Source organism: Variovorax sp. CF079 (assembly GCF_900101545.1).
Taxonomy (GTDB): Bacteria; Pseudomonadota; Gammaproteobacteria; order Burkholderiales; family Burkholderiaceae_C; genus Variovorax.
In genome coordinates this window covers 228,373-342,349 of the sequence record NZ_FMZU01000003.1, presented here as the reverse complement: position 1 = coordinate 342,349, position 113,977 = coordinate 228,373, and the positions used below count along the sequence as shown (strand labels likewise).

The following is a 113,977-nucleotide window of genomic DNA, read 5'->3' as shown; positions in this document are numbered from 1 at the left end:
GGCGCGGCGCTCTGGGCCCATGCCGGCGACTCGCGCCTGTACCGCTGGCATGACGCCCGATTGCTCGGGCGCACGCGTGATCAAAGCCTCGAACAGCGCTTGCGCGACGCCGGCCTGAGTGCGACCGCCGCCGCCTCGGGGCAGCTGACTTCGGCGCTCGGCTCGCCCGAAGGCTTCGACTTCGAGGTCCTGGAAACGCCTCAGGTGCTCGCTTCCGGCGATGCGCTGCTGCTGTGCAGCGATGGCCTGTGGTCGGCCTTCGACGATGTTGCGATGGCGCGCAGCGTGGTCGACTGCAGCGGCGCCCAGGCCTGGCTCGATCGCCTCGAAGCGGGCGTGCAGCAAGCCGACCGCAGCGACCAGGACAACTATTCGGCGCTCGCGATCTGGTGCGCGGCGGGTTGAATTTCGAGCAGTTCGAGCAGTAGCGCCGGCTCCGGTGGCCAGGCCGCAGCCCGGGGAATGACATCGTGCGCAGCGGCGAGCGGCCACCAGAGGCTGGCCGGCTGCGACGGCCAGGCCTCGGCTGGCTTGAATTCCTGCTCGGAGCGCGGCGGCAAGGCGGCGATCGCCGCCTCGAGCGCTTCGGGTCCTTCTGCTGCCGCGCCAAGCAGCGACGCGAGCCGTGCAGCGCTTTGGTCGGGTGACGCCGGCGCGGCAAAGCGTTCGGCCAGCGTCAACGGAAAAGCGCGTCCGACACGATCGTGCGAAGCCACGATGATGCCGCACCAGATCTCGCCGGGCGCCGGCAGCGCCAGATAGCGCCACGGCGCGAAGGCGTGAAGGCGTTCGCGCAGCGCGGCGCCGTCCACCATCGTCGCGGCGAGGGCGAGGCCGCGCTGTAGCCAACCGTCCCAGTCGCCGCGCCAGCGTGGCGGCAGGCCACGGCCGACGAAGTCTCCGCGCGCGGGCAGCTTGCCGTACCAGGACACGCGACGCGACGGCAACTTCACCATGTCGCTTGCGGGCAGCGAAAACGTGCCAGCTCCCGGAGGGTCCAGATATCGGCGTCGGGCGCGCCGGATGCGCTCGCCTCGACGTCGAGGGTGCGTGTGTCGACGACAAAGGCCAGCCGCGCTGGCGCGCCCCGCTCGCCCTTCCAGTCGCCGCGCAACAGCACCCGAAGCCAGGCGAACGGACCTTCATGGACTTCGGCGCCGACCCCGGCGGGGCCGGGCGGCAAGATGCGCATCAGCACTTTCTGCGTCGACGCCGGTCCCGGCCAGACCAGTTCCTTGGAACGTGTCGGGCCGTTTTCGAAGCGCAGCAGCTGACCATCGACATCGATGCTGAACTGCAGCAGCTCGGCATCCATGCGCTGCGGCGTGAGGCGCAGCTTGAGCTCGGGCAGCGGAGCACCCCCGGGGAAGAACAGGGTACCGATCGCCGCCGCCTGCTCGAATGCACCCGGCATGCTCGCATCGACGGGTGAGCTGCGCGCTTTCCAAGGCCGGCTCGACGTGTCGACGCGTTCGCTCAACTGGTTGCGCCGGAATTCGTCGAACAGGCCGCCGGGTCCGAACAGGCGCGCGAAATCGGACGGTGCCATGTCGCGCGACGCGGCGGCGCCAAACGGAAAGCGCTCGCGCGTCAACGCGCTGCAGGTCTGCGCGAGTTCGGCCAGCGCGGCGTCGAAACTTGCCTTGGCGCCGCCGCGCGAGCGAATCAAGGTCCCGAGGCCGATGTAGACCTTGCGCAGCGCGACCGGCGCGCGGGCGGCCTCGGCGCGCAAGGTCGCGTCGAGCTCGGCATTGGCAGCCTCGTCGCGCTTGGCCGTAGCCAGGGCGTGAAGGCGGTCGAGCGCTTGCGGCCCGGCACCTGCCGCGTAGTCGCCGAGCGCGCCGAAGCGGGCCCGAAGCAGGCCATCGAAGGCGGCCTCGGCCGTGCTGCCGCCCTGGGAGGTCGCGCTGAACTCGTCGGCCAGGCGTGTCAAGAGGCGGCGCAGCGGCGAATCGGGCGCCGTGAGTTCTGTGGCCTGGCGCGCGGCGCCATCCGCATCGGTGCCGGGCGCCAACGCAAGGGCATCGAGTTGGCGCGACCAGGCGGCGATCACGCGCTGGGCCTGGCGCTTGCCGACCTGCGCGGCGATTTCGTCGCGCCAGACGCGGTCCTTCTGCAGACGCCGTACTTCGCTGCCGGTGTCGCCGAGCACCCAGTCCGCCTCGTTCGCGAGCTCATCGAAGGTCGCCTCGAGCGCCGGCACGAGCTTGCGCCGCCAGTCGCCGGCACTTGAATGCTCGGGCATCGGCCCGGCGCTCGACGCTGCGAACATGAGGGCGCCGGCCGCGCCGAGGCGCGTCGGCAGATCCTGCGCCGGTTCGGGGTCGGAAACGCGTCGCAGCAAGCGCTCGTGCACGCGCTGCGCCAGCGGCAGCGCCGCGAGGGCGCTGCGCGCCGCGCGCACCCCGGCATCGTCGGAGCGCATCGCCTCGGGCAGCCCGCTGCGCTCGAGCAGGGTCTCGACATGGCGCGCCCATTCGACGCGTTCGCCGGCGCCGCTCGCCTGTACCAGCGCCTGCTCGACCCAGGGTCGCAACTCGCCGCGGACCAGCCGCGCCGGGCTGGCGAGCATCAATGAAGCGCGCAGCGCCTCGTAACGCGTCGCGCTGTCCTCGGCCTCGCGCAGGTCGCGGCGCAAGCGCTCGATGAGCAGCGGCGCCAGACTGCGATCGAGCATCTCGCGGTAGGCCTGCTCCGCCGAGCGCCCCAGCCGCGGCCCCTGGAACAGCCCGAAGCCGAAGCCGGCGGGCGGTTCGTTCGGATCGATGCCATCGTTCGCGGCCAGGCGCTCGAGCAGCGAATAGAGCGGCAACACCTGCTCGAGGCTTGCCGACTCCAGCGAGCCGATGCGCTCGGTCAATTGCTCGACGCGCGTGCGCACCGTGTCGACATAGTCGAGGTTGCGCCGGTAGCTCTGCCACCACAGGGCAGATGCGGCGAGCAGAGCGGCGCCGGCAAAGCCGGCGCCGAACACGGCGGCTCGCCGACGCAAACGAAGCCGCTCCAGCCGCTGACCTGCCAGCGGCGCTTCGGCGATCACCAGGCGCTTCAGCAGCGAGTTCAGGAAGAACGACTTGCCGCCGGCGTCGGGTCGCGGCAGCGGCTTCAGCGCCAGGCCGTGGCTGCGTGCGAGTTCGCCGATCACCCGGTCGATCGGATTGCCCTCCTGGGTGCCGCTCGTCAGCGCGATCGAGCGCAGGCGCTGCGCCGGTTCGGCGGCAATGCCGGCGAAGGCCTTGCGCACAAATCCTTCGAGAGGTGCGAGCAGGGCTTCGAACTGTGCCGCGAAGGCGTAGATCGGCAGGCGGCGCTGCGGCGTGCGTTCATGCTGCAGCGCCTCGGGGCCGCGCCGTGCCAAGCGCTGCGCGAGGTCGGCCAGGCGCGGCGCGAGATCGACCGGGATGCCGGCGACATCGGCGTCGAACACCAGGCCCCAGAGGTGCTCGCGTTGCGCGGCGTCGAGATCGCCGAAGGTTTCGACAAAGCCGGCGAGCAGGTCGGCCTTGGTCACCAGCAGATAGAGCGGAAAGGCGAGATCGAGCTCGCGGCGCAGTTCGTCCAGGCGCGCCGCGACCGCAGCCGCCTGGCGCGCGAGTTCCGCGCCGCCGTGCAGCAGGTCGGGCACGCTGACGCTGATGATCACGCCATTGATCGGCTGCACCGGCCGGTGCCGGCGCAGCAGCGCGAGGAATTGCTGCCATTCCCGGGCGTCGGCCGCGGCGTCACTGTCCTGTGTCGTGTAGCGTCCCGCAGTATCGATGAACACGGCGTCCTGGCTGAACCACCAGTCGCATTGACGCGTGCCGCCGGTACCCGCGAGCGGGTCGCGCCCGAGCCGTTCGGCGAGCGGAAAGCGCAGACCCGAATGCAACAGCGCCGTGGTCTTGCCGCCCCCGGGCGCACCGATGATCAGGTACCAGGGCAGCTGCTGCACCTGTCGCCGGCTCTGCCACCAGCGTTGGGTACCCTTCGCCTCGATGCCCTGCCGCAGCATCGCGAGCGCCTGGCGGAAGCGCTGGCTCAGTTCGGGGCTGGCATCGCCGGATTCGAGGCCCTTCAGCAGGCGCTCGTTGCGCCGCCGGGCCAGCAGCACCCGCAGCCCGCCCAGACCGAGCAGCAGGAGCGCGACCAGCGCCAGCAAGGCGACGCGTGTGCGCATGTCGTCGAAGGGATGCCAGTTGCCGAAGGCGAGCAGCGGTGCCGCGAACCACAGCAGGGCGCCTGCCGCGCCGAGGTTCACGGCGCTTTGCACGAAGCGGGTCGACGCCTTCATTCCGGGAACAGGACGATCTCGACCCGGCGCAGCGGCTTGCCGGCCGTGACGTCGACGCGGGCCTCGACCGCGAGCCGCGCATCGCCGAGTTGCGGCCGCAAGACGTCGGCGGCGCCGCGCGCCCATTCCATCGCCTGATGCCAGGCCGAGGGCGTGCGGGCCGTCGGAGGATCGCTGCCATCGGTGTAGCCGACGACAAGTACCTTGCCCGGCAGCTTCGCGAGCGCTGCGCCGAGGCGCGTCAACGGGCCGGTGGCGTCGCCCAGCGCGTCGGCACTGACCACGACCACGCTGCGCAGCGCCTCGTCGCGGACCGACAACCGGCCGGCGTCGATGTCGTCACGCAGGTTCGGGGCCAGCCGCGGCGGCGCCGTCGGCGTGCCCGCCACTGGCACCGCCGTGGCGGTGCTTGCCGGCACGAGTTGCTGCAAGGATGCCAGCACGCCGTCGACGCGCGCCGCAAGCTGCAGCTGGCCGGCGCTGTAGACGCCCAAGGCCAGCACGCCGAGCAGCAGGACCGCCGGCAACGCGACGCGTGGCGCCCGCGGCGGGCTGGCGGCCGCTGCCGCGCAGTGCCAGGGGGCGACCAACGCCGGAACCGGCGCCACCTGCTGCAGCGCGAGGTGCACGCGTGTGCGCAGGGATTCGTGTTCGCGGTTGTCGAGGACCATGCGCGCGCGCAGCCCGAGACTCAGGCAGGTGTGGAAGAGTTCGAGCAGCGCGCGGTACTCGCGCGGCTTTTCGGCGAGCCGCGTCAGCAGGCGCAACAGCTTGTCGCCGCCGTCGGCTTCGCCGTGAAAGCGCTGCAGCAGTCCGGCGCCTTGCGCACCCCAGGGCGCCGAGCCGAACTGCTCGTCGCCCCAGGCACAGAGCACGTAGCTCGCGGCCGCGATGCCGGCCTCGTCGACGCCTGCCGCGCGTGCATCCGCTTCGAAACGGTTCACCGCTGCAGCCAGCGTGCTGCGCAGCGCGGCCGGGTCGGCGGGCGTCGCGTCTCGCAAGCCGGCCATCAATGCCACGAGGGGGAGCGCCTGGGCGCGCAACGCACGCGCAGCGGCCGGCTCGTCGACGCCGTCCGGCCCGCCGAAAGCCGGCGATGCGGGCGCGGCGCCGGGCCGCTTCACTTCGCCCACCCCATGAGCAGTTGGCGCGCCTGCGCGTCGACGCGCGCGCGCGGCGCCAGCGTCCCGACGGGCAAGGGCAGGATGGCACGCCACTGCGAGTGCTCGATTTCCCGGAACGCACCGAACACCGCGACGGCACGCGCGTCGCCGCTCAGCTCGAGGGCCAGCTCGCGCGCTTCGCCAGGGCGCAGGTGCAGACTCTGGCGCACGAGCACATTCGACCCGAGGGTCGCCTCGTCATCGTCGTAGAGGCTGTCGAAACTCGCCTTCTCGAATCCGCTCGCATCGCGCAATACATAAATCCGCAGCGCCAGCGAGGCCGACGCGTTGCGTGCATCGGTGTTCAAGCTGCGCTGCGCCTGCACGAGCAACTGCAGGTTGCGTTTGGGCCCGGCCAGTACCGGTGCCGCACCGGGATTGAACATGAAATTCACGACCATCGAGGTGTTCACCCAGGGGATCTGGCGCTGAGCGGTGTCGCGCAGCACCTTGATGCGTACCGCCTTCATCATTTCTTCGACCTCGACGCCCGTGGAGCGCAGCTCGGTGGCGAGGTGGCGCGTATAGATGCTGTTGCCCCCGATCGGGCCGTCCTCGGCGATCCCGCCGGGGGCTGCAGAGAAAGCAATGAGGGCACCCGGCGCCGCCATCTCGGCCAGGCCGTTGGCGTTGCGCGATCGCCTGCGCGCCGCGAAGGGGTCGTTGCGGCAGGCGTCGATGATGAAGATGCGGGCGCGTGGACGCACCCGGTCGACATGCGCGAGCAGCGCTTCGTGCATGTCGATGGCCTCGTCGCGCACTTCGGCCTCGTCGCGCAGCGCGATATCGACCGGCAGCAGGTAGTTGCGCCCGCCGATCTGTACGCCGTGGCCGGCGTAGTAGAAAACCGATGCGACCTGATCGTCGTCCATGCGGCGCGCGAATTCCCGCAGCACGCGCTTGAAGTCGCGGGCATTGAGATTGAGATATTCGCCCACTTCGAAGTCGAGGGAACGCAAGGTCTGCGCAACCAGGCGAGCGTCGTGCTCGGGATTGTTCAGCGGAATTTCAGGGTATCGACCGTTGCCGATCACGAGTGCGACTCGGCGTTGCCTGGGGGCTTCGACCTTGGCCTGCGACTGAGCGTGGCAGACCCCACTCCACAGCACAGGGACGAGGCCGAGGCAGGCAAGAAGGCGACGGCGACGGCGACGCATTGGAGTACCTTCGCCTTCGGCTGCGGTGCTATTCGACTTGGGAGCGGCCTGGCGTCTCATGTGTGAAGCCCTCCACTGGCGATCGCATCCCATTCTCGGCGCTGCGCAGCGGCGGCACAAGGGGAGCGCGCGGCCGCCGCGACGCGGCCGTGGTGCGGGCCCTGGGTACGCGCGATCGTCCGTTCAGGAGCCGTGGAACTGCACGCGACGGTTCACGGCGGCGTACGGATCGGAGTCTGCGATCGGCCGGTCTTCGCCATAACCAACCGTCTTCAGGCGTGCGGTGTCGATGCCGTGGCGCTGCACCAGATAGTCACGCACTGCGCGGGCGCGGCCTCGCGACAGCTCGAGGTTGTAGGCATCGCTGCCGACGGCGTCGGTGTGGCCTTCGACCGTGACGATGCTCTTGGGCGCAAGCAGCTTGATGCCTTCGGCCAGCGCGTCGAGCTGGGCCCGTGCGGCTGGAAGGATGTCAGCGGAGTCGAAGGCGAAGCGTACCGGCAGGGACAGCGCCGAGGCGTCCGCGTTCGAGTCATCACGCGCAATGGGCGCAGAGGCCGAGGTACGCGCCGACGTCTTCGCCAGTGCAACCGCCGCCGCCGCGACGAACTTCGTCGGGGCGGCAGGTGCATCATCGAGCAGGCGGATCGAACGGGTCTTGCCGAGCACCGCCGCCACGTCCAGCGGGTTCACGAGCTGGCCCTCACGATAGACGATCACCTTCTCGGCCTTCACCTGGGGGCTGATCAGGGCGGCGGCGAGGGCGAGGGCGAGGGTGCTGAAGTAGCGGGTCATTTCGGGCTCCTTGGGCGTTGGATTCGTCGATGCCCATGGGTTGCGCGCGCCGCCTGGTCGGTTCAATCTTTCTCGATCGACCCGATGCCGCGGATGGAACGTGTCACCACCGGGTCGCCGTGATAGCGCACGTGGCCGACACCCCCGATGCGCACCGCCAGCGTGGTGCTGGCAGCAAGTCGCACTTCGCCATTGCCATCGATCGTGACTTCGGCGCGCTCGCTGGCGAGCTTGGGTGCCAAATAGCTGCCCATGCCGGTGATGGCAAGTTGCTGCGCCATCACCCTGCCGCCCCCGACAGCGACTTCGCCGGCGCCGGTGATCCGCACGTCGAGGCTGCGCGCGTTTTCCAGGCGATCGAGGCGGATCGAGCCGCCGCCCGCCAGCACCAGCGCGAGCGCGTCGCTGCGCAGCGGTCCGATGCTGATCGCACCGGCCGTGCGCGACTCGAACACGCGCAGCGTCCGGACGCCGAGCTTCATCCGGATCGGCTGCTGTGTCTCGATCCGGCCGGGCGCCAGGCCGATGAGCAGGCGCCGGCCCTGAACCTCGGTCGTGATCTTGCGCAGCACCGCCGGCTCGGCTTCCAGGGTCAGCGTCTCGCGCGGGCCCTGCTCGATGCTGACCTCGCCGGCGACGGCGAACACGACCTGGTCGAAGTCGGCGACGCTGCGGGTCTCGGTGGCCGCCTGTGCCGGCTCGGCAAGGATCGCGGCAAGAACCGCGGCCGAAGCCGCGGCCCGAAGCGTCCCCCGCACGGGGAACACACGGGTGAACCAGTTCATGGTGCGGCTCCTGGGTTGCGATGAGCCGTGGCCTCAGCGCGGCAGCGCGAGGTTGGGTGGCGCGGGGTAGGGGCGCGCCTGGCAGGTGGTCCAGCCGGCATCGGTGACGATCACCGCCCCGCCGTCGCGGTCGATCGCCACCAGCTTCGCACCCTGCCGTGCGTCGGGCCCCAGGGTGACCGGCCCCTCGTCGAACAGCAGGCGGCCGTACTGCCAGCAGCGCAGCCGATAGGTACCCTGCGCCTTCTGTCTCGGCACCGGCGTCGAGGCCGGGGGTGCGGGCGGGAGCCCGGACCCGACGCGATCGTCGGTGGGGGCGGCCGCGGTGGCGACGCCTGCCGTCGCGCCGAGGGGCAGTTGCAGGACGCCGACGGCGGCGACCAGGGCGACCGCGCTCACAGCGGCCAGGCGGATGCCGAGCTGCTTCGCACGGCCAGGACGGGACTCATTTGGCTTGGACACGGAAGTTCTCCTGGGCGAGCGTGCCGCCGCTGGCTTTGACGAAGGCGCTGCGGATCAGTTCGAGCGTGGCGCCGGGGAGGGGTTCGAAGTCGGCGCCGACCAGCGCCTGCGGCAGCGAAGCCATCACGTCACGCTGCGTCGCGAAGCAGGAAATGGTCTCGGGCACGCCCTTCGTGTTCATCGTGAGCTGGAAGCGCATCGCGCCGGGCAGCGCGAGCGGTTGGGCCGCGGCGACGCGCGAGTCGCGGGCGAAGCGGTTGGGGAAGAAGCGGATGACCTTGGCCTCCTCGTCCTGCAGGTAGCAGTAGACATGCGCATCCTGCGAGGGCGCGAGGGCCAGGTTGATCGCCTCCCCGCGGGCGAAGCGGGTCTGCTGCTTCGGGGTCGTCAGCGAGAGCTTGAGCGCCGCCGCCTGTGCGTGGGCCGCCTCGGCTGCCGGGGTGGCTGCGGCCCTTGCGGCTGCTGCGGTCGTTGCGGCTGCGGCCACCGGGATCGATGCGGGGGCTCCGGCCACCGAGGCCGGCGCGACGTAGCGTGCAGGCTGGTCAGGCCGCTTGATCTTGGTGTGGTCGGCGGCGAGGAAGGCGTAGAAGAACTCCTCGTTGAGCACCGCCTCGCGGCTGAGGCCCAGCGCAGCGCGGTAGTTCGCGATCGCCTCGTCGATGGCCGGGTTGAATTCGCCGTCGATCGGGCCGTCGTAGAACGCGCGCCGGCGCAGCTGGTTCTGGAAGTAGGCGATCAGCTCGATACGCGTCGACGCCATCGCGTGGTACCAGTCGAACATCTCGAGGCGCGTTTCGTCGTTCTTCTTCGGATCGGTCACGCCCAGGCAGGTCCAGTACGGAGTCTTGGTGAGCTTGCCGATGAGTTCGACCGCCGCGAGCTCGACCAGCCCGCGCAGCGCCTGCGTCTGGCCTTCGGCCTTCGCCAGGTTCATGCTGTAGTTGATGCCGAACTTGTGGTACGCAGCATCGCCGTCGATGCCGCTGCCCTGCTTCAGGATCATCACCGAGTTGCGCGAAGTGACGCCCGCGAGCACCGCCATGTCGCTGGTCGTCAGCACGCTCAGGTCGAGCGCCAGCATGCTGGAGCCCGCATCCTTTGCCGCGCCGAGGTTGATGAAGGGCGCGAAGCCGATGCCGATGTCCTTCTGGTTCTTGACCAGGTTCTCGTCGAACTGCGACACCGAGCCCTTGATGTCGTACAGCGGGATGGCCTGGTAGGCCGACGCGCTTTGCGCCGAGGCGAGGTAGCTGATCACGTTCGCCGTGTCCTTGCCGAACGCGACCAGGCGCACCGCCCGGCTGCGCCGCGACATGTCCGACACCGACGAGATCAGCATGTCGCGCGTGCCGGCGTTCAGCTTCTTCGTTTCGTCGGCGATTTCCTCGGTCAGCATCGTGATGTCACGCACGCCGTAGTCGAGCAAGAGCGTGTCCATGCAGCGCAGCGCATGCGAGAAGCCGGTGATCGAGCGCTGGGGCCGGTCCTCGGGCCCCTTGCGGATCTCGTTGGTCTGCTCGATGGTGGGCTGCTTGACCTCGAGCGTCTGGCAGCCGGCGAGTGCGGCGAGGGCGGCGGCAAGCGCGAGGAGGCGCGCGACTTTGGGCGGTTTCATGTGAGATCTCCCTTCTGCGGGACGTCCGCTCAGCGGCACCCGCCGCGGCCGACGATGTTGATCGCGTTGGGTGCGAACACGAAAACCTCGCGCGGGCCGGCGCCGATGCGCCCGCCGGTGTCGATGTTGCCGATGCTCTGACTCCCGCAGCTGGTGGAGTCCAGGGAGTTTCCCTGTGACTTGCCTTGTTCGTCGGCCTTGCGCTCCTGGGCGGCGATGCGGATCTTTTCCTTCGCGATCTTCGCGCGGAAGCGCGTATCGACGCCCATCAGCTCCTGCCCCGCCATTGCGTGGGCGCCGGCGCCCAGCGTGGCGGCGGCGAGGACGATGCGGGCGGTGAGGGCGAGGCTTGCATTCATGGTGGTCTCCTGGGTGGGGAAGCGCCGGCGGGGGGAGACGCCGGCGCAGGGAAAGAAGAAGGACGAGGTCTTACTTCGCGACGCCGACGCTCTGGTCGGCGGTTGACAGGAAGCCCGCGGCGGTGTTGACCTGGCCCGTGGCGAGCACCGTCGAGTTCGTCAGCTTGCCGCTGCCTTGCGCGCCGCCGATCTGCTGGTGCGCCGAGGCCAGGAAGCCGCCGGCCACGTTGCTCACGCCGGTGGCGCCGACGAAGCTGCCCTGGACCTTGCCGTCGTCCTTGGCGAAGCCCACTTCCTGGTTTGCGGTGCTCAGGAAGCCGGCGGCGGTGTTGTTCACGCCTTGCGCGACCACGGCGGTCTGGCTGATCTGGCCGTTCTGGGTAGCGCGGGCGATGCTCTGGTTGGCCGTCGACAGGAAGCCCGCCGAGGTGTTGACCGCGCCGTTGACGATCACAGCCGTGTTGCGGACCTTGCCGTTCTGCTCGGCCACGCCGACGTTCTGCCGCGCGGTGGACAGGAAGCCGGCCGAGGTGTTGACGGTGCCGGTCGAGAACACGCCGGAGTCGGTGATCTCGCCGGCCATGGCGGCACCGAAGACGAGGCCGAGCGCGGCGAGGACGGAAAGTTTGGGAGCGGCTTTCATGGTGGATCTCCTGAAGGGTTGGCGGGTTGGGGGTGGCGGCATGCGCTTGCTTGCCTTCCGCTCCATGGGTTGCGGCGGGTCCGCAAACGGTTCAAGCGAATTGGCATTCGCGGCGGACAAGGCGAGCTGCAGGAATGAAAAGACCCGCCGGCGCGGATGCGCGGGCGGGCCGGGCGGCGACAGGCCGCGGGAGTAGCGGCAGCGGCTTACTTGGCGACGCCGATGCTCTGGTCGGCGGTCGACAGGAAGCCGCCGGCGGTGTTGACCGAGCCGGTGGCGATGACCGTCGAGTTCGACAGCTTGCCGTTGCCTTGGGCGCCGCCGATCTGCTGGCGGGCGGTGGACAGGAAGCCGGCGGCCGTGTTGCTGGCGCCGTTGGCGATGACCGTCGAGTTCTCGACCACGCCGCTGTCCTTGGCGAAGCCCACCTCCTGCGTGGCGGTGCTGAGGAAGCCGGCGGCCACGTTGTTCAGGCCGTTTCCGATGATCGTGCTGTTGGTGATCTTGCCGTCCTGCGTCGCGCGGCCGACGTTCTGCGTCGCCGTCGACAGGAAGCCCGCGGCCGTGTTGTTGGCGCCGTTGACGATCACGGTGCTGTTGGTGATCTTGCCGTTCTGTTCGGCCACGCCGATGTTCTGGCGCGCCGTGGCCAGGAAGCCTGCCGAGGTGTTGACGGCGCCGGTGGACAGCACCGTGGAGCCGGTGATCTCGCCGGCGATCGCGCCACCGAAGGCGAGACCGAGAACGACGAGGGCGGAAGCTTTGCGAACGAGTTGCATGATGATCTCCTGAGAGTGGTGACGAGGTTGATGGTGGGGCTTGCCGATTTGCCTGCCTTCCCGCTCCATGGGTTGCGGCCGGTTCGGAAACGGTTCAAACGATTTGGCAGCAGGCAGGCTGAGAAGGGTTCAAGCGGATGTCGGGCGGGCTGCGCGCCAGCGTAGGATTGCCCGCCATGCTCGACAGGGCTCCGCCTGAACCGCCTCCACACCCGCCACGCCTGACGGGCCTGCGCGGCGCCTTGAACGCGCTGCGCAATTTCGGGCTGGTGGGCCTCGGCACGCCTGGTGCCGGCGAGTACGACAGCTTCACGGCCAGCGATGGTCAGGTGGTTCCCGTTTACGTGCTCGGCAAAGGCCCGCCGCTGGTGCTGGTGCACGGGGTCGGGTGCTCGCATCGCGACTGGATGCCGGTGGCGCGAAGGCTGGCGCGGCGTCATTGCGTGCTCGCCTGGGACGCGCGCGGCCATGGCAGCTGCCGGCCGGTGCGCGGCAGCATCACGCTGGCGCGACTGGCTTGCGACCTGGCCGAGATGCTCGATCACTTCGGGCTGCAGCGTTCGGCGTTGGTCGGGCACTCCATGGGCGCGCTGACGCTGATGCAGTATCTGCATTTGTATGGCACGCAGCGCGTCGCGGCGGTTGCGCTGGTCGACCAGTCGCCGCGCATCGTGACGGACGACAGCTGGCGTCTCGGGCTGTTCGGCGGCTGCAGCGCGACGATGCTGTCGGGGCTGATCGCGGGTGCGCGCCAGGATCTGGCCGAGACGCTGTTGAACGAGGTCGGCACGTTCGGCGGCGCTTGGCTGAAGCGCCAGCTGGGTGTCGAAGCATCGCTCGGACGGATGCTGCGCCGGCGCCTGGGACGCATCGATGTCCGGCCATTGCTCGACCTCGCCGAGTCGATGGCGCATGCCGACTTCCGCGCTTCGCTGTCGCGCCTCGATGCCCCGCTGCTCGTCGTGCTCGGGGCGCGCAGCCCGCACTACGCCGGTCTGCCGCTCGATGCCTGGTATCGCGACACGGTGAAGCACGCGCAGATCTCGGTTTACCCGCGTGCCGGCCATTCGCCGCATGTCAGTGAGCCGCTGCGCTTCGCGCGCGAACTCGAGCGCTTCTTGGACGACCACGCGTGAGCGCGGTTTGCCTACCCGCAGCGCCCCTTGTCGTCCGATTTGAAGCAGAAGTCGGTGGTCAGGCTCGACGACTCCCAGGGCACCTGCGCGCGGCCGGTATCTTCGGCAACGCCGATGCGCACCCGCTTGAAGAGCTGCTCGATCTGCAGGCCCGGCGTCGGCAGGTTGGCCAGCAGGTGGCGCGCGTAGACGCTGTGCTTGCCGCTGGCGCCGTCGAGCGCCACGCCGTTCGGCGCGGTCGAGAAGGCCACCAGGGTGCCCACGGGCGCATCGAGCGTCGCGAGGCCACCCGGCGTCGCGCCGCGGAATCGCAGTCGCCGTCCATCGGGGCCGACAATGACGCCGCCGGCGAACGGGTTCACACGGCAGGCGTCGAGCACCACGATGTTGACGCCGGTGGGAATCGCGCTGAGTCGGTCGACGAACTCGCCGACGTCCGCACTTTGACGCTGGATGTCCGCTTCCGATTGCGGGTCGGCGTCGATCGGCACCAGGTAGTTGCGGCCCTTCACCTGAACGCCGTGGCCGGCATAGAACAGCATGCGAACCGAGGCCTTCGGAGCGCGCACCGAAAACTCGCGCAGCGACTCGATCAGTTCCGGCAGCCGCGTGTTCTGACGCAGGGTCACGTCATAGCCGAGGCCGCGCAGCGCCGCCGCGACGGCGCTGGCGTCGCCGGGCGGGTTCTTCAACGGTGCAGTGCGATACGCGCCGTTGCCGATCACCAGGGCGATGCGCGACTCGGCGACGTTGGCGTCGGCAGGGCCGCTCATGGCGGGACCGAAGGGCAGCGCTGCGGCGCCCAATGTGCAGCGCAGCAACATACGGCGGGTCAGCAGCGTGGCCATGGCGGCTACTCCCGAGGCGGCACGCCGGGCGCCAGCGAGGCGGCCTGAACGATCGGGGCAGCCTGCGCCCGGGCGAGCGCCGCGGCCTCGGTGCCAGCCGGCACGCGCAGGTAGTAGTCGCCCAGCTGGCCCGGACCGCCGGCCAGCTCACCGTGAACCTGGACCACCAGCATGCGGATGTCGGCCTCCTTGGCGTCGGGTGCGAAGCTGATCTTCAGCATCGGAGCCTCTTCGACGCGAACCGCGTGCAGTGCGCGGATTTCGTTCTCGTTCTCGCGTACGTCACCGAGCAGGTTCAGGATCACGCCGCCTTGCACTGCCACGAGCGCCAGCCCGGCCATCGCATAGCTCGGGCGCATGCCGAAGTTGCCGAAGAAGGCGCCGATGCGCTCGCCCAAGGTCGGACGGTCGCCCTGGATCAGGCGCATGGCGCGCGCCAGGCCGATCGTTGCCGGTACGGCCGGGGCGCTTTCCTGTACGCGCTGCTGCAGCGAGCGATACCAGTCCAACTCGCTCCGGGCCTCGGGATTCTGTTCCAGGTAGGCGTCGACCCAGGCGCGCTCTTCGGCTCCCAGCGTGCCGTTGGCGTACCAGGGGAGCAGTTCTTCGAAGCGTTTGTTCATGATGCCTGTGCTCTCGTGGCAACGGTCGCACCCTTGCGGTGCGGCAACGATGAAAAGATCTCGACCATGGTGACCACCCAGAATTCTTCGGCTCGTACGAGCCCGTGACTGACCCGATCGTTGTCCATGCAAGCGGCGACTGTGGTGAGATCACGCAATATAGCGCGCGCGACCGACCGCACCGAGACCCCGATCTACCTGCACGGGACATGCCCGTGTCGCCTCTGGGTTGCGCGAGGTCGGCCGAAGGTTCAGTTTATTTTTGCGCGCTTGTCACGTACACCGCAAGCTTCAGGATGCGAGCGCGCCTTTGGCGTCGGGGGCGCCGCCCTCGCTTCGCAGCAGAGACTCCAGGCATTTCTTGATCTTCTGGCGGGCGTGGAACAGGCGCGTCTTGACGGTGCCCTCGGGACAATTCTGCACCTCTGCCACTTCAGCCAGGCCCATGCCCTCGTAAAACACCAGGTGCAGGCATTCGCGGTGCTCGTCCGACAGCTTGCCCATGCAGTGCTGTACGCCTTCGCGCCGTTGCTTGCCCGCCAACTCCGCGTAGCCGTCAGGCGTGTCCGAGGCGGTGATCTCGGCGATGTCCTCGAGATCTCCATGCACCTCGTCGGGCCGGCGCGCCCGATAGACCATCAGCGCCTTTCTGCGTGCGATCCCGATGAGCCACGTGGAAAACTGCGAATCGCCGCGAAAGCGCTGGGGGTGGCGCCAGACCTCATAAAGCGTGTCCACCAGGACCTCCTCGGCCCGCGCGTGGTCGTTCAGCATGTTGAGCACGTAGGCGTATACCTTTCGGCTGAACGCCTTGTACAGCTGACGAAACGCTGCCTGGTCTTCGCGGCCGATGCGTACGAGCAGCTGATTGACCTCGTCGTTGTCCATGCGGGCGGTGGCGGTGCGGCGGGGGTGACGGTGACGCAATATAACGTCATCACCCATCGGTATGAATGGGGCTGCGTGCGCCACTGGCGGCATCAGCCAGAATCGACCCGTGAAGGACACGCCAACCACACCGCCTTCCCCGCAAGCGCCGAAGGCCTCATTTGCCTCGCGACTTTTCGGTTACGACGTGTTCATCTCCGTCGCGCTAGGCGGCCCGCCGCGTGGATCGCAGAGCTACGCGTCGGACCTTGCCAGAAGGCTGCGCGAGCGAGACCTGAGCGTGTTCTTCAGCGAGGACGAGGCGCCACCCGGCGAACCGCTGTCCGACACCCTAAGACGCGCCCTGCTGCGGTCGAAGTTGCTGGTGGTGATCATCAACCGCGACACGCTAGAGGTGCCGAATTGGCTGCGTACCGAGGTCGAAACGTGTCGATCGAAGTGCCCGGGCCGGCGCCAGCAGCACGGGGTCGCTCATCGAAGCAAGGCCCCGCATGCGCGGCGTTTCGAACATCGACCAGAGATCGACGCGCAGCAAGTTGCGCTTGCTGTTGTCCGCGGCTCGATCCGGGCGTGGACCGCATCTTGGTCGGCACGCCCACCAAGCATGTGAAGGCGGTCGATTTCTCTATGCGCTTCGAGGGAGCTTGAGCCATGAGTGAGGTCACTCAGCATCGACTTCGAGCAACCTGTTCCGGGGGCATCGGGCGCTGTGTGCAGCACGCGCCACGCGTAGACGCGCGTCCCGACTGAACCCCCGCGTGCGCTGTGGCTACGACGAGCTCGCTAACCACAAGCAATAGGGGCTTTGTGCGACGACTACGAGTTTCGGACGGGATCTGCGGCGTCGAAGCGCAGGCCGCTCGACCCTTCGCCGCGACCCCACACGACGCAGCCGCCGCGACCAAACGAAGGTCGCACCATTCGACCAGCGCGTGAGTACATAGTCGCGCACTAGCTGCCTTCCTTCGCGTGGCACGTTGGCGTCCGCAAATGTCGGTCCGTTGAGGTTGAGCAACCGACCGAGCGGTGTGATTCACTTCAAGACGGAATATTGAGTCGGCGACGACGCGCCGTGCGACACAGCCCATCAAGGCCCGTCCCAACAAGCCATAGCAGCGCGGCCTGGGTGATCGTGCTTTCCATGTAGATTGATACGCGACTTTACGAATGCAGGCAGCCTTTATCATCGGCATCCGGCTCTGCGCACCGGTTCAGGATCTCCGTGCGCACGGCGTCGCGCAGCCGGATTGACGCTGACCAGTCGTCACCATCCGCACGGATCGGGGCACTGACCCTCACGCTGATCGGCACGCGGCGTGGGAACCACTGGCCCTCGCGCAGCACGGAGCGCGTGCCGCGGATCGTCACCGGCACCACGGGCACTCCGGCCTGCGCTGCCGTAGAGAACGCGCCCGCACGGAACGGCAGCAAGCCTGGCACGCGCCGGAACGTGCCTTCCGGAAAGAACAACATGGCTGTGCCGGCGCAAACGCTGCGCGTCACCCGCGCGACGTCCTCCGCCCCGCGCTGCGCGTCGTCGCGGTCTACAAAAATGGCGCCGAGACCTCGCAAGTACACCCGTGGGATGAACTGTTCCTGGAGCGCTCGCTTGGCGACAAAGCGGAAATGGCGCGGCAGTGCGGCGACCAGAGTGATTCCATCCAGATAGCTCGCGTGATTCGCCACGACCACACAGGTCGCTTCACGCGGCAAATTCTCGAGTCCCTCGACCACAAACGGGAGCCCGGACAACCGTAAGAAGAGCCGGGCCGCATGGTGACTCAGCGCCCAACTCCAGGACGACTTGGGCAGCAATGCGGCCAGCGCCCACGTGATGGGCGCGAGCATCCAGAACACCAGCCAGACATATCCAGCGTAGGCCACCGTCGCACCGACGCGCCAAGCGCGCCGTAGTTGCGGCAGTATCGCCTGCCATGCAAACCGCGCGATCTGCCGCCACGGCGCCGGCTGCGCGGCTGAAGCGCCACCGTTCTCGTACAGTTCGCGGCTGGCCGCGCGACGAATCTTGCCGCTCGATGTCTTCAAGACCGTGTGCGGCGGCACCAGGACCACGTCGTCCGGCGGCGCACCGAGGACGCTGACCGCGGCGGTGTTGATCTGGCGGCGCAGTTGCGCCTGCGCCTCGGGGGGCATACTGCGGGTTTCCGCCATGACAATGACCCGTTCGCTGCGGGTCCCGGGGTCCGGGCTGCCGAACACGGCGACGCAGCCCTTGCGGATAGAGGGAATCGCGCCGACGACCTCCTCCAGGTCATACGGGTACACCTGACGGCCGCCCCGAATGATTACGTCCTTCGCCCGCCCGGTGATATAGACGTCGCCTTGTGCCATGTAGGCGTAGTCGCCCGAGTCCAGCCACTCGCCATCGAACAGTCGGCGCGTCTCTTTCGAGTTGCGGAAGTAGCCACTGGTGGCCGATGGTCCCTTGAACAGCAGACGCCCTTCCTGGCGTTCCGCCACCTCACGTCCCGTCGAGTCGACTAGGCGGACCTCATGGCCCGGCAGCGGCTGGCCGCATGCCACGACCAGTTGCACGTCAGACGCGCCGGTCGCCGCGGACAGCGCGCGGCCCGAGCGCGAGAACGCTTGTCGGTCGATGCGGTCGACTATCAGACCCCGCCCTGGCGGCGGGAAGGTCAGGCCCAGCGAAGTCTCCGCCAGTCCGTACACTGGTGCCAGGGCTTGCGGCCGCAGCCCGTAGCGGGCGAAGCGTTGCTGAAATTCCAGCATGGTCGTCGCGCTGACCGGTTCGGCGCCGTTGAACGCAAATCGCCAACTGGAAAGGTCGAGCCCGTCCAGCGCGGCCTCGTCCAGCTTGCGCAGGCACAGCTCGTAGCCGAAGTTGGGCCCGCCCGAAAGCGTGCCGGAGTGCCGGTGCACTGCCCACAGCCAGCGTTCCGGTCGCGCGAGAAACCTCAGCGGCGACATCACCACCAGCGGATACGCGTAGTACAGGCTGCCCAGCCACGCCCCGATCAGCCCCATGTCGTGGTACAGCGGCAGCCACGAGACGAAGACGTCTTCGGAGCTGACTTGCAGGACCTGCCCCATGGCCCGCAAGTTGGCGAGCAGGTTGGCGTGCGTCAGGACCACTCCCTTGGGACTGCTGGTACTGCCGGAGGTGTACTGCAGCAAGGCGATATCGCTTGCATGGGCAGTGAAGTGTTCCAAGGAGGCAGTACACGAGGACAGCTCTTCAACGGTGCAGACAACGCGCAGCGACGGCACCTGCGACTTGAGCAGCGTCGCCAGCGCCTTGGCCTGCAGTACGGTGATCAGCACCGTGGCCAGCGCGTTGGTGAGGATGCCGACGTGACGCCGCAGGTGCTCCTCGATCTGCGCCGCCCGCGCCGGCGGGTAGATCGGTACCGGGATGCCTCCGGCGAGCAGAATGCCGGCGAAGCTGAAGAAGTACTCACGGCCGGTCGGCAGCATGAGCGCCACCGGCTGACCCGGCAGAAAGCCGCGATCCAGCAGCCCCGCGGCGACGCAGGTGGCGCCCTGCTGCAAGTCGGCATAGCGCAGGCGCGTCAGTCCGTCGTCGCCGTTGTCGATCACAACGTGCTCGCGCTGCGGATGAGCCCGCACGTGCCAGTCGAGCACCTCCTGCAGGGTCGCCGCCGCGTACGGCGCTTGCGAGACGCGTTCGGGCACCGGCAGCCGCTGTGTCTGAAGCACTTTCGTCTGGTGTGGACCACGTGCGGCCAGCAGCGCGCGCAGCAGGTCCCGTGGCGCTTCGGCCGTGCTCAGCATATGCTCCGGCGGGCGTACGCCGAACGCGCGCTCGAGGCGCATCAACAGCTCCACGCGCGCCAGGCTGTCCAAGCCAAGGTCTTCCTCGAGCGCGCTGTCCAGCGTCACCGGGCCCATGTCCGCGCGACCTGGGTGGAGTTCGGTCAAGACCTCCCGCACGATCCGCAGTACAGCCTCGTCCGACACTGCGCGAGGAGGCGAGTCTACGTTCATTGGCTGATTACCGTTGCTGCATTTGGGGCCCCTCTGGTGGAGGTGCCATCAAGGTTCTTTCCATCGGCGAGACCATCCTGCGCCGTTCTCGACGGCCCCGGCAAGAAAGCCATCGGGGCGTGAAGTCGCGCATCAACCCCATGCTCGACTTCAAGGTCTTCAACCACGCGGCGGTGACGATCGCTGGCGTGGAGTTGTTGCATCGCATCCGCAAGGGCCAGTTCGATCTCGCCCGGCTGCCGTTCGAGGCCAAGGTGCGCCCACGATCTGGAACGCCGTGCTTCGGCCCGACCTGCGCGGCGCTTTGGCAAGTTACTCGGCCACGCTAAAGGTTTGCACCGGAGCCCCACGTGGAATGATCGTACTTTTCACGGAAATTGGGGCGCTTGGGGCAAAAACACTTTGCGCGGCAACGACTTGCGAGCTCGGGTCATGTCGTGACCACCGGTCGCCGTAAAGCCTTGATCTCCAACGGAATATCGCCGCTGGCCGTATCAGTTTGCGCAAAAAGTACGATCACTCCGATTCCCTGTCCGTTGGCCCTCATCACGCGAGCAACCCGTTTATTGGTTCACCGGGCGCCCGCGTGCAGTTCACGCGTCACGCGCGTCGATAGCCGTACCCAGGCAGCTCGTCCTGGATGTCACCGATGAGTTCGACCAGACGTCCATCGGCAATCTGCTCAGGCTGCACGGTAGTAGTAGGTGCTGCGCGATGATTGGCAGCGATAACGGCGCCCGCATTGGATATGTGAACTTGCGCCGAACCAAATTCCAGCATGATCAGGACGTCTTGGTGAAGGGGCGGCGCATTGCACGCTCGCACGCTGCACGACGGTTTTGATGGTCGCGTCGACATGCGATGGATGAGGCGAGCTTGGCGCGCGACATCCAGGAACTGCTTGACGAACTCGGTGCGCGGGGTATTGCGGTCATCGTGTCTTGGGGCATGCGCTTCATGAAGGGGAACGGCAAGCTGGCGCACATGGACAAGTTTCCCCTGCATCAAGGGACCATCTACCTCGAGCGAGTGACGCACCTCCGCAAGCCGGAATCCGCGGTCTGACGCCAGTGAAAAGGGGTACCAGGCAGCCGGGGGGTTGCACTGTATCCGTCATCTGCTTGCGCTGCGGAATCCCTTGTTCGGGGCGCGCCCATAGGAGCGCGGGAAGTGGACGCGACAAGGTCGAGGCCAGGGCGGAGCGGCTTCCCCCGGCTTCGTCAACGAGTCGGTTCGTGAGCCTGAAGCGCCCGCGTCGGGGCTTGTGGGCCAGCAGGAAGAGGCCAAGCAGCGAGCTGAGCCCATCTGCTGCTGCGTCCAGCCCAACCAGGCGCTGCACCGTTGCACTTTGCGATGTCATTCAATTGAACAACAATAAATCCGTTGTTCTCTGACTTGGAGGCCCGCCATGGTCGCAAACGCATTGGTACAGACCCGCATCGACGCTGACGTGAAGGAGCGCGCCACCGCGGTGCTCGACAACATCGGCCTCACCGTCTCGGACGTGATGAGGATCGTTCTGACACGTGTGGCCAAGGAGGGCGCATTGCCGGCGGGTTTTACCGTTGACGCTGCGGCCCATGACGCCTGGTTCCGAGCCAAGGTGCAGGAGGCCTTGGATGATCCGCGCCCCGCCGTCCCGCACGAGAAGGTTGAAGCGCATTTCGCCAAGCGCCGAGCAACTGCGCTGCTCAAAGCGGGTAAAGGTAAGGCGTGAGGCTGGAGTGGTCGCCGTTGGCGATGGATGACCGAGAGCGGATTTTCGACTTCATCGAACAAGACGATCCGCGCGCGGCGATTGCAGTGGACGGCGACGCGGTGGCGCTGTCGGGGCGCCCATCGGCCGGTGGGCGCGGTGGTTCGCCCAGGTATCCGCAACGGTGGCCGGAATCCTCGGCAGCCGTGCGTGCAATTGCAATGTGCTAGCGTTGCGTTTGCAATTCATGGTAATGTTCCCCCATGACACGACAACCCCCCCAGCATCAACCCAGGCCGGTCGCCAAGCGGCTGATCCCCGCGCCGCAGGGCGTGCCGGCCGCAGGCGTCATCACGGGGTTCATCGAGGAAGCAGCTCAGGACGCCGTCGAGCAGTCGAAGGCGGTGCATGAGCTGACCGCGCGACTTGAGAGCGTCTTCACTTCGCTCAGCGATCTGCGCGCCGCCAAGCGCAAGGGCGCTGCCGCGCTGACCCGAGCGAAGGTCTTCGTTGAGATGCACGAGGCCGGCCACCATCGCATGAACTTCAATATCGACCTTGCGGCGACGCTCGCCGCGAAGCCAGTCACCGCAGCAGCGGTCCGGCAATGGTTCGAAGCGACCGGCATGGAGCGGCGCAAGGACCTGTTCCTCGCCCTGCACGTGCATCCATCGACGCTCTCTCGCGCCGGGCCGGAGACCGAGATGGACGCCTCGGTGACCGAGCGGATGTTGCGCCACAGCGACCTGCTGGTGCGCGCCGCCGAGGTGTTCGGCGAGGATGGTAAGACTTGGCTCACCAAACCACACGATCTGCTCGGGGGAAAAACGCCGATGGAGTTCGCTGGCAACGAATTCGGCGGTGCCAAGGTGCGCGCGATGCTCAACGCCATCGAGTACGGCGGTGTCGTTTGAGCATCGCCGTCTGGCGCATCGGCAGCACCAAGGGCCTGACGCTCTCGACGCTGTGGCTCGGCTCGACCTTCGAGTCCGGGCGCTGGCACCGCACGCCGCCCGAGGGCCAGCCGGTGGTCTACGCGGGCGGTAGCCGCGCGCTGTGCCAGCTTGAAAAGCGTGTGCATTGCAACGGCGTGCAGCCGCTCAATCAGGCGCTCCTGCGGCTCGACCTGCCTGACGATGCGGTGCTGATGGACATCCGCGAGGCGGGACTGCCGGACAACTGGCGCGCCGATGAGCTGTGGACACAGAGCGCCGGGATCACGTGGCGCGCCTCGGGCGCCTCGCTGGGCCTGTGGGTGCCGTCAGCCGTCGAGCCGGACGAGTCCAACATCTTGCTGAACCCGGACCATCCGCAGTACGCGGCGGTCACGATCACGGTCGAGCGCAACCCGTTCCGTTTCGACAAGCGGATGTTCTGAAGGCCGACGCCTGCGCTGATTGGGGGCGCGGTCAACCTCGCCATGAGCGGCAAGCAGGCGTATGACAGCGCTCAGGCCTTGGCCAGCGGCGGCCAATTGAGCTACGGCGTCAGCGTCAACCTGAGCCGCAACGAGAGCCAGAGCACCAGCGTCACCACCAGCAAACAGGCGGTGGGCTCCAGCGTTGTGGGCAGCAACAAAGTCAACATCGTCGCCACCGGCGGGGGCAAGGATTCCAACATCCTCGCGAGCGGCTCCACCATCGCCGCCGGCAACACCGTCAACCTCGCCGCGGACAATGACATCACGCTGCAGGCCAGCAAAGACCCCAGCGTGATGGTAGGCCAGAACAGCAGCAGCGGCGCCAACGTCGGCGTGACCTTCGGCGCCGGGGCGCAGAACGGCTTCAGCATCCAACTGGGTGTGAGCCAAGGCAAGGGCAGCAACAACCAGGACGACACCCGCTACAACGCCACGCAGGTGAGCGGCGGCAAGGCCGTCGACATCGCCAGCGGCGGCGATCTCACCCTCAACGGTGCGGTGGTCGAGGCCAACCGTGTCACGGCCGACGTCGGCGGCGATCTGAGCATCGCCTCGCTGCAGGACGTGAGCGTGGGCTAGAGCCGGCAATCGAGCAGCGGCTTGAACGTGAGCCTGTGCATCCCGCCCATCTGCTACGGGGCAGTTGCCACCGTGAGCGGCAGCGCCGCCGGCGCCAAGAGCAATGTTGTGTTCGTGAGCCCGAACACCCAGGCCGGCATCAAGGCCGGCGACGGCGGCTTCGACGTTTGAACCAGCAAAGGCTTGATCGCCAGTAGAGATACTGTCGGGAGGCACTCAGGCTGAACCCAATAGCGCAGGCCTTCGCTCAAGCCACCGTGATCACGCGCCGCGCCTGCCGCTGCGCATTGCCCCCATCCACCGCCTGCACCGTCACCGGCCCCACCGCATGACCCGCATCCACCGTCACCGCCAGATCCGCACCCGTCGCTACGATCGTCAGCCCGGCGGGCGGTGACACAGCCTGAATCGCCGTGCCATCGCTGCTCGTCAGCGTGATCGTTGTGCCGGGCGCGACGTTGAAGCCGCCGGCGCTGGTCAGCGTGAACGCGGGCACCAGATCGAATGTGCAGCGCACCGGCACTGCGCTCGCCGCGTCGGCACCGACCTGGATCGTGATGGTGAGCGGCACGGTGTCTTCCGGCGGTTCGCCGACCGGCGCCTGCACCTGCATCGCGCCGCCGTCGCCCAGGAACGCAGTGGTTTGCGCAGACAGCGTGGCGGTGGCCGGCACCAGTTGCGCATTCACGGCGAGCGTGCCGCCCACCACCACCGTCGTCGGAAATGGCGCGATGGGCGAGGGCACGAGCACGAAGCCATCGCCGCCCGGTTGCATGCTGGCGGCCAGCGTCGGGCCGAAATCGGCGTAGCGTTCGCGGATGATCGGATGATCTGAGATTCGCACGCTCTGCTTGGCGCCACCTGATTGTTGCTACACGGCCCACGCTTGCGTGAGACTAGGCCGGGAGGTCCTTCGGCGCGCGTTGTGGCTGCGGGTTCCGGATCATCCCGTCGAAAGCGTGCGGGCGTCGGCGACAACTACGACCGTGTCAATTTGTCAAAAAAATACGATTACCCCAAGCCGGGCTCGCGCTGCACGCCGGCGCAGCGCGAGCAAGTTGCGCAATGACTGCAGGCCGCGCAGCCCGTGCGCGCTGAGCCCCTGTGCGCGGTGGCGTGCTACTTGCATGGAGTTCGGACATGTGTCGTCTTCTTGCTCCATGCCTGCCACGCTCCTGACCCCGCCGGTACCGCTGAATCTGCGGCAGATCGAAGTCTTCCACGCCATCATGATCGCCGGTTCCCTCAGCGGGGCGGCACGCATGCTGTGTGTTTCCCAGCCGGCCGTCAGCCGCGTGCTGGCCACGGCCGAAAGCCGGCTGCGCATACTGATGTTTGAGCGTGTGCGCGGGCGCCTTCAGCCCACGCCTGAAGCGCACCGTCTGTTCTCCGAGGTGGAAAGCATCCTGGAGGGTGTGCGCCGCTTTAACGCGCTGGCTGTTGACTTGGTCGGAGGCTCCCAGGGCGAGCTGTCGCTGGTTTCCAGCCCCAGTTTCAGCGAGTGGCTGATACCGGTGGCGATCAAGCGTTTCCGGGCCCGCTATCCGGATGTGCGGATCAAGTACCGGCCATTGCCGTTCGACTCGTTATTGCCGCATGTGTTGTTGGGACACGCGGACCTGGCGATCTCTTCGATGCCGCCGCCGCCCAGTGCCAACGCGGCAGCGCGGGCGATCGGGCACAGCTTCATCGAGTGCGCAATGCCCGAGCGCCATCCGCTGGCGCAGGCCGAGGCAGTGAGCGCGGCCGACCTGGTGGGCCAAACCTTCATTGGCTATGGGCGCGACACGCCCTTCGGCCGACTCACCGCCGATTTCTTCGCCGCATCGGGCTTGCCTTTGCGCGCCGACATCGAGATCCGCTCCACGCCCGAGGCGATGGGGCTGGTGCGTGAAGGCGTAGGCGTGGCATTGATCGAAGCCTTTGGTGCGCGGCGCCCGGTGACGGATGGCGTGGTGCTCAAACCGCTCGTGCCCAGGCTCGCGCACCGCATCTACCTGATCCACACCAACGTCAGCCCGCTGTCGGCCATGGCCAAGGAGTTTCTGGCCATCTTCAGGCGCCTGCTGAAACAAGAGGGGCGCGACAACACGCTGCCCCCCACGCTGCCCGAGCACCCGGGTGAGGATGTGCCCGTACGCACGCCTCGCCCCTGAGCCGAGCCAGTCCCGCTTGGGCCGCAAGTCGAGGCGGCGCAGGTGTCGTTGCGCACCATCGACAGTCCGGTTCGGATGTCCATCACCTTTTGTCCCCAGGCCATAACGCGCGGTTATCGACGGGTTGGTTGAGACGCTTTGTGCACCACGGGTTTTTTCTTTGAGATCAATCACTTGCGGCAGATTCGAAGCGTGCCCTTGTGGCCTGCCAGGACGGTTCAGGCGCAGTTGGTCGTAGAGACGGCGGGCCAGATCATCCTGCTCAGACCAACTCTTCTGCCGCCATGAACCGCTCGATCACCGTCGCCGCCGCCCAGCTCGGGCCCATCCAGAAAGCCGAAGGCCGCGATGTCGTCGTGGCCCGCATGGTCCGCCTGCTCGAGCGCGCGCATCAGCGCGGCGCCAATGTCGTGGTGTTTCCCGAACTGGCGCTCACCACTTTCTTTCCGCGCTGGTACGTCGAGAACCTCGACGAGGCCGACCCCTGGTACGAGGAGATGCTGCCGTCGCCCGCCACGCAGCCGCTCTTCGATGCCATCCGCCGCCATGGGCTCACCTGCTACCTGGGCTACGCCGAGATCGCCCACGAGGCTGACGAGACCGGCCTGGTGCGCAAGCGTCGCTTCAACACGTCGGTGGTGATTGCCCCCTCGGGCGAGATCGTGCTCAAGTACCGCAAGGTCCACCTGCCCGGGCACAAGGAGTTCTCCACCATCCGCAAGGTGCAGCACCTGGAGAAGCGCTACTTCGAGGTGGGCAACCTGGGCTTCCCGGTCGTGCGCGCCCCGGTGGGCAAGGTGGACGGCGTGAACCTGGGCATGCTGATCTGCAACGACCGCCGCTGGCCCGAATCGTGGCGCGAGCTCGGCCTGCAGCAGGTCGAGCTGGTCATGCTGGGCTACAACACGCCGGCGGTGAACCAGGAAAACCGCGGCTTCGAGGCGCACCACCTGCGCAACTTCCACTCCCAGCTTTCCATCCAGGCCGGGTGCTACCAGAACGCCACCTTCGGCGTGGGCGTTGCCAAGGCCGGCAACGAAGACGGCTTCGAGCTGATGGGCCACTCCATCATCGTGAACCCCCAGGGCGAGATCATGGCCATGGCCACCAGCTGGGACGACGAACTGGTGGTGGCCGACTGCAACCTGGACATGTGCCTGCTGGGCCGCAACACCATCTTCAACTTCACCCAGCACCGCCGCCTGGAGGCCTACACCCGGCTCACCAGCCAGACCGGCAGCACCGAGCCCCCGGTGTGGCAATCGGCGTGAAGGAGGACTCCGCGATGACGAGCACCTCCACCCCTTCTGCCGCGGCGCTGCCGGACCACATCGAGCACGCGATGCTCGGCACGATGCGCGTGCCCCGTTTCGAAGACGTGCTGCGCGCCGCACACGCCATCGCGCCGCACGTGCGGCGCACGCCGCTGCTGCGCTCGCCCGCGCTGGACGCGCTGGTGGGAGGCACCGTCTGGATCAAGCCGGAGAGCCTGCAGGTCACCGGCTCCTTCAAGGCCCGCGGCGCCTTCAATGCCCTGCTGGCACTCACGCCGCAGGAGCGGGAGCGTGGCGTCGTGGCCTATTCGACGGGCAACCACGGCCAGGCGATCGCCTGGGGGGCCCAGCAACTGGGCGTGTCGGCCACCATCGTGATGCCGATCGATGCCCCGAAGACCAAGGTGGCGCGCGCGCTCGCGCAGGGCGCGAAGGTCATCCACTACGACCGCGAGAGGGAAAGCCGCGAAGACATCGGCATGCGCCTGCTGGCCGAGACCGGTGGGACGCTGATCCCGCCGGGCGACCACCCCGAGGTGCTGGCGGCGCAGGGCACCGTGGCCCTGGAGGCGCTGCAAGACCTGCCGGCCGGTGCGCAGGAAACCCTGGGCCTGTTTGCCGCACCCTGCGGTGGCGGCGGCCTCATGGCCGGCTGCTGCCTGGTCCTCGATGCGCTGAGCCCCGGCGCGCGGCGCGTAGCCGCCGAGCCCGCGGGCTTCGACGACACCGTGCGCTCGCTGCGCAGCGGTCAGCGCGAGACCAATGCCCCTGGCGCCCGCACGCTGTGCGATGCCTTGCAGGCCGTCACGCCCGCAGAGTTACCGTTCGCCATCAACCAGCCGCTGCTGCACGAGGCCGTGGCCGTGACGGACGAGGAGGTGGCCCGCGCGATGCGATTCGCGCTGGAGGAACTGCACCTCGTCGTCGAGCCTGGCGGCAGCGTGGCACTCGCGGCGATGCTGGCCGGCCATCTTTCGCTGCGCGGGCAGAGCGCCGTGCTCGTGCTCTCCGGTGGCAACGTCGACCTGCCGGTTTTGCAATCCGTGATGGCGCGGACCGAGGGCTGACCGCCATTGCACCCATTCCCCATAGCAACGAGGCCGACGCCGCCGTGCCCCGGTGCAGCGTCGCCCAGGAGACCGCAAGCCCCTCAATCGATCTTCAGAAAGTCTTGACCATGTCGTTCTTCAACGCCCGTTCTTTTTCCTGCCGCCGCTGGCTCCTCAAGGCGCTGGCTGCGCCGCTGGCCGCGCTGGCCCTGTGCGGCTACGCGCAGGCCGCGTATCCCGACAAGCCGATCACCTTGATCGTGCCCTTCAACGCCGGCACCACGCCCGACATCGTCTCGCGGCTGCTCGCCGATGCGGTGGGCCGCGACCTCGGCCAGTCGGTGGTAGTGATGAACCGTGTCGGCGCCTCCGGCATCATCGGCACGCAAGCCACCATCGCAGCCCCTGCGGACGGCTACACCATCGCCTATGCCAACGTGGCGACGCTGGCGATCAACCAGTCGCTCTACAAGAAGCTGCCCTACGACGCCGACACCCAACTCGCCCCGGTGGCGCTGACCGGATTCGTCCAGAACGTGCTGGCCGTGCGCAGCGACCTCGGCGTGAAGGATGTGGCCGGCCTCATCGAGATGGCCAAAAAGCAGCCCGGCAAGCTCACCGTGGCCTCTGGCGGCAACGGCACCACCGGCCACCTGAGCGCCGAGATGTTCAAGTCCATGGCTGGCGTGTCCATCGTGCACATTCCGTACAAGGGCGGACTGGAGGCCGATCTGGCGCTGATGCGTGGCGAGGTGGACCTGGTGTTCGAGAACATCACCTCCATCGCTCCCCACCTCAAGGGCGGCAAGATCACGCCGCTGGCGGTGACCGGCGCCACGCGCGACAGCCGCCTGCCCGAGCTGCCCACCATCGCCGAAACCGGCTTGAAGAAATACCAGGCCGTCGCCTGGACCGGCTATGTCGCACCGGCTGGCGTCGATCCGAAGATCCTCGACGCCCTCAACGCCGCTTTCAACAAGGCATTGAATTCGCCTGCGGTGAAGCAGCAGCTGGCCGCCCAGGCCTACGAGATCCACACCGGCCCGCGTCAGGACCTGTTCGACCTCGCCAAAAAGGAACGTCCTGTCTGGGCCGATGTGGTCAAGCACTCGGGCGCCAAGATCGACTGAGGCGGGCGCACATGGCCGAATTCGACCTCGTGGTGCGCCACGGCACGCTGATCGACGGCACGGGCAGCGCCCGACGCCAGGCCGATGTCGGCATCCGCGGCGCGCACGTGGCTGCCGTCGGCGACCTGGCGGGACTGCGTGGCGCGGTCGAGATCGACGCCACCGGCCGCATTGTGGCGCCGGGTTTCATCGACTCGCACACGCACGACGACCGCTACCTCATGCTCGACCCGGACATGCCAGCCAAGCTGAGCCAGGGCGTGACGACGGTCGTCACCGGCAACTGCGGCATCAGCCTCGCGCCCTGGGGCGCGCCGGCCGGAACCACCGTACCGCCGCCGCTGAACCTGCTGGGCCACGATTCGGCCCTGTTCGGCGACGCCACCTTCGCAGCCTACCTCGCGCGCCTGGAGGCTGCGCCTGCGGCGGTGAACGCAGCCTGCCTGGTGGGCCACACCACCTTGCGCGCGGCGACGATGGAGCGTCTCGACCGGGCCGCCACGCCGGAAGAGATCGCACGCATGCGGGCGCTGCTAGGCGAGGCCATGGCCAGCGGCGCCATCGGACTGTCCACCGGCGCGGCCTATCCCACGGCCATGCCGGCCACGACCGAAGAGATGGCGCAGGTGGCCGAAGTGATCGGCCCCTACGGCGGCGTGTACGCGAGCCACATCCGCGACGAGGGCGACCATGTCTTCGCCGCGTTGGACGAGGCCTTCGCGATCGGCCGTGCAGCGCAGGCACCGGTGGTGGTGTCGCACCACAAGCTCATCGGCCCACGCAACCATGGCCGTTCGGTACAGACGCTGGCCCATGTGCGCCAGGCCATGGCGCAGCAGTCCATCGCGCTCGACTGCTATCCCTACTGCGCGGGCTCCACCATCCTGCGCAAGGACCGCATTGCGGTGTCGAGCCGCATCATCGTTACCCAGTCCCAGTCGCACCCCGAGTTCTCGGGCATGGACCTCGACGCGATCGCGCGGCGCCTCGGTGTGTCGATGGAAGACGCGGTCGACCTGCTGCAGCCGGCCGGCGCCATCTACTTCCTGATGGACGAGGCTGACGTGCGGCGCGTGCTCGCCTTTCCCCAGACCATGATCGGCTCCGATGGCATGCCCCACGACACGGCACCGCATCCGCGCCTGTGGGGCACGTTTCCGCGCGTGCTGGGCCACTACTGCCGCGACGTCGGCCTGTTCTCGCTCGAACAGGCGGTGCACAAGATGACGGGACTGACTGCCCGGCATTTCCGCTTGCCCGGCCGCGGCGTGCTGCGCGAAGGCGCCTTTGCCGACATCACCGTATTCGATGCCGGCCGGATCGCCGACCGGGCGACCTGGGAGGCCCCTACGCTGCGCGCGGAGGGCATCGATGCCGTCATCGTCAATGGGCGGACTGTGCGGCGCGGCGGCCAATCGCTCGGCGTGCGCAGCGGGCGCGTGGTACGCCTGACCGACGAGGCCGGCCCCTCCCACGAGTGAGACGACCTGCTCGATCTCATGTGCCGCCCGCCACAAGCGCGTCCCAGAAGTCGCCGTTGAGTGGCGCGCGCGGATTGTCGATGCATTCGATCAATCCGATCTCGCGATAGAAGGTGTCGGCCCCCAGGTTGATCTCACGCATCCGCGAACCGATGACCGAGAGCGCAGGTGTGCGTGGAAGAACCGAGATGCCAAGGCCGCGCGCCACCAGCAGGCCGATCGCTTCGATCGGATCGGTCTCCACCGACTCCTTCGGTGCGCACTTCTTGCGTTGCAGGAAACGTTCGACGAGGCTGCCGCCGTGCGAACGGCGTTCGTAGCGGATGAAGGGGTAGTTCGAAAGCAGCCATGTCACGTCGCTCGACGCCTCGCCTGGCGGCACGATCAGCACGAAGGGCTCCTGCCGCAGAGAGCGCCAGCGCAGCAAGCCCTCGAGCGGGTAAGCGGGCTTGACGATCAGCGCGCAGTCGAGCTCGTGCTGCTCCATCATTGGATGACGGGCTGGCGCATCGACTACGCGGCGGGGCCGCGCTGGCTGGTCGACGCCCTGCAGGTGCTGCGGTCGCAAAGCACCTCGAACGCCTGCTCGATCTCGCAGGCCGCCGCCGTGGGGGCACTCGACGGGAGAACCGGCTTCATCGACGATTGGCTGGCGATGCTCGCCGAACGCCGCGACCGCGTGCTGCAGACCGTCGCACGCATCGACAGCCTCGCGAGCGGCACACCTGAAGGCGCGTTCTACGTCTTCGCGAACTGCAAGGAACTGCTGGGCCATTCCACGCCCGAGGGCCGGCGGCTCGAAACCGACCTCGACCTCGCCAACTACCTGCGCATCGCCTACGCGGTGGACATGCCGGTGCTCGACGCGGCTTGCAGGACCACCGAGCACACCCGCGCGTCGGAGTCGTTCATGGAGGCCTCGCTCATGTGGCGCTTCCGGCCACCATTTCCCAGTCGAGCCGCACGCGTCCCAGCGCCATGACCGCCGCCGCCTGGCTCGGCTCGACGACCGGAATGCCCAGAGCGCGTTGCAGCGGCGCGCGGTACGCGGCCATGCCGGCGCAGCCCATCACGATCACCTGCGCCTGGCGCTCGTCGCGCAGGCGCCGTCCGACTTCGATCATGCGCGCCAGCGTGCGCTCGGCGTCGATCAGTTCGGTCACCGGTATGTCGATCGCCATCTCGCCGACGAAGCGGTCCAGCACGCCCATCGCGCCCCAGGTGCGCAGGTGGCGTGGAATGGAGCCTTGCAGGATGGCGATCACGCCGAAGGTGTGGCCCAGCGTCAGGGCTGTCAGCACGCCGCATTCGCTGATGCCCAGGACCGGGCGGCGCACCGCTTCGCGCACCAGATGAAGGCCCGGGTCGCTGAAGCAGGCGATGACGAAGGCGCCGGCTTCTTCTTCGAGCGACTGCGCGAGGCGCGCGAGTGGCGGGATGACCGATTCCACGTCGCGCTGCGTCTGGATGCCTGGCGGGCCTTCGGCGAGCGTGAGGCAACGGATGTCGGGGCCGCCGGCCATGCGCAATGGCGCCATGGCGGCGTCGATGCCTGCGGTCACGGCCTCGGTCGAGTTCGGGTTGATGACGAAGACGGTGGATCGCATCGCGGTCCTCCAGAGTGGTGGTCGCTCAAAGTCTAGGTGCGGCCTGCCGCGCGTGAACGGCACGTTCCTTGCTGTTTTGTGGGTCTCCCTTAACGCGAAGTTAAGGGCCTCATTTCAGTGCAAGGAAGTCTCCATGTCCATGAACCTGCGTCAGATCGAAGTGTTCCGGGCGGTGATGACGACGGGTTCCATCAGCGGCGCATCCCGTGTGCTGCACGTGTCGCAGCCCGCGGTGAGCCGCCTGCTGTCCTATACCGAGAGCCGTCTCGGCTTCGCGTTGTTCGAGCGCATCAAGGGCCGGCTCTATGCCACGCCGGAGGCCAAGCAGTTGATTCGCGAGGTGGAGAACGTGTACCTCGGCGTGCAGCGCGTGAGCGAGCTGGCGCACGATCTGGCCGATCGGCGACATGGTCTGCTGCACGTGGTGTCGAGCCCGAGCATCGGCCAGACGCTGATTCCGCAGGTCATCGCGCGCTTCCGGCAGAGCAACGCGGATGTGCGGGTGACCTTCCAGTTCCTGAGCTATGCGCATCTGAAGGATCGGTTGCTGAATCGCCAGGCGGATCTCGGCGTGGTCATCCTTCCGATGGACCATCCGAACCTGCAGGTGACGCCGATCGCGCGTGGCACGATGGTCTGCATCTGCCCGTACAACCATCCGTTGGCCCGCCGGTCGACGCTGAAGCTCGCGGACCTGCGACCGTTTGCGCTGGTGAGCTATGGGCGCGACACCCCGCTGGGCATGCGCATCGCCGACATGTACGAGGCGGTGGACGAGCCGTTGAAGGCGGCGATCGAAGTCGGCTCGCCGCAGAACGCCTGCGCGCTGGTCGAGATGGGGGCGGGCATCGCCATCGTGGACGAGTTCTCGGTGCGCAGCTGGCCCGCGAATCACTTTGTCGTTCGGCCGTTGGCCGGTGCACCTTCGCTGATCGCGAACCTCGTGTATCCGTGCTACGAGCCTTTGTCGCAGCCGGCGCAGGCTTTCGTCGGTACCTTGCGTGCGTTGCTGGCGCAGCAGGGCTTTGCTTCGCCGGATGCGGATGTGCCGGCGAATGACGGAGCTTCCGAGCTGCTGCGTCACGCCGCCTGAGGCAGCGGCACGCCGGACCACGCCATAACGTCCTGTTAAGGACGCACCACAAATCAGCATACGACAAGCGCCGCCGCGCGCCACACCATTGCGTCCGACGCCTCGCGTTGCGTCAACTCACTTTCCCAGGACCCCGCCCATGCTCAACGAAGCTGCCCGTACGACGCCCGACTGGACAGTGATCCGCGGCGGCCGGCTGGTCGAGCCCGGCGTGCCGATGCCCCGCACGGTCGACATCCTCATCAAGGACGACACCATCCACGAACTCGGCGCGCCCGGCATGGTCGTGCCCGAAGGCACGCAGGGAGTCGACGCCGCCGGCATGCTGCTGCACCCCGGGCTTGTCAACGCCCACACGCACGGCCACGGCAATCTCGCGCGCGGCATGGGCGACCGCTGGACGCTGGAGCTGCTACTCACCGCCGGCCCGTGGATCAGCGGCAACCGCTCCTCCGAGGACAAGCACCTCGCCACGCTCATCGGCGCGTCGGAGATGCTGCTAAAGGGCTGCACCGCCTGCTACGACTTGACCTTCGAGTTTCCGAGCCCGACCGTGGAGGGCATGCAGGCCGCCGCCGCGGCCTACACGCAGGCGGGCATGCGCGCCGTGCTCGCGCCGATGGTGGCGAACCTGAGCTTCTTCGAGGCGATTCCGGGGCTGCTCGAAGCGCTTCCGCCCAAGCTGCGCAAGGAAGTGGAGCGAATGCGCATGGCGCCCACCGATTCGATCCTGAAAGCCATGGCCGACACGGTGAAGCACTGGCACGGCGACACCGGCCAGGTCCGGCTCGCCATCGCGCCGACCATTCCGCACCACTGCACCGACGAGTTCCTGATCGGCTGCCGCAACCTCGCGCACGAACACGGCCTGCCGATGCATTCGCACGTGTCCGAATCGAAGGTCCAGGCCATCGCCGGCATGCGCACCTACGGCACCACGCTCACGGCGCACATGGACAAGCTCGGCCTCGTCGGTCCCGGCTTCACCGTGGCCCACGGCGTATGGCTGGATGACGACGACATGAAGCTGCTCGGCGACAGGGGTGCCTCGGTCGCGCACAACCCGGGCAGCAACATGCGCCTGGGCAGCGGCCTCGCGAACATGCGCAGGATGCTGTCGAGCGGAGTGAACGTGGGCATCGGCACCGACGGCTCCAACTGCTCGGACAACCAGAACATGTTCGAAGCCATGCGCCTCGCTTCGATGGTGTCGAAGGTGCAGGGCCCGGACTGGCAGAACTGGATCACCACCGGCGAAGTGCTGCGCGCCGCCACGGTGGGCAGCGCGCGGGCGCTGGGCTTCGGCGACACGCTGGGCCGCATCGCGCCAGGCTACAAGGCGGACGTGGTGTTCCTCGACAGTCGCAACATCAACATGATCCCGCTCATCAACATCACCAACTCGCTGGTGCATGCCGAGGACGGCGGCGCGGTCGACTCGGTGATGGTGGGCGGGCGCATGGTCGTCGCGCAACGCAAGCTGCTGCATGTCGACATGCACAAGCTCGCGCGCGACGCGGAGAACGCCGTCGAGCGGCTCGAGCGCCTGAACCACTCGAACCACGCGCTCTATTGCGAACTGGAGCCGGTGGTCGGCAGCTTCTGTCCCGGCTTGGCGGCGGAGCCCTTTCACGTGCATCGCTACGGCGCGTGCCAGCACACCCACTGAAACGCCTTCCCTGATCCGGTCGACATTCGAATGACAAAGACACTCTCTCCAAGCGGCGCCATGAGCGCCACCGGCGTCTACACGATCTGCCCGACGCCCTTCCTCGCCAACCGCGAGATCGATCTCGAAAGCATCGCCACGCTGGTCGAATTTCAGGTCGATGCCGGCGCCGCGGGCCTCGCAGTACTGGGCTTCCTCGGTGAAGCGCACAAGCTCTCGGCGCAGGAACGCAGGGACGTGATCGGCGCCTTCATCAAGGCGTCGGCAGGGCGCCTGCCGGTGTGGGTCGGCGTGCGCGCGCTCGGCATCGCGGGCGCGGTAGAGCAGGCGGTCGAGGCCGAGGCGCTGGGCGCGGCGGCTGTGTTCGTCGCGCCGCTGGACAACGCGTCAGACACGGTGCTCTTCGACTACTACCGCACGGTCGCGCAATCGGTCGGCATCGCCGTCGCCATCCACGACTTCCCCGATTCCTTCGGTACCGAGATCAGGCCTGAGCTGGTGGCACGCCTCGCGAAAGAAGGCGGCGTGAACATCATCAAGATGGAAGAGCCGCCCGTCGGCCCGAAGATCACGCGCATCCGCGAACTGGCCGGCGACGCCATGCGCATCTTCGGCGGTCTCGGTGGCGTGTATTTTCTCGAAGAGCTGCAGCGCGGGGCCATCGGCACCATGACGGGCTTCGCGTTCCCCGAAATCCTGGTGCGCATCCACGCGCTCTACGCGGCCGGCGACGTGGCGGGCGCGGCGGCCGTGTTCGACAAGTACTGCCCGCTCATCCGCTACGAATTCCAGCCCAAGGTGGGGCTGGCGCTGCGCAAATACATCTACATGCGGCGCGGGGCGATCGGCTCGGCAGCCATTCGCTCGCCCGGCATGCGCATCGATGCTCTGACCGAGGCCGAGATCGAAGCTGTCGTGGCGCGCGTCGGCCTGTCGCTCCAAGCGACCGGCGCGCAGGCGATCGCATAGTGGGTGACGACGATGAACACTTCCGTCGCTGATCCCGCCGCGCCCTTCGACCTCACCGTGCGGGGCGGCCGCATCTCCACCGCCACCGAGACCTTCACCGCCGACATCGGCGTGCGCGGCGGCGTCATCGCCGCCATCGCGCCCGGTCTGCCGGCGGGACTGCGCGACATCAACGCCACCGGCCGCTGGGTGCTTCCCGGCGGCATCGACAGCCACTGCCACGTCGAACAGCTCTCGGGCATGGGCGTGATGTGCGCGGACGACTTCCACTCGGCCACCGTGTCGGCCGCGTTCGGCGGCACCACCACCATCATTCCCTTCGCGGCGCAGCACCGCGGCATGGCGATTCCGAAGGTCGTGGCCGACTACGCGGCACTCGCGCGCGAGAAGGCCGTCATCGACTACGGCTTTCACCTGATCCTCGCGAACCCCGACGATCAGGCGCTGAAGCAGGACCTGCCGCAGGCCATCCGCGACGGCATCACATCGCTCAAGGTCTACATGACCTACGACCGCCTGAAGCTCGACGACTACCAGCTGCTGGACGTGCTGAAGCTCGCGGGCGAGGAGGGCGCGCTGGTGATGATCCATGCCGAGAACCACGACATGATCCGCTGGATCGCGCGCCGCCTTCTCGATGCCGGCCGTGTCGCGCCCAAGTATCACCGCGTGGCGCACGATCCGCTGGCCGAGACCGAGGCCACGCAGCGTGCGATCGCGCTGTCGCGGCTCATCGACGTGCCCGCGCTGATCGTGCACGTGGCCGGCGCCGAAACGGTGCAGGTGCTGCGCGACGCGCGCGCGCTGGGCGCCAGCGTGCATGCGGAGAGCTGCCCGCAGTATCTCTTTCTCACGGCCGACGACCTCGACAAGCCCGGGCTTGAGGGCGCCAAGTTCTGCTGCTCGCCGCCGCCGCGCGACGCGGCTTCGCAGCAGGCGGTGTGGGACGGCTTCAAGGACGGCACGCTGTCCGTGTATTCGTCCGACCACGCGCCCTACCGTTACGACCAGAGCGGCAAGCTGCCGTATGGCGATGCGACCACCTTCAAGGACATGGCCAACGGCGTGCCCGGCATCGAGCTGCGCATGCCGCTGCTGTTCTCCGAGGGGGTGATGGGCGGCCGCATCACGATCGAGGAATTCGTCGCGCTCACTGCCACCAACCACGCCCGCCTCTACGGCCTGCTGCCGCGCAAGGGAACCATCGCGATCGGCGCCGATGCCGACATCGCGCTGTGGAACCCCGGGCGCGAGGTGCAGGTGAGCACCGCGATGCTGCACGACAACGTGGGCTACACGCCCTATGAAGGCCGTACCGTGCGCGGCTGGCCCGAGGTGGTCGTGAGCCGAGGCCGCGTGATCGTCGAGGACGGCCGGATGCACGCCGAACGCGGATCGGGCCAGTACCTCCCGCGCGGCATACCCGAGCCGCTGGCCGCGCACGCGCGCCGCGCCGCCGATGGCGCCTCCAGCCCATTTTTCAAGCGCCTCAAAGGCATGCAGAAAGACCCTGAATGAGTTCCACATCGCGCCGCTTCGGCCTCGCCGTCGCCCAGCTCGGGCCGGTTCATCTCGCGAACAGCCGCGCTGGCGTCGTCGCCCGCCTTGTCGCCATGATGCGCGAGGCGCGCAGCCGCGGCGCGCGCATGGTGGTGTTTCCCGAGCTCGCGCTTACCACCTTCTTTCCGCGCTACTGGCTGCCCGACGCGGAGGTCACCGAGCGTTTCTTCGAGCCCTCCATGCCGAGCGCCGAGACGCAGCCGCTCTTCGACCTCGCGCGCGAGCTGCGCATCGGCTTCTATCTGGGCTACGCCGAGCTCACGGAGGACGGCCGGCGCTTCAACACCGCGGTGCTGGTGGACGACCAAGCGAACATCGTCGGTCGCTACCGCAAGATCCATCTGCCCGGCCACTCGGACCACAAGCCCGAAGCGCCGTTCCAGCACCTGGAGAAGAAGTACTTCGAGGTCGGCAATGAGGGCTTCAAGGTCTGGAAGACGCTCGGCACGCGGATCGGCATGTGCATCTGCAACGACCGGCGCTGGCCCGAGACCTTCCGCGTGATGGGCCTGCAAAGCGCCGAGCTCGCCGTGCTGGGCTACAACACGCCGAGCTGGAACATCCACTGGAGCGAGCCGCCGCACCTGCGCATGTCCAGCCACCTGTTGTCGCTGCAGGCCGCGGCCTACCAGAACGCGATGTGGGTCGCGGCTTCGGCCAAGTGCGGGGCCGAGGACGGCTTCCACATGATCGGCGGCTCCGCCATCGTCGCGCCCAGCGGGGAGATCGTCGCGCAGGCGCAGGGGGAGGAAGACGAGGTGCTCGTCGTCAACGCCGACCTCGCGCTGGGCGACAACTTCCGCGAGCACGTCTTCAACTTCGCCAAGCACCGGCGGCCCGAGCACTACGGGCTGATCGTCGAGCGCACCGGCGCCGGCGAGTCGCTGGGCGGGCCACCCCTTTCCACTTCAACTTCATCTCTCCAGGAGTAGCCACCATGAGCGAACTGAACCGCGTTGTCGCGATCCGCGTGCTGGGGGCAGCGCTTGCCGGCGCCGCCGTGTTTTCCGCCACGGCGCAAACAGGCGCGCCGCTCAAGACGGGCGTGGACGCGACCTTCGCGCCGCACGCGATGGTCAAGCTCGGCGGCGGCCTGCAGGGCTTCAACATCGAGCTCGGCGAAGAACTCGCCAGGCGCGAAGGCCGCAAGCTCGAGATCGAGGGCACCGAGTTCTCGGGCCTCGTGCCCGGACTGAACGCGAAGAAGTACGACTTCATCCTCGCGCCCGTTACCGTCACGCCCGAGCGCGCCAAGGCCATGCTCTTCACTGAAGGTTACCTGGATACCGACTACACCTTCGTCATCAAGAAGGGCACGGCGCCCATCGCCGCGCTGGAGGAGCTCAAGGGCAAGACCATCGCCGTCAACAAGGGCTCGGCCTACGAGAACTGGGCCAAGGACAACGCGCAGAAGTACGGCTTCAGCTTCGACGTGTACGGCACCAACGCCGATGCGGTGCAGGCGGTGCAGTCGGGCCGCGCCTTCGCCAACCTCGCGGGCAACACGGTGGCCGGCTGGGCCGCCAAGCAGAACCCGGCGGTGCAGACCAGCTACACGGTGAAGACCGGCCTGGTCTGGGCGCTGGCCTTCCGGGCCGATGACAAGGCTGGCCGCAACGCGGCCTCGATGGCGCTCAAGTGCATGAAGCAGGACGGCACCGTCGCTAGGCTCGCGGAGAAGTGGTTCGGCGCCAGGCCCGATGCATCGGCCACCGCCGTCAAGCTCGCGCCCGGCCACGGCGTGCCGGGGCTCGAGGGCTACGACGCCACGCCCGTCACGCCCAGCTGTTCGTGAGCACTGCGGTCCTCGAAGTCGTCGGCCTGCACAAGGCCTACGGCGCCACCCCTGTGCTGCGCGGCATCGACCTGCGCGTGCGCGAGGGCGAACTCGTCTGCGTGATCGGGCCTTCGGGCTCGGGCAAGAGCACGATGCTGCGCTGCTGCAACCGGCTCGAGGAGCCGAGTGCCGGACAGATCGTGGTCGAGGGCCACGACATCACGCGCGCCGATGCGAACCTCAACCGCATCCGGCAGCGCATCGGCATGGTGTTCCAGCAGTTCAACCTGTATCCGCATCTGGACGCGCTCGGCAACGTGATGCTGGCCCTGCGCCTGGTGCAGGGCCATTCGAAGGACGAAGCGCGCCGGCGCGCGCTCGCGGCACTGGAGCGCGTGGGCCTCGCGGACAAGGCGGCCTCGCGTCCGGGGGAGTTGTCGGGCGGGCAGCAGCAGCGCGTCGGCATCGCGCGCGCGATCGCGCTGGAGCCGGGCGTGATGCTCTTCGACGAGCCAACCAGTGCTCTCGACCCCGAGCTGGTCGGCAGCGTGCTGACCGTGATGCGCGAGCTGCGAGAAGCCGGCATGTCGATGCTGGTCGTCACGCACGAGATGGCCTTCGCGCGTGCCGCCGCCGACCGCGTGGTGTTTATGGATGGCGGCGTGGTCCTCGAGGAGGGAACACCCGCACAGGTCTTCGAGGCGCCGGTGCATGAGCGTACGCGCGCCTTCGTGTCGCGGCACCATCACGCGCGCAGCTGAACCGCATGAACTGGTTCGACCGCCTGGTCTTCACCTTCTTCAACACCGAAGTCGCGGCGCGCTATTTGCCCGACATCGTCAAGGGCATGGGCGTGACGGTGGCGCTCGGCCTCTGCGTGGCCGCGACCGGGTTGGCGCTGGGCCTGCTGCTGGCCGTTCTGCGCACCCTGCACAGGCCGTGGTTGTCTTTGCCCATCGTGGCCTTTGTCGACATCCTTCGCGCGCTGCCGCCGCTGGTCGTGATCATCGTGCTGTTCTTCGCGTTCCCGTACATCGATCTGGCAATGTCCTCGTTCACCGCGACCTGGATCGCGCTGTCGCTGGTGCTCGCTGCCTACGCCGAAGAGAGCATCTGGGCCGGCCTGCTCGCGTTGCCGCGCGGCCAGCTGGAGGCTGCGCGCTCGACCGGCCTCACGTGGTGGCAGTCGATGCGCCGCGTGCTGCTGCCACAGGCCCTGCGCATCGCGGTGCCGGCCCTGACCAACCGCGTGATCTCGACCACCAAGAACACGGCGTTGGGCTCGGTGGTCGCGCTGAACGAGGTGTTGAACAACGCGCAGTCGGCCAGCAGCAACGCGGGCAATCCAACGCCCCTGACGCTCGGCGCGGTCGCATACCTCGCAATCTTCCTGCCGGTGGTTTTGAGTGCACGCTGGCTCGAGACGCGTTGGCGTTGGAAAAGATGAAACTCACACTCCATGGACGCCATCCTCCAGAACTTCTTCAACCTCGCGGTGTACCGAGAAGTCTTCGGCTTCCTGCTCGGCGGGCTGTGGACGACGGTATGGCTGTCACTGCTGGTGATCCCGGTCGGCGCGGCATCGGGCCTCGCGATCGCGCTGCTGGCCACGCAGACGCGCAGGCGCTCATTGCGAATTCTGCTCGCAGCCTATGTCGATTTCTTTCGCGCTTTTCCGCCGCTGGTTCTGTTGATCTTCATCTATTTCGGCGTGCCCTTCCTCGGCATCGACTTGCCGAAGCTGATGGCCGTGGCGATCGGTTTCATGCTCAACAACTCGAGCTACTACGCGGAGGTGTTTCGTGCCGGCATCGAGAGCGTGCCGGTCGGCCAGATGGAGGCCGCGCGCTCCACGGGCCTCACGCGCGCGCAGGCGCTGCGGCATGTGATTGTTCCGCAGGCCGCGCGCAACGTGCTGCCCGACCTGGTCGGCAACAGCATCGAGGTGGTGAAGCTCACGACCATCGCCAGCGTGGTCGCCATCCCCGAACTCCTGCGGGTGGCGCGTGACGCCCAGTCGCTGATCTACAACCCGTCGCCGATCGTGCTGGCGGCGCTGATGTATCTCGCGGTGCTGTGGCCGCTGGTGCGCTGGCTGAGCCGGCTGGAGCACCGGCACATCAGGGCGCGCTGAGGCGGTCGCCTCTCGTCGTGCTGACTGTGAACTAGCATGAGCTGGTGCGCGTCGTAGTAGTGGCGCGAAACCCTTTGGCCGCCATGGCGCAGGACACCGCGCCGGTCATGCCACTGTCGCAGGCCGTGGAGGATGATGATCTTGTCCCAGAACGTGCGCTCAGCCTCGACGGTGATGACGTTGCCAACGCGAAGATCAAGATCAGGAAGATCAGCCGCGATATACGGCGTGACCGAAGCGGACGTATGCGGATCGAGGGCCGACTTCGCGCCCGCTTCGATCTTGACGGCGGACCGGATGTAGTCATCCGTGCGTGCCGTCGCCGCCGGGGACCAGAGCAGCAAAGTCTGTTCATCGGCATCGTCAGGGTCGCGCTCCAGTTTCATGCGGCCTTTGCCAATAGCATCGATACGCTGCGCAAGCTGGCTTGTCAGCGAACCGTTGATGAAGGCCTGACAGGCCTCGCGAATTGCATCGAGTCTTTTGCGTTGCTGCTTGCCGCTGAGCCCATCAAGCTCTGCGGCATCGATGGCTTGGCCGATGTCTTCGCGGAACACCGTGATATCGATGTCCTCAGAGAAGCGGGGGATGAGGTCGAAGGCCTTCGAGAGCGATGTCCCGCCCTTGAAGAGCAGGCGGGGACTTCCGGCCTCAAGACCGTTGAACAACGCGTCGAGCGTCCAGCACACCCAAAAGTCCTTCTCGACGTTCTGCACGGCGGTGCCGAGGCGCGCGGCGGTTTCTACGAAGAGCGCACCTCTGTCAGCATCGCTCGATGCAATCACTTCTTCATAGGCTGTGTTCATCGCGGCTCCGCCGGGGTGCGGGCGGGCGAAGGCTTGCGCCGTGAGGCGGCCCTTGCCGGATCAGGTGGATCAGTGGCTGGCATCGGGTCGAAGCCCGGGATGGTCCTCAGGAAGCTTTGCATCCACGCGGGCAAAACGCTGAAGCCTTGCGTCAAATCACTCCGGATGTTGTCACCGTGTTTCGGATCGCTGAGAAGGCGCGCAAGCATCTTTCTGATGCGGTCACCGTCTCCGGGGAGCGTGTCCCTGAGCCAGTGCAACGCCTGGACGACCCGCATGGCCGGTCTACCCGCCCAATAGAGGCGGCTCGGCGCAGTCGGCTTGAACTCGATGGTGAGCTTGTCGAGGTGGATGGAGCGGGGCTGCGTATCTGTGTAGATCGTGACGCGCGCCGGAACGGCATCGGTCAGCCCGAGGTCGTTGGCTGCTGTCATTCCATCGACGAGGATGCGCGCCTGGTCGCGCCGCGCGAGCGCATCGACCACTGCACGGTAGTCAGGTGAAGCGGGACGCTTGGTGAGACTGTTGAGGGCGGGGCGGTCATACAAGCCGCGGTCGATCCGGCGCAACGCGCCACGCGCGACCATGCGTTGCAGCGTCTTGTCGATGGCGGCGCGCGTTCCCAACGCGGCGAAGTCAGTGGGGACCCAAACATAGCCAGGCGCGGCGGCGTCGAGCATGGCTGTAATGCGATCTACGGTGTGGGACATTTGAACCCTTTGTCCGAAGTTTATATATAAACTTCGGACAGATGGCAAGCCATCAGAACCACAGCGTGTCCGAACTTTATATATAAATTTCGGACAATTGGACCTATTATCCTGGGGCACCCACTACTAGCGTCTTCGCTTCGTTCCGCCGCTTATCTAGCGTCAGCCTGGACGATCGGGGCGAACCAACTTGATTTGCAGACAGTTGGGTAGTCGGTAAGGTGCAGGGTCTAGACGAAACTCGACGGGTTCGAGTGCGTTCTGCACTGTCCTCTGTGAGACCGGTTGTCAAACGTTCAAAAGACGGTGCGCAGCGCATCTGACGCTCCTTGAAAGGCGCGGCTGCTCGGCCCCGCTACGACACCGACTGCGGAATCGTGAACACCATGTTTGCCGCGCCGCGGAATTCGCCCTTCGTCACAAGGAACCACAGCGTCGCGTGGTCGCCGAACAGCTCGCCAACGTTGCCGCTCGCGGCGGCGCGGCGCGCGACCATCATGCCGTAGGTGTTGGCGCGCGTTTCAGCGGCGGTGAAGTGATTGCCGATGACGCTCATGAAGATGCCGGCACAAACCACCATGTCGGCCGTGAAGGTGTTGCCCGTCAGCACCACGGTCTGGAACAGGCCCCGTGCCTGTCTGACGGTCAGCAGCTTGATGGTTTCCGCGCCTAGCGCCAGCCGCGTCACCAGGTTGTGCGCGAAGACCAGTTGGCCGGTGCCGGGTTGGACCTCAAAATCGCCGGGCTGCAGCGCGCGCAGCAACGCTTCGCGCGGCACTTCGGGGTCGGGGATGCCGTAGAACGCCACGTCGCCCGCGAACTGGCAGTGCGTGATTTCGCAGACGCTGGTGATCTCCTGGAACACAGCCGCTGCTCGTATCGCCGCCGGCAGCGTGCAACCGCGCATGCGCAGCACGCGCGCGTTGCCCACGGCCAGCCAGGGCAGCTGGCTGTCGTTCCTGCCGGCCACGTGCACGCCGTCGAGTTCAACCTGGGCGTTGTTGTTCAGCGCGATCAGCGCGCGGCCGCTCAGCGTCAGCTGCAGGTCGCGCAGTTCCAGCGCGGCCAGGCCGGCCAGGGCGATCGGGCCGGTAGCCGCGATCACCGCCGTAGGCCCGCAGCCGTGCAGCGACAGGCGCCGCGCGGGTCGCGTGTTCGCCGCGTCCAGCTGCAGGCCGGCCTCCAGGCGGTGCTGGCCTGGCAAGAAGCAGATGCACAGCGAGGGGCGCGCAGCCAGAAGCTTCTCCAGCAGTTCGCTATTCAGTTCAGGGAAGTTGCCCCCCTCGCCGATCGTGATCTCGCAGCCGCCACCCCCATCGCTGGTGGTCGGTGTCGAGGCCGTGGCCGCAAACACCAGCACCTGCTCGGACACGGGGCTGCCGCCGCTGGTCAGCAGATGCGCGCGCACGCGCTGGTGCTGCGGCGTGCCCAGCTGCCATGGGCATTCGGCCAGCCCCTGGGCGTTGCAGCTCGCGTCGAAGGCGTTGGCCGGCGGACTGCCCACGCTGCCGGCGCCGACCTCCACGGTGAAGCGCACGCGCGCGCCGGGCACCGGCAGTGCGCCGCGCATCACGCGAACGCGCAGCGGCTCGGGCAACGCGCCGCCGGGCGTGGTGTCCTGGCCGTCGCCACCCACATAAAGCAGTTGCGTCATCCTGGTGAGCGGCGGGAACAGGTCGCGGCAGTCGGAGATGGCCGTGACCAGGCCGTTGGCATCCACCGTCACCAGGCCCAGGCGGGCCCAGCCGTCGCGCACCCCGGCCGGAGGCTCGGCGACGGGTTCGCCGTCGCCGTCGCGCGGCCATTCCACGTCGGCCGTGACGGTGCGCGCCGGGATCTGCCAGTAGTCGCCCGGGCGGTAGCTGCTGCCGGGCGCAAAGCGGATCTGCACGCCGTCCTCCAACGTGGTCCAGTCGCCTTCCTCCACCGCCAGCGCGTTCTCGCCGACCGCGGTCGGCGTGTGGTCCCAGCGCCGCAGCACCGGATGGCGCGCCGGGTCCTGGCCCAGCGTGCCGGCGGGCACGCCGGCCAGCACCAGTTCCAGCGCATCGTTGCCATCGTGCAGGTACTCGAAGAGCTGGCCGGCGCGGCCCTGCAGCTCGGCCTCGTCGTCGACCAGTTCCACGCGGTCGTGCAGGGCCAGGTCCAGGTTGGCGTCGCGGCCGCGTGCGGCCAGACGCACCGTGGTGCGGTTGGCGGCGGTGTCGATGCTGACTTCCTGCACCGCGTAGGCGACCGAACCGTTCTCGCGCGACCACTTGAACCTGGCTGCGCCGGTCGTGTCCACGGCGTGGATTTCCACGCGGTAGAGCTGGTTCTCCAGCCGGCGGTAGCCTGCGCTGGCGGCGATCTCGCAGACGCCGGTCGCGGCCAGCTCGGGTTCGGCGCGGGCGGCCAGGCGGGCGGCCGGCGGCGCGGTCAGAGCGGTCCAGGCGGCCACGTCGGCGCCACAGTGCCAGGCGGCGTTGTTGGGCGCAGCCGGCAGGGCGAGCGCGCGCACCTGGGCCACCTGCTGTGCGCGCGTGGCCGTGTCGGGCCCGCCCAGCGCCACCTCGCGAATGCCGGGGGCCTCCAGCGCGCTCACATGGCGTTGCCAGGCGCGCAGGTAGATGAGGTGCGTGCCAGCCGCGAGCCGAAACGGCACGCCGCCGTCGGGCTGGTTGGCCAGCGAGAAGGCCTGCTCCCATTCGCACAGCTGGCCCTGCGCGTAGTAGCGGCCCGCGCCGATGCGCAGGCTGGCCGCCGGTAGTGCCGCGGGCGCGCCGGCGCCGGTGGCGGCCACGCGCCAGGCCTGGCCGCCGCCGACCAGCCAGGGCGCCTCGGTGCCGGCCACTGCAAGCCCGGCCAGCGCCGGGCTTGCGGCCACGGGCTGCGCGCTCCAGGTGTTGCCGCCGTTGGTCGTGGCCAGCAGCGTGCCGTCGTCACCGGCGATCCAGCCGTTGTTGGCGTCGCGAAAACGCACGGCGCGCAGCCTGGCGGTGCTGCCGCTGGTGGTGGCCGTCCAGGTGGCGCCGCCGTCGATGCTGCGCAGCACGGTGCCGCCATCGCCCACCGCCCAGGCCTGGCCGCCGGTCAGCGACACCGCGCGCAGCGTGGCGGTGCTGCCGCTGTCCACGCGGCTCCAGGCCGCGCCGCCGTCGGTCGTACGCACGATGGCGCCGCCCGGCCCCACGGCCAGGCCGTCCTGCGCGCTGGCGAAGGCCACGGCGTACAGCCGGTCCACGCCGCCGGCGTGACGCGTCCAGTTGGCGCCGCCGTCCACGGTGCGCAGCACCAGGCCGCCGTCGCCCACGGCCCACGCGTGCTGTGCATCGAACACCGCCGCGCCGCGCAGCGTCTGCAGGCTGCCGGAGTTCTGCACGGTCCAACTGCTGCCCGCGTTGTTGGTGCGCAGCACGGTGCCGCCGTCGCCCACGGCCCAGCCGGTGTTGGCGGCGCGTCCGATGGCGCGCAGGTGCCGCGTGCTGCCGGTGCTGGCGAGGGTCCAGGCCGCACCACCGTTGGTGCTGACCAGCAGCGCGCCATCCTCGCCGGCGATCCAGACGCTGTTGGCGTCGGCCGCGTGCACCGCCAGCGCGCCCATGCCGGCCGACAGCGCGAAGCCGGCGTTCTCGGCCGGCGCGCCGCTGACGCCGATCACATCCTCGGCCAGCCGCTCGGCGCGGTGGCGCGTGATGTCGCCCTGCTCGTTGAAATCAGCATCGGTGATCACGCGGCCTTGCTGCACGCGCACGGCGGTGTAGTGCGCGCCGGGCGCGAAGGTCTCGCGCGAGAGATCGGCTTTCATGGTGTCCTCCTCAATTGGCGAAATGCACGCTGGCAGCCAGGCCCAGGCGCAGGTATTCGGTCAGCGCGTCGCGCAGGTTGGCCTCGCGCTGCGGCTGCTGCAGGTGTTCGTAGGCGCCCATCTCGGCGCCGCTGGCTGCACCGGTGCGGATCTGAACCGCGCAGCGCAGCTCCAGCTGGCCCAGTGCCGGGTCGCCGTAGCGGCGCGAGACGAACAGCGGCCGCACCGTGGCCTCTACCTCGGCGCGCACGGTGTCCTTCTCGGCCGCCGTGGCGGTGGAGGGCAGGGCGGCGATGCGCGCCTCGGTCTCCAGTTGCGGCTGGCAGCGGTAGCGCCGTGGCACCTGCGATGCCGGGGGTACGTAGCTGAAACGCACGCAGCCGATCTGGCGTCGCTCGGCCAGCACCGGCGCGTCGAAGATGCAGTCGCTGGCGTTGAGCGACAGCGCATTGACGGCACCGAAGAAGCTGGCGCGCTGAAGGTCCAGCGCGGCCTCGGGCGCGTCCAGCGCGGCCGTCGCCGTGCCGTCGGCGAGGCCGATGATGCCGTCGGCCACTTCCACGCCCCGCACCGGGCCCGCCACGGCGATCGGCGCGCAAAGACTCTGCAGCAGCCGCAACTGCAGGCGCGGGCTGTCGGCGCCCACCGTCAGGTGCTGCGCGCCCAGCACGGTGTCGGGCAGCAGCGTGCAGTGCGCGAGCTCCAGTTGCCCCAGGTTGCCGGATGCCAGCAGCGGCCCTTGCAAGAGCAGGCCATGCAGGAACAGCGCGCCGGGGTTTGCCGCATCGGCATCGGCCGCGCCGCGCACCTGCAGCCGGCCTTGCCAATGCGCGCGCACCTGCCGCGCCTCGAAGCGGCCGGGTACGCGCTCCACGCTGCCGGGCGGTGCGCCGGGGATAGGCTGCAGCGGCCACTGGCCCGCCACCACCAGCAGCTGCGAGGCTTCCGGGATCTCGATCTCCAGCGCGGACGCGGTGTCGATCTCCGACAGGCTGTCCATGACGACGATGACACCGGTGCGCCCGGCCGGTTGCGCGTTCCAGGCCTCGACCGCCTCGCGCAGCGTGGCGAACAAGGTGCCGCCGCCGTCGTCGGGCAGCAGGTGCGACACGCCCACCTGCCAGACCTCGGGGTCGAAGAAGCCTCCCGGGTCTTCTTCGGCCGTGCTGCCGTCGGCCGCGCGGTTGGCCGCGCGAAGGGCCGCGCTGCGCTCGTAGGGGCCGCCACCGATGTCGGCCACGCTGCCGTGGGCCGCATGCAGCCACACGCGCTCCACCTCGAGCGCGGCGGGAAAGCCGATGCGGCCGCGCCGCAGGTCCAGTGCCAGCGCGCGTGGCGTGGGAATCGCCAGTTCAACCGTGTCGGGGATCTCGCAGATGCAGATGTCTTCGCGCGGCACCTCCACCGGCAGCGTCTCGCCGGCCAGTTGCACGAAGCAGCGCAGCACGGGATCGCGCTCGGTCATGAAGCGCGGCGCCGGCTCGGCCTGTCCTGCCCGCAGCCGTTCCAGCTCGGCATGCAGCGCCAGTTCGCGCAGGGGTGCGCTGGCGTTCTCCTCGCGCGCGGCCTGGGTGATGGCGCCGATGCCGGTCTCGGTGCGCGGGCGGTTGAACAGGGGCGCGTCCACGCCGGCCGGATGCATGTGCCAGAAACCTTCGGCGTTGAGGCGTGCGCTGATGAAGTCGGCCGTCGTCATGTCGGCCGGCGCACCCGGCGCGCCGGTGCCCAGGAACTGCGAACGCAGCCGCCACAGGTAGATGCCGACGTTGGGGATGTTGAAGCGCCCGCCGCGCGTGGCGGCATTGCGCACCTCCAGCGTGTGGGCGAAGGGATCGAACGCGCCCGCCGAGGCCTGCGCCAGCTCGGCCGCCGCGGCATCGCGCACGCAGGCCGTCGCGGTGGGCTTGAGGCGCACATGGTTCATGTGCTGCGTCGTGCCCAGGCGCTGGAAGAACTCCACCGCCGCGGCGGGCCAGCCGGTGACGTCGCGCGCCAGTTGCTCCAGCACCAGCGCCGTCCCCTTGCGGCGGCGGTAGGCGATGGTGTTGGCGACCCAGGCGCGCGTGCTGACGCCGGCCGAGGGCACCGGCCGGATCGGCCGCGCGCCCAGCAGGTCGCCGATGTAGGGCACGGTCCATTCGTCGCAGGTTTCGATGAACCAGTTGTCGTACAGGCGCGCGGTGTCGGCTTCCACCGCCTCGAGTTCGCTTTCGATCACGGCCAGCAGCGCGCGCAGCGGCGCCCCCTGCTCGCCATCGCGCAGTCGGTGGATGACCGGCAGCAGCTGGTAGAGCCGTTCAGGGGTGAGCAGACTCATAGCGCGGCCTCCGACAGTTCGAGTGCCGCGGGGTTCAGCAGCATCAATTCAGCCGGTCTCATCGCCTTGGCCGCGCTGTCCCAGCGCCCGCCGAACGCCGGCACGACCTGCAGGTCGCTGTCGGCCGCCGTGCTTTCGCCGTAGGGCTGCAGCACGTCCAGGTCGACCGCCACCACGCCCGGCACCTGGTGCAGCAGCGCGAGCAGTTCGGCCGCCGTGACCGACTGCGCCAGGTCGCGCGCATCGAAACCGAAGGCCCATTGAAGCTTCGTCCTGCAAGCCGCGAGCACGGTGTCGGCTTCGTAGCGCGGATCGATCGCGATACGCGCCGTGCAGCGGAAGTAGCGCAGCACCGAGGCGCCCAGCACGAAGGGCTGCGACGGGTCGGACAGGTCGGCGATGGCTTGGCGCAGGTTGTCCATGACCTCGTCGCCCGGTGCGCCGCCAGTGGCGCCGGCCACCGACAGCAACACGCGGGAGCTGCCGTCAACCCATGCCAGGTCGGCGCGCGCCTTGCCAATGCCGGGAAAGGCGCGGGCGAAGTCCTGGTAGTCGGACAGCGAGACCACGCGCTCGAAGGCCAGCAAGGTCAGCGGCGCGTTTCGCCTTGCGTCGTCCAGTTGCTCGGGCCCCTGGGCGCCGCTGGCCGGCAGCGGGTTGCTCACGCCGCGCAGGCCCAGCGGCATGGCGCGCAGCATGGTCAGGGTGCGCGCCGCGACTTCGCCGTCGGGGCCGATGCCGCTGCGGTAGCGCGCCTGCACGTTCATCTGGCCGCTGGGCAGGCGGGCGCCGCTGCGGCCGTCGCCGAACAGGACCTCCATGCGTGCCTCGTTGTCGATGCGCGTGGTGTAGACATGATCGTCGGGCGCCGCGCCGTAGAGCGAGGGCTGCTCGGTCCACAAGAGCCCGTTCACGCGCAGCTCCAGCGTGCTCTTCACGCCGCTGGCCGAGGCCGCCGTCAGGTGCGTGGTCGGCGGCTTGCGCAAGGTGAAGCGCTGGAAGGGCTCCTTCGCGTCGCCGTTGCCCAGCATCTCCTGCACGCTCTCGCCATGCGTGGCGCGGACCACGTTGGCGTGGATCAGCAGGTCCTCGCGCACGTAGCTGTACGTCAACGGCTGCTGCAGCACCAGCACGCTGCGGCCGGCGCCGTGCACCACCTCGTCGAGCAGCGCGATCTCGGCCGCATCCACGCCGGGCAGGTCGTACCGCGGGCCGACGAAAGCCAGCGGCTGGCCGTGCGCCAGGCCCAGCACCATGGTCGTGAGCTCGATGCGCTTGCTGCCCGCTTCCACGGGCGACTCGATCGGCAGCTCGGCCAGCGGCTGGCGCCGGCTGGCGACATGGGCCGTCGTGTCGCGGAACAGGAAGTCCTCCGACGGCGTGGTGCTGCGCGGCTGGCCGCTGCCGTCGGCCAGCCGCAGCGCCGTGGCACGCGCCGACAGGCCATAGTCGGCGCGCGAGATTTCGCGGGCGTCGAACAAGGGATAGGCGGTGGCGTTCTCGCTGGGCGCGTCGAAAACCATCCAGCTGCCGGGCGCGAGCTTGGGCACCGGGCGCTCCAGCAGCGCATGGCAGGGCGGCAGCACCGTGCTGGCCAGGTTGCTGGTGCCCTGCGAGTCGGTCCAGATGCGGCGGCTCGCGCTCAAGGACCCACCGGCGGAGAGCGGGTCGCCGTCGTCCCAGCCGCTCGTGTAGACCGGCTCCTTGGTGTTGGTGGCCGGCAGCGAGCCCCACTTGGGCGCGTTGTGCCCGAAGAAGCCCAGCCGCTGCGAGAAGCTGAAGGCGCCGGCCTCGGGCGCCACCGGCTTGACCGGCGGCTTGAGGCTGCCCGTGATGGCCTGCACCAGCTGCAGGCTGCTCCAGCCCTGAATCGCGATCATGGCCTGCAGCTCGTTCTCCTTCCAGCTCTTGCTGGCGATGGTGCTGCCCAGCGCGCTGCTGGTGAACGGTACGCTCTCGACCTGCGCCTGCGCGTAGCCGCCGAAGGAGAAGGACAGGATCGGCACCGCCCAGTGCAGCAGCGGGGGCGCGGCCGGTGTCACCGGGTCGGGCAATTGCTCCAGCTCGATGCGCACGCGGCGCAGGGCGGGCTCGTCCTCCACCTCCAGCGCGCGCAGCACCAGGTGGCGCAGCTGGCTGCCGTTCTTGCCGACGAAGAGCAGCAGCTCGCCGGCCTGGATGCCGCTGGCCTGGTCGGAGAGGTACACGCGCGCGACGTCGAGCGCATCGACCGTGGGCTCGACGGCCAGGCCGGGGTCGAGCCGGAACAGGTTGCCGCTGCTCACACCCGGGTGCAGGCCGGCGGTCTCGCTGGCCAGGCTGCCTTCGGGATAGAGCATGGCCAGGCGCGGCTTGCCGTCGACCTCGAGCACGGCCATGTCGGCCGGCCGGGTCTGGCGCGCTTGCAGCGCATTCCACTCGGCGCGCGCGACGATGGACTCGCTGGTCTCGAAGACCTGCGGCAGCTTGCCCTGCGGCGGCACGCTTTGCACCGGCGCGCCGGCCGCGATGGTGCAGATGCCCGGGGCGCCGGTTGCGTCCTCCACGGTGAAGACCAGGTGCACGCTGGCGGCGACACCGGGCCGCAGCTCGTAGCCGACGGCGCGCGCCAGCTCCAGCACCGAGCGACGTTCGGTGGCGGTGCGCAGGAACCCCTCGTTGGCGATGCGCTCCTGGTAGAAGGTCAGCACGTCGGCCACGCAGGCCGACGCGTCCACCAGTGCGATGGCCGCGTCATCGGGTTCGCGGGTGCGCAGCGCGGCGAGCGGGCGCGGCGCATCCGCCGGCACGCCGGGCACATGCCACAGCGGCAGGCGGGCCAGCATGCGTTGGTAGAAGCCGGGCTGGGTGTCGATGCGCCAGGACAGCGCCGACAGGCCGGGCGCGTTGTAGACGACGCCGGGCTCGGCCTGGCCTTCGCAGCAGTGGCAGCCGTCCAGGGGGGTGTCGTCGCTGCTCATCGTGTCTCCTCGGAGGCATGCACCTCGAACTGGATGCGGCCGTGCTCGGGCGCGTTCGGGTCGTTGTCCAGCCGCACGATCTCCAGCCGCGCCATCGCAATGCGGCCGGCGTCGATCTCGCCATCCGGTTGCCGGCCCAGGCGCTGGAAGCGCAGCGGCTCCACATGCGAGACCCCTTGCACCGCCATCGCCGCGGCGACCACGGCGCTCAGGTAGACCGGCTCGCCGAAGCTGAAGCGGTCCGGGTGGAAGAAGCCCCCCGGGGTGGTGGCGAACACGCGCAGCAGCCGGCGCTGCACGTCGGCCGCGAAATAGCCCGGCCGGGTGCAGACGTGCAGCGCGATGTCCAGCGCCACGTAGGCCGGCGCGTCGACCTCCACGTCGTGCCCGGCCAGCCGGTAGCGGTCGATGAAGGCCGTCAGGCTGTCCTCGAAGGCCGGGTCCATGCCCTCGGCGCCGCGCCGGTCCACCGTGATGAACATGGTGTGCCAGCTGCCGGTCCAGCGCCGCGTGGCCACGGCGCGCTGCACGCGGCCGTCGCGCATCGCGACCTCGGCATAGTCCTGCGCCGTCACCGCGCGCTCCTGGCGCCGGAAGGCCTGCGGCGCGTCCATGCGCGCGCGCGCCAGCGTGACAGGGTCCACGCCGCCAGCGGCCGGCAGCGGGTTGCGCACCCGCGTGATGCCATCGAAGTTGCACAGCACATGGGAGATCGCGTCGGCACCCACGTTGCCGGCGCTGCCGTTGCCCACGCGCAGGCGCGCCGACAAGGCCTCGGCCGCGCCGGGGCGCAGGCCGTTCACGCCGTCGCCGAAGCGCAGCAGCACCTGGCCGTCGGCCTCGGTCTCGGCCACGAACTCGGCGGCAGCGGCGCCGCTTTGCAGCAGGTCGCGCCGGGCACTCCAGCGGCGGCGATCGCCGTCGCTGGTCACCAGCACCGCTTCGCGCGTGTCGGCCAGGTCGCGCCGCAACGCGGCGGTGGCACTGGCGGCCGGATCCACCAGCAGCGGCTGGCCGGCCGCATCGCGCACCAGGGCCTGGCGCGTCCACGGCAGCAGCGTGGGCTGCGCCAGGCGAAAGCGCGGCACGCGGCCGCCGGGCACCGGCACCAGGGACTCGAAGCGCGGCGCGCTGAAGCCGTGGTCGCCCAGCGCGATGTTGGCGCAGGCGCCGGCCATGTCCTGCACCAGCACGCCGGCGATGACCTTGGACAGGCACAGGTCGAAGGGCAGCGCGTCCTCGGCCTGCCATTGCACTTCGACCAGCGGCTGCTCGGTGACCGGGTCGCGCCGCGGCACGGGCGAAGGCGCGCGGCCGGGGCTGGCCTCGGGGTCCACGTGCGTGAGGCGGACCACGTGGCGCTGCTGGGCGTCGGCATCCTGCGCGAGGCCGTTGGTGGTGCCGGCGCGCGCCTCCAGCAGCAGCAGGTCACCCACGCGCAGGCGCAGGCGGTTCGCCTCGTCGTCGCGCAAGAAGGCGCGCGTGGCGCCGCGCGGCAGGCAGCAGGCCTCGTCGCTCCAGGTGTAGAAGCGCAGGTCGTTGTGCGCGCTGTAGAGCTGCAGGGGCGTCAGCAGTTCGAAGGGCTGCGCGCCGGCAGCGACCAGCGCCTGCGCGCTGTCGGGCGAGCCGAGCCGCGTGGGCGAGCCGTGTGCGCGCGTCAGCAGCAGCGTGCCGTCCAGGCCGGTCGCGCCGTCGCAGGCGGCGAGCATTTGGCCGTCGGCCGCGGCAGCGATCTCGAAGGCCACCCAGGTGCGCGCGTTGCAGCCCTCGTGCACCGCATAGTCCAAAAGACGCGCATGCCGGCGCACCGACACGCGCTGGCGCGCCGTGCCCAGGTAGGCCTCGGTCGCGACTGCGTCCTGGAAGTAGGCGATCTCGTCGGCGCGGAAGGCCAGTGCCTCGGACAGCGTGACCATCAGGTCGGCCGGGCTGCGCTCCTTCCAGTTCGGCATCAGCACCGACAGCCGGTCCAGCACCAATCGGCGGAAGCTCTGGTAGTCGCGCGCCAGGTAGTCCATGTCGGGCGCGCGTTGCGGCAGCAGCGCGCAGTCGTCCTCCACGCGGCAGTCGAAGTCGCTGGGGCAGTCGACCTTGAAGCCGAAGGCGATCTGCGCCAGCGCCGGGTCGATGCCGTCGGGCGGCGCATCGGAGCCGGCCGAGGCCACCAGCCGCAACTGGTAGCGCGAGAAGTCGCCGATGCTATCGAGCTCCACCGTCAGCACGTCGCCACTGGCCGCCACGCCGATGGCCTGCGGGTCGCGCACGCGCACACCGCCGCGGATCTCGACGTTGGCCGCGGTCAGCGGCGCGGCCGGCGCGAAGGACAGGTCGTGCACGAAATGCAGCAGCAACCGCGGCTGGCCGTGCACCACCTCCAGGTACTCGATGCCGTTGAAGGCCCGCGGTGGATCGGCCTGCGCGGCCTGGCGCACGGCGGCGATGCGTCCCGGGTTGCTGCAGAGGTATTGGCTGTTCATGTGATCTCCCGTCGGAACTGCGCCTGGCCGCTCTGCTGCGTTTCCAGCACCGTGTAGCGCACCGTCACCGACAGCGTCGCGTCCTCGCTCTCCGCGCTGACCTCGTCGATGCGCATCAGGTGGCCCAGCCACTGCTGCAGCGAGCCGTGCACCAGGGCCTGCACCGTGGCCGCCAGCTCGGGGCTGTTGGGTGCGAAGACGAGCTGCATCAGGCCGCAGCCGAAGTCGGGCCGGTTCACCCGTTCGCCCGGCACGGTGAACAGCAGCTGCTCGATCAGGTCGCGCAGGTGCGCCTCGCGCGACACCGTCGCGCTGCGGCCGCGCCCGTCGATGCGGAAGGGGAATCCGATGTCGGTGTCCATGGTGTTCACATCCCTATGACGCGGGTCTGCGCCGCCACCGCCACCAGCGGCGTGCCGGTGGGCGCGCAGATGGCCTGGCTGCTCATCAGCAGCACCGGCTGGCCGGCGGCGAACACGCGCGTGGCCGCCACGATCCATTGCGCCGTCACGCAGGGCCCGTTGCCCTGCGGCGGCGAGAAGGCGCAACCGGCCACCAGGTAGGGCGCCGCCTGCGTCGCCACCGGCTGGCCCGAGACCAGCACGCGCGGCACGGGGGCGCTGGGCGTGGCCTGGCCGCCGTGCGCGCACAAGACGGTGGCGCCGAGGTGGAGGAGGGGGCCGGACATGCTGCTGCGCCTAGACGATGGTGAGGGCGCCGGCGTTGATGGTGACCGTGGGGCCGGTCATCACGATGGACGCGCCCTTGCCGTTCTGGATGTAGATGCCGGTGTCGTTGACGATCAAGGTGGCACCGGTCGCGCTCTTGAGCATGATCCCGCCGCTGGGCCCGGGCAGGTCGCTGATGGTCAGCCCGTTCTGCAGCGGTGTCTGCATGGTGATGGCCTGCACCGCCGGCGGCGTCAGCCGCGCCAGCGCCGGCACCTCGGCCGCGCTGCCCCAGAAGCAACCGACCCAGATCGGGTGGTCGATGTCGCCCTGCTCGTACTCGATCCACACGCCCGAGCCGATCATCGGCAGCGCGAACATGCCGTTCTGGATCCCGGCCACCGGCACGCAGGGCATGGCCCAGGTCGAGGGCATCAGCCCGCCGACGTCGGGCACCTGCACCATCAACCGGCCCATCTGCATCGGATCGATGTTGTTGAGCACCATGCCGCGGTACTTGCCGTAGAACTTCTCGGGCACTGGATGGGCTCCTTAGACGGGGACCTTGGGCGTGATCGACACGAGCCCGTTGCGCGTGAGTTCGAAGCTCTGCTTGAACTCGCCGCGCTTGAGGTTGCTGGTCACGCTGCTGACGTAGTACAGCCCGTCGTAGGCAATGCCCACGCCACGCACGCCGACCAACCCGCGCGCCTTGAGCGGCCGGCCGTAGCGCAGCACGTCCAGCGTGCCGCTGCCGCTCACCGCGTCCTGCGACTTGGCCGCTTCCGCGAGGCCGGCCGAGATCGCCCGCATCGGGCTCATCTTGGCCGTGTCCTTCATGAACTTGATGTTGGACAGCGGCGTGGGCAGCGCGCCCAGCGGCGGCTGCAGCGGGTTCAGGTTGGGGATCGGAATCGGGATCGGAACGCGCGTGAGCTGGTTCTGGATGAACACGACGGGCAGCACGCCCTTCTCGGGATCGAAGGTGAAGCTGAGCGACTCGACGTTGGTCAGCGCGTCCATGTCCACGTTCAGCGCCGGCTGCGGCACGCCGATCTTCAGTTCGGGCCCGAAGTAGGCGATGTTGGTGCCCGGCGTCGGCCCCGGCTCGACGTAGAACACATAACCCACCTGGCGCGCCAGCTCCTGGATGTAGGCCAGGTCGGTGCCCTGCTGCGCCGGGATCTTGTCGATCGGGATCTGCACATCGGGGAAGAGCACCGGGATGATCATGGGGATGAGGCCGAAGGGCGCGTACTTGGCGCACAGCAGCGCCACGCGCCCCTCCACCGGCACGGCTGGGAAGGGCAGGCCGCTCCAGTCCTGCTTGTCCATGGCCTTGGTCACGTCCTCGCCGGTCACGACCAGGCTGCCCGGTTGACCCTGGCTGCCGGGCTGAACCTGCACGTTGGTCATCACGCCGTCGAACAGCGGCTGCGGCTGGCCGTTGAGCGTCATCACCAGCAGCACGCGCAGCGCCGGCGTGAAGGGCGTCGAGTTGACGCCGGCCAACAGGAAGATGGTGTTGAGTTCCGAGCGCGCGGTGATCGAGAACTTGAGCTGGAAGCCGCTCGCGCTGCCGGTGGCGGTGCGCACCTCGACGCTCTCGAGTGCGTCCGTCACCACCCGCGGCACCGGGATCGGCACGATGGGGCCGATCATCAGGCTGAGCTGGATGCCCTTAGCGAACATCACCGGCTCCAGGTGCGGGCACGCCCTCTGGCAGCGTGATGGCCAGTTGGCGGCCGACTTCGGCCACCAGCGCCTCGGGCAGCATCGCGCCGTTGGCGTCGGCCAGGCGCCAGTTCTGCTCGGCTGCGCCCAGGTGCTGCGCGGAGAGGTTGTCGAGCCGGTCGCCGGCCACGACGGTGGCGGTAGCCATCCGCGCGAAGTTCTCCGGCGGCGGCAGGAAGCGCCGCGTGACGAACACCACCTGCCGGCCGTCCGGCAAGGTGGCCTGCGCGGTCGGCAGGCCGTGGTAGCGGCTGTCCGGGGCGAAGGCCGGCTGCGCCAGGCCGTTGGCCTGCATGAAGGCCTGGATCGGATCGACCATCACGAAATCCCCCCGATGCCGAGCGTGGAGAAGCTGACGGGCTGCACCTTGGCGGCCAGCCTCTCCTTGCCCTGCAGATAGGTCATGAACAAGGCTCCGCCCTTGGACGAAAAGCCCAGGTCGTCCACCGACAGCACGCGCAGGCTGAACGAGACCTTGGCGCGGATCGGGTTCAGCGCCGGGTCGAAGGCCTCCTCGGTGATCGAGAAGTCGGCCAGCTTCACCGGGACGATGCGGCTCTTGCCCCAGACGAAAAGAAGCAGCGGCGCCAGCATGGGCGCGATCTCCAAGGTGCCCGAGCTGGCCTGGCTGTCCACCCGCTGCAACTGCGCCGAGCTGGGATGCGACAGCGACTCCAGCACCGCCAGTTGCGGCGCAATGCCATGCGCGGTGGCGCTCGCGTTCTGCTCGGGAAACTCGAGCTGGTCAGTGGCGTCGATGTCGGCCTCGAAGCTGATGGTCTCCACGGCAGGGCCCTTGAAGCGCGTGGGCTCGGTGCGGTCGGTGCCTTCGCCGCCGACCGACTGGGCCTGCAGCTTGCGCGTCAGCGAGTCGGCGTTGTATTGCAGCGAGATCACGCGCTGCACCTGGGCCGATTCCGGGTCGACCAGCACCAGGCCGCCCTTGATGAGCTTGGGGGAGTTGGGCGTCGTGCTCATGGGGCGGGCTTCTCGGGGGGTGGCGCGAAGCTCGACTTCGCGTGGAAGGTCGGGTCGTTCTCGGGCCGCGTGAAGTGGTCGTGCAACGACGCGTCCAGGCTGGCGTGGTGCAGGTAGGCGACCACGCGCTTGGCGGTGACCCGCAGCTTGGTGTTGCCGGCCGCGTCGTGCTGGCGGTCCTCTTTCCACTCGTACTTGTCCGGGTTGTTGAGCGTGGCGCGGGCCTTCGCGGCCAACTGGTCGAGGGTCAGCAGGACCCGCGTCGTGAAGTTGAAGCTCTGCGTGCCGCCGTCGGGCATGCTGCCTTTGACCTCGTATTTGCGGTGGGGCACGCCCTTGATTTCGACGGCGGTCGAGGTGAGCTCGCCGGGAACGAAGCCTTGCGGCACGCCGCGCTGCGAGGCCATGAATTCGCTCGCATTGGCCGGCTCGAAGCCTTCCTCCGTGAAGTCGTGGCGGTACACGCGCTGGCCCTGCTGCTCGAAGGTGGTGTTGGCCCTGGCCACGGCCTCGGGCCGCGGGTCGTCCTTCACCAGCCGGTCGGCCAGCGACTGGCGCTGCGCATCGGACAGGTGGGGATACAGGGCCAGCAGCTTCGGCTTGAGCTCGTCGGCGCCGAACTTCGCCTCGCCGGGATGCTGGAACAGCGGCCCCGAGAAGCCTTCGAAGTGCAGCCCCCTGGCTGTGGCGGCGAGGCGTTCCGCCTCGTGCTGCTTCTGCGCGCCCGCGATGTCGGCCTTGCGCTTGGCCAGGGCCAGGGCCCGGGCCTTCTGGGCCGCCGCCAGCTCTTTGCCCTTGAGCTTCTTGTCGACGGCGGGCGGCTCGGGAAACTGGGCGTCCAGCTTCTTCTTGAAGGCGGCATCGCCGCGCGCGAACTCGGCGGCGGCCTGGTCGCCGAGCTGCGGATCGGTGCCGTAGGTCTGCTCGTGCGTGGGCGCGATCACCGTGCCGTGGCCGCCGAAGGCCTCGTCCAGCAGGTCCAGCATCTCGCCGTTGCGCCCGAGGTCGCAGCCCTTGATGCGCACCACGGTGTACTGGTCGACCTGGGGCGGGCCGACCTGCGCCAGCGCGGAGCTGCCGTTCGTGGGGTGCAGGGCCGCGCGCAGTTCGGTGGCGTTCAGCTTGCTGTCCGGGTCGCGGGGCTTGAGGCCGAACATCAGCGTGCCGTCCTCGTTGGCGTGCGAGACGATGTACAGGTTGCCGATGGGCGCGCTGATCTTGTCGGCGACATGGCGCAGCACGTCGGCCAGGTTGCGCTTGCCTGTCACGATGATCGCCTTCGGCCGGTGCGCCCGGAAGAAGCCCTCGGCGCCGCGATAGAAGGTGTCGCGCGTGTCGACGCCCATGATGAACACGTAGTCCTGGCGCGGCGGGCCGGGGGCCTTCGGCGGCTCGAAGGCCGCCGCCGCCGGCGCCTTCACCTCCGGCTCGTCGGCCTTGGCCTTGCGCAGGCTGCGCTCGCCGGCCAGCGCCGACTTGCGCCCGCCGACGAACTTCTGGTCGAAGAAGTCGCGCAGCGTGTCCTCTTCGTCGCCGTGGAAGTCGCTGTCGAGTTCGTTCGGGTTGATGGCCGCGAAGATCGCGGTGAGGTCGGCCGGCGGCGCGTCCAGCAGCAGCGCCAGGATGCCGCGCTCGTCGTCGTTGCCGGTGTAGCCGGACTGCATCTCCTGGATGAGCAGGATCTTCTGCTGCGCGCTGAGCTGCGTGAAGGGCGCCTGCTTGTTCTTCCACAGCCGCACGATGCGGCGGGCCTTGTCGTCGCTGTCGTTGTTGTCCTCGATCTTGCCCGGCCCGTGGGTCGCGAGGTAGGTCTCCAGCGTCTTCACGGGGAAGTCGTCGGTCTCGAAATCGTCGAGATCCTTCGCGCTGAGGAGCTCGCGCTGCATGAGTCCGTTGCCGCCGCCCTGCTGCACCACGTGGGCCAGCTCGTGCGCCAGCAGGTGGCGGCCGGACAGCGTGGCCGGCTCGTACTGGCCGCGATTGAACACCAGGTCCTCGCCCACGGTGTAGGCGCGCGCCCCCACGGATTGCGCCGAGGCGGCGGCTTGCGCGTCGGCGTGGATGCGCACGCTGCCGAAGTCGTGGCCGAAGCGCGACTCCATGAATTGCCGCGTCGCCGGCTCCAGCGGCGCGCCGCCTTCGGCCAGGGTGGATTGCACCGCGGCGGTCGCGGCCGGGCCGCTCTCGCGCGCGCCGGGCGCCTGCGCGGGTTGCTGCGCTTCGCGCGCGACGTCGATCTGCGGGCCCAGCGGGTTGGGTTTGCCCGGGTTGAAGTGCTGGTAGAGCCGCACCAGGTCGAGGTTCAGCGTGAAGCGCACGTCCTGCCTGCCCGCCTGCAGGTCGGGCATGGCGGGGGTCTGCGCCATCACGCTGCCGCCGGGCTCGATCAGCGGGTAGGGCGAGATGCCGTTCCTGAAGCCACCTGACAGGTTGATGCCGTCGCTGAAGAGGCCCAGCTGGACCTGCATCGCCGACAAGGAAGGCAGCGCCGAACCCTTGGTATCGATCCGGCCGCTGCTGTCGAACTTGAGGCTGGAGAGATGCGTGTTCAGCACGCCGTCGTTGAAGGCCTCCAGCAGCGAGGTGGCGTCCAGGCCGAAGTCGAATTCGAAGCGCGTCTGCGCGCTGTCCAGGATGCGGTAGGTGAAGGTCTTGACCGGGAACTGCGGCACGAGGCCGGGCAGCATCGCGAGGTTGAAGTCGTCGAAGTCGCGGCGCATGGCCGGGTTCACCATCGCCATGCTCCAGAGGAAGGCGTAGTTGGCGCCCAGGAACACCGGCACGCCCACGCTCAGTTCCGCCGGCTGGCGCATGAAGTCGGCCGCCAGCTTCTCGGTGAAGACGCCGAAGGCCGGGTTGTTCTCGCCCAGGTTGGCGGCCACCACGCCCAGGCCTTCGCCGGCCGGGTCCGGCGCTTCCTTCTTGCGCTCCTCGTCCTCGCGCTGCACCGTCGGCGCGCGCAGCGGCGTCAGCGCGGGCTGGGTGCCGCCCTGCATCACGCGGTCGGCGGCCTGGTCGGCTTCCTGCTCGTGGCGGTCGCCCGGTGCGCCGATGGACAGCTTGGGTTGCAGCCAGGCAGAGGCCGGCGCGGTCGTCGACGCGACAGGTGCGGGACCGCGGGGGGCGCGTGATCGGCTCATGGGCAGGCCCTGCTCAGCACGTCGATCATCCAGTTGGCCACGGCGATGTCAGTGCGGCGCGAGTTGATCTCGTCGGCCACCCAGTCGCCGGCCTCGTTGAAAGCGGTGCGAAAGGCCCGCGTGCCGCGGCCGTGCCGCTGCTGCAGTTCGCGCGTGTGGACCGAGTGGATCTGCTCGTGCGCCAGCGTCAGCCGCTCTTCCAGCGGACCGCAGGGCCCGGCCACCGGCGCCACCCGCACCGTCCCGCTCGAGTCCGTCGTGCCCGCCGTCACGAGGGTGCTCCCAGCGGCGGCAGCACGGGCCTCGATGCAGGCCTCCACCTGCGCTCCAGTGGTGTTGGCCGGGTCAGCGCCGCAGGCGGTGTATTCGCCGACGAAGAAGTTGGCGTCTGCGATCTCGGACTGCAGCCGCGGGATGCAACTGCAGAAGGCGGTGGTGATGTCCAGCAGCGCGCGGTCGGGGAAGTCGGCGATGACAAGCGCTGCATCGCCAGGGTTGCCCTCGGCCTGCAGCTCTTCCACCACGAAGGTCACGGTGACGGCGCCGAGCCGGCCGTCTTGCGCCACGCCGTGCGAGGCCTGCCAGCGGGCCACGCCGAGCGCGAGGTCACGGTCCGACACGGCCGGGAAGCGCGACACGCCGATCACGTCGCGGATCACCGCCAGCGAGTACGGATCGCCGAACTGGCGCTGGTTGAAGCGGATCGCGTCCTCGATGTCGCGCTCGCTCATCGGGCGCTCCGTCGGTGCGGCCACCTGGGGCTCGATCGCCAGGTCGCACTGCACCAGCGGCGTTGTGGCCGACTGCTGCACCACGTGGGTCAGCTCGTGCGCCAGCAGTTGCCGGCCGCCGCGGCTGCCGGGCGCGAAGCGGCCCGGCGCGAAGGCGATGTGCTCGCCCACGGTCCAGGCGTTGGCGCCCAGCGCCTGGGCCGAGCGCGCGGCTGCCTCGTCGGCATGGATGCGCACGCGCGAGAAGTCGTGGCCGAAGCGCTGCTCGAAGTCCTGCCGCAGTGGCGCGTCGAGCGCGTGGCCGCTGCTGGCCAGCACCTGGTCCACGCTGTCGGGCGCGGCGCCCGATGGCTGTGCGCTCGCGGCGGGCGCGCTGGCGCGCTGCACGCGGGGTGAACTGGCGAGCTGCGGGCGCGTGACCTGTTCGGCCACGCGGTCGGCTTCCTCCTCCAGGGGATCGTGGGCGGCGCCCACGGCGAGCTTTGTCTGCAGGCCGAGTGCCTTCTTGCGCTCGCACTCGCTGCAATGGCCCCCGAGTCCCGCCGAGCCGCCGCAGGCGCACTTGCGCTGCAGCCAGCGGTGCGCGCCGCCGCCTTGCGTGCGTTCGGCGCCGGATGTGCGTGCGGCGAGGGCGGCGGTCATGGCGCACCTGCCTTGCTGCCAGCCGGGCTCGCGGGGCCGCCCGCGATGCGCATGGCCACGGCGCGGCCCAGGGCCGCGGTGCCGGCGTCGTGAGGCAGCCGGACCTTCCCGGCCTGCAGCGCATGGGCGTTGCCTTGCGTGACCAGCGGGCTGCCGCCGACGGCCAGCAGCGTGCGCAGCTCGGCCTGCAGCGCGTCGGAGACGGCCGCGGCATCGGCGCGCTCCACCCCGCGCAGCACCAGCCGGTCGATATGGAGGACGATGCGTGGCATGGCGTGCTCGCTTATTCCGTCAAGCGTTGCGGGCCCTCAGACCCACCCCCGCGTTTCCGCGTCCGAATAGGGCTTGTCGCGCTTGGCCGCGTCCAGCTGCGCAGCCTGCAGCAGCGTGGCCATGCCGATGGGCGTGCCGGCCTCGGCGGCCAGAAAGGCGGCCGCCAGCGCGATGTTTCGGATGGTGCCGCCGGCCACGTTCAGCCGCGCCAGCTTTGGATAGTCGATGTCTGCATGGAGCGGCGCGCCGGCCGGGAACACCGCGCGCCAGATGCCTTCGCGCTGCGCCTGGTCCGGGAACGGGAAGTGCACGACGAAGCGCAGGCGGCGCTGGAACGCGGCGTCCAGCGCGGCCTTGTGGTTGGTCGTCAGGATCGCCAGGCCGGCGTAGGCCTCCATGCGCTGCAGCAGGTAGCTGACTTCGATGTTGGCGTAGCGGTCGTGGCTGTCCTTGACCTCGCTGCGCTTGCCGAACAGCGCGTCGGCCTCGTCGAACAGCAGGATGGCGCCGGCTTCCTCGGCCGCGTCGAAGACTTTGCGCAGGTTCTTCTCGGTCTCGCCGATGTACTTGCTGACCACGGCCGACAGGTCGATGCGGTAGAGCGCCAGACCGAGCTCCGAGGCGATGACTTCGGCGGCCAGGGTCTTGCCGGTGCCGCTGTCACCCCAGAACAGCGTCGCGATGCCCAGCCCGCGCGCACCCTGGGCGGCGAAGCCCCATTGGTGGTGCACCGTGAGCCGGTGGCGCGCGTGGGCCGCGATTTGGCGCAGCACGGCCTGCTGGGCCTCGGGCAGCACCAGGTCGGACCAGCGCGCGCGCGTGTCGATGCGCTGGGCCAGGCCGGGCATGCCATGGGCCGGGCCGCGGCTGGCCTCGTGCAGCGCAGCGGCGTTGGCGGCTGAGTCGTCGCCGCATGCCTGGGCGGCGATCTGCGCGATGCGGCGCGCGCCCAGGCGGTACTGCGTGGCCAGCGTGTCGACCACCGGCCCCAGCGCCGCGGCCTTGTCGGCCAGCGCGGCCTGCCACAGCTGCAGCCGTTCGGGCGCCTCGGGTCGCGCGATGTTCTGGCGCAGTTGCGGCGTGTCGCCCAGCGCCAATTCGTGGCCGCTGACGAAGACGAGGCCGCTCAGGCGTTCCAGCAGGCGCGCCACGGTTGCTTGCGCCTCGCGCTCCTCGCAATGGATCAACAGCCCGCAGCCCAGCAGCGCAGCCTCGCGCAGCCACAGCGCTGCGAAAGCGGCCTGCTCAACGGCGGCCGTCGGTACGTCGGTCGCACGCAATCGATAAAGGCCGGCGCCCAGCCCGGCCGCGACGGCCGCAGCCACGTCGTGCTGGCCGGGGGCATCGTCACCGTCGAGCACGATGGCGGGCAGGCGACTGGTGGCGCCGCGCAGCCGGGCCAGCAGTTGCGCGACCGCGGCCTGCTGGTCCCGGCCCATGGCGCCGGCCGGCGGCTGCGGCTGCAGCAGCGGCTGCAGGCGGTGGTCCAGCGCGTTCAGCCCGGCGATGAAGTGCAGCACGCGCTCTTCCAGACGCAGCCTGGCGCCGGCGATGCCGGTGCTCTCGTCGACCTCCAGCAGGCGCCAGCGGCGCAGCGGCTCGTTCGGCGCGATGGCGCTCCAGTGTGGCTGCGGCAGTACCGCCAGCGCGAGGCCGAAGCTGGCCCACGGCCGAAGCGGCGGGCCGCCGCCCTGGGCGCACAGAGTGGCGATGCGCGCGTCCATCTCGACGCCGGCCACCAAAAGCAGCAGGTCGCGCTCGAAGGCGCTGAGCGCGAACAGCGCCGCCAGCGTGTCGATGGCGGCCGGTGCCGGCATGGCGGCGCGCAGCGCGGCGGCATCGGTTTCGGCCGCGGCTGCGTCGCGCGCACCGTCGCCCGCACCGTCGCCCAAAAGGGCCGCCAGCCGCGCGAACTCCGCCACCAGCAGGCGCTGGTTGGCGTCGCTCCAGGCGAGCAGGCGGTCGGGCGCGTTCACGTGATCTCCACCGTCCGGTCCAGGAAGCGCGGCAGCTCCGGCGGCTCGAAGTCCATGTCGATGATCGGGCTGTCGATGTCGTCGATGCGCAGGCGCGCCAGATGCACGCCGACCGGCGCGTCGGGGATCACGAAGACCAGCGAATTCGGCGTGGCGCCTGCCGTCTGCGGCAGCACCTCCGCCGCGCCCAGCACCAGCACGGCGCGCTGGCCTTCGTGCAGGTCGGGCGTGAACTGGATCGAGACGCTGGCCGAGCCGTTGCCCGCGCGCGCCACGGTCTGCGGCAGGTTGGTGATGCGCGGCGCCAGCGTCAGCAGCAGCGGGTTGGACTCGTGCAGCCGGTCCTCGCCCTGCGCATCGGGCCGCGTCAGGCGCACGCTCACGCGGTACACGCCGGCCGGTAGCGCGGCCTGCTGGCCGGCCAGCGAGAAGGCGGCCACGGTGGCGGCAGGGCGGTCCGGCGCCGGGGCGAGCACCGGCAGCATCTGCGCGATGTCGAAGCGGTCGTTGCGCAGCCAGGCTTCGCGGTCTTCGCCGTCGAGCAAGCTGCCCTGCAGGGCCACGGTGTCACCGATGGCTGCCACCGGCTGGCGCAGCGGCGGCACGGCGCGCACCAGCACTGGCACGCTGGGCCGCAGGCTGGGCTGCACGGCGATGCCGGTCTCGCGGCCCGTGTCTTCGTCGATGCGGCCGCGCGTGAGCACCGGCAGCGGCGCGCGGGCCGGGCGCCGGGCCTCGATCAGCACCACCGAGGCGCTGTAGGCCATGCTGGGGCGCAAGTGGCTTTGCGTGGCGGTCCAGAGCTTGGACATCTCCTCGTTGTTCAGGTGCTGCGGCGTGACCTTGATCAGCTCCACCTGCTCGGCCAGGCCCGATTCGGACAGCGCGCGCAGTGCCGGCGGCAAGGTGGCGCCGGTGGCGGGCGAGGGGTTGAGCGCCGTGCGGATGGCCTCGCGCGTGAGCACCGGCATCTCGTGCAGCAACTGCATGGCGTAGCCCAGCAGGATTTCGGCATGCAGGTCCCCGGCGCTGTAGGCCGACAGCAGGTAGTGCAGGTCGAGCGCCAGCGGCGGGTTCGTGAGCCGCGCGCGGCCGGCACCGTCGCGCGAGGGCAGGGCCTCGTTGCGCCAGCCGGCGTTGGGCGTCACACCGTAGAGGAACAGGTTGAGCTGCGAGGCCTCGGTGCCGCCGGTGGGCACCACACGGTCGGGCGCCAGCAGGCTGACCGTCACGCTGGAGCCCAGCACGCCGCTGACGTTGCCGTTGACCAGCCCGTCGTTGAGCAGGTCGCGCAGCACGGCGCTGACGCCGGCGATGGCCAGGGCCGTGCTCATGTCTTGCTCCGCGCGGCGAGGTAGGCGTCCAGCGACACGGGTTGCGTGCGCTCGCGCGGGCGGGCCTTGGGGCGGGGCGCTTCGTGCAAGGCCGTCACGTCGATGCGGCCGATGTGGATGTGGACCTCGGTCTCCTGGCTGGCAGCAGCCTGCGGCGCCGGCCGGAGGGCGAACGCCGCCGGGCCCCGCACCGTCTGGGCCAGGGGCGCGACGTGGCCTGCGGTGCTGGGCTGCGACGGCAGCAGCGGCGCGGGTTCCTCGCGGCGGGGCGGGGGCTTTGACTGCGGCCGGGCGGGTGTGTGCAGGGACGCCATGGCGGGCATGGCGGTGGCCGGAACAGCGGCCGTGCCGGGTGTGCCGGGTGCGCCGGGTGGCTGGGCGGGCGTCGTCGTGGCCACCGGCGTGCGCGTCGCCGCAGCCTCGGCCTCCACCGGCTGCGCGCGCCCGGACTGAGCGGCGACGGCGGGCGATTGCACAAGTGGTGGCACGGCTTGCTCTTGCGCGGCCGTGACGAGCGAAGCTGGCTCGGGCGGCCGGGGCCGCGCGGGCGCGTGGGTCTCGGGCACAGCCGCTTCCATCAGCGGCGGCGCCGTGTCGTCCTGCGGCCGGTCGAGGCCATCCGCGCCGAAGGGCAAGCGCACATCCGAGCGCACTGTCCAAGCGTTGCCGGTGGCGCGCTGGGCCAGGCGATGCAGCAGGCCCGTCATGCCGCCCCCACCATGGCCAGGTAGCTGGCCCGCCGCGCCGGCGTCAGCGCCAGGATCTGCGCCTCGCTCCAGCCGTAGGCGCTGGCCAGCTGGTGCACCTCGCGCAGCAGCACCAGCGCGCGTGCCTCGATCTCTTCCCACAGCAGCTGGCCGGCGTCCAACTGCACCAGGTCCGCATGGCCGCAGGCCACGCACTGCAGGGCCAGCGCCAAGTCGGCCTGCGGGTCCAGCGCGTCCAGCCCTTCTTCGACGGCCCGCAGCGCCGCCTCATCCAGCCGCGCGGCATCGCCGGTCAGGGTGCAGCGTACGAGTAGCTGGCGCGCAGCGCGTTCGGCGTCCGCGTCGGCCGCCACGGCCGCCAAGTCGCGCAGGCTGGGCGCGCGCACGCGCAGGCCGGCGACCTCGGCCTCGCGCGGGGTCGGGTCGTCGGCATGGGCAGGGGCGAGCAAGTCCCGCGCGTCCAGCGCGAAGGCCAGGCGCTGGCCGCATCGCGGGCAGTCGGCATGGCCGTCGATGCGCGGGCCGAAGCAGGCCGCGCGCAGTTGCAGCAGGCTGGCGTTGACCGCACCCAGCGGCAGGTCGGCGATGGCCTCGGCCGGCCAGTCGGGGCGGGCCGCGGCGGCCAGCAGCGCGCTGCGGTCGAGCGCGTGGCGGCTGGCGCCACGCTCCCACAGCGACAGCAGTTCAGAGCCGGCCAGCGCACGCATCGCCACCCTCCGCACGGGGTCGTTCAGGCGGGTTCGTTGAAGGTGGGCTCGGCCGGTTCGACCACGTCGTAGTCGCGCTCCCAGCCCTCGTTCTCGAGCTTCAGGGTCTGGATCGCGACCGCGTTGGCGTTGGCGTCCAGGTCCGGCAGCGCCTGGTACTCCGACACCCAGCAGCGGAACACCTTGTAGGCGATGGCGAGCTGGCCGGCCTCGTTGTAGACCTCGATGATCAGGTCCTTGCGAAAGTTCGCCAGCGACACTTCGGCGCCCAGCCCGGAGCCGAAGTTCCAGACCTTGTTGGCCCAGCGCTCGAACTCGACGTCGTGCGTGACGCCGCGCTCCAGCGTGATGGCCTCGAACTTGGTGCGGCCCGGGGACTTGCGCGTGGAAGACGGATCGCCCCCCTCGCGGTGCTCCACCGGTTCGGTGCTGCGCTTGAGCGCGCCGACCTTGGAGATGCCGGCCACGTAGCGGCCGTCCCACTTGACGCGGAATTTGAAGTTCTTGTAGGGGTCGAAGCGGGTGGCGTTGACGCTGAACTGTGCCATGTCGTTCTTCCTCGATCAGGTTGGGATCTGGCCGGCCATCTGCTGGATCTTGATGACCACGAACTCGGCCGGTTTCAGCGGCGCAAAGCCGACGACCACGTTCAGCACGCCCAGGTTGATGTCGGCCTGCGTGGTGGTCTGGCTGTCGCACTTGACGAAGTAGGCGTCGCGCGCCGAGGCGCCCTGGAACGCACCCTGGCGGAACAGCCCCTGCATGAAGGCGCCGAGGTTCAGGCGCACCTGCGCCCACAGCGGCTCGTCGTTGGGCTCGAACACCACCCATTGCGTGCCGCGGTACAGGCTTTCTTCGAGGAACAGCGCGAGTCGGCGCACCGGCACGTACTTGTATTCGTCGGCGCTGGCGTCGGCGCCGCGCAGGGTGCGCGCGCCCCAGACCACGCGGCCGTTCACACCCATCGAGCGCAAGCAGTTGATGCCCAGCGGATTGAGTTGGCCGTTCTGCAGGTCGTTCAGATTGATCTGCAGGTCCTGCACGCCGTTGAGCGCCGCGTCGAGCCCGGCCGGCGCCTTCCAGACGCCGCGCGCCACGTCGGTACGCGCCATGATGCCGGCCACCGCGCCACCGGGCATGAAGGTGTCGACACGGCTGTCGCGCAGCGGGTCGACCATGCGCAGGCACGGGAAGTACAGCGCGGCGTTGCGCGCACCGGGGCCGCTGAGGTTGAGCCCGGTGCGGCCGGTCTGCGCATTGGTGACGGCACTGGCCGCCGGCACGGCCCAGCCGGGATCGGGGTCGACGACCAGCATGGCGCGGCGCTCCACGCACAGCGCCAGCGCGGCCTGCCAGACGTTGGCCGGCACCGGGGTGTAGGTGGACGGCAGGGTGGTGGTGTTGCGCGCCAGCGGCGGGATCACAAGCAGGTTGAACAGGTCGGCATGGGCCAGTGCATGGATGCCGGTGCGGCCGGCGGCATTGCCCAGCAGGTCCTCGGCGCGCAGCGGGGGGCCGTCGTTGCCGCCGGCGGCGTCGATCCATGTGATGGTGGTGGCGGTGACGGTGGAGGCGGGCCGCGCCGCCGGCACCGCGCCCAGCGCCCGAACCAGCGTGGATTCACGCTCCAGCACCAGCGGCAGGTAGCGCGGGTCGCCGGCGGTGGTGGACACCGCACCAATGGTCTCGAACACAAAATCGTCGCGGCCCGGCCGCACGCGGTAGCGCAGGCGCAGGTTGAAGCGCGTGGTGTCGGCGGCCGGCAGGCCGCTGTCGGTGCCATGGTCCACTGCGGCCGACAGCCGGCCGCCCCAGGCGCCCAGGCTGGCCGCCGTCAGCACGAGATTGTCGCCGCCAGCCGGCAGCGTGAGCGTGGCGGCCGAGGCCGCAGCCGGCGCGTCGGCCGCATCCGGATCGGCGGCGGTGCCGACCAGCCGCACGACCAGCGCCAGCGCGCCGCCGTTCAGGTAGAAGTCGCGCACCGCATAGGACATGGGGCAGTCCACGGCCAGGCCACCGAACCTGCGCTCGTAGTCTGCGAAGCTGGTCAGCATCAACGGGTCGTTGATAGCACCGGAGGCGGCCCGGCCGACGAAGGCCGTGATCGAGGTGGCCACACCGGTCAGGGTGCGCACGCCACTGGGCACTTCTTCCACGTAGACGCCTGGGTAACTCAGGGCACTGGGCATACATTCCCCTCCATCAATTGATGATCAAGAGCCTGGCGGCTCCGCCTGCGATCCCTCGTGGCCTGCGGACTTGGCGGCGCGGTACACCGTCTGGCCGTCCGGACCGAATGCGCACTCCATCTCGCCACTGGCCACCAGCGCGGCCAGCGCCGCACTGACAACGTCTGGCGAACTCCTCGCCGTCGGCGGCTGCAGCCACCAGGCGGCGATGCCCGCGAGGGTGTCGCAGGCCTGCGGATTCGCACGCACGTAGCGGCCCAGGGCCGCAACCACTTCCGTCACCGCAATCGTCGCGCCGGGCATTCAAGTCCACCCCACGAAGTCACGAACGCATCAGCTTGCAGCAAGCGTGCCATCCATTTTTCAATGGCAAGTGCTTGATTCGATTGGGTTTTTTGACAGATGCTTGGGAGTGTTGTGCGGTCGGATACACAGCCCCTCCATTGCAATCCGCAGACGCTGCGTTGGCGGTTTCCGGGAGAGCCGCTGTTGCGAATGCGGTGCGTGTCGTGGCGGACACGGGTGTGTTTGCGTCGACATGGGGCCGCGCGAGCGGCGCAAGAATCTCATCCACCAACAGTGGAGAAGTGCGGGGGCGGGACGGAGAAAGGGAGGAGGTGGCGCTAAACGCTGCCGAGCGCGCGTGCCTTGACGCCGTATTTCTTGACAAGTCGGCTCAGCGAGGCCCGTTCGATGCCGGTCAACCGTGCGGCCTCGCTGATGTTGCCAGCCGTCCGCGACAACCAGTCCTCGATGAAGCGGCGCTCGGCTTGGTCGGCGGCTGCGCGCTTGGCCGCGCGCAGCGAATGCGGAGGCGTGGCGGCTGGCACAGCGGGGACGCCAACCTGGGCCAGCTCGGGCGCGCATCGGCGCAGATCGTCGACCCCGACCTCGGATCCCTGGCACACCACGTGGGCCTTGAGCAGCACGTGCTCCAGCTGGCGCACGTTGCCAGGCCAGTCGTAGGCACGAAGCAGCGCCAGGCCGGGCTCGCCGATGCGGCGCACCAAGCCGTCGGTCTGTCGCGCCGCCTTGGCCAGCAGGTGCGGCACCAGCAGGGTCAGGTCGTCGAGACGCTCGCGAAGCGGCGGCAGGCTGACGCGAAAGGCGTCCAGCCGGTACAGCAGGTCGTCACGGAACGTGCGCGCCGCCGCCTTCTCGTGCAGGTCAACGTTGGAGGCCGCGACGATGCGTACGTCCGCATGATGCAACTGGTTGCCTCCCAGCGCCCGGTAGCTGGAGTCCTGCAGAAAGCGCAGCAGCACGCCTTGGCCACGCGGCGACAGCGCTTCCACTTCATCCAGGAACAGCGTCCCGCCCTCGGCCAGGCGCACCAGGCCCTGGCGCGCCTGGCTGGCGTCGGTGAAAGCGCCGCGGGTGTGGCCGAACAACTCGCTCTCGACCAGTGTGTCGGGCAGCGTCGCGCAGTTGACCGGGATGAAGGGGCAGTGCCGGCGCTGGCTCTGGTAGTGCACCGCGCGCGCGACCAACTCCTTGCCGGTGCCGGTTTCGCCGGCGATCAGCAGCGGCGCGGACCACGCGGCGTAGAGCTTCACCAGCTCCATCGCTTCGCGAAAGGGCGGGCTGCGGCCGACAAGATTCTGCGCCAGCGCCGTGCAGGCGTGGCCGTCACCATCGGCCTCTGGACAGCCTGCGGTCTGCGTGCATGAAGAGCTGTTTGTGCGCATTCTTCGTCCGTCCTCAACCCGCCGATGTGGGCAATCCCCGGATTCACTCGCTCTTACTGCCTGGCGAAACGCTTCGCGGACCACGTCGCGCCTGCGTTACGTTCGCGTCGTCACAGAAGAGAGCGGTCGACTTCCATCGCATGACTTTGGAGAACACACGCCCTTGTTTTTTACAATGGCAATGCCCACGTCGCGCGAGATCCAGCTCCCGCGCGGCGACCCATCTCCCCGAGTTATTTAGTCCAGCCGACCCAGCCGTGAACACGCCAAACGCCCGGTAACCGAATACCGCGGCGTGGATCACCCCGGCGCTGGCTGGCAACGCGCAGCAACGTGTTCGCTCCGATCGAAATGCAGCGCCGCTTCGGTGGACCAGAGAGTGCGCCGCATTGCGGCTCGAGACCTACCGACACGACTCGCCGCGAAACCAACGAAGCGCGCCCATCATCCGTCCACAGGGCAGAACGCGCATCTGCCAAACGAACTAGTGACGTGAGTCAGAAGTTTGACGTCTCCCGCCGAACCCGGCGCGTTTCAAAACCAGAGGTGGAGCGAGAGCCGCCGCTTTGCGGAGCCCCTCGCTGTGCGGATCGCGGCCTCGGTCTGCGCCTGTGACTGTGAACTGGCGCGAGCGTTGGGTGCCGGGCAGGGCATCTTGGCGTACGGTACCCGGCCAGAGTTCGTGCGATGTGGCATGTTTGACGCGTGACGATCATCCCGCTGAGCCTGGATCATCAGCGCCGTCCGCAGCACATGGCTCAGGCGCTTGTTCTCCACGACCGGCCCCATATCGACTTGCGGCTGCCGGTCGTGGCGCTCTTACGCCAGGGTCTGAGGATGACCCCCGTGGCATTCACAAAGCTTCTCTGCCGCAAGCGTCGGGCCGAAGTCTCGCAGCGTTCGCAGATCATCGAGATCGCACGCGCGGCAATGCCTGGCGCCAGCTGATTGTTGCTGGCACGCCCGCGCTTGCGTGAGAACCGCCTACCCCGCCTTGGGTGGCGGCGGATGGGTGTACGCGTAGCTGGGCATCACCCGCTGGCGCAGGAATGCCGACACTTCCGCATTGAGCTTGCGTTCGCTGTCCAGGTCATTCGGCAGCGCCAAGTGAAGCGCCGGGTACAGGCTGAAACGGTACAGGTCGAACGCTACCTCCACCACGTTCCCGTACGCGATCGCTGCCTGCACACCGGCACGGTACGACAGCCACGCCAGCACGAGCGAGATCAACGCCAGCCCCAGCCATGGCGGGTGGCGCCACAACAGCGCGCCGCACACCAGAGCGGCCAGAAAGAACACTGCGGCAAAGCGCAGCGTCACGTCCATCTGGTTGCGCGCATCGCCCAGAAGGCTGCGCATTGACTCGGGCAACAGCGGGAACAGTCGCGGCCAGATCACCACGCCGTCCAGACCGTAGGCGCGCTGCGGTCGGTCCTCGGCGGCGCGCAGTACATTTCCGAGCGCGGTGGGCATCAACCGGTCCGCCGACGGATAGCGTTGCATCAGCGCCGCTGCGCTCGCCTGCATGCGCTGGCGGGTCGGCGCGTCGGGCTGGCCGCCACCTTCGTAGCCCAGCGCCTTCACCAGTGCATCGCGTCGGCGCGCTTGGCGCGCGGTGGCGAGGCGCGCCAGATCGCGTGCACCCGGTGCATTGCCCCAGTAACCCTCCAGCAGGCGCACCAGCGAAAGCTGCAGGGGGTGCAGCACGAGCGCCAATGCGAGCAGCGCGGCCACCAGCAGCAGTGCCTCGCCGCCGCCCGGGTCCTTGGCAGCGGCCCACAGTTTGGCGACATCAGGTGCGGCCTGCGGCGCGCCGCTCGCGAGCAGCGAGGCGATCAATCCGAACAGCGCCAGGTTTGGCAGCAGGCCGACAAGGGACAAGCGCGGGCCGACCTCTCTCAAGCCGCTGTCGATCAGGCCGTCGAGTTTCATCGGTGCGACCTTCAGCCTTGCAGGACAAGCGGCTGGTCGGGGTGGCGCGCGCAGTTCGGCGCATCGTCAAACACGATGGTCACGAGCGAGTAGCCGCAGTCGCGCCGCGGGCACACCCAGTGCGTGGTGCTGTAGTTCCCCACGCCCGGCAGCAGCATGGCGTCGGATGCGCCGACACCCTTCAGGCCGTCGCCGACGAACGTGATCGTCGCTTCGCGGTTCACGGTGCCGAGCAGCACTGCGCCGCGGCGCACCTGAATCTCGGTACACGAATCGTCGGCGCCGAAGGTACTGACCAGTGTGCCGAGCACCTGCGCATCGCTGGCGCCGCTCACGTCCACGACCACGGCCATGGCCGCGCCGGCGTCGCGCGCCGCCACTTTCGCCACGATGAGCTTATCGAGCAGTCCCATGGTCTCTTCCTTTCGCGAAACGGATTTGCGGCTTGCCGACCGCGAAAAAGGCGGCCCAGTGCACCGGGTGAGCGTAAGGGCGCTCGGGCCCGCCTTGCAAGCGGGTCGCGGCCGCCTCGAGCATGAAGCGCGCTGCCGGCTGCAGGCGCTGTTCGTGCATTGCCAAGAACCGCGCGCGTGCCTCGTCGCGCGGCATCTCGCGCAAAGCGCCGGCGCTCTCGCGCAATGCGGTCACGACGTCGAACGCGTCGCCCGACGCCGCGAGCCGGCGGTAGAACAGGTCGGCGGCGAGCAGCGTGAGCGACTCGGGCACCGGCCACAAACTGCACACCACCGCGCCCACACCGGCCAGCAAAAGGGCCGCGGGCAAGCCGCCGTATTCGTCGATCACCGGCTCGAAGCCGCCGGAGCCGGTTTCACAGGCGGAGAGAAAGGCCACACCGAGCCGATTCAAGCGCGTGCCGACGCCGATGTCGCCCGCCGACCAGAGCTCGGCACTGCGCAGCGGCGCGCCGTCGCGGTACGACGTCCACAACGTGCCGGTAACGCTGAATTCGAGCCTGCGCTCGAGCGGCGTGCCATCGTCGCGCAGGATCTCATGAAGGCGGCCGCGCCCGTCGATGTGGGTGTGACGCCGGCCGTCCCCTTGCTCCTCCCATGCCTCGGCGGCCGCGGCCAGCACGCCGAGCGGGTCGCCGCCGGGCAATCCCAGCGCGCCGGCGCCCGCGTGCATCAGCAAAGCCGATGCCCGGTCGCGGTCGGGTTCCGATCGCCCGTGTCCACAGAAGTGCAACACGCCCGCACGGCGCAATGCGGGTGCCACGAGCGCTTCGGTGGCGCGCTCGTGCGCGAAGCGTTCGACGGCAAAGGCGGCGCCGCACAAGGCGCTCTGCACAGCTGCGCTTTCGGCGGCGGCGAGCGGCAGATCGCCGGTCGGGTTCTCGACGATCACCGCGCGGCGTGAGCTCGGCGGACGCGGCGCACGTGAGGCCAGCAGGTGCGCGAGGCTGGGCGCACTCGCGATCTCGATCTCGGACAGCGAGGGGAGCGCCCAGAACGGCAGCAGGTGCAGATAGCGGTGCGCGACAATCGTCAGCCGGCGCACGCCGAACTCGCGCGCGGCCTTCGCAATCCAGCGCCCGAGGTCGGCGTCGACCGCGGCGAGCAGGCCATCAAGCACCGCGGCGTGTTCGAGGCCGAGCTCCGGCGCGCCCATCGCGAAGAGCCAACCCGGGCGCGCCTCGTCGCCTGCCATCACACGCATCCAATAGCCGTGGGTCCATTCGCTGATCCATTGCGCGCGGCTCGGCTGCTCGCGGTCGCCGTGGCGCACCAGCACCGCAAGGGTGCCCCTGAAACCGCTGCAGATCGAAAGCACCGCCTCGTGTTCAACGAGCGCCGCTGCCACTTCAGCGAGGCCGGGCGATACCAGCGCCGACGCATCGAACTGCGGCCGCAGCCTGCGGTAGCGCTCGTACACCCGTGCGTGGCGCGACACCTGACCGTGCATGCGGTCACCGGCGTCAGCGCGATCGGGAGTGGCGGCCGTCGCCGTCGAACCAAGCGGCGCGCCGCGCTCGTGCGCATGCAGCTCGCGCTCGAGGCGCAGCAGCGTTCGCCCGCGCGGGATCGTGCGCAACCACGCGCGCTGGCGCAGGCGCAGGCTGCGCGCGGCATCCAGCGCACGCAGGGCCTCGTCCCAGCGCCCAAGCGCACCGAGCGCGAATGCGTGATACGTGGCCAGGTTGCTGAAATGCTCACCTCGGTCCTGTACATCGGCGTCGCGCAGCGCGTCGAGATAGTCGTCGCGCGCCGCATCGATCAGCGGTGCGAAGAGCTGCGCCGCGGTCTCGTGCTCGCCGAGTTCGAGGCGCCGGCGTCCCTCGTGGTACGCGACGATGCGGTCAATGTCGTCCGGCACCGACTCGCCGCTGCGCGCTGCAGCCCAGGCCGTCGCCGCGACTGCCGCGTTGCTCTCGTCGACGTCAATCAGCATCGCGAGCAGCATACGGCTCTGGCGCAACTCACGGTCGCTCGAACGCTCGGCACCGATCGCGTCGGCGCGTTGACGCGCGAGAGCGGACTGTTCCTTGAGGCGCGCAGCTTCGCCGGCGTCGCGCGCCTTGATCGCCAGCTTGGCGTGAAACTTGAGCGACGCCACGTCCAGGCGACGCGGCAGCTGCGGCTCGCCTTCGATGGGCAGCCGCTGCCGGGCCTGCTCATAGAGCGACACGGCTTCATCCTCGGCAGCAAGGCCATGATCGAGCAAGTCGATCACCGACGAGACGAACGATGAGGGATCGTCTTCGTTCAGCGCTGCGCCAAGCCGTTGGCGCACGAGAGTCTCGGCTCGTTGCAGGTCGCGCTGAGGGTGCGACTCGGGCAGCGACAGGATCGCTCGCGCAACGATGCCGCCGATGCGTACATGGCCCTGCGCCATCAGGAGCATCTCCTCGCCCACCGCGACGCGGCGCTCGTCGTCGTCGGCGCGCTTGGTGAGGCGAGCGCCGCCGATCCAGCGCAGCAAGAAAGCTCCGGATTCTTCGCTCAGCGCCGTGTAGGGCCCGGGCGTGTTCTCGAGCCTGGCGAGTTCGCCCAGGGCGTAGGCGAAGCCCATGCCGAAGCGCGCGAAGCCTTCGCCAAGCGCCGCGTCGCGTTGTGCGTCGTCCGCTGCGGCGAGCGCACGCTGCACCAAAGCGAAATGATGTTTCGCATCCGCCTTGCTCACCTTTCGTGCTTCTTCGCGAGCCATTGGTGGACCATACGCCGCATGCAGTGACGCGGCAATGCTTGTACTGTGGGCGGCGCATCACGAGCCGTGGACTAAAAGCAACCTCGCTTTGACCATGGCCGCGACGATGCGGTCCAGATTGTCGAGTGCCCTTGAGCCGTAGGAACAGTCCAGGCTGTAGGCACGAAGGCGCGCTTTGTCCTTGGATGCCGCCGGCGTGCGCAGGATCACCGAGCGGTACTCTGAAGTGGTCAACTTGCTGGTCGTGACGATTCCCAGCTCGTTGGCCTTGAGCTGCGTGTCCTCATCGCTCAGGAAGCGACTGTCCTGGACGAACAGCTCCTTGCGAAAGCCGCAGCGGTAGATCCGGTAGAAAGGCGAGTCGTGGTCGTCTGTGCGGCGGCGGATAACCGCCAGGCGTCGGTCCTCCTCCGCGTCGGTGCCGCGCTGGTATTCAAAGGCTATCGCGCTGGCGTCCGTGGGGACCACAAAGCGAATCCAGGGCTCCTGGCCGTGGCCACTGGCGACGATCTGGCTGGACAGATGGCCGAAGAACAGCGGAAGGATGCGCAGCGTTGTTGTTTTGCCTACGCCGTTCTCGCCCAGCACCGCAGCGCGCCGCACGGGTCCACGGAAGTGATCCGCCCGCTGGGAACGTGCTGGTTGGAACCGGCATTGATCAGCACCATACGGTGGAGTTGGTAATTGGACATGTTCCGTGATCCGCAACGTGGGCCGGTTGGCACCCTTCTGTAGAGATGCAGCCTCACTGGGTTGATTTCGGCGCTGTCTCCGCGATGCACTCAACCAAGTTCAGCGCCGCCAGCATAGGCATCTTTTCCGTCTCGGATTCGATGCCCCAGAAGGCCCTGCTCCCCGAACTTGCCGAAGACGTATGCGAGCAACTGCTGCTCGGGATGGTCCGCGATAAAGTCCGAAATGGCTTGCGCTTGCTGCTGCGGCGTCAGGTCCTCGATGAAGCGCACGCGTGCGGAGATGCGCTTCAGGCAACGTTCCTGAACGACTTCGGAGATGACCGGCCAGGCTTTGCCGCTGGTTTTCATCGCCTTATAGAAGACAAGTAGCAGATTCAGAACCATCTCGATTTGCTCAAGGGTGGCGCCATGCAGCCGAAGGGCGAGCACCGAGAAGAAAAGGTCGGGCTGTCGGTCGTGGATTTCTTCGGCAAGTCGCTCGCGCTCCTTGAAAGCCATGCGCTCGACGCAGAGCACGGCATCGACGAGAAGCCGATTGGAGATCGATGTCATGGGGCGATCGTCCAACGCCGCCTCTCTGTTAGTGGTGGTGGCCTCTTGCCCACGAAATGAGCTCGTGCAGACCGACCGAAGTCGCTCGGCAGAGAAGTGCCCGACGTTGCCGCCCGCCAGCTCAAGACGAAGCGAGAGCCATTTTGTCAATCAAACAGAACTCAATCTGAGGTTGCTGCAACTCAGTGTCAGACAAGGAGAACGACATGGAAGACGATCGTCGCCCCGTCACCGTCATTCGTGCTGATCTGGTTCGCGCCAAAGATCAGCTTGCCGCCTTGGGCCCCAACCTCGAGGGCACCGTCCATAGCCTTGCCCGCCACCGCGTGATGAGCCTGGCCGAGGAGCTCCGCGCTGCGGAGGACGCAGCCGAGAGCCTCGCAGAGACGGTTGCATTGAAGTGGATCTATCGCTATGCCGTCGGCAAGGGCCTGCTGATCAACGAGGGCAACGGTCTACAGGGCACTTGACACGGTTCTGTCGCGATAAGCCGGTGCTGATACGCTGAGCCGAGACGGACGGCGGGATATTGGTGATGATCGAAGCGCTGCGCAAGGCGATCAAGCGGATGCATTACCCGCTGGAGGTGATGCTGGTCTGCGTCCGGTGGTATGCGGCCTCCCCGTTGAGCCCTCGTCATATCGAGAGATGATGGGCGAGCGCGGCGTGCTCGTCGATCACGCGACGGTTCATCGCTGGTCGATCAAGATTCTGCCGGTGCTCGCGGCGGTGTTTCGCCGATTCAAACGTCCGGTGGGCGCGAGCTGGCGGATGGATGAAACCTACATCAAGGTCGCTGGACAGTGGAAGTACCTGTACCGGGCCGTCGATCGCGACGGCGAAACGATCGACCTCCTGCTCGTGCCAAGCGAGATCACGCAGCCGCACGATGCTTTTTCGAGCAGGCCATCGGTCTGCACGGTGTCCCCGAAAAGATCACCATTGATAAAAGCGGTGCCAACACGGCCGCTGAACCTCCTCGGCCTCCCGGCGCGCCGTTTCCCAAAGCAGTCGAGCGGCATTGCGCACCCCCACCGGCATGCCATCCGGATCGTTGCCAGCCGGCCTATGGGACGTCGAACCCACCAGTCGTTCGCCGAGCGTCGCAAACCAGCGCTCGAGCATGGGGCTGACGGTATTGGGCGAGCCGCGACCGATCTTTAAGCGCACGCGCTCGATGGTCGGCCGCTTGCCTTCGGCCAGCAGCGCATCCGCGGCCTCGAACACGTCGGCTTCCTTTACCATCGATAAGTCGGGGTTTTTATCGATAGCCATACCAGAGGGGAGGCGCTTGCGCCGCCCGTCGCGGTTCTCGTGACAAATGAAACTAGGCGCATAGCAATTGCGCTACAATGGCCTTTATGAAGACCGCCCAGCTGCCTCCTGTTCGTGTCGAACCATCCGTGCGCGATGAAATCGAAAGCGTGCTACGCCAGGGTGAAACTCTGTCGCAGTTCGTGGAGAACGCGGCTGTGCAGGCTGCACAGCGCCGCAAATCTCAGCAAGAGTTCCTTGCGCGTGGCCGCGATTCATTGAAGCGAGCAAGAAAGAGCGGCGAGTACTACTCGGCCAAGGACGCGCTCGAAGCGATGCAAGCGCGCCTCGATGCGCGCATTTCGCAGCTCGTGCAGGAGAAGCGCGGCGGAACCGCACGTTCGTGACTTACACGGTCTCCCTGACGCATGAGGCCCTTGAGGATCTGCTGCGCCTTGAGGACTTTCTCGTCGAGTCCGCTCTACAGCATGGAGACTTCGATCTGCCGCGTCGTGCAGTAGAGGCCATCCGGACAGAGTTCCGAATTCTGACAACGAATCCGTTCACTTGCCGCATTGCCGACACTGACCGGCTCGAACGCGAACTGGTTATTCCATTCGGGGCCTCGGGATATGTAGCGTTGTTTCGAGTCATCAGCGACCGCGAGGTCGTGGTTGCTGCGATCCGCCACCAGCGCGAAGATGACTACCACTAGCATCGGGCTCGGGAATGGCGCCGGTCTTCGAACTGTGCGCATCCGCATCCGACTTTCGCAAGCTCCACAAGAATCGATCTCGAAGCGAGCATGAGTCGATGCGGCGGAGCAGGGCAGAGTGGCGGCGTCCCATTGACGCCGGCAGGATTGATCACGCCGCGGCCTTCCCGAGCAGTCTCACATGATCTGCGCCGCGTGGCCGAAGGACCTTCTGGCCTGGTCTCACGCAAGCGTGGGCGTGCCAGCAACATCAGCTGGCGCCAGGCGCCGAGCGTGCGATCTCGATCATCCGCCAACGCTATGTAGACTTCGGCCCGACGCTTGCGGCAGAGAAGCTTTGTGAATGCCATGGGGACATCCTCAGCAAGGAGACGGTCCGGGCGCTGATGGCGTCCGCCGGCTTGTGGACGCCTCGCAGACAGCGCGCAGCCAAGTGGTCCAATAACACGAACGGCTTAAGCGAAATTTCGCTCGCAGTCCCGCCGCTGCGCATTCGGTCACGAAAGCGCGCAGATTCTTTGCGCGCAGCTTGAAGCCTCGACCCTGGCCGCCAGAATGCGCGCCTCAACAAGAAGCAAGAAGGTCGGGGCCAGCGATGGTATTCAGGGGAGGTCGAGGGCCACGGGCCCATGAGAAAACGCGCGCCGTTTTTTTGCGGCGCAATGCATGGACGCTGGCGGTGCTGGGCACCGCAGCGGCAATGGCGCAGGCGCAGACCGCGCCGCTGCCTTCGGCGCCCAATCCTTTCGTCGAGGAACAGCGCCAGCAGGAACGCGAACGCGCGCTGCGCCAGCAACAGGAACGCGCGGTCGACAGCCGCCTGCAGCCCGCGGCGCCGCCCGAAACCCGGCGCCTGGCCAAGGACGAGAGCCCGTGCTTTCGCGTCGAACGCATCGTGCTCGACGGCGAGCTCGCCGAAGACTTCCAGGGCATCCTCTCGTCCGCCGCCGGTGAAGACGGCAGCGACGACCCGCTGGGCCGCTGCCTCGGCACCGAGGGCGTCAACATCGTCCTGACCCGGCTGCAGCAGGCCGCCGTCGCGCGCGGCTACGTCACCACCCGCGTGCTCGCGGCGCCGCAGGACCTGAGCCAGGGCACGCTGACGCTCACGCTGATCCCCGGGCGCATCGCCGCCATCCGCAAAGCCTCCGGCAGCGATGCGCGCACCAGCCTCCACAACGCGATCCCGGCGCGGCCCGGCGAGCCGCTCAACCTGCGCGACATCGAGCAGGGCCTGGAGAACCTCAAGCGCGCACCCACCGCCGAGGCCGACATCCAGATCGAGCCCTCCAAGGCCGAGGGCGCGCGCCCCGGCGACAGCGACCTGGTCGTCAAGTACAGCCAGCGCTTCCGGTTGCGCACCACGCTGAGCCTGGACGACGGCGGCACCAAGGCCACCGGCAAGACGCAGGCGGGCGCCACCGTCGCGTGGGACAACCCGCTCGGACTCAACGACCTCTTCTACGTCAGCGCGAACCACGACGCCTTCAACCACAGCGGCCAGGGCACCAGCGGGCAGACCGTGCACTACTCGGTGCCCTACGGCTACTGGCTCTTCGGCGCCACCGCCTCGCAGAACCGCTACCACCAGACCGTGCAGGGCGCCGACCAGGACTACGTCTATGCCGGCGAGTCGGGCAATGCCGAGCTCAAGCTCTCGCGCCTGATCTACCGCGACCAGCGCCGCAAGACCACGCTCGGCCTGCGCGGCTTCCGGCGCAGCGCGCGCAACTTCATCAACGACACCGAGATCGAGGTGCAGCGGCGCGTGACCGGCGGCTGGGAGCTGGGCCTCGCGCACCGCGAGTTCATCGGCCAGGCCACACTCGACGCCAACCTTGCGTATCGCCGCGGCACCGGTGCCTTCGGCGCGCTGCCGGCGCCCGAAGAAGCCTTCGGCGAAGGCACCTCGCGCTTCAGGCTCCTCAGTGCCGAACTGGGCTTGAACCTGCCCTTCGAGCTCGGCGCGCAGAAGCTGCGCTACGCGGGCCTGTGGCGCGGCCAGTGGAACCGCACGCCGCTCACGCCGCAGGACCGCTTCTCGATCGGCGGGCGCTACACCGTGCGCGGCTTCGACGGCGAGGCCAGCCTGATGGGCGAGCGCGGCTGGCTGCTGCGCAATGACATCGGCTGGGCGCTGGGCGCGAGCGGTGCCGAGCTCTACGTCGGCATCGACTACGGGCGCGTGGGCGGCCTGTCGACCGAGCAGCTGGCGGGCCGGCACCTGAGCGGCGGCGTAATCGGCCTGCGCGGCGCCGTGAAGGGCCTGAACTACGACCTCTTCGTCGGCGCGCCGATCAGCAAGCCCGAGGGCTACCGCACGGCCAGGACCACCGCGGGATTCAACCTGAACTTCAGTTTGTGAGCTGGCAAGGAAAGAAGAATGAACAAGCATTTGCACCGCATCGTCTTTAGCGCCGCGCGCGGCATGCGCATGGCCGTGCAGGAGACGGCCATGAGCGCGGGCAAGGCGACGGGGGCGACCTCGGGCGTGGTGGCGACTGCGCTGGCCGGCTTGCTCGCCGTTTCACCGGCGCCCGCGCAGATCGTCGGTGCACCGGGCGTGGCGCCCAACCTCCGGCCCACGGTGCTGCTGGCGCCCAATGGCGTACCCCTGGTCAACATACAGACCCCCTCGGCGGCGGGCGTCTCGCGCAACCTCTTCAACCAGTTCGACGTCCAGCGCAACGGCGCCATCCTCAACAACAGCCGCACTGATGTGCAGACGCAATTGGGCGGCTTCGTTCAAGGCAATCCCTACCTCGCGACAGGGCCCGCGCGCATCATCCTCAACGAGATCACGAGCGGCAACCCGACGCAGCTGCGCGGCTACGTGGAGGTCGGCGGCCAGCGGGCCGAGGTGATCATCGCCAACCCTGCCGGCATCGCGGTCGATGGCGGCGGCTTCATCAATGCTTCGAGAGCCACGCTCACGACGGGGATCCCGCAGTTCAATGCAGCCGGCGGCCTCGACAGCTTCGTGGTGCGCGGCGGCACCATCAGCATCGATGGCGCCGGGCTCGACCTGAGCCGCACCGACTACTCGGCGATCCTCGCGCGGGCCGTGCAGGTCAATGCCGGGATCTGGGCCAACGAGCTCAAGGTGGTGACCGGGGCCAACCAGGTCTCGGCCGACCACGGCCAGATCAGCCCGACCACGGGCACTGGCCCCACGCCCACCTTTGCGCTCGACGTCGCGCAGCTCGGCGGCATGTATGCCGGCAAGATCACCTTGATCGGCACCGAGGCCGGGCTGGGTGCTCGCAATGCCGGCACCATCCAGGCCGCGAACGGTGCGGGCACGCTGGCCGGTGCCGGTCAGCTCGTCGTCACCGCGGCCGGACGGCTGGAGAACATCGGCACCCTGCAGGCCACGGCCGGTGCCAATCTGAATGCCGACAGCCTGGCCAACAGCGGCCGCATCGCCAGCGGCGGCGAACTCAGGATCGCCACACAGGGCACGCTCGGCAATGCAGGCGGCACGCTCGAAGGCCCGAGAGTCGAGCTCACGAGCGCGGGCGGCGACATCGACAACCGCGGCGGCACCATCCGCCAGACCAGCAGCGTCGGCCTGACGGTGGCGGCGCCGAGCTTGAGCAACACCGCGGGCGGCGTGATCGGCGCGGAGCCGATTCCCGAAGCGCCTTCGCAACCCAGCCCCGGCGCGGGCACAGGCGGAACAGGCACCGGCGGCACCACGGACCCCGGCCAGCCGGCCACGGGCGATGGGGGAGGCACCGGCACCGGCGGCAGCGGCGGCACCGCGCCTTCGCAACCCTATGTCCCTCCCGCCCCCGGCAGCCTCACCGCCGCCGGCGCCATCCTCAATGACGGCGGGCGCATCTACGCGGGCGGCCCGATCACGCTGCAGACCCCGCAGGTCAACAACAACGGCGGCTCGCTCGCGACGACCAGCCTGGCCGCGAGCGGCCCGCGCTTCAGCAACGTGGGCGGCACGGTCAACGTTGCGAACAACTTCAGCGCCCACGTCGACCACTTCGACAACACCGGCGGGAGCCTGCGCGCCGGCAGCCTGAACATCGTCGCCACCGGCGACCTGGTCAACCAGGACGGCAAGCTCGAGAGCAACGGCGATGCGAGCTTGGGCGCCGGCGGCTCGCTCGACAACACGCGCGGCACCGTCTCCGCCGCGGGCAGCTTGACGGCCAATGCAAGCGGCGCCCTCAACAATACTGCCGGCACCCTGCTGGCCAACCAGGGCATCACCGTCGGCGCGCAGTCGCTCACCAACAGCAAGGGCAGCATCCAGTCGGCCACTGCCGGCACCCGGCTCACGGTGACGAATCAACTGCTCAATGCCGAGGGCACGATCGGCGCGGCCACGGACCTGTCGGTCCAGGCGGGGAGCCTGAGCAACAGCGGCAGCCTGCGCGGCAGCAACGACACCACGATCGATGTGGCTGATGCACTCGTCAACGACGGCAGCATCACGGCCGGGCGCAACACTGCGATCACCGCCGGCAGCCTGCAAAGCCCTTCGACAAGCTCAGGAGAGGCGGTATTGGGCGCCGGCATCCAGGCCGATGGCAAGCTCGGCAGCATCGGCGATCTGCGCGTGACGACCACCGGCGCGCTGGTGGCCACAGGCACCCACCTCGCCGCCGGCGATGCCGTGCTGCAGGGCGCGAGCATGGACCTGTCCTCCAGCACCACCAGTGCGGCGAACATCGCACTGACCGCGACGCAGGGCAATGTCGCCACGAGCAACGCGGCGGTCGTCACGCCTGGCACGCTGAGCGTGAGCGCCAACGCGCGGCCTGGCCAGGCGCTGGTGAACGATGCCGGCACCCTCAATGCGGGCCAGCTCGACCTCCGCGCTTCGAACATCGCCAACACCCATGGTGGCGAGATCGTCCAGACCGGCACCGGCGCGACCGCCATCGCTACCTCAGGCGCCATCGACAACACCGGCAGTCGCATCGCCACCAATGGCCAGGACCTCACGCTGCAAGCAGCCAGCATCACCAACACCGGCGGCAAGATCGAGCACGCGGGCAGCGGCAGCCTGAGCATTGGCGGCGGCAGCTACAGCGGCGCCAACGGCCAGATCACCGGCAACGGGGCGCTGTTCGTCAACCTTGCGGGCGCCTTCAACCAGGACGGCGGCAACACCTACGCCAAGCAGATCACCATCGATGCCGGCGCCTTGAGCAACCAGGGCGGCAAGATCGTCCAGGCGGAGTCGGGCGATACGCGCATCAGCGTGGTGGGTGCGTTGAACAACTACGCCGGCACCATCGCCAGCAACGGCCACACCACCGTCGCCGCGGGCAGCCTGAGCAACCAGGGCGGCACGATCAGAGCGGCCGAGGCTTCGAATCTGGGCCTGACGGTCGGCGCCATGCTGGACAACAGCAGCAAGGGCGGGATCGGCGCCGGCGGCGATGTCGCGCTGAATGCCGGCAGCCTGAACAACGACGACGGGCGCATCATCGCGGTGGGCGACCTGAGCAGCACGACGACGAACGGCGCCACCAGCAACCAGGCCGGCACCATCGCCGCCAACGGCAACACCACGCTCAACGCCGGCAGCCTGAACAACAACAACGGCGGCGCCGTCGCGGCGGTCACGGGCCAGCTTCAGGTCGCGACCTCGGGCGCCACCACCAATGCGGGCGGCAACCTGCAAGCCGGCGGCGCTGCAATCCTGAGCAACGCCGGCCTGGACAACAGCGCCGGCAAGGTGTTCGGCAACAGCCTGAGCGTCGACACGCATGGCCAGGCGTTGACCAACGCGCTGGGCACGATCGCCGCCACGGGCATGGTCGATGTGCGGTCGGGCGCATTGAACAACAACGCCGGCCTGGTCCAGTCGGGCGGCGCGATGACCATCGACACGCACGGCCAGGCGCTCACGAACACCAACGCGGCGGGTTACGCAACGGGGCAGGGCGGCATCACCAGCAGCGGCACGCTGACGCTCGCGAGCGGCGCCTTGGACAACACGGCGGGCTTCATCGGTGCCAAGGATGCGCTGGTCGCCCATACCGGGGCAGTGACCAACGCAGGCGGCGGCATCGTGCTGGGCCAAGGCAGTGTCAGCATCGACACCCACGGCGCCGGCTACGACAACCGCGGTGGTCAGATGCAGGCGGCGGGCGACCTGCGCATCGACGCAGGGGCCATCGACAACACCGGTGCGCTGATCCGTTCGCTGGGCACCACCACCCTGAACGCCGGCACGCTCGCCAACGCCAACACGCTGAGCACGGACAGGGGAATCGAAGGGAAAAATGTCAGCATCAGTACCGGCACGCTGATCAACAACGTGGGTGCCATCCGGGCCGACGACGACACCACCATCACCACCTCGGGCGGCGTCGACAACAACTGGGGCCTGATTTCCGCCGGAAATGCCCTGCGCATCGTCGATCCGAACGCGGCCAACCCGGCCGCCAAGACCTTGAGTCTCACCAATACCAACGGCAAGCTGGTCGCGGACAAGAACCTGCAGATCGACGCCGCCACCTTCAGCGGCGACGGCCAGGCCGTCTCGGGCAAGGATCTGAGCATTGCGCTCACGCAAGACGCCGTGAACAACGCCGAAGTCGCGGCCAACGGCAGCCTGAGCTACACGACCACCGGCAACTTCACCAACAACGGCAAGCTGCTCGCAGGCGAGACCCTCACCGTTGGCGGCAACAACGTCGAGAACACGGCCGGCGCGGAGATGTCGGGTAAGAACACGATTGTCAACGCTGGTGGCACGCTGACCAACCGCGGGCTGATCGACAGCAACGGCGCTACGCAGATCAACGCCGGGACCGTCAACAACGTGGGCAGCGGCCGCATCTACGGCGATGCCATCTCCATTGCCGCTGGCACGCTCAACAACGATGCCGAAACCGTCAACGGCGTGACCAAAGCCGCCACCATCGCCGCGCGGTCAAGTCTCGATATCGGGGCCAGCACCATCAACAACCGCGAGCATGCGCTGATCTTCAGCGCCGGCGACATGTTCATCGGCGGCGCCCTGGATGCCAACCGCTACGCCACGGGCCAGGGCGCCACGCTCAACAACCACAGCGCCACCATCGAATCGCTGGGCAACATGGCCATCGCCATGGGCACCGTCAACAATTGGGACACCCATCTGCAGGTGGGGCAGCAGACCACGCATTCGACCACCTCCCGGCTTGCCACCATGGACGGCAAGTTCTGGGACCGCAGCGACACCTGGGGCGATGATGCCAGCCGCTTTGTGTTCCATCGCAACGCCGACGGCTCCGTCGTCGTCGTGGGCTCGGGGTGGGGCATCTGGGACGACACCATCGACGCCACCACCGACTACGCCACGCATACCGACCCGGCGCGCCTGGTGGCTGGCGGCAACATCGACATCAACGGCTTTCTCCACAACCGGGACAGCCAGGTGCTCGCCGGAGGCACCATCACCGCCGCGGGCTCCAAGAACGAAGCCACGCAGGGCACTCAAACCTCCACTGTCACCACGCTCGTCACCGGCTACATGGCCAGCAAGCCGGGGACGGGACCCAACAACTTCACTTTGGTGGGTCCGACGACTTCCTCCGGCACCGTGAACGTCGGCAGCTTCCGCTACGAGTCCAACTACCTCGCGACCAGCGGCGCTGCACCCGGTTCAGCGGCGAGCGCGGCGGTGAACGCCAATGCGGGCGGCACCGGTGACGTGAACGGCGGCACACGCCCCGGCGCGATCGTCGAAGTCCCGGCCAACGTCGGCGCGGTCGTCAAGACCTCGGGCACTGGTGCCGATGCGGCGGCTGGTGCAGGCGGCGCCAACAGCACCGGCAGCAGTCGGAACATCCCGATGGTGGTGCGCACCAGCACGCCGAACACCACCATCCCGAGCGCGAGCCTGTTCGGCATCCATGCGGGGCCCGGCGGCTACCTGGTCGAGACCGACCCGCGCTTCGCGAACTACAGGCAATGGCTGTCCAGCGACTACCTGCTCAATGCGCTGGGCATGGACCCCAACTACCTCCAGAAGCGCCTGGGCGACGGCTTCTATGAGCAGAAGCTCATCCGCGAGCAGGTCGCTCAGCTCACCGGCTACCGCTATCTCGACGGCTTCTACTCGGACGAGGAGCAGTACACCGCGCTGATGAATGCCGGGGCCACCTTCGCCAAGGAATACGGCCTGAAGCCCGGCATCGCCCTCACGGCCGCGCAGATGGCGCAGCTCACTAGCGACATCGTCTGGCTGGTCGAGCAGACCGTGACCCTGCCCGACGGCAGCACGCAGCAGGTGTTGGTGCCGCAGGTCTACGTGCGCGTGCGCCCGGGGGACATCGATGGCTCGGGGGCGCTTCTGAGCGCCGACGCCGTCAAGATCAAGAGCAACGGTGACGTGGCCAATACCGGCACCATCGCCGGCCGCACCCTGGTCGCCATCAACGCCGACAACATCAACAACCTGGGCGGGCGCATCAGCGGCGGCAATGTCGCCCTGGAAGCCGTCAACGACCTGAACAACATCGGCGGGACGATCGATGCGCGCGACAGCTTGTCGCTCAAGGCCGGGCGCGACATCAATGTCCGCACCACGACCACCACCAACAGCGTCGGGCTGAACAGCACCACCAGCATCGATCGCGTGGCGGGCCTGTACGTCACCAACCCCGGCGGCACCCTGGTGGCCAGCGCGGGCCATGACGTGAACCTGATCGGCGCCATCCTGGAAAACAAGGGGCCGGGCGGCTACACGTCGATCACCGCCAAGAACGACATCAACCTGGGGACCGTGCGCGAGTCCACCACCGTCGTGGGCGTGGGCATCGGCAGCAACAACTCGATGACCGCGTCCTCGTCGCGCGAACTCGGAACCACCATCGCCAGCAACGGCACCACGATCCTGAATGCGGGGCGCGACGTCAATGCGCGTCAGGCCACCGTGGATGCCGGCAACGGCCTGCTGACCGTGCATGCCGAGCGCGACATCAACATCGCATCAGGCCAGACGCAAACCTCCGGCAGCTTCTCGGCGCAGTGGACCGACAAGGGCGTGACGCGCAGCACCGACAACAAGCTCAGCAGCGAGTTCGCCAGCAGCACCAGCGTCGGCAGCAGCTTCTCAGGCGGCCTCGTTTCGCTGGGTGCCAAGAACGACATATACATCGAAGGCTCGCACATCAGCGGCACGCAGGGCGTGATGATCGATGCCGGCCGGAACCTCGGCATCGTCGAGGGGCGCAACACCACCTATTCCTCGGCCGAACAGGACCGCAAGACCAGCGGCGTGAGCGGCTTGCTGGGGATGGCGGTGGGCGCGCCGATCACCCCCGTCTTGCCCTTCTCCAAGACGAGCAAGACCGGCATCGAACTGCAATCCGACACCGCTTCGGCCAGCACCGTCACCAGCAGCCAGGGCGGCGTGCTGCTGCAGGGCGGCACCGTGAACATGGTGGGCGTGCAGGTCGATGCCGCCAAGGACATCGCCATCAACGGCGGCCAAGTCTACATCCAGGCTGCCACCAACACCAGTTCGGTCACCGGCACCAGCAGCACCGGCGGCAAGGGCCTGACAGCCAACCAGTTCATCTGGCACGACCCGAGCACCGGCATCAACGCCAAGCGAACCATCACCACCGAGATCCAGGACAGCACGCTCACGCGCACCACGCTGAATGGCACCAACGTGACCATCAGCGCTGCCGACACGCTCGCCATGTTCGGCACCACGGTGAATGCGTCGGGCGCCCTCACGCTCAACGCCGACACCCTGCTCCTGGGCACGCAGACCACCGAGCACAGCCAGAGCGAAACCAGCCAGGGGCGCGACCTCGGCTACCAGAAAACCAAGGACAAGGGCACGCAGGACCAGACCACCCACTACAACCAGTTCAACGCTGTCAACCTGGCGGTCAATGCCAACCACGTGCAGGCGGGAATCGGGGCAAGGGACAGCGTCGAACAGCTCGCCAAGCAGCCGGGCATGGGCTGGGTGGAGCAACTCAACAACGATCCGAAGCTGCAAGGCAAGATCGACTGGGTCAAGGTCGAGGAGGCGCACAAGAACTGGAACCATGAGCAGCAGGGGCTCACGCCCGAGGGGGCGGCCATCGTGACGCTGGTGGTGGCGTACTTCACGGCCGGGGCGGCATCGGGCGCCGGCGCCACTGCGGGCGAGGCTGCAGCTGTGGCCACGGGGCAGGGGATCGTGGTGGAGGGGGCGGTCTTCGCGGCGGGCAGCACCGTCGGCGCCGTCGTTGGAGGCGCCGTCACCGCCGGCCTCGCGGCACTGGCCAGCCAGGCGGCCGTGGCGCTGATCAACAACCAGTTCGACATTGGCGCGACGCTGAACGATCTGGGATCGAGCGCCAGCGTCAAGAACCTGCTGACGGCCATCGTCACGGGCGGGGCGCTGGGCGGGCTGAACCTCGATCCGACCGGCTTGCCGACGGCCGGCGGTGGTGCGCAGGGCTTCATGACCCAGCTGGGCCAGAACCTTACCGCCGGCGCGGCGAGAGCCGTGATTGGCACGGCCATCAACGGCGGCAGCCTCGAGGAGAACCTGAAGGAGGGGCTCAAGTCAGCGATCCTGGACACCATCGCTGCTCAAGGTGCCAACGCGATCGGCGACAACCTCGACGGCTTTGCCAACAAGGTGGCCCACGCAATCGCGGGGTGTGCAGTTGGGGCAGCCAAGGCCGATAGCGCGAGCGGATGTGGGGCGGGCGCGCTCGGTGCAGCGATCGGTGAGATCGCGGCCGAGGCCTACGGGCGACAGGCCGACACGGTGCAATTCGCCGGGCTCATGAGTGGCCTCGCAGTTGCCATCGCGGGCGGAGATGCAAGCCAGATCAATATCGGCAGCCAGGCGGGTAGCAATGCGGCGGCGAATAACTTCCTGAACCATCCGGACGCGGTCAAGGCGCGCCAACTGACTGAAGCATGTAAGACGCAATGCACCCCTGCTCAGCGGGAGCAGTTGGCGACGTTGCTTCAGCAAGACAAGGAGACAAATGAAGCCTTGAACGCTTGTGCTGGAAGCAGCAGCACGCTGTGCAACGGAGTGCGTGAGGACTTCAAGAATGCCGCTACCAGCTTCATGCCCAACGACGACGACATCTGGAACTGGTCCCGCCAGCAGTCGGACGCCTCGGACGGCAAGTACACAGCGGTACAAATCTATGACGCCTACCGCACCAACTTTATACAGAGCTCGGTGCCCAACATGACGGTGGGCGATCTCACGGAGGTAGCCGACTGGATGCGCGGGCGCATCGTTGGCGGCAGTGAGCCCAACAATCCTGGAGAGGGGCCGCTGAGCAGGATCGCCATGGGTTGGGCTGTGGGCAACTCGGCATCGGCGCAAGGGGCGTTGGGAGCGGCAACCATGGGGTTGGCTGGAGCTATTCGTGCCGGTGCACTCGCGGCGGGGCCTTACTTGTCAGCAGGAGCGGTGCCGCTCAGCTTGGCAGACACCCAATCCATATTGACGCAGCAGATTGGAGATTTGCGGGGAACGTTGACGGGGAGCGCGAGAACTGGAGGCAATGTGGGCGTCGCACAGATCGATATTCCAGGTATTCAGCCGACTATGGCAGCCTCCAGTCGAATCACGAATCCGACTTCTGATCAGAGGGCGTTGGGCTTCGTTGGTCAGATTCCAGAGACTTTTCCTAGTTCGGTCGTCCCGACGGGTAGCAATCCTCCACTGATGCTCAATCGGGCCGTTGATTCCGAGGCCAAGATTTTGAATAACATCGCTGCACAGTTGAGGGACAACACTTCAGCGACTGGAACGATCAATCTGTTGACTGAACGCGCTCCGTGCGTGAGTTGTTCAAATGTGATTCAACAGTTTGAAGCCAAGTACCCGAACATCAAGATCAACGTGTTGGATAACGGTGGCAAAGTTGTGCCGCCAACAAGGAGAGGCGGTTGATATGCTGCATGAAGAACGAGTGACATATGAGACTTTGAAGTTGTGGGCACTGGAGTCCTACTACGACGGTTGCAGAGATCTTGCTGCAATGAAGGGATGGCCGCATGAACAGATTTTGGCCTACGTGTCCCACACGTTCGAGGACGGGTTTGAGCGGCCTGTAGAGGACTTGATGTGGCGAGTAATTCTCTTGGTGCTATCAGGGGGGTGGCATCCCGACTGGGAAGTAAGCGCGCGTCAAGTTATTACGGAGCAGCTTGCCAAACATGGTTTGAGGGCGCTTCTTCTTGAAGTTCCCGAGGACGAAGCGGAACTGTTCCAGCGCGATCTTCAAATCCTAAAACTGATCTGATGCAGTGCGACATCCTTTTTTTGGATGCGAAGCTGACACGCGTCCGAGTGCTTGCCATTTGATCGGCGCCATCCTCGAGAACAAGGGGCCGGGCGGCTTCACCTCGATCAGCGCGAAGAACGACATCAACCTGGGGACGGTGCGCGAGTCCACGGCCGTCGTGGGCATGGGCATCAGCAGCAACAACTCGATGGCCGCGTGAGCGGCTTGCTGGGGATGGCGGTGGGCGCGCCGATCACCCCCGTCTTGCCCTTCTCCAAGACGAGCAAGACCGGCATCGAACTGCAATCCGACACCGCTTCGGCCAGCACCGTCACCAGCAGCCAGGGCGGCGTGCTGCTGCAGGGCGGCACCGTGAACATGGTGGGCGTGCAGGTCGATGCCGCCAAGGACATCGCCATCAACGGCGGCCAAGTCTACATCCAGGCTGCCACCAACACCAGTTCGGTCACCGGCACCAGCAGCACCGGCGGCAAGGGCCTGACAGCCAACCAGTTCATCTGGCACGACCCGAGCACCGGCATCAACGCCAAGCGAACCATCACCACCGAGATCCAGGACAGCACGCTCACGCGCACCACGCTGAATGGCACCAACGTGACCATCAGCGCTGCCGACACGCTCGCCATGTTCGGCACCACGGTGAATGCGTCGGGCGCCCTCACGCTCAACGCCGACACCCTGCTCCTGGGCACGCAGACCACCGAGCACAGCCAGAGCGAAACCAGCCAGGGGCGCGACCTCGGCTACCAGAAAACCAAGGACAAGGGCACGCAGGACCAGACCACCCACTACAACCAGTTCAACGCTGTCAACCTGGCGGTCAATGCCAACCACGTGCAGGCGGGAATCGGGGCAAGGGACAGCGTCGAACAGCTCGCCAAGCAGCCGGGCATGGGCTGGGTGGAGCAACTCAACAACGATCCGAAGCTGCAAGGCAAGATCGACTGGGTCAAGGTCTAGGAGGCGCACAAGAACTGGAACCATGAGCAGCAGGGGCTCACGCCCGAGGGGGCGGCCATCGTGACGCTGGTGGTGGCGTACTTCACGGCCGGGGCGGCATCGGGCGCCGGCGCCACTGCGGGCGAGGCTGCAGCTGTGGCCACGGGGCAGGGGATCGTGGTGGAGGGGGCGGTCTTCGCGGCGGGCAGCACCGTCGGCGCCGTCGTTGGAGGCGCCGTCACCGCCGGCCTCGCGGCACTGGCCAGCCAGGCGGCCGTGGCGCTGATCAACAACCAGTTCGACATTGGCGCGACGCTGAACGATCTGGGATCGAGCGCCAGCGTCAAGAACCTGCTGACGGCCATCGTCACGGGCGGGGCGCTGGGCGGGCTGAACCTCGATCCGACCGGCTTGCCGACGGCCGGCGGTGGTGCGCAGGGCTTCATGACCCAGCTGGGCCAGAACCTTACCGCCGGCGCGGCGAGAGCCGTGATTGGCACGGCCATCAATGGCGGCAGCCGAGGAGAACCTGAAGCAGGGCTTAAAGAACGCGCTGCTCGACACGGTGGCGGCCCAAACTGCCAATGCGATCGGAACCCTCACCGCCATTGGCACGTTGCATGACTTCACCAACAAGATTGCCCATGCCATTGCCGGTTGCGCTGTTGGCGCCGGCAAAGCGGACAACTCGTCCGGTTGCGGCGCCGGCGCGATCGGCGCGGTGATTGGAGAAATCAGCGGCAACGCGTACGGGCGCGACGAGTTCGACAATCTCAGACCTGGTGCTGTCGAAATGGCTCAGATGTTCGCCGGCATTGCCGGCGCGTTCGCCGGACTGGACGCTGCCGAGATCAACATTGCTGCTGCTGCAGGCGCCAACGCTGCCGCAAACAATGCGTTGAGCTTGCGCGGCTCGGCCAAGCTGATGAGCGACTTGCGAGCCTGCTCCAGCGGCACGGGCGGGACCTGCGACATCGCACAGTTGCGCGAGGAGATGGCACGTGACGCCGACAAGCAGGCACAGCGCATGGACAGTGCCTGCGGCAGTGGGGGAGACCTGAGTCAATGCATGGCGCTGGCCAACAGCGCGAACTTGAGCTTGACCAAATCTCATAGTCGCCTACGAGTACGCCGACACCGCCGACAAGAAGGCGCTGGTGGGCGATCTGCTGGGCCGGCAGATCGAGGACATGACGAGGCTGTACAACACGCTGGGCACGCGGCAGGAAGCAGCCAGCATCCGCGACTTGGTGGGCGCGGCGATCACCGGATCGCTGCAGGCGGCCGGGGTGGTGGGGATGAGCATTGGGGGGGCAAAAAACCAGGAGAAAGCACGGGGCCGATTGCTCTGACGCGAGCTAAATTCGGCCACACCTTCGATACTCATGGCCAAGGGCAAACTGAATTCCTGACAAAACGAGCTGCCGGGTCAGGAACACCTACAGGTCAGTTTTTAGACGATCAAGCAGCGGCTCATCTCATCCAAGAGAATCTCAGCAACTTGTCAAACGGCGCTATCTCCATCCCATTGCCCAGCGGGTTTCCTGCACGCGTGATCATGCCCGACGGAACCTATGCACCAGCCTCCTCGGTCAGGATAGTTCCAGGCAGAGGCGGCGTCAAAACGGCGTATCCGGAGCTCTAAAATGTCACATGAATTCTATGGGGCCACTGCGCGTGCAGTGGCTGAGATCAATCGATTGCTGAAGCTGCCTGCGACAGGACGAGAGCAGGACTGGGAGTTTGAACTTGCAGATCCAAAAAGGATTCACGAGATGTTGAATCTTTTGGTGCTCGGCAATTTGAACGATGAATGTCGTAGCGCGCTCGCCTTGCTATTGTTGGCTTCGATGGAAGAGCAAGACTCCTTGGAGCCAAGAGATCTAGTTCAAGCAAAGGAGTGGTTCCTCCGAAACAAGCGGGCTCGAGATCAGATGCATTTCTATTGGATTCAAATGAGCCGCGCTACTAGGCCAGACTTGATCAGCCGCGTGCTTGGCATTGGTTGAATACCGAGGTCAGAATGCATCGGGGCAGTGGGTTGACAAGAGCAAAACCCTCTACCTTTTTTCCGCAGAGTTGGACGGAGGCCCGGCTTGGTTTCGAGCTGGCAGCGGCCTTCAAACGTGCTGACGCGCCTCCCCAAGCATCACCTGAGCAGATCGAGGAGCAGATGCGATTGAGCGGCAACAAGAATCGAGGCGTCTCGGCCAACACATTGGAGCACTGGGATGTGGCAACGCAGCCCGGCTACAACGCCGATCCGGGATTATCCGTGCGGGCAGTGCCGGGTACGACGCAAGTCATCGAGGTGGTGGCACGACCGGACTGGGAAATCCAGCAATACATCGTCTCGAGCACGACCACTGGTGGCGGCACCAATGGCGTGCCGCCGTGGACACCCTACACGCCGAGCCGGGGCGGAACTGCTCCGATCAATCCACCGGATGCGCCGACTGCACGGTTCGCAAATGGGCGACTACAACAGTGCGGCAGGGCTGGGAAACACGCAACCTGCAGGCAGCCTAGTTTCGCCTGAGATGCGGCAAGAGATCGCAGGAGGTGCAGAAAGGCTTGGGCGTCAAGCAGGGGTCATCGGTGCTGCGGCAACGGCTGCGTCAGCGGTCCCTGGACCTCATCAACCAGTTACAGGTGCTACTGCTGTCGGGGCTATTGCCATCAACTTTGGTGCAACAGCAGTAGAGCAGCTCTTAAGACCCGATCCAGGCAAGCTCATCGTTGACACTGCTCTCACCGTTACTGGCACTTTGGCGGAGCGTGTGCCCGTTGTCGGACCAATTGCCTCTCCTATTACCAACGAAGTACTGGAGGAGTGGAAGAACTCTGGTACTTCGCAGTCCTTACAGCAATGGTTGAACCGGCAGTCCGGCCGCCCAGGAGCGAACTCGAGATGAAAAACTTCATTCAATTGTTTCTAGCTGATGGAAAGCTAACGGGTCTCGGGGTCGCGATCCTATTCCTAGTGGGAGTTCTGATCTTGCTCGGTTCGATGGCTTTCTTGCCAATGGTATGGATGAGGTGGTTGGGCGCTTCGCTGGGCCTTGGGTGTATGGCCGTTGCTGGACTCAGCGGTCGAGCCCATGCCCTCGGGCTCCCCCCTCCCTTCACCAACGATCCGCTGGGCTGGCGCAAAGCAAAAGCCACATACAAGCAGAAACCGGGTCCTGAGGCTGATTCAAGCAGCAGTTCGGCATCGCAGCAGAGTGAGAGCGAGAAGAAGTAAGTTCGTGCGTGGGCGACGTGCTTGCCGGCTTGGGCAAGGGCGATGCAATTCAACATGTACGCGGCTAACCGCGAACGACATCCAGCCAACCAATCCCAGCCAGACTGTGTACGGCGTGGCATATCAATTTCAACAACCAGAAAGAGCGTCAGAATGAATATCAAGAAGTCAATCACCATCGCCGTGCTGGCGTGTGCAGCAGTCGCTGTCACTGGCTGCGCGAGCTTGCCCTCGCCGGAGGCGATGCAGACCGCGACGGCGAATTTCCAGCTCCCGAAACTGCCCGAGCCAGGCAAGGCCATCGTCTATGTCGTGCGCCCCTCTTCGGTGGGCAGCATGGTTCGATTCAATGTCTTTGTCGATGATCAGGAGCCCGCTTCTGAAATGGGCTTTACGCGAGGCAATCAGTACATCCACTTCGGCCTCGCGCCGGGGCAGCACAAGATTTACTCGAAGGCTGAGAACTGGGCGGAAACACTCGTCTCGGTCAAGGCCGGCGATGTCGTGTTCATTGAGCAGGAGCCATCCATGGGCGTCATCATGGCCAGAAACAGCTTGGTCAAGCTCGAAGACCTGCCGGGCAAGTACCACGTGAAGAACCTGCCGGTTGGGACCATCATCAAGATCGCAAAATAGTCCGTCCTGCCCCGGAGAGATGCGTTCTCTCCGCGCATCCTGCGCAAGTCACCCTCGTTCATCGCACCACGCGGGCGCTCTTCGTCCGACGCATCCAGCGCGCTACGACAGACTCATGCACCAACATCCAGGCCGGCAGCATCGAGATCACGGCGCGCGAGACCGACATCAACATGACCGGCGCCAAGCTGCAGGCGCGCGACATCAGCCTGGACGCGAAGCGCGACATCAACCTGCTCGCCGCCCAGAACACCGCCGCCACCGCGGGCAACAGTTCGGGCCGTTCCTTGGGCGGCGGCGTCACCTTCGGCTTCGGCTCGCAGAACGGCTTCAGCATCCAGGTCAACGCCGGCAGCAACCAGGGCAAGTCGATCGGCAACGAGGTTCGCTACGACAACACCCTCGTCACTGCGACCGACACCCTGAAGATCAAGAGCGGCGGCGACGTCAACATGCGAGGCGCGCAGGTGGCCGGCGACACGGTCAAGGCCGACATCGGCGGCAACCTGAACATCGAGAGCCTGCAGGACATCACCAACTACGCGAGCCAGCAAAGCAGCGGCGGCGTCAACGTCAGCCTGTGCATTCCGGGGTGATCGTATTTTCCGTGCAGATTGATACGGTCGCTGCAAAAAACCCCAACCGCGACAACCACTTACGAAAAGGCCCAGTGCCCGTTCTTTGTGCTTTCCGTGCAGATTGATACGCCAGCGGTCTGATCGTCCGACGCCAGCGTCGCGGATGTGCAAGCAGTTCGGCAACAACCGGCTTACTGCCAATCACTGCAGCGTTCTGGTACGCGCGCCGCCGGGGCGCGCATGGAGCAGCACATCGGCGTAGTGGTCGAGGGCGAAGCCGTGAAGTGTAGTAAAGAGGCGCGTTTTAAGTAGTAAAGTCGCAACTACTAGATCTGGCCAGCCTGATCACCGTCGCGGCGCTGGTGGCGCTCAATCGGCCTGAACAACTGCGCTTCCACCTGGAAAAGGCGGTGGAAAACGGTCTGAAGCCGGCTGAGCTGGTCGAAGCCATCACACACCTGGCGTTCTACGCGGGCTGGCCGATGGCGATGAGTGCGGCACTCACCGCGAAGGACCTGTTCGCCAAGAAGTCCTGAACGTCGTGGGCGTCATTTTGAAACCAGACGGGGGCACCGCCGCCATCAGCCTTCGCGTCGAAGTGAACGGTCTTGGTGAGTGTGCCCGTGCGGCGCGCGAAGCAGCGCGTCCGGGGGCGTGCTTGCGCGCTGTACCGACCGCCGCACTCAGACTGACTTGGTGGCATTCATGGAGGAAGTCGCCCGGACTTATCCGGAGGGCAACGTCCACGTGATTTGGGACAACCTGAACACGCACCGCGCCTATGGCGTCTGGAAGAGCTTCAATGCTCGACATGGCGAGCGCTTCTTCTTTCATTTCACCCCGTTGCATGCCAGTTGGGTGAACCAGATCGAGTTGCTGTTTGCCATCTACACACGGCGAGTGCTTCGTCACGCCAGCCACTATTCGATCTTCCATCTGCGGCAGCGTACCGAGGACTTCATCGTCCAGCGCAATCGCGCGCCGCAGCCATTCAAGTGGACATTCGCCGGGTTCGAACTACAGACCGGTGAACCCAAGAGGATCCCTGCCGATGCCAGATCCATTCGCCCGAGCACGAGCCGACGAACTCCAGCGTCATCTAGCTCGTCTCACGGGGCATGACCATGTCCGAGTTCGCCCCTACGGCAAACACCTACTGATCCAGATCCACCGAGGCGACGATGTCGTCGACATCATTGCTCGGCTGACGGAGGTATCTCGCACAAGGTACACCGCTGCGTTCCGCAGTCACACGGGACGTTGGGAGCCACTGCCCGTATCGGGCGACCTTGCGCACTCGGCGGCCGCCGTTGCAACGCTGCTCGCCCCGTACCTCGAGCCGTAATAAGCAAGCTATTTCAGGGATGTCGTACTAGTTGCGCGATGTGGCGCTCGCGACCCTGAGCGGACCTAGTCGTGAGTTAGACAAATTTGAGCATCGCCTCGGCTTTGATCTTCTCCGGATACAAGCTGCCTTCCACTCCTTGAAGGCTAGCGTCGGCGAGCAATCGAGCGACCGCCATGCGCGTGCTCATGCAGCGAGCGTTTCCAGCAGCGCGCGCGCGGCCTTTGGATCGGCGGTATCGGACCCTTCGCCAAACCACGACAGCAACGGCGCGAGCAGCGCGCGCGCCTCGCCGCGCCGGCCCTGTCGAGCCAGCAGACGCGCACCCCCGGTCGCTGCGCGCAACTCCAACGACTTCGCCTCGCGTTCGCGCGCGATCGCGAGCGCGCGCTCGAAGTGGCGCGTTGCATCCTCAGGAGACGGCGCCGACTGCAGCAGGCACAGCTCGGCCTCGATGCGCTCGATCTCCGATGCGAACAGGCCCGTGCGTTCCGACGCACTGACCATCGCGAGCGCGTCGCGCGCGCGGTCGATGCGGCCTTTCGCCGCATAGAGCTCGGCCAACACCCCAAGGCAGAACGTGCCACGCCACGCCGGCGTCGCGCGCGCCGCTTCACGTAGCTCGTCCAGGCGCTGCAGGATTGGTGCGTCGCGCGACAGTGCGCAGATGATGACCTCGCCGGTCGCTGCCCAGCCGGCGAGCGCGTAGCGCTCGCACATCTGCACCACCTGGAGCGCCTCTGCCAGCGCGCGCTGCGCTTCGCCGCGCTCGAAATGCAGCCAAGCGGCGAAGAATGAGACGAACACGCTCGACAGCGGATGTCGCACCTCGTCGGCGGCGCGACGCGCGTCGGCGATCGCTTCGACCGCCTGGTCAGGATAGCCGACGACCCACAGGTCGAGCGCGCGGTAGGTCCGGCAGCACACGCCGGGATCGTGCCCGCCGTACAGCGCCGCCAGCGGCGCGTGCCTATCTCGCTCGTACAGCGCGATGCCACGCTCGGCGTGCCGAATCGCTTCGCGTGCGCGCCCGAGGCCGGTGAGCGTCGGCCACAGCGTATGGTGCGCTTCGAGCAGCAAGCCGCTGTCGTCACCGTTAGCCGCGCTCGTCAGCAGCCGCTCGCCAATACGGCACGCCTCGTCGTAGCGCGAGGCCGAGAACGTGGTGCGCCACAGTCCCCACAGCACCGGGAAACGCCGTTCGTGGTCGTCGAGCTGGTCGACCAGCTGCTGCATGCTCAGGTACAACGCCTCGACTTCCGCCGCGTTGTCGCCTTTCAGGGCCATCAGCGGCGGCCCGAGCGCGACACGGATGTCGAGTGCCTGGCTCAGGTTCTCGCGCGTCGGCGGCAATCTGGCGAGCAATTCGAGCGCCTGCTCGTAGTACGCGATGGCTTCGCGGTTCGCGCAGCGCGCGACCGACTTCGCGCCGGCCAGGCGCAGGTAGTGCAGCGCCTTCGGCAACGCCTCCGCGCGTACCGCGTGGTGCGCCAGGCGTTCGACATGGCGGGCGATACCTTCCTCGCCGACCAGCCGTTCGGCGGCAACGACGATGGCGCCGTGCAACGCACGGCGCCGCTCGCTGAGCACGCCGGCGTATGCGACATCGTGCGTCAGCGCATGCTTGAACGTGTATTCGAGGTCCGGGAAGAGGCGCGCCTCGTAGAGGAACTCCGCCTCCATCAGTCGCCCGAGCGCGCCGCGCAGCGCGTCTTCATCGAGCCCCGCGATCTCGCGCAGCAAAGCATACGGAACGTCGACGCCGACCACCGCGGCGGCCTGCAACAGCCGCTTGTCTTCGGGCGCCAGCCGGTCAATGCGCGACGCGAGGATCGCCTGCACGCTGGCCGGCATCGCGAGCGTGTCGAGGTCGCACACCAGCCGGTAGGCACCGCTTGCGCCGGCGATCACGCCGGTCTCGGCCAGCGTACGCACGCTCTCTTCGATGTACAGCGGATTGCCTCCGGTGTTCTCGGCGAGGCGTCGGGCAAGTGCTGCCACGCTCGGATCGGTACCGAGCAGCTCGCGCAGCAGCTCGGCGGCGCTGGACGTTGCGAGCGCATCGATGCGAATCTGCCGGTAGTATGTCTTGCCGGCCCAGGCGTGCCGATACTCGGGCCGGTAGTTCACCGCGAGCAGCACCGCCGCGGCCGGCACGCTGGCCACCAGCCTGTCGAGGAAAGCCTGCGTCTCTCCGTCGATCCAGTGCAGGTCCTCGAATACCACGAGCACCGGTTGCAACTGGCTTTCGCGCAAGACGAGCCGTCTCAGCGCGTCGAGTGTCTGCGCACGCCGGTCGGCGGACTCCAGACTCGCGAACGCATGGTCATCGGGCAGCGCATCGAGGATCCACAGCAGTGCCGGCACGATGTCGCGCAACGCTTCATCCAGCGTCAGTACCGAGCCCGTGATCTTCGATCGGATCGCGCGCCGATCGTCGCGCAGGTCGATCCTGAAGTACGCGCGCAGCAGATCCACGAGCGGCAGGAACGCCGTGGCCTTGCCGTAAGACACCGACGACGCCTCGATCACACGCCAGCCGTGCATGTGGTGCGAGCGCGCAAATTCGAAGTACAGCCGCGACTTTCCGACCCCCGCCTCGCCAACTACCGCGACGACCTGTCCATGCCCGGCCGCGACCTGCTCGGCGGCGAGGCACAACTGCTCGATCTCGGAGTCACGGCCGACGAAACGCGTGAGTCCGCGCGCGCGGCGTGCCTGCAGCCGCGTGCGCGCATCGGACGCGCCGGCCAGCTCGTAGGCCTGCACCGGGTCGGGCAGGCCCTTCACAGGAATCGGGCCGAGCGGCATGACGTCGACATAGCCTTCGGCGAGCGCCAACGTCGCCGCCGTCAACCGTGTCGTGCCCGGCACGGCGAGCTGCTCCATGCGCGCCGCGAGGCTCGTCGTCTGGCCCACCGCCGAATAATCCATCCGCAGGTCGCTGCCGACCGAGCGGACGACGACTTCGCCGGAATGGATGCCGACGCGCACCAGCACCTCGACGCCGTGCTCGCGACGCATCTCGTCGGCATGGCGGCGCATCGTCTCCTGCAGTCGCAGGGCCGCGTAGCATGCGCGCACCGCGTGATCCTCGTGCGCGAGCGGCGCGCCGAACAGCGCCATGATGCCGTCGCCCATCACCTGATTGACCAGCCCTTCGAAGCGGTGCACCGCATCCATCATCCGCTGCAGCACCGGATCGAGGATGCGGCGCGCCTCCTCGGGGTCGCGGTCGGCGAGCAGCTCGAGCGAGCCCTTCATGTCGGCGAACAGCACCGTCACCTGCTTACGCTCGCCTTCGATCGCAGCACGCGTGTCGAGGATGCGCTCAGCGAGGTGACGCGGGACGGCGGGCGTGGCCGGCGCTGAAGCCGATGCCGGACGGCCGCACTGCGGGCAGAACCGCGCCGCCGGCGGGAGATCCGCGCCGCAGCCGGCGCACGCCGAAGCGAACGGGTGCGCGCATTGCATGCAGAACCGCGCGGCTGGCGGATTCTCCTGCTCGCACTTCGGGCATCGCATATTCGCCTTCCGTCTGTGGCAGTCGGGCCAATCAGGCGATGTTAGCGACGATCCGTGGTTGAAGGGAAGGCGCCCCGAACTCGTCGAGCAGCATACAGATCTCTGCGCCTGCGCCTGCGCCTGCGCCTGCGCCTGCGCCTGCGCCTACGCCGCCTCAGTCGGCGCATAGGAATTTCAAACGCCCTCGCGATGGTCATTGGAGCGGCCATGGCGAGGGCTGGGGCCGGCCGGAAGTGCCTCCATGAGCGTGTGCCGCACCCATTGGAGTCGTGAAACGCTCGCGGCTCAACCGTCAACAAGGAGCGTAAGCCGCTTCGCCCGGAGCGCCGTTCGGGCCGACCTGTGGAACGGCGGCTTTGAGGCAGCACGTTGGCGACCTCGGTTGACTGCCAGTCCGATCCCTTGACCGCAGAAGACATACCGCCGTCCCTTGATGCCGGCCGGCATCGCAGCGCGATGAACGACAGCTTCGGAGAAGTCGACCCCCATGCCCGGTCAGCGGCTATGCCCGCTGTCCTTTGGATCCGGTCATCGGCGACACGATTTCCTTGATGGACGAGCGACTGGAAGTGGCCGGGATGGTGAGTTCGAGGCGTGGCGGTGAACGGCAGCAATCGCTACATACCTGCCGTAGGTCGATCGGTGGCGACGGACGGCATCGGGCCCAGAGCCGCCTTACAGCGGACGCCACGATCGCGAAAAGCGGTGATCGGCAGGCCGACGTTCTCCGCCGCCCAGGGTTGAATATAGACGTAGCTTCCCAACTGGATCGGCGGGTCCGGTTTCCAAATGGCAGCAGCCATCGCATTGACCAGATGTCAGAACGGGGCTGGCGAGCGGACAACTTCGACCGGCCCGATGCCGCAATAGATCGTCTCGCCAGTCTCTTGAGCAACTGTGAATTTCGATAAAGCTTGGCGGTGATTCCGGCAAAGGATGTCACGGCTTCGAAGGCAATTCGAGCACGCTCGCCTGAAGTTCTGGCATCTCTTGTCGTTACTTCGCAGCTTTCCGGCATTGCGTGTCACATGTTGAGAGTAGAGGAGGGCAGACCTCAACCTGAACCATGAGCGCATCGGCTTATATCGTGATGCCGAAGCGGGACGGCTGACCGGTTATCCCCGCCGTGGTGGGCGCGCAGCGGCGCGTATGAGTATGGACTGCTTCAGACTGCGTTGCGGCCAGCCTGCTCGCAGCGTCAGCCGCGTCTCAGGCAGTTATCTCCCTCAAGTGTCTTTCCCGCATCCAGCGCCTCTTTCAACCGTTTGGCGTCATCCCGTTCGGCTTGAGATGGGTGGCATGCTCGGCTGGACAGCCCCGACGACGCCCGAAGCCCTCGCCGCCAATTCCTTGACTGTCGCTCTGAGCAGGTCCATGTCCTTCCGGAATCGATCTGCCGGGCCAGCGACAGTGAGCGATGCGATGCACTCTCCATTGCCGTCGAATACGGGCGCAATCACCGACCCGACCCCAGCGATAGGGGTATCGATGGAACTGCACACACCTTCAGTCCGGATCTTTGCCATCTCGCGCGTGATCGAGGCCCTCGCGATCCCGGCCGGCATCTTGATCTTGAACTGCACCGAAGCCATGTACGCGTCCCGGAACCCCTTGTCGGCAAATGCGAGCAGCAACCAGCCGGTCGGGCTCGCATACAGCGGCCGAACCGTACCGACGGGTACTTGCAGGCGAACCGGATGCGGGCTATTGACAAGTTCGACAAACGCCACGGCCTCGGCCTCACGGTTGAGCACGCCGAGCAAAACGGTCTCGCCGGTGCGTTCAACGAGTTCTTCCATGAAAGGCCGGATCATCTTCGGGAAGTTCCATGCGGACATCACGCTCGCCGAGAGGCGGATGATCGAGGGGCCGATGCGATAGCTGCCCTCACTGTGGATCAGGTAGCCTTCGGCCACGAGGGGGCGCAGCAGATTCAGCAGGCTGCTTTTTGGCGCTGCCAGCGTTGCGCTCAACTCGGCGAGCGACATCCCGTTCTGCGTCAGCGACAACACGTCGAACAATCCCAACAGCCGCGTCAGGGAACGCGGGCCGGTGGTGTCGCGTTCAGGGTCTTCCGCGGGCAGCGGCGCCGATCTCGCCTGTCTTGTCATTCGAATCTTTCGCCCATTCAGGGATGCTGAATCGCCATTTTACTGGGGCACCCCCTACCGACTCTGGCGATTCATCGACAGGCGATTGACGAAGGTCGCGGCACGCGCTGGGCGATCTCTTCAGAGTTTCAATGCGCCACGCACGGCCTCGGCGATCGTCAGGATCGCGTCTTCGTCGCGTGTTGCCGGGTTGAACAGACGGTTGTGGCAGATCGCCACGGCGAGCTGCGCATCAGGATCGGCCCAGCCGATGGAGCCGCCCTGGCCGGGATGGCAGATCGCGCGCGGGTTCTTCGCCGAACACACTGGTGGATGTTCGCCGCCGAACCAGTAACCCCCGATCGTGATCGGGATCGGGAAGCCGAACATCACCGGATCGGGCTCGTCGCTGTGCGCACGCGGCGTGTTCAGCGTGGCCACCAGGCCTTCCGAGAGCAGCCGCACCCCGTCGAGCTCGCCGCCGCCAGCCAACATAGCCCAGAAACGCGCTTCGCTGCGTGCGGTGAAGATGCCGCCCACCCCGGCCACCTCGGCGCGGCGCACCTCGGGTCGCTCGAAGACCGCCGGTCCCAGCGCGACCGCGGGCGGCATCGAGGCGAGATAGAGCGGCGGCAAGTGCTCGGCCGGGAGCGGCCGCATCGCGTCGAACTGCCGCGCGATGCGCGGCTCGACAGCATCGGGGATACCGATCCAGAGGTCCGGCGCGCCGAGCGGCGCAGCGATCTCCTCGCGCACGAAGCGGCCGAGCGAGCGATGGTCCGGGTCGGCACGGCGCACCAGTTCACCGAGGATCCATCCGAAGGTCATTGACAGGTACATGGTCTTCGCGCCGGCCTCCGCCAGCGGCGTGAGCTCGGCAATCGCGCGGGTCATCCAGGGCCAGTCGCACAAGCGCTCCGGGGTCATCCCCTCCGGCATCTGCGGAATGCCGGCGCGATGCGTCAGCACGTCGCGCAGCGTGGTTCTGCCCTTTCCGTGGGCGGCGTACTCCGGCCACCATGTCGCCACGGGTGCGTCGTAGTCGAGCCGACCGCGATCGACCAGCATGTGCACTGCCGTCGCGGCGACGGCCTTGGTGACCGAGTAGACGTTGAAGAGCGTCTCGCCGTCGACGGGGCGGCCGTTTGCCGGATCGGCCAGGCCGCCCCACGCATCCACCACCAGGCGGCCGCGATGGTAGGCGGCCACCTGAATGCCGATCTCGCGGCCGCCGGCGATCGCGTCATCGATGGCGCGTTGCACCGGAGGGTTGGCGCCGAGCATGGGCGGGGTCAAGCGGGTCTCCTTCGAGGTGGCTGCACGGGTCGATGTGGCAGCGGCGACCTGGGCGCGCAGCGGGGCCTTCGATCGAAAAAGAAGCCTCGAAGCTCTTGTTGAGGTCGCACCAGTTGGTTTATATTGTAGAACGACGTTCAAATACATGACGTCGCTTTTTCACAAACTCGAGAGCCCTGGGCACGGGTCGACAAAGGAGCAAGGCATGGCTCAAGGAGTAGCGCAAGACGCCGATGCGGCACTGCTGGCAGGCCGGTGCGCGATCGTGGCCATGCCGGGTCTGGCCCTCGGTGGCGCGCTGGCCCGCGGGCTGCGGCGGCATGGCGCGCGCGTCGTCGAGATCGACGTCGCGCCCGGCTCGCGCGCCGACGCGGAGGCCGCCCTCGGGGATGCCACGCGCGAGGCCGGCGGCGCAGACCTCGTCGTGCATGCGGGCGCCACGCCTGCGGCGCTGGCGTCGCGCCCGCTCGAGGCGCTTTCTGCCGAGCAATGGCACTCGGCCGTGCATCGCAGCATGCTCACGAGCCTGTACTTCCTGCAGGCGGTCCATCGCCAGCAGCGCGAGGCGGGCGGGGCGACGGTCGTCGTCGGCCCTTCGACGGCGCTGGTCGGTGCGGCCGATCTCGTCCCGCTGATCACGCTGGCGGAAGCGCAGCGCACGCTGGTCAAGTCGGCGGCGCGGCAATGGGGCCGGCACGGCATGCGGCTCAACTGGGTCGGCGTCGGGGCGCAGCGCTACGCACCCTCGCTGGCAGAGGCCGCGCTGCCGTCGACGCCGGAGCTCGGTCCGCCGCCGCCGGCGCTCGGCCGTGTGCCCGAGGCGGAAGCCGAGGTGGCCGACGTGATCGCATGGCTCGGCAGCGATGGCGCGCGCGGCGTGACGGGCGCGAGCTTCAACCTCGACGGCGGCGACTGGATGGTGCCATGAGCAGTGCAAGCGCAACGACGACGACAACCGGCGCGGGCCTGCTGGAGGGCCGGGTCGCTTTCGTGACCGGCGCCGGCGCCGGCATCGGCCGCGGCATCGCGCTGGCGCTCGCCGCCGCGGGCGCGCGCGTGGCGGTGACCGGGCGCCGCGGCGCGACCTGCGACGACACCGTCGCGCTGATTGCCGCCGAGGGCGGCACGGCTTTCGCGCTGGAGGCCGATGTCGGCGACGTCGCGGCGGTGAACCGTGCGGTCGAAGCAACCGTCGCCCGTTGGGGGCGACTCGACATCCTGGTGCAGAACGCGAACGCCGGCGCAGACTCGGCGCATCCGATCGCGCTCGAAGAGGTCACGGAAGAAGACTGGCTGCGACAGGCCCGCGTCGCCTGGGACGGCAACCTGCATTGCGCCCGGGCCGCGGTGCCGCACCTGCGGGCCAGCGGGAGCGGCCGCTTCATCGTGCTCGGCTCGGCCTTCGGGCTGCATGGCGCGGCGATGAATCCGGTGTATTCGGCGTTGAAGGGCGGCGACCGCGGCTTCGTCAAGTCGCTGGCGCGCGAGTGGGGGCCCTACGGCATCACCGTGAATGCGATCGAGCCCGCCGCTGCCACCGAGCCGACCCAGGTGTTCTTCGCCCAGAACCCCGCGGTCCGCGACGCCTACCTCCGCATGTTCCCGCTCGGCCGCATGGGCGCGCCGCGCGAGGACATCGGCCGCGCCGTCGTGGCGCTCTGCAGCGACCTGATGGGCTACGTCAGCGGGCAGAACCTGCCCGTCGACGGCGGCCTGTACACCGCATTGTGAGGACAGCCATGACGGGACGCGTGCAAGGAAAAGTGGCGCTGGTGACCGGCGCGGGCGGCGGCATCGGCGCGGCCTGCGCGATGGCACTGGCGCGTGAAGGTGCCGCGGTCGCGGTCGGCGACATCGACCTGGCCGCCGCCGAGCGCCAGGTCGCAGCGATCGAGGCGGAGGGCGGCCGGGCGACCGCACTGCAGGTCGATCTCGGCGACGAGGCCTCGGTGCTCGCAATGGTCGAAGCCACCGTCTCCCGGCTCGGCGGCCTCGACATCCTGCACAACAACGCGGCCGACACACGGCTCTCGTCGACGCGCGACCGGCCGGTTGCCACCGTCGATACCGAGGTCTGGGACGCGATCCTGCGCGTCAACCTGCGCGGCACGATGCTCGCGTGCCGGGCGGCGATCCCGCACCTGCGCCGGCGCGGCGGCGGCTCGATCGTCAACACCAGCTCGAATGCGGCGCTCGCCGGCGCGCTCTCGCACAGCGCCTACAGCGCGTCCAAGGCCGCGATCAACTCGCTGACGCAGAGCGTCGCGACGCAGCACGGCAAGGAAGGCATCCGCTGCAACGCGATCTCGCCGGGGCTGATCGTCACGCCGTCGACCAGGGACAGCTATGCCGCCTCCGGCGTCGGAGAGATCATGCTGCGCCACCATCTGACGCCGCGGCTCGGGCGGCCCGAGGACATCGCGGCCGCCGTGGTTTTCCTCGCCTCCGACGAGGCCGGCTTCATCACCGGCCAGGTGATCTGCGTCGACGGCGGTTCGCTGGCGCACCAGCCTTACGTCGCGGATTTCGCAGAGCGCGAGGCAGCATCGTGAGCGATCTGGCGCAGCGTCTGGCCCGCGTCGAGGCTGAGCTGGCGATCGGGCAACTGCCCGCGCGCTACGCCGTCGCGGTCGACTCACGCAATGTCGATGCCCTGGTCGCGCTCTTCGCCGCCGATGTGGACTGCGGCCGCTGGGGTATCGGACGCGAGGCCTTGAAGCGCTACTACGCGAGCCGGCATGTGCTCACGGGCTTCTACCGCTCGGTCCACCTGGTGTGCGGCCAGACGATCGAGCTGATCGACGCCGATCACGCGAGCGGCACGGTCTACTGCCGTGCCGGACACGAAGACAAGGACCACTGGATCGAGATGTCCATCTGCTATTTCGACCGCTATGTCCGCAGCGAAGACCTCTGGTGCTTCGAGCGCCGCGACGAGAAGCACTGGTACTCGACCGACTGGCAGCAGCGCCCCAATCGCGGCGAGGGCGCGGGCTTCCAGAATTGGCCCGGCAAGTACGAAGGCCCGAAGTTCGTGCCGAGCCTGCCGCATGCCTGGCCGAGCTGGGCGGCCTACTGGGAGGCGCAGGGGGACGTTGCCCGACGCGCGGTGACCCATGCACCCTGATCTCGCATTCACGAGGAGCTGACGCATGCGCAGGGCTGCCATCGTCTCTCCCTTGCGCACCGCCGTCGGCGCCTTCGGCGGCAGCCTGAAGCCGCTGCCCGCCGACCAGCTCGCCAGCGCCATCCTGAAGGCGCTGGTCGCCCGCAGCGGCATCGACCCGGAGCGCATCGACGAGGTCGTCATGGCCCAGTCCTACGCCAACAGCGAGGCGCCTTGCCTCGGCCGCTATGCCGCGCTCGATGCCGGCTTGCCGGTCGCGCTGCCGGGCATGACGCTGGACCGGCGTTGCGGCTCGGGGCTGCAGGCCGTGATCGATGCGGCGATGCAGGTGCAGACCGGCGCGGCCGATGTCGTCGTGGCCGCCGGCGTCGAGAGCATGAGCAATATCGAGTACTACAGCACCGACGTGCGCTGGGGCTCGCGCGCCGGCTCGGTCACGATGCACGACCGCCTGCAGCGCGGTCGCGAGCGCTCGCAGCCCGAACACCGCTTCGGCTACATCTCCGGCATGCCCGAGACCGCCGAGAACCTGGCGAAGGACTACGGCATCTCGCGCGAGGCCGCCGATGCCTTCGCGATGCGCAGCCATCAGCGCGCCGCCGCGGCTTGGCGCGAAGGCCGCTTCGCGCACGAGGTGGTGAGCGTCGCCGTGCCGGCGAAGAAGGGCGAGGCGTTGCACTTCGCGCGCGACGAAGGCATCCGTGCCGAGACCACGATGGAGACGCTGGCGAAGCTGAAACCCGTGCTGAAGGGCGGCACCGTGACCGCCGGCAACGCGAGCCAGCAAAACGATGCGGCCGCCGCCTGCCTGGTCGTCGCCGAGGACAAGCTGGCCGAACTGAAGCTCGAGCCGATGGCCTGGCTGCGCGGGTGGGCCGCCGCCGGCTGCGAGCCGTCGCGCATGGGTATCGGCCCCGTGCCCGCGGTGAAGAAGCTGTTGGCGCGCACCGGCCTGTCGTTCGACCGGCTCGATCTCGTCGAGCTGAACGAGGCCTTTGCGGCACAAGTGCTGGCGGTGCTGAAGGGCTGGGAATGGAACGATGCCGACCGGCTCAACGTCAATGGCGGCGGCATCTCGCTCGGACACCCGATCGGCGCAACCGGCGTGCGCATCCTCGCGACCATGCTGCACGAGCTGAAACGGCGCCAGGGCCGCTACGCGCTGGAGACGATGTGCATCGGCGGCGGGCAGGGGCTGGCCGCGCTCTTCGAGCGGGCCGGGTCGTAGTGAACCTCACGGGTCATACCGCATTGACAGCACGAACTCGACTTGTTTATATTTCCGAACGTCATTCTATTATTGATACCTGATGCCCGCGAGGCAGCTCGCGACCGGTGCAGCCAGAACCAGGAGAGACACACAGTGGATACCGCCGTGAAGCCCAAGGTGCGCGTGGACTACGTCCCGGCCGAGCACTACATCTCGCGCGAGATCGTGCAGCTCGAGAAGCGCCTGCTGTGGCCCAAGGTGTGGCAGCTCGCCTGCCGCCTCGAGGAGATCCCCTTTCCGGGCGACTACGTCACCTACGACATCAACGACGAGTCGGTCATCGTCGTGCGCCAGACGCCGGACACGATCCGCGCCTTCTACAACGTGTGCCAGCACCGCGGGCGGCGCCTGACCGAAGGCTGCGGGTCGGCCGCCAGGCTGCAGTGCCGCTTCCACGGGTGGCAATGGAACCTGGACGGCAAGGTCATCCGCATCGTCGATCGCGACGACTGGCAGGGCTGTCCCGACATGAGCGACGAGGACTTCTCGCTGCCGGAAATCAAGGTCGACACCTGGGCCGGCTTCGTCTTCGTCAATTTCGATCCGGCCTGCGAGCCGCTCGCCCGGCACCTGGCGCCGGTGCCGGAATACACCGACTGCTACGAGTTCGAGAAGATGCGCTACCGCTGGTACAAGTCGGTGCGCCTGCCCTGCAACTGGAAGGTCGCGCTGGAAGCCTTCAGCGAGGGCTACCACGTCTTCGGCACGCACCCACAACTGCTCGATTGCCAGGGCGACGACGTGACGCGCAGCTTCATCTTCGGCAGGCACGGCATGTTCGGCTACCCGGCGCCGGCGCGGCTGCCGGGCGCGCCATCGCCGCGCACCGGACGGCCGGTCCCGGACGACGTGCGCCCTGGCATCGTCAAGTTCTTCGCCGATCTGGAGGACCAGCTCAAGGCGATCACCACCCAGCGCGACCTCGATGCCGCCAGGCGCATCCTCACCGAGTGCTCGCCCGACACGCCGCACCTCGAGCTGCTGATGAAGGTGGGCCAGTTCCAGGCCGAGGCCGCGATCGCCGAAGGAGCCGGCTGGCCGAACATCACGGGCGAGCAGATCTACAAGGCCGGGACCGACTGGCACGTGTTCCCGAACATGATCTTCCTGATGTCGCCCGACGGCATGCTCTTCTACCGCGCCCGGCCGGACGGCGACAACCCCGACTCCTGCTTCTACGACATCTGCTCGATCGCGCGCTACGCGCCGGGCACCGAGCCGAAGCTCGAGCGCGAGTTCTATTGGGGCGCGGACGACTGGAAGACCGACACCGTCGAGCGCTTCGGCCTGATCCTGTCGCAGGACTTCGCCAACATGACCGAAGTGCAGAAGGGCATGAAGTCCCAGGCCTTCCGAGGCGCGCGCACGAACCCGCTGCAGGAGTCCGCGATCTCGAACTTCCACCGCGCGCTGCGCGAGATCCTGTTCGACGAGACGAGCAGGGCCTGAGGACACGATGTCGACCAACGGAACCTGGGACGAGGCCTTCGACTTCGTCATCGTCGGCAGCGGCGGCGGCTCGATGTGCGCCGCGCTGGCGGCCAAGCAGCTGGGCAAGCGCGCCTTGATCGTCGAGAAGCAGCCGCTGATCGGCGGCTCGACCGGTTTTTCCGGCGGCGTCTGGTGGGTGCCGAACAATCCGGTGATGAAACGCGCCGGCGTGGCCGACAGTGCCGAGCGCGCGCGGCAGTACCTCGATGCGGCCGTCACCTACCAAGGCCCGGGCACCAGCCCCGCGCGGCGCGATGCCTTTCTGCGCAACGGCCCGAAGATGGTCCAGTTTCTCGAAGGCCAGGGCATGAAATTCGTCTATGCCGACGGCTGGTCCGACTACTACGACGAGCTGCCCGGCGGCGAGCCGCGCGGCCGCTCGCTCCTGGCCGAGCTTTTCGACACGCGCGAGCTGGGCGAATGGGAGTCGAAGCTGTCGCGCTACAAGGGCTTCAGCCTGCCGCTGCCGACCGACCAGTTCCCGTCGCTGATGCTGGCCAAGCGCACCTGGGGCGGCAAGAAGACCGCGCTGTCGATGGTCGGACGCATGCTGAAGGCCAAGCTGACCGGCCGGCGGCTCGCCGGCGCGGGCGCGGCGATCCAGGGCCGGATGCTGCAGATCGCGCTGCGCGAGCAGCTGCCGATTTGGACCGATTCAGCCCTTGCGCAGTTCGTGCTCGACGGCGATCGCGTCGCCGGCATTGCGGTACAGCGCGGCGGCAGGCTGGTGCGCGTGCAGGCGCGCGATGGCGTGCTGATGAACGTCGGCGGCTTCTCGCGCAGCGCGGCGATGCGCCAGCGCTTCCAGCCCCAGCCGAATTCGGCCACCTGGACCAATGCCAACCCCGGCGACACCGGCGAGGCGATCGAATGGGCGATGGCGCTCGGCGCGGCGGTGGACTGCATGGACGAAGCCTGGTGGGTCGTGACCTCGCTTGCGCCGGACGGCCAGCCGCCGAAGCCCGGCGGGTATGCGGCCGACGGCACGCCGCTGCCCTTCATGCACCACCTGGACCTGTCGCTGCCGTACTCGATGATGGTCGACCAGCTCGGCGAGCGCTTCTGCGACGAGGCCGGCGCCTACATGGAGATCGGCCAGCGCATGTACCAGCGCCAGCGCGAGACCGGAAAGGCCGTGCCGAGCTGGGTCATCATGGACAGCCGCCAGCGCGCCTACTACCCCTGGGGCACCGCGCAACCCGGCCAGGTGCCCGAGGAGTGGTTGAAGAGCGGCTACATGGTGAAGGCCGAGTCGATCGACGAGTTGGTGAAGAAGACCGGCATCGACGGGGCAGGGCTGGCGTGGACCCTCGAGCGCTTCAACGGCTTCTGCCGCAGCGGCGTCGACAGCGATTTCGGCCGCGGCTCGCGCGCCTTCGATCGTTGCCATGGCGACCCGACCGTGACGCCGAATCCCAACCTCGGCGCGATCGAGAAGCCGCCGTTCTACGCGGTGCGCATGTACCCGGGTGACGTCGGCACGGCCGGCGGCGTGGTCACCGACGAGCATGCGCGGGTGCTGCGGGAGGACGGCTCGGTCATCCACGGGCTCTATGCCACCGGCAACTGCACCGCCTCGGTGGTTGGGCGTTGTTATCCGGGCGCGGGCGCCAGCATCGGCGCCTCCTTCACCTTCGGCTACATCGCCGCGCACCACGCACTGGGCGCACCCCTGCAATGACATCGACCAGGACGAATCCATGACACCAGACACGCGCATCGACCAGGCCATCCTGGTCGACATCTACCGCCGCATGGCCCTGATCCAGCGCAGCGACGATCGCTTCCGCGCGGTCATCAAGGCCGGCAAGATCGTCGCGCCGTACTACTCGCCACGCGGGCAGGAAGCGATTCCCGCCGCGGTGTCGGTGAACCTCACGAACGAGGACACGATCTGCACCATCTATCGCGGCATCCACGACATGCTCGCCAAGGGCGTGCCGTCGAAGCTGCTGTGGGCGGAGATCGCCGGCAAGGCGACCGGCACCTGCAAGGGCAAGGGCGGGCCGATGCACATCACGCACCCCGAGTCCGGCGTGATGGTGACGACCGGGATCGTCGGCAGCAGCATGCCGATTGCCAACGGACTGGCGCTGGCGGCGCAGATCCGAGGGCAGAAGCACGTGTCCGTCGCGTATTTCGGCGATGGCGCCTCGAACATCGGCGCCTTCCACGAGGCCTTGAACATGGCGGCGGTCTGGAAGCTGCCGGTGATCTTCGTCTGCCAGAACAACGGCTATGGCGAGCACACGCGCTACGAGCTGGCCACCTCCGCGAAGCAGGTCTCCGACCGCGCCGCGGGCTACCAGATGCCCGGGGTCACGATCGACGGCAACGACCCGCTGGCGGTGTATGCGGCGGCGCGCGAGGCCGTCAGCCGCGCGCGCGCCGGCGAGGGCCCGACGCTGATCGAAGCCAAGACCTTCCGCTTCCAAGGCCACGTCTTCGGCGACGCGGACGCCTACATGGCGCCGGGCGAGAAGGAGGCTGCGATGGCGAGGGATCCGGTGCCGCGCTTCCGCAGCTGGCTGATCGAAGGAGGCGTGGCCGAATCCGAGCTGGCGGCGCTCGAGTCGGCGATCGACCGCGAGATCGACGAGGCCGTGGCCTTCGCGCTGGAAAGCCCGGTGCCAGACCTGTCCGAACTGCAGCGGGATGTGCTGGCCGAGGAGGTTGCGCAATGAATACGACAAGCACCGTGCTCGACAAGGTCAAGCCAATGAACACGATCCAGGCCGTCAACCTGGCCCTCGACGAAGCAATGGGCCTGGACCCGAACGTCATCCTGCTCGGCGAGGACATTGCCGACGCCCAGGAGGGTGGCATCGTCGGCGTGACCAAGGGGCTCTCGACCAAGTACGGCACCTCGCGCGTGCGCTCCACGCCGATTTCCGAGCAGGCGATCATCGGTGCGGCGATCGGCGCGTCGATCGTCGGCATGCGG

The 113,977-nt window shown here is 68.0% G+C and carries 103 protein-coding genes and 3 pseudogenes (2 of these 106 running past the window's edge); 55 read left to right on the top strand and 51 right to left on the bottom strand.

Features of this window, described 5'->3' with window-relative positions; translation table 11 throughout:
• Window positions 1-405 carry the 3' portion of a PP2C family protein-serine/threonine phosphatase gene (locus tag BLS74_RS05905; protein ID WP_093103684.1) on the top strand. It extends 336 nt beyond the left edge of the window, so the window shows 405 of its 741 coding nt (coding positions 337-741); its start codon lies beyond the left edge, outside the window; its stop codon occupies window positions 403-405.
• Here BLS74_RS05905 and tagF read toward each other — a convergent pair.
• The 11 genes from tagF to BLS74_RS05850 form a co-directional block, all read right to left on the bottom strand.
• A complete protein-coding gene (gene tagF, locus BLS74_RS05900; RefSeq protein WP_093103683.1) occupies window positions 369-956 on the bottom strand; it encodes a type VI secretion system-associated protein TagF in 588 nt (195 codons plus the stop codon). The two genes, BLS74_RS05905 and tagF, sit on opposite strands and share 37 nt — an antisense overlap.
• Complete coding sequence (gene tssM, locus BLS74_RS05895) at window positions 950-4,273, bottom strand: type VI secretion system membrane subunit TssM (protein ID WP_170855513.1); 3,324 nt, start codon at window positions 4,271-4,273, stop codon at window positions 950-952. The genes tagF and tssM overlap by 7 nt, the downstream gene beginning before the upstream one ends.
• The gene (locus BLS74_RS05890) at window positions 4,270-5,397 is read right to left on the bottom strand and encodes a DotU/TssL family secretion system protein (protein ID WP_139191643.1); all 1,128 of its coding nucleotides are present in this window, start codon (window positions 5,395-5,397) and stop codon (window positions 4,270-4,272) included. The genes tssM and BLS74_RS05890 overlap by 4 nt, the downstream gene beginning before the upstream one ends.
• On the bottom strand, window positions 5,394-6,653 hold the full coding sequence (tssJ, locus tag BLS74_RS05885; RefSeq protein WP_170855512.1) for a type VI secretion system lipoprotein TssJ: 1,260 nt from the start codon (window positions 6,651-6,653) through the stop codon (window positions 5,394-5,396). Before tssJ ends, BLS74_RS05890 begins: the two co-directional genes overlap by 4 nt.
• Before the next feature lie 123 nt (window positions 6,654-6,776).
• The gene (locus BLS74_RS05880) at window positions 6,777-7,388 is read right to left on the bottom strand and encodes an OmpA family protein (protein WP_093103677.1); all 612 of its coding nucleotides are present in this window, start codon (window positions 7,386-7,388) and stop codon (window positions 6,777-6,779) included.
• 62 nt (window positions 7,389-7,450) lie between these two features.
• Window positions 7,451-8,173: a GIN domain-containing protein gene (locus BLS74_RS05875; protein ID WP_093103675.1), complete on the bottom strand. Its 723-nt coding sequence runs from the start codon at window positions 8,171-8,173 to the stop codon at window positions 7,451-7,453.
• 33 nt (window positions 8,174-8,206) lie between these two features.
• The gene (locus BLS74_RS05870; RefSeq protein ID WP_139191642.1) at window positions 8,207-8,635 is read right to left on the bottom strand and encodes a hypothetical protein; all 429 of its coding nucleotides are present in this window, start codon (window positions 8,633-8,635) and stop codon (window positions 8,207-8,209) included.
• Complete coding sequence (locus tag BLS74_RS05865) at window positions 8,619-10,253, bottom strand: DUF4384 domain-containing protein (RefSeq protein WP_093103672.1); 1,635 nt, start codon at window positions 10,251-10,253, stop codon at window positions 8,619-8,621. The genes BLS74_RS05870 and BLS74_RS05865 overlap by 17 nt, the downstream gene beginning before the upstream one ends.
• Before the next feature lie 29 nt (window positions 10,254-10,282).
• Window positions 10,283-10,612, bottom strand: a complete 330-nt coding sequence (locus BLS74_RS05860; RefSeq protein WP_093103671.1) for a hypothetical protein — start codon at window positions 10,610-10,612, stop codon at window positions 10,283-10,285.
• A 70-nt stretch (window positions 10,613-10,682) separates the two neighbouring features.
• Window positions 10,683-11,255 carry a hypothetical protein gene (locus BLS74_RS05855; protein WP_093103669.1) on the bottom strand — a complete coding sequence of 191 codons (573 nt, stop codon included), beginning with the start codon at window positions 11,253-11,255 and terminating at the stop codon, window positions 10,683-10,685.
• 206 nt (window positions 11,256-11,461) lie between these two features.
• On the bottom strand, window positions 11,462-12,034 hold the full coding sequence (locus BLS74_RS05850; protein WP_093103668.1) for a hypothetical protein: 573 nt from the start codon (window positions 12,032-12,034) through the stop codon (window positions 11,462-11,464).
• Between the two features lie 176 nt (window positions 12,035-12,210).
• Between BLS74_RS05850 and BLS74_RS05845 the strand changes: the two genes are divergently transcribed.
• A complete protein-coding gene (locus tag BLS74_RS05845) occupies window positions 12,211-13,170 on the top strand; it encodes an alpha/beta fold hydrolase (RefSeq protein WP_170855511.1) in 960 nt (319 codons plus the stop codon).
• An 11-nt stretch (window positions 13,171-13,181) separates the two neighbouring features.
• Here BLS74_RS05845 and BLS74_RS05840 read toward each other — a convergent pair whose 3' ends face one another.
• The 3 genes from BLS74_RS05840 to BLS74_RS05830 form a co-directional block, all read right to left on the bottom strand.
• The gene (locus BLS74_RS05840; RefSeq protein ID WP_093103664.1) at window positions 13,182-14,018 is read right to left on the bottom strand and encodes a caspase family protein; all 837 of its coding nucleotides are present in this window, start codon (window positions 14,016-14,018) and stop codon (window positions 13,182-13,184) included.
• Between the two features lie 5 nt (window positions 14,019-14,023).
• Window positions 14,024-14,641, bottom strand: coding sequence for an anti-sigma factor family protein (locus BLS74_RS05835; RefSeq protein ID WP_093103663.1), 618 nt, complete (start codon window positions 14,639-14,641; stop codon window positions 14,024-14,026).
• A 291-nt stretch (window positions 14,642-14,932) separates the two neighbouring features.
• Complete coding sequence (locus BLS74_RS05830; protein WP_170855510.1) at window positions 14,933-15,529, bottom strand: RNA polymerase sigma factor; 597 nt, start codon at window positions 15,527-15,529, stop codon at window positions 14,933-14,935.
• Between the two features lie 109 nt (window positions 15,530-15,638).
• Between BLS74_RS05830 and BLS74_RS05825 the strand changes: the two genes are divergently transcribed.
• Complete coding sequence (locus BLS74_RS05825; RefSeq protein ID WP_170855509.1) at window positions 15,639-16,139, top strand: toll/interleukin-1 receptor domain-containing protein; 501 nt, start codon at window positions 15,639-15,641, stop codon at window positions 16,137-16,139.
• A gap of 551 nt (window positions 16,140-16,690) precedes the next feature.
• On the opposite strand, the gene BLS74_RS05820 is transcribed toward BLS74_RS05825, so the two are convergent.
• Window positions 16,691-19,516, bottom strand: coding sequence for an AMP-binding protein (locus BLS74_RS05820; protein WP_093103659.1), 2,826 nt, complete (start codon window positions 19,514-19,516; stop codon window positions 16,691-16,693).
• Window positions 19,517-19,635: 119 nt separating this feature from the next.
• Between BLS74_RS05820 and BLS74_RS05815 the strand changes: the two genes are divergently transcribed.
• A complete protein-coding gene (locus BLS74_RS05815) occupies window positions 19,636-19,845 on the top strand; it encodes a hypothetical protein (protein WP_093103658.1) in 210 nt (69 codons plus the stop codon).
• A gap of 271 nt (window positions 19,846-20,116) precedes the next feature.
• Here the strand turns inward: BLS74_RS05815 and BLS74_RS33730 are convergent, their stop codons facing one another.
• On the bottom strand, window positions 20,117-20,296 hold the full coding sequence (locus tag BLS74_RS33730; RefSeq protein WP_139191640.1) for a hypothetical protein: 180 nt from the start codon (window positions 20,294-20,296) through the stop codon (window positions 20,117-20,119).
• 96 nt (window positions 20,297-20,392) lie between these two features.
• Between BLS74_RS33730 and BLS74_RS05810 the strand changes: the two genes are divergently transcribed.
• From BLS74_RS05810 to BLS74_RS34305, 6 genes are all read left to right on the top strand, one after another.
• On the top strand, window positions 20,393-20,581 hold the full coding sequence (locus BLS74_RS05810; RefSeq protein ID WP_139191639.1) for a hypothetical protein: 189 nt from the start codon (window positions 20,393-20,395) through the stop codon (window positions 20,579-20,581).
• 343 nt (window positions 20,582-20,924) lie between these two features.
• On the top strand, window positions 20,925-21,233 hold the full coding sequence (locus BLS74_RS05805) for a type II toxin-antitoxin system RelB family antitoxin (protein ID WP_093103655.1): 309 nt from the start codon (window positions 20,925-20,927) through the stop codon (window positions 21,231-21,233).
• 311 nt (window positions 21,234-21,544) lie between these two features.
• Window positions 21,545-22,126 carry an MbcA/ParS/Xre antitoxin family protein gene (locus BLS74_RS05795; RefSeq protein WP_244503771.1) on the top strand — a complete coding sequence of 194 codons (582 nt, stop codon included), beginning with the start codon at window positions 21,545-21,547 and terminating at the stop codon, window positions 22,124-22,126.
• On the top strand, window positions 22,123-22,590 hold the full coding sequence (locus tag BLS74_RS05790) for an RES family NAD+ phosphorylase (protein ID WP_170855508.1): 468 nt from the start codon (window positions 22,123-22,125) through the stop codon (window positions 22,588-22,590). The genes BLS74_RS05795 and BLS74_RS05790 overlap by 4 nt, the downstream gene beginning before the upstream one ends.
• A 42-nt stretch (window positions 22,591-22,632) precedes the next feature.
• A complete protein-coding gene (locus BLS74_RS05785; RefSeq protein ID WP_093103650.1) occupies window positions 22,633-23,211 on the top strand; it encodes a hemagglutinin repeat-containing protein in 579 nt (192 codons plus the stop codon).
• 21 nt (window positions 23,212-23,232) lie between these two features.
• A complete protein-coding gene (locus BLS74_RS34305; protein WP_170855507.1) occupies window positions 23,233-23,382 on the top strand; it encodes a hypothetical protein in 150 nt (49 codons plus the stop codon).
• Between the two features lie 76 nt (window positions 23,383-23,458).
• On the opposite strand, the gene BLS74_RS05780 is transcribed toward BLS74_RS34305, so the two are convergent.
• Window positions 23,459-24,055, bottom strand: coding sequence for a hypothetical protein (locus BLS74_RS05780; RefSeq protein ID WP_093103649.1), 597 nt, complete (start codon window positions 24,053-24,055; stop codon window positions 23,459-23,461).
• A gap of 316 nt (window positions 24,056-24,371) precedes the next feature.
• On the opposite strand from BLS74_RS05780, the gene BLS74_RS05775 reads away from it, so the two are divergent.
• From BLS74_RS05775 to BLS74_RS05755, 5 genes are all read left to right on the top strand, one after another.
• Window positions 24,372-25,367, top strand: coding sequence for a LysR substrate-binding domain-containing protein (locus BLS74_RS05775; RefSeq protein WP_093103647.1), 996 nt, complete (start codon window positions 24,372-24,374; stop codon window positions 25,365-25,367).
• A gap of 284 nt (window positions 25,368-25,651) precedes the next feature.
• The gene (locus tag BLS74_RS05770; protein ID WP_093103646.1) at window positions 25,652-26,638 is read left to right on the top strand and encodes an N-carbamoyl-D-amino-acid hydrolase; all 987 of its coding nucleotides are present in this window, start codon (window positions 25,652-25,654) and stop codon (window positions 26,636-26,638) included.
• A 14-nt stretch (window positions 26,639-26,652) separates the two neighbouring features.
• A complete protein-coding gene (locus tag BLS74_RS05765; protein WP_244503770.1) occupies window positions 26,653-27,708 on the top strand; it encodes a threonine ammonia-lyase in 1,056 nt (351 codons plus the stop codon).
• 110 nt (window positions 27,709-27,818) lie between these two features.
• On the top strand, window positions 27,819-28,820 hold the full coding sequence (locus tag BLS74_RS05760; RefSeq protein WP_093103724.1) for a Bug family tripartite tricarboxylate transporter substrate binding protein: 1,002 nt from the start codon (window positions 27,819-27,821) through the stop codon (window positions 28,818-28,820).
• A gap of 11 nt (window positions 28,821-28,831) precedes the next feature.
• Entirely contained in the window at window positions 28,832-30,301 is a 1,470-nt protein-coding gene (locus tag BLS74_RS05755) for an N-acyl-D-amino-acid deacylase family protein (protein ID WP_093103644.1), read from the top strand.
• A 16-nt stretch (window positions 30,302-30,317) separates the two neighbouring features.
• Here the strand turns inward: BLS74_RS05755 and BLS74_RS33725 are convergent, their stop codons facing one another.
• The gene (locus BLS74_RS33725) at window positions 30,318-30,788 is read right to left on the bottom strand and encodes a LysR substrate-binding domain-containing protein (protein WP_244503774.1); all 471 of its coding nucleotides are present in this window, start codon (window positions 30,786-30,788) and stop codon (window positions 30,318-30,320) included.
• Between BLS74_RS33725 and BLS74_RS33720 the strand changes: the two genes are divergently transcribed.
• Window positions 30,777-31,283: an aminotransferase class I/II-fold pyridoxal phosphate-dependent enzyme gene (locus BLS74_RS33720; RefSeq protein WP_139191637.1), complete on the top strand. Its 507-nt coding sequence runs from the start codon at window positions 30,777-30,779 to the stop codon at window positions 31,281-31,283. The two genes, BLS74_RS33725 and BLS74_RS33720, sit on opposite strands and share 12 nt — an antisense overlap.
• On the opposite strand, the gene BLS74_RS05745 is transcribed toward BLS74_RS33720, so the two are convergent.
• Window positions 31,225-31,908, bottom strand: coding sequence for an aspartate/glutamate racemase family protein (locus BLS74_RS05745; RefSeq protein ID WP_093103641.1), 684 nt, complete (start codon window positions 31,906-31,908; stop codon window positions 31,225-31,227). The genes BLS74_RS33720 and BLS74_RS05745 overlap by 59 nt on opposite strands.
• Before the next feature lie 133 nt (window positions 31,909-32,041).
• Between BLS74_RS05745 and BLS74_RS05740 the strand changes: the two genes are divergently transcribed.
• From BLS74_RS05740 to BLS74_RS05700, 9 genes are all read left to right on the top strand, one after another.
• Window positions 32,042-33,001: a LysR family transcriptional regulator gene (locus BLS74_RS05740; RefSeq protein WP_093103640.1), complete on the top strand. Its 960-nt coding sequence runs from the start codon at window positions 32,042-32,044 to the stop codon at window positions 32,999-33,001.
• Between the two features lie 139 nt (window positions 33,002-33,140).
• Complete coding sequence (locus tag BLS74_RS05735) at window positions 33,141-34,670, top strand: amidohydrolase family protein (protein ID WP_093103638.1); 1,530 nt, start codon at window positions 33,141-33,143, stop codon at window positions 34,668-34,670.
• Between the two features lie 30 nt (window positions 34,671-34,700).
• On the top strand, window positions 34,701-35,639 hold the full coding sequence (locus tag BLS74_RS05730) for a dihydrodipicolinate synthase family protein (protein ID WP_093103637.1): 939 nt from the start codon (window positions 34,701-34,703) through the stop codon (window positions 35,637-35,639).
• A 12-nt stretch (window positions 35,640-35,651) separates the two neighbouring features.
• The gene (hydA, locus tag BLS74_RS05725; RefSeq protein ID WP_093103635.1) at window positions 35,652-37,157 is read left to right on the top strand and encodes a dihydropyrimidinase; all 1,506 of its coding nucleotides are present in this window, start codon (window positions 35,652-35,654) and stop codon (window positions 37,155-37,157) included.
• A complete protein-coding gene (locus BLS74_RS05720) occupies window positions 37,154-38,131 on the top strand; it encodes an N-carbamoyl-D-amino-acid hydrolase (RefSeq protein WP_093103634.1) in 978 nt (325 codons plus the stop codon). Before hydA ends, BLS74_RS05720 begins: the two co-directional genes overlap by 4 nt.
• Before the next feature lie 5 nt (window positions 38,132-38,136).
• Complete coding sequence (locus BLS74_RS05715) at window positions 38,137-38,994, top strand: transporter substrate-binding domain-containing protein (RefSeq protein WP_093103633.1); 858 nt, start codon at window positions 38,137-38,139, stop codon at window positions 38,992-38,994.
• Window positions 38,985-39,737, top strand: coding sequence for an amino acid ABC transporter ATP-binding protein (locus tag BLS74_RS05710; RefSeq protein ID WP_093103722.1), 753 nt, complete (start codon window positions 38,985-38,987; stop codon window positions 39,735-39,737). Before BLS74_RS05715 ends, BLS74_RS05710 begins: the two co-directional genes overlap by 10 nt.
• Before the next feature lie 5 nt (window positions 39,738-39,742).
• Window positions 39,743-40,423 (top strand): amino acid ABC transporter permease, encoded by a 681-nt coding sequence (locus BLS74_RS05705; protein WP_093103632.1) that lies wholly within the window; start codon window positions 39,743-39,745, stop codon window positions 40,421-40,423.
• A gap of 12 nt (window positions 40,424-40,435) precedes the next feature.
• Window positions 40,436-41,110 carry an amino acid ABC transporter permease gene (locus BLS74_RS05700; protein ID WP_093103630.1) on the top strand — a complete coding sequence of 225 codons (675 nt, stop codon included), beginning with the start codon at window positions 40,436-40,438 and terminating at the stop codon, window positions 41,108-41,110.
• Here the strand turns inward: BLS74_RS05700 and BLS74_RS05695 are convergent.
• The 23 genes from BLS74_RS05695 to BLS74_RS05585 all read right to left on the bottom strand — a co-directional run bounded on the left by BLS74_RS05695 (window position 41,002) and on the right by BLS74_RS05585 (window position 70,934).
• On the bottom strand, window positions 41,002-41,916 hold the full coding sequence (locus BLS74_RS05695; protein ID WP_093103629.1) for a nucleotidyl transferase AbiEii/AbiGii toxin family protein: 915 nt from the start codon (window positions 41,914-41,916) through the stop codon (window positions 41,002-41,004). The two genes, BLS74_RS05700 and BLS74_RS05695, sit on opposite strands and share 109 nt — an antisense overlap.
• Entirely contained in the window at window positions 41,913-42,626 is a 714-nt protein-coding gene (locus tag BLS74_RS05690) for a DUF6088 family protein (protein ID WP_093103628.1), read from the bottom strand. Before BLS74_RS05690 ends, BLS74_RS05695 begins: the two co-directional genes overlap by 4 nt.
• 355 nt (window positions 42,627-42,981) lie before the next feature.
• On the bottom strand, window positions 42,982-46,413 hold the full coding sequence (locus BLS74_RS05685; RefSeq protein WP_093103627.1) for a DUF6519 domain-containing protein: 3,432 nt from the start codon (window positions 46,411-46,413) through the stop codon (window positions 42,982-42,984).
• Between the two features lie 10 nt (window positions 46,414-46,423).
• Window positions 46,424-48,730, bottom strand: coding sequence for a hypothetical protein (locus BLS74_RS05680; RefSeq protein ID WP_093103625.1), 2,307 nt, complete (start codon window positions 48,728-48,730; stop codon window positions 46,424-46,426).
• Window positions 48,727-51,690 carry a putative baseplate assembly protein gene (locus tag BLS74_RS05675; RefSeq protein ID WP_093103624.1) on the bottom strand — a complete coding sequence of 988 codons (2,964 nt, stop codon included), beginning with the start codon at window positions 51,688-51,690 and terminating at the stop codon, window positions 48,727-48,729. Before BLS74_RS05675 ends, BLS74_RS05680 begins: the two co-directional genes overlap by 4 nt.
• Window positions 51,687-54,167 (bottom strand): putative baseplate assembly protein, encoded by a 2,481-nt coding sequence (locus BLS74_RS05670; protein WP_093103622.1) that lies wholly within the window; start codon window positions 54,165-54,167, stop codon window positions 51,687-51,689. The genes BLS74_RS05675 and BLS74_RS05670 overlap by 4 nt, the downstream gene beginning before the upstream one ends.
• Window positions 54,164-54,529 (bottom strand): GPW/gp25 family protein, encoded by a 366-nt coding sequence (locus tag BLS74_RS05665; RefSeq protein WP_093103721.1) that lies wholly within the window; start codon window positions 54,527-54,529, stop codon window positions 54,164-54,166. Before BLS74_RS05665 ends, BLS74_RS05670 begins: the two co-directional genes overlap by 4 nt.
• A 5-nt stretch (window positions 54,530-54,534) precedes the next feature.
• Window positions 54,535-54,855: a hypothetical protein gene (locus BLS74_RS05660; protein WP_093103621.1), complete on the bottom strand. Its 321-nt coding sequence runs from the start codon at window positions 54,853-54,855 to the stop codon at window positions 54,535-54,537.
• 10 nt (window positions 54,856-54,865) lie between these two features.
• Window positions 54,866-55,375, bottom strand: coding sequence for a phage baseplate assembly protein V (locus tag BLS74_RS05655; protein ID WP_093103619.1), 510 nt, complete (start codon window positions 55,373-55,375; stop codon window positions 54,866-54,868).
• A 12-nt stretch (window positions 55,376-55,387) separates the two neighbouring features.
• On the bottom strand, window positions 55,388-56,527 hold the full coding sequence (locus BLS74_RS05650; RefSeq protein WP_093103617.1) for a hypothetical protein: 1,140 nt from the start codon (window positions 56,525-56,527) through the stop codon (window positions 55,388-55,390).
• The gene (locus tag BLS74_RS05645; RefSeq protein ID WP_093103616.1) at window positions 56,517-56,888 is read right to left on the bottom strand and encodes a hypothetical protein; all 372 of its coding nucleotides are present in this window, start codon (window positions 56,886-56,888) and stop codon (window positions 56,517-56,519) included. The genes BLS74_RS05650 and BLS74_RS05645 overlap by 11 nt, the downstream gene beginning before the upstream one ends.
• On the bottom strand, window positions 56,888-57,547 hold the full coding sequence (locus tag BLS74_RS05640) for a CIS tube protein (RefSeq protein WP_093103614.1): 660 nt from the start codon (window positions 57,545-57,547) through the stop codon (window positions 56,888-56,890). The genes BLS74_RS05645 and BLS74_RS05640 overlap by 1 nt, the downstream gene beginning before the upstream one ends.
• Window positions 57,544-60,687: an eCIS core domain-containing protein gene (locus BLS74_RS34770; protein WP_244503769.1), complete on the bottom strand. Its 3,144-nt coding sequence runs from the start codon at window positions 60,685-60,687 to the stop codon at window positions 57,544-57,546. The genes BLS74_RS05640 and BLS74_RS34770 overlap by 4 nt, the downstream gene beginning before the upstream one ends.
• Window positions 60,684-62,060: an eCIS core domain-containing protein gene (locus BLS74_RS34765; protein WP_093103613.1), complete on the bottom strand. Its 1,377-nt coding sequence runs from the start codon at window positions 62,058-62,060 to the stop codon at window positions 60,684-60,686. The genes BLS74_RS34770 and BLS74_RS34765 overlap by 4 nt, the downstream gene beginning before the upstream one ends.
• A complete protein-coding gene (locus BLS74_RS05625; protein WP_093103611.1) occupies window positions 62,057-62,332 on the bottom strand; it encodes a hypothetical protein in 276 nt (91 codons plus the stop codon). The genes BLS74_RS34765 and BLS74_RS05625 overlap by 4 nt, the downstream gene beginning before the upstream one ends.
• 36 nt (window positions 62,333-62,368) lie before the next feature.
• Window positions 62,369-64,309 (bottom strand): ATP-binding protein, encoded by a 1,941-nt coding sequence (locus BLS74_RS05620; RefSeq protein WP_093103610.1) that lies wholly within the window; start codon window positions 64,307-64,309, stop codon window positions 62,369-62,371.
• Complete coding sequence (locus BLS74_RS05615) at window positions 64,306-65,643, bottom strand: Pvc16 family protein (RefSeq protein WP_093103608.1); 1,338 nt, start codon at window positions 65,641-65,643, stop codon at window positions 64,306-64,308. Before BLS74_RS05615 ends, BLS74_RS05620 begins: the two co-directional genes overlap by 4 nt.
• A complete protein-coding gene (locus tag BLS74_RS05610) occupies window positions 65,640-66,350 on the bottom strand; it encodes a hypothetical protein (protein ID WP_093103607.1) in 711 nt (236 codons plus the stop codon). Before BLS74_RS05610 ends, BLS74_RS05615 begins: the two co-directional genes overlap by 4 nt.
• Window positions 66,347-67,057: a hypothetical protein gene (locus BLS74_RS05605; RefSeq protein ID WP_093103605.1), complete on the bottom strand. Its 711-nt coding sequence runs from the start codon at window positions 67,055-67,057 to the stop codon at window positions 66,347-66,349. Before BLS74_RS05605 ends, BLS74_RS05610 begins: the two co-directional genes overlap by 4 nt.
• A 23-nt stretch (window positions 67,058-67,080) precedes the next feature.
• A complete protein-coding gene (locus BLS74_RS05600) occupies window positions 67,081-67,605 on the bottom strand; it encodes a phage tail protein (protein ID WP_093103603.1) in 525 nt (174 codons plus the stop codon).
• Window positions 67,606-67,620: 15 nt separating this feature from the next.
• Window positions 67,621-69,246 (bottom strand): phage tail sheath family protein, encoded by a 1,626-nt coding sequence (locus BLS74_RS05595; protein ID WP_093103602.1) that lies wholly within the window; start codon window positions 69,244-69,246, stop codon window positions 67,621-67,623.
• 24 nt (window positions 69,247-69,270) lie between these two features.
• On the bottom strand, window positions 69,271-69,528 hold the full coding sequence (locus BLS74_RS05590) for a hypothetical protein (RefSeq protein ID WP_139191636.1): 258 nt from the start codon (window positions 69,526-69,528) through the stop codon (window positions 69,271-69,273).
• Window positions 69,529-69,869: 341 nt separating this feature from the next.
• Window positions 69,870-70,934 carry a sigma 54-interacting transcriptional regulator gene (locus tag BLS74_RS05585; RefSeq protein ID WP_093103599.1) on the bottom strand — a complete coding sequence of 355 codons (1,065 nt, stop codon included), beginning with the start codon at window positions 70,932-70,934 and terminating at the stop codon, window positions 69,870-69,872.
• 705 nt (window positions 70,935-71,639) lie between these two features.
• Here BLS74_RS05585 and BLS74_RS05575 point away from each other — a divergent pair.
• Window positions 71,640-71,882 (top strand): hypothetical protein, encoded by a 243-nt coding sequence (locus BLS74_RS05575; RefSeq protein ID WP_093103596.1) that lies wholly within the window; start codon window positions 71,640-71,642, stop codon window positions 71,880-71,882.
• 36 nt (window positions 71,883-71,918) lie between these two features.
• On the opposite strand, the gene BLS74_RS05570 is transcribed toward BLS74_RS05575, so the two are convergent.
• From BLS74_RS05570 to BLS74_RS05560, 3 genes are read right to left on the bottom strand one after another with little or no spacing between them, the layout of a single operon-like run.
• Window positions 71,919-72,866, bottom strand: coding sequence for a hypothetical protein (locus tag BLS74_RS05570; protein WP_093103594.1), 948 nt, complete (start codon window positions 72,864-72,866; stop codon window positions 71,919-71,921).
• Between the two features lie 11 nt (window positions 72,867-72,877).
• Window positions 72,878-73,279, bottom strand: coding sequence for a hypothetical protein (locus BLS74_RS05565; protein WP_093103593.1), 402 nt, complete (start codon window positions 73,277-73,279; stop codon window positions 72,878-72,880).
• On the bottom strand, window positions 73,263-75,719 hold the full coding sequence (locus BLS74_RS05560; RefSeq protein ID WP_170855506.1) for a CHAT domain-containing protein: 2,457 nt from the start codon (window positions 75,717-75,719) through the stop codon (window positions 73,263-73,265). The genes BLS74_RS05565 and BLS74_RS05560 overlap by 17 nt, the downstream gene beginning before the upstream one ends.
• Here BLS74_RS05560 and BLS74_RS34300 point away from each other — a divergent pair.
• Window positions 75,705-76,058 carry a hypothetical protein gene (locus BLS74_RS34300; protein ID WP_170855505.1) on the top strand — a complete coding sequence of 118 codons (354 nt, stop codon included), beginning with the start codon at window positions 75,705-75,707 and terminating at the stop codon, window positions 76,056-76,058. The genes BLS74_RS05560 and BLS74_RS34300 overlap by 15 nt on opposite strands.
• Before the next feature lie 30 nt (window positions 76,059-76,088).
• Here BLS74_RS34300 and BLS74_RS05555 read toward each other — a convergent pair whose 3' ends face one another.
• Together BLS74_RS05555 and BLS74_RS05550 are read right to left on the bottom strand one after the other, a co-directional pair.
• The gene (locus BLS74_RS05555) at window positions 76,089-76,619 is read right to left on the bottom strand and encodes an ATP-binding protein (RefSeq protein ID WP_170855504.1); all 531 of its coding nucleotides are present in this window, start codon (window positions 76,617-76,619) and stop codon (window positions 76,089-76,091) included.
• A gap of 194 nt (window positions 76,620-76,813) precedes the next feature.
• A complete protein-coding gene (locus tag BLS74_RS05550) occupies window positions 76,814-77,278 on the bottom strand; it encodes a hypothetical protein (RefSeq protein ID WP_244503768.1) in 465 nt (154 codons plus the stop codon).
• Window positions 77,279-77,484: 206 nt separating this feature from the next.
• On the opposite strand from BLS74_RS05550, the gene BLS74_RS05545 reads away from it, so the two are divergent.
• On the top strand, window positions 77,485-77,748 hold the full coding sequence (locus BLS74_RS05545) for a hypothetical protein (protein WP_093103588.1): 264 nt from the start codon (window positions 77,485-77,487) through the stop codon (window positions 77,746-77,748).
• Window positions 77,749-77,813: 65 nt separating this feature from the next.
• Window positions 77,814-78,249: pseudogene (locus tag BLS74_RS05540) on the top strand (IS6 family transposase); the annotation flags it as partial.
• A 19-nt stretch (window positions 78,250-78,268) separates the two neighbouring features.
• Here the strand turns inward: BLS74_RS05540 and BLS74_RS05535 are convergent.
• Window positions 78,269-78,553: pseudogene (locus tag BLS74_RS05535) on the bottom strand (DNA-binding protein); the annotation flags it as partial.
• 86 nt (window positions 78,554-78,639) lie between these two features.
• Between BLS74_RS05535 and BLS74_RS05530 the strand changes: the two are divergent.
• The 17 genes and pseudogenes from BLS74_RS05530 to BLS74_RS05465 all read left to right on the top strand — a co-directional run bounded on the left by BLS74_RS05530 (window position 78,640) and on the right by BLS74_RS05465 (window position 98,011).
• Window positions 78,640-78,939 (top strand): YlcI/YnfO family protein, encoded by a 300-nt coding sequence (locus BLS74_RS05530; RefSeq protein ID WP_093103718.1) that lies wholly within the window; start codon window positions 78,640-78,642, stop codon window positions 78,937-78,939.
• Window positions 78,936-79,247 (top strand): type II toxin-antitoxin system RelE/ParE family toxin, encoded by a 312-nt coding sequence (locus BLS74_RS05525; RefSeq protein ID WP_093103585.1) that lies wholly within the window; start codon window positions 78,936-78,938, stop codon window positions 79,245-79,247. The genes BLS74_RS05530 and BLS74_RS05525 overlap by 4 nt, the downstream gene beginning before the upstream one ends.
• Before the next feature lie 198 nt (window positions 79,248-79,445).
• A pseudogene (locus tag BLS74_RS35025) lies at window positions 79,446-79,672 on the top strand (ISNCY family transposase); the annotation flags it as partial.
• A gap of 275 nt (window positions 79,673-79,947) precedes the next feature.
• Complete coding sequence (locus BLS74_RS05515) at window positions 79,948-81,612, top strand: ShlB/FhaC/HecB family hemolysin secretion/activation protein (protein WP_170855517.1); 1,665 nt, start codon at window positions 79,948-79,950, stop codon at window positions 81,610-81,612.
• Between the two features lie 18 nt (window positions 81,613-81,630).
• Window positions 81,631-91,137 carry a two-partner secretion domain-containing protein gene (locus tag BLS74_RS05510; protein WP_093103582.1) on the top strand — a complete coding sequence of 3,169 codons (9,507 nt, stop codon included), beginning with the start codon at window positions 81,631-81,633 and terminating at the stop codon, window positions 91,135-91,137.
• Between the two features lies 1 nt (window position 91,138).
• Complete coding sequence (locus BLS74_RS05505; protein WP_244503767.1) at window positions 91,139-91,489, top strand: hypothetical protein; 351 nt, start codon at window positions 91,139-91,141, stop codon at window positions 91,487-91,489.
• Window positions 91,490-91,547: 58 nt separating this feature from the next.
• On the top strand, window positions 91,548-91,691 hold the full coding sequence (locus BLS74_RS34295; protein ID WP_170855502.1) for a hypothetical protein: 144 nt from the start codon (window positions 91,548-91,550) through the stop codon (window positions 91,689-91,691).
• A complete protein-coding gene (locus tag BLS74_RS05500) occupies window positions 91,688-92,452 on the top strand; it encodes a hypothetical protein (protein WP_093103580.1) in 765 nt (254 codons plus the stop codon). The genes BLS74_RS34295 and BLS74_RS05500 overlap by 4 nt, the downstream gene beginning before the upstream one ends.
• Before the next feature lie 60 nt (window positions 92,453-92,512).
• Complete coding sequence (locus BLS74_RS35520) at window positions 92,513-93,055, top strand: DUF637 domain-containing protein (protein WP_170855501.1); 543 nt, start codon at window positions 92,513-92,515, stop codon at window positions 93,053-93,055.
• A complete protein-coding gene (locus tag BLS74_RS33705) occupies window positions 92,940-94,076 on the top strand; it encodes a DUF637 domain-containing protein (protein WP_139191635.1) in 1,137 nt (378 codons plus the stop codon). The genes BLS74_RS35520 and BLS74_RS33705 overlap by 116 nt, the downstream gene beginning before the upstream one ends.
• Window position 94,077: 1 nt before the next feature.
• Complete coding sequence (locus BLS74_RS33700; protein ID WP_139191634.1) at window positions 94,078-94,440, top strand: hypothetical protein; 363 nt, start codon at window positions 94,078-94,080, stop codon at window positions 94,438-94,440.
• Entirely contained in the window at window positions 94,437-94,970 is a 534-nt protein-coding gene (locus tag BLS74_RS33695) for a hypothetical protein (protein WP_139191633.1), read from the top strand. The genes BLS74_RS33700 and BLS74_RS33695 overlap by 4 nt, the downstream gene beginning before the upstream one ends.
• 372 nt (window positions 94,971-95,342) lie before the next feature.
• Window positions 95,343-95,675 (top strand): hypothetical protein, encoded by a 333-nt coding sequence (locus tag BLS74_RS33690; protein WP_139191632.1) that lies wholly within the window; start codon window positions 95,343-95,345, stop codon window positions 95,673-95,675.
• A 153-nt stretch (window positions 95,676-95,828) separates the two neighbouring features.
• Window positions 95,829-96,311 (top strand): DUF2846 domain-containing protein, encoded by a 483-nt coding sequence (locus BLS74_RS05480; protein WP_093103574.1) that lies wholly within the window; start codon window positions 95,829-95,831, stop codon window positions 96,309-96,311.
• Window positions 96,200-96,907 (top strand): hemagglutinin repeat-containing protein, encoded by a 708-nt coding sequence (locus BLS74_RS35020; RefSeq protein WP_093103572.1) that lies wholly within the window; start codon window positions 96,200-96,202, stop codon window positions 96,905-96,907. Before BLS74_RS05480 ends, BLS74_RS35020 begins: the two co-directional genes overlap by 112 nt.
• 314 nt (window positions 96,908-97,221) lie before the next feature.
• On the top strand, window positions 97,222-97,425 hold the full coding sequence (locus tag BLS74_RS05470; RefSeq protein ID WP_093103571.1) for a carboxymuconolactone decarboxylase family protein: 204 nt from the start codon (window positions 97,222-97,224) through the stop codon (window positions 97,423-97,425).
• 79 nt (window positions 97,426-97,504) lie between these two features.
• Window positions 97,505-98,011: a transposase gene (locus tag BLS74_RS05465; RefSeq protein WP_280142611.1), complete on the top strand. Its 507-nt coding sequence runs from the start codon at window positions 97,505-97,507 to the stop codon at window positions 98,009-98,011.
• A gap of 409 nt (window positions 98,012-98,420) precedes the next feature.
• Here the strand turns inward: BLS74_RS05465 and BLS74_RS05455 are convergent, their stop codons facing one another.
• The 3 genes from BLS74_RS05455 to BLS74_RS05445 form a co-directional block, all read right to left on the bottom strand.
• A complete protein-coding gene (locus tag BLS74_RS05455; protein ID WP_093103568.1) occupies window positions 98,421-101,759 on the bottom strand; it encodes an adenylate/guanylate cyclase domain-containing protein in 3,339 nt (1,112 codons plus the stop codon).
• A 1,271-nt stretch (window positions 101,760-103,030) separates the two neighbouring features.
• Window positions 103,031-103,870: an IclR family transcriptional regulator gene (locus BLS74_RS05450; protein ID WP_093103566.1), complete on the bottom strand. Its 840-nt coding sequence runs from the start codon at window positions 103,868-103,870 to the stop codon at window positions 103,031-103,033.
• Window positions 103,871-103,990: 120 nt separating this feature from the next.
• The gene (locus BLS74_RS05445; protein ID WP_244503765.1) at window positions 103,991-105,292 is read right to left on the bottom strand and encodes a serine hydrolase domain-containing protein; all 1,302 of its coding nucleotides are present in this window, start codon (window positions 105,290-105,292) and stop codon (window positions 103,991-103,993) included.
• Between BLS74_RS05445 and BLS74_RS05440 the strand changes: the two genes are divergently transcribed.
• The 9 genes from BLS74_RS05440 to BLS74_RS05400 form a co-directional block, all read left to right on the top strand.
• Window positions 105,291-106,073 carry an SDR family NAD(P)-dependent oxidoreductase gene (locus BLS74_RS05440; protein WP_348272415.1) on the top strand — a complete coding sequence of 261 codons (783 nt, stop codon included), beginning with the start codon at window positions 105,291-105,293 and terminating at the stop codon, window positions 106,071-106,073. The genes BLS74_RS05445 and BLS74_RS05440 overlap by 2 nt on opposite strands.
• Window positions 106,070-106,876 (top strand): SDR family NAD(P)-dependent oxidoreductase, encoded by an 807-nt coding sequence (locus BLS74_RS05435; protein WP_093103562.1) that lies wholly within the window; start codon window positions 106,070-106,072, stop codon window positions 106,874-106,876. Before BLS74_RS05440 ends, BLS74_RS05435 begins: the two co-directional genes overlap by 4 nt.
• Window positions 106,877-106,884: 8 nt before the next feature.
• Window positions 106,885-107,697, top strand: a complete 813-nt coding sequence (locus tag BLS74_RS05430; RefSeq protein ID WP_093103561.1) for an SDR family NAD(P)-dependent oxidoreductase — start codon at window positions 106,885-106,887, stop codon at window positions 107,695-107,697.
• On the top strand, window positions 107,694-108,272 hold the full coding sequence (locus BLS74_RS05425) for a nuclear transport factor 2 family protein (protein ID WP_244503764.1): 579 nt from the start codon (window positions 107,694-107,696) through the stop codon (window positions 108,270-108,272). Before BLS74_RS05430 ends, BLS74_RS05425 begins: the two co-directional genes overlap by 4 nt.
• 25 nt (window positions 108,273-108,297) lie before the next feature.
• Window positions 108,298-109,500: an acetyl-CoA C-acetyltransferase gene (locus BLS74_RS05420; RefSeq protein ID WP_093103559.1), complete on the top strand. Its 1,203-nt coding sequence runs from the start codon at window positions 108,298-108,300 to the stop codon at window positions 109,498-109,500.
• A 135-nt stretch (window positions 109,501-109,635) separates the two neighbouring features.
• Window positions 109,636-110,991 carry an aromatic ring-hydroxylating oxygenase subunit alpha gene (locus BLS74_RS05415; RefSeq protein ID WP_093103557.1) on the top strand — a complete coding sequence of 452 codons (1,356 nt, stop codon included), beginning with the start codon at window positions 109,636-109,638 and terminating at the stop codon, window positions 110,989-110,991.
• A gap of 7 nt (window positions 110,992-110,998) precedes the next feature.
• A complete protein-coding gene (locus BLS74_RS05410; RefSeq protein WP_093103555.1) occupies window positions 110,999-112,714 on the top strand; it encodes an FAD-binding protein in 1,716 nt (571 codons plus the stop codon).
• A gap of 19 nt (window positions 112,715-112,733) precedes the next feature.
• The gene (locus tag BLS74_RS05405) at window positions 112,734-113,717 is read left to right on the top strand and encodes a thiamine pyrophosphate-dependent dehydrogenase E1 component subunit alpha (RefSeq protein ID WP_093103554.1); all 984 of its coding nucleotides are present in this window, start codon (window positions 112,734-112,736) and stop codon (window positions 113,715-113,717) included.
• Window positions 113,714-113,977 carry the 5' portion of an alpha-ketoacid dehydrogenase subunit beta gene (locus BLS74_RS05400; protein WP_093103552.1) on the top strand. It continues 747 nt past the right edge of the window, so 264 of the gene's 1,011 nt are visible here — the first part of the coding sequence; its start codon is at window positions 113,714-113,716; its stop codon lies off the right edge, out of view. Before BLS74_RS05405 ends, BLS74_RS05400 begins: the two co-directional genes overlap by 4 nt.

Excerpts from the sequence above, each read along its gene's own strand:
- tagF (WP_093103683.1), bottom strand. The coding sequence starts at position 956 with ATGGTGAAGTTGCCGTCGCGTCGCGTGTCCTGGTACGGCAAGCTGCCC.
- tssM (WP_170855513.1), bottom strand. The coding sequence starts at position 4,273 with ATGAAGGCGTCGACCCGCTTCGTGCAAAGCGCCGTGAACCTCGGCGCG.
- tssJ (WP_170855512.1), bottom strand. The coding sequence starts at position 6,653 with ATGAGACGCCAGGCCGCTCCCAAGTCGAATAGCACCGCAGCCGAAGGC.
- BLS74_RS05880 (WP_093103677.1), bottom strand. The coding sequence starts at position 7,388 with ATGACCCGCTACTTCAGCACCCTCGCCCTCGCCCTCGCCGCCGCCCTG.
- BLS74_RS05875 (WP_093103675.1), bottom strand. The coding sequence starts at position 8,173 with ATGAACTGGTTCACCCGTGTGTTCCCCGTGCGGGGGACGCTTCGGGCC.
- BLS74_RS05865 (WP_093103672.1), bottom strand. The coding sequence starts at position 10,253 with ATGAAACCGCCCAAAGTCGCGCGCCTCCTCGCGCTTGCCGCCGCCCTC.
- BLS74_RS05860 (WP_093103671.1), bottom strand. The coding sequence starts at position 10,612 with ATGAATGCAAGCCTCGCCCTCACCGCCCGCATCGTCCTCGCCGCCGCC.
- BLS74_RS05855 (WP_093103669.1), bottom strand. The coding sequence starts at position 11,255 with ATGAAAGCCGCTCCCAAACTTTCCGTCCTCGCCGCGCTCGGCCTCGTC.
- BLS74_RS05850 (WP_093103668.1), bottom strand. The coding sequence starts at position 12,034 with ATGCAACTCGTTCGCAAAGCTTCCGCCCTCGTCGTTCTCGGTCTCGCC.
- BLS74_RS05845 (WP_170855511.1), top strand. The coding sequence starts at position 12,211 with ATGCTCGACAGGGCTCCGCCTGAACCGCCTCCACACCCGCCACGCCTG.
- BLS74_RS05840 (WP_093103664.1), bottom strand. The coding sequence starts at position 14,018 with ATGGCCACGCTGCTGACCCGCCGTATGTTGCTGCGCTGCACATTGGGC.
- BLS74_RS05835 (WP_093103663.1), bottom strand. The coding sequence starts at position 14,641 with ATGAACAAACGCTTCGAAGAACTGCTCCCCTGGTACGCCAACGGCACG.
- BLS74_RS05830 (WP_170855510.1), bottom strand. The coding sequence starts at position 15,529 with ATGGACAACGACGAGGTCAATCAGCTGCTCGTACGCATCGGCCGCGAA.
- BLS74_RS05820 (WP_093103659.1), bottom strand. The coding sequence starts at position 19,516 with ATGAACGTAGACTCGCCTCCTCGCGCAGTGTCGGACGAGGCTGTACTG.
- BLS74_RS33730 (WP_139191640.1), bottom strand. The coding sequence starts at position 20,296 with ATGCTGGAATTTGGTTCGGCGCAAGTTCACATATCCAATGCGGGCGCC.
- BLS74_RS05805 (WP_093103655.1), top strand. The coding sequence starts at position 20,925 with ATGGTCGCAAACGCATTGGTACAGACCCGCATCGACGCTGACGTGAAG.
- BLS74_RS05785 (WP_093103650.1), top strand. The coding sequence starts at position 22,633 with ATGAGCGGCAAGCAGGCGTATGACAGCGCTCAGGCCTTGGCCAGCGGC.
- BLS74_RS05775 (WP_093103647.1), top strand. The coding sequence starts at position 24,372 with ATGCCTGCCACGCTCCTGACCCCGCCGGTACCGCTGAATCTGCGGCAG.
- BLS74_RS05770 (WP_093103646.1), top strand. The coding sequence starts at position 25,652 with ATGAACCGCTCGATCACCGTCGCCGCCGCCCAGCTCGGGCCCATCCAG.
- BLS74_RS05765 (WP_244503770.1), top strand. The coding sequence starts at position 26,653 with ATGACGAGCACCTCCACCCCTTCTGCCGCGGCGCTGCCGGACCACATC.
- BLS74_RS05760 (WP_093103724.1), top strand. The coding sequence starts at position 27,819 with ATGTCGTTCTTCAACGCCCGTTCTTTTTCCTGCCGCCGCTGGCTCCTC.
- BLS74_RS05755 (WP_093103644.1), top strand. The coding sequence starts at position 28,832 with ATGGCCGAATTCGACCTCGTGGTGCGCCACGGCACGCTGATCGACGGC.
- BLS74_RS33725 (WP_244503774.1), bottom strand. The coding sequence starts at position 30,788 with ATGGAGCAGCACGAGCTCGACTGCGCGCTGATCGTCAAGCCCGCTTAC.
- BLS74_RS05745 (WP_093103641.1), bottom strand. The coding sequence starts at position 31,908 with ATGCGATCCACCGTCTTCGTCATCAACCCGAACTCGACCGAGGCCGTG.
- BLS74_RS05740 (WP_093103640.1), top strand. The coding sequence starts at position 32,042 with ATGTCCATGAACCTGCGTCAGATCGAAGTGTTCCGGGCGGTGATGACG.
- BLS74_RS05735 (WP_093103638.1), top strand. The coding sequence starts at position 33,141 with ATGCTCAACGAAGCTGCCCGTACGACGCCCGACTGGACAGTGATCCGC.
- BLS74_RS05730 (WP_093103637.1), top strand. The coding sequence starts at position 34,701 with ATGACAAAGACACTCTCTCCAAGCGGCGCCATGAGCGCCACCGGCGTC.
- hydA (WP_093103635.1), top strand. The coding sequence starts at position 35,652 with ATGAACACTTCCGTCGCTGATCCCGCCGCGCCCTTCGACCTCACCGTG.
- BLS74_RS05720 (WP_093103634.1), top strand. The coding sequence starts at position 37,154 with ATGAGTTCCACATCGCGCCGCTTCGGCCTCGCCGTCGCCCAGCTCGGG.
- BLS74_RS05715 (WP_093103633.1), top strand. The coding sequence starts at position 38,137 with ATGAGCGAACTGAACCGCGTTGTCGCGATCCGCGTGCTGGGGGCAGCG.
- BLS74_RS05705 (WP_093103632.1), top strand. The coding sequence starts at position 39,743 with ATGAACTGGTTCGACCGCCTGGTCTTCACCTTCTTCAACACCGAAGTC.
- BLS74_RS05700 (WP_093103630.1), top strand. The coding sequence starts at position 40,436 with ATGGACGCCATCCTCCAGAACTTCTTCAACCTCGCGGTGTACCGAGAA.
- BLS74_RS05695 (WP_093103629.1), bottom strand. The coding sequence starts at position 41,916 with ATGAACACAGCCTATGAAGAAGTGATTGCATCGAGCGATGCTGACAGA.
- BLS74_RS05690 (WP_093103628.1), bottom strand. The coding sequence starts at position 42,626 with ATGTCCCACACCGTAGATCGCATTACAGCCATGCTCGACGCCGCCGCG.
- BLS74_RS05685 (WP_093103627.1), bottom strand. The coding sequence starts at position 46,413 with ATGAAAGCCGATCTCTCGCGCGAGACCTTCGCGCCCGGCGCGCACTAC.
- BLS74_RS05680 (WP_093103625.1), bottom strand. The coding sequence starts at position 48,730 with ATGAGTCTGCTCACCCCTGAACGGCTCTACCAGCTGCTGCCGGTCATC.
- BLS74_RS05675 (WP_093103624.1), bottom strand. The coding sequence starts at position 51,690 with ATGAGCAGCGACGACACCCCCCTGGACGGCTGCCACTGCTGCGAAGGC.
- BLS74_RS05670 (WP_093103622.1), bottom strand. The coding sequence starts at position 54,167 with ATGAACAGCCAATACCTCTGCAGCAACCCGGGACGCATCGCCGCCGTG.
- BLS74_RS05665 (WP_093103721.1), bottom strand. The coding sequence starts at position 54,529 with ATGGACACCGACATCGGATTCCCCTTCCGCATCGACGGGCGCGGCCGC.
- BLS74_RS05660 (WP_093103621.1), bottom strand. The coding sequence starts at position 54,855 with ATGTCCGGCCCCCTCCTCCACCTCGGCGCCACCGTCTTGTGCGCGCAC.
- BLS74_RS05650 (WP_093103617.1), bottom strand. The coding sequence starts at position 56,527 with ATGTTCGCTAAGGGCATCCAGCTCAGCCTGATGATCGGCCCCATCGTG.
- BLS74_RS05645 (WP_093103616.1), bottom strand. The coding sequence starts at position 56,888 with ATGGTCGATCCGATCCAGGCCTTCATGCAGGCCAACGGCCTGGCGCAG.
- BLS74_RS05640 (WP_093103614.1), bottom strand. The coding sequence starts at position 57,547 with ATGAGCACGACGCCCAACTCCCCCAAGCTCATCAAGGGCGGCCTGGTG.
- BLS74_RS34770 (WP_244503769.1), bottom strand. The coding sequence starts at position 60,687 with ATGAGCCGATCACGCGCCCCCCGCGGTCCCGCACCTGTCGCGTCGACG.
- BLS74_RS34765 (WP_093103613.1), bottom strand. The coding sequence starts at position 62,060 with ATGACCGCCGCCCTCGCCGCACGCACATCCGGCGCCGAACGCACGCAA.
- BLS74_RS05625 (WP_093103611.1), bottom strand. The coding sequence starts at position 62,332 with ATGCCACGCATCGTCCTCCATATCGACCGGCTGGTGCTGCGCGGGGTG.
- BLS74_RS05615 (WP_093103608.1), bottom strand. The coding sequence starts at position 65,643 with ATGAGCACGGCCCTGGCCATCGCCGGCGTCAGCGCCGTGCTGCGCGAC.
- BLS74_RS05610 (WP_093103607.1), bottom strand. The coding sequence starts at position 66,350 with ATGACGGGCCTGCTGCATCGCCTGGCCCAGCGCGCCACCGGCAACGCT.
- BLS74_RS05605 (WP_093103605.1), bottom strand. The coding sequence starts at position 67,057 with ATGCGTGCGCTGGCCGGCTCTGAACTGCTGTCGCTGTGGGAGCGTGGC.
- BLS74_RS05600 (WP_093103603.1), bottom strand. The coding sequence starts at position 67,605 with ATGGCACAGTTCAGCGTCAACGCCACCCGCTTCGACCCCTACAAGAAC.
- BLS74_RS05595 (WP_093103602.1), bottom strand. The coding sequence starts at position 69,246 with ATGCCCAGTGCCCTGAGTTACCCAGGCGTCTACGTGGAAGAAGTGCCC.
- BLS74_RS05585 (WP_093103599.1), bottom strand. The coding sequence starts at position 70,934 with ATGCGCACAAACAGCTCTTCATGCACGCAGACCGCAGGCTGTCCAGAG.
- BLS74_RS05570 (WP_093103594.1), bottom strand. The coding sequence starts at position 72,866 with ATGAAACTCGACGGCCTGATCGACAGCGGCTTGAGAGAGGTCGGCCCG.
- BLS74_RS05565 (WP_093103593.1), bottom strand. The coding sequence starts at position 73,279 with ATGGGACTGCTCGATAAGCTCATCGTGGCGAAAGTGGCGGCGCGCGAC.
- BLS74_RS34300 (WP_170855505.1), top strand. The coding sequence starts at position 75,705 with ATGGCCCTGCGCCATCAGGAGCATCTCCTCGCCCACCGCGACGCGGCG.
- BLS74_RS05560 (WP_170855506.1), bottom strand. The coding sequence starts at position 75,719 with ATGGCGCAGGGCCATGTACGCATCGGCGGCATCGTTGCGCGAGCGATC.
- BLS74_RS05550 (WP_244503768.1), bottom strand. The coding sequence starts at position 77,278 with ATGACATCGATCTCCAATCGGCTTCTCGTCGATGCCGTGCTCTGCGTC.
- BLS74_RS05545 (WP_093103588.1), top strand. The coding sequence starts at position 77,485 with ATGGAAGACGATCGTCGCCCCGTCACCGTCATTCGTGCTGATCTGGTT.
- BLS74_RS05530 (WP_093103718.1), top strand. The coding sequence starts at position 78,640 with ATGAAGACCGCCCAGCTGCCTCCTGTTCGTGTCGAACCATCCGTGCGC.
- BLS74_RS05515 (WP_170855517.1), top strand. The coding sequence starts at position 79,948 with ATGGCGCAGGCGCAGACCGCGCCGCTGCCTTCGGCGCCCAATCCTTTC.
- BLS74_RS05510 (WP_093103582.1), top strand. The coding sequence starts at position 81,631 with ATGAACAAGCATTTGCACCGCATCGTCTTTAGCGCCGCGCGCGGCATG.
- BLS74_RS05505 (WP_244503767.1), top strand. The coding sequence starts at position 91,139 with ATGCTGCATGAAGAACGAGTGACATATGAGACTTTGAAGTTGTGGGCA.
- BLS74_RS33705 (WP_139191635.1), top strand. The coding sequence starts at position 92,940 with ATGGCGGCAGCCGAGGAGAACCTGAAGCAGGGCTTAAAGAACGCGCTG.
- BLS74_RS33700 (WP_139191634.1), top strand. The coding sequence starts at position 94,078 with ATGTCACATGAATTCTATGGGGCCACTGCGCGTGCAGTGGCTGAGATC.
- BLS74_RS33690 (WP_139191632.1), top strand. The coding sequence starts at position 95,343 with ATGAAAAACTTCATTCAATTGTTTCTAGCTGATGGAAAGCTAACGGGT.
- BLS74_RS05480 (WP_093103574.1), top strand. The coding sequence starts at position 95,829 with ATGAATATCAAGAAGTCAATCACCATCGCCGTGCTGGCGTGTGCAGCA.
- BLS74_RS05455 (WP_093103568.1), bottom strand. The coding sequence starts at position 101,759 with ATGCGATGCCCGAAGTGCGAGCAGGAGAATCCGCCAGCCGCGCGGTTC.
- BLS74_RS05450 (WP_093103566.1), bottom strand. The coding sequence starts at position 103,870 with ATGACAAGACAGGCGAGATCGGCGCCGCTGCCCGCGGAAGACCCTGAA.
- BLS74_RS05440 (WP_348272415.1), top strand. The coding sequence starts at position 105,291 with ATGACGTCGCTTTTTCACAAACTCGAGAGCCCTGGGCACGGGTCGACA.
- BLS74_RS05445 (WP_244503765.1), bottom strand. The coding sequence starts at position 105,292 with ATGTATTTGAACGTCGTTCTACAATATAAACCAACTGGTGCGACCTCA.
- BLS74_RS05435 (WP_093103562.1), top strand. The coding sequence starts at position 106,070 with ATGAGCAGTGCAAGCGCAACGACGACGACAACCGGCGCGGGCCTGCTG.
- BLS74_RS05430 (WP_093103561.1), top strand. The coding sequence starts at position 106,885 with ATGACGGGACGCGTGCAAGGAAAAGTGGCGCTGGTGACCGGCGCGGGC.
- BLS74_RS05420 (WP_093103559.1), top strand. The coding sequence starts at position 108,298 with ATGCGCAGGGCTGCCATCGTCTCTCCCTTGCGCACCGCCGTCGGCGCC.
- BLS74_RS05410 (WP_093103555.1), top strand. The coding sequence starts at position 110,999 with ATGTCGACCAACGGAACCTGGGACGAGGCCTTCGACTTCGTCATCGTC.
- BLS74_RS05405 (WP_093103554.1), top strand. The coding sequence starts at position 112,734 with ATGACACCAGACACGCGCATCGACCAGGCCATCCTGGTCGACATCTAC.